At 71.3% G+C, this 111,462-nt stretch carries 106 protein-coding genes, 4 tRNA genes, 2 pseudogenes and 2 riboswitches (2 of these 114 running past the window's edge); of the genes and pseudogenes, 48 read left to right on the top strand and 64 right to left on the bottom strand.

What is annotated here, in order from left to right; genetic code table 11:
* Positions 1 to 99, top strand: the final stretch of a protein-coding gene (locus tag N4G70_RS01045; protein ID WP_261710432.1) for a LysR family transcriptional regulator. The gene continues 756 nt to the left of window position 1, outside the view; only the last 99 of its 855 coding nucleotides appear in the window; its start codon lies off the left edge, out of view; it ends in the stop codon at positions 97 to 99.
* A gap of 370 nt (positions 100 to 469) precedes the next feature.
* Here the strand turns inward: N4G70_RS01045 and N4G70_RS01040 are convergent, their stop codons facing one another.
* On the bottom strand, positions 470 to 1,075 hold the full coding sequence (locus N4G70_RS01040; protein WP_261710431.1) for a histidine phosphatase family protein: 606 nt from the start codon (positions 1,073 to 1,075) through the stop codon (positions 470 to 472).
* Between the two features lie 204 nt (positions 1,076 to 1,279).
* On the opposite strand from N4G70_RS01040, the gene N4G70_RS01035 reads away from it, so the two are divergent.
* The 7 genes from N4G70_RS01035 to N4G70_RS01005 all read left to right on the top strand — a co-directional run bounded on the left by N4G70_RS01035 (position 1,280) and on the right by N4G70_RS01005 (position 7,718).
* On the top strand, positions 1,280 to 2,179 hold the full coding sequence (locus N4G70_RS01035) for a phosphatase PAP2 family protein (protein WP_261710430.1): 900 nt from the start codon (positions 1,280 to 1,282) through the stop codon (positions 2,177 to 2,179).
* The gene (locus N4G70_RS01030) at positions 2,088 to 3,401 is read left to right on the top strand and encodes a hypothetical protein (RefSeq protein ID WP_399033652.1); all 1,314 of its coding nucleotides are present in this window, start codon (positions 2,088 to 2,090) and stop codon (positions 3,399 to 3,401) included. The genes N4G70_RS01035 and N4G70_RS01030 overlap by 92 nt, the downstream gene beginning before the upstream one ends.
* Positions 3,392 to 4,981 carry a hypothetical protein gene (locus tag N4G70_RS01025; RefSeq protein ID WP_261710429.1) on the top strand — a complete coding sequence of 530 codons (1,590 nt, stop codon included), beginning with the start codon at positions 3,392 to 3,394 and terminating at the stop codon, positions 4,979 to 4,981. Before N4G70_RS01030 ends, N4G70_RS01025 begins: the two co-directional genes overlap by 10 nt.
* A complete protein-coding gene (locus N4G70_RS01020; protein ID WP_261710428.1) occupies positions 4,978 to 6,309 on the top strand; it encodes an AAA domain-containing protein in 1,332 nt (443 codons plus the stop codon). The genes N4G70_RS01025 and N4G70_RS01020 overlap by 4 nt, the downstream gene beginning before the upstream one ends.
* A gap of 140 nt (positions 6,310 to 6,449) precedes the next feature.
* Positions 6,450 to 6,797 (top strand): hypothetical protein, encoded by a 348-nt coding sequence (locus N4G70_RS01015; protein ID WP_261710427.1) that lies wholly within the window; start codon positions 6,450 to 6,452, stop codon positions 6,795 to 6,797.
* A 143-nt stretch (positions 6,798 to 6,940) separates the two neighbouring features.
* Positions 6,941 to 7,654, top strand: coding sequence for a bifunctional DNA primase/polymerase (locus N4G70_RS01010; RefSeq protein WP_261710426.1), 714 nt, complete (start codon positions 6,941 to 6,943; stop codon positions 7,652 to 7,654).
* Positions 7,645 to 7,718, top strand: a tRNA-Lys gene (locus N4G70_RS01005). The genes N4G70_RS01010 and N4G70_RS01005 overlap by 10 nt, the downstream gene beginning before the upstream one ends.
* Before the next feature lie 72 nt (positions 7,719 to 7,790).
* Here the strand turns inward: N4G70_RS01005 and N4G70_RS01000 are convergent.
* Positions 7,791 to 9,062 carry a M6 family metalloprotease domain-containing protein gene (locus N4G70_RS01000; protein WP_261710425.1) on the bottom strand — a complete coding sequence of 424 codons (1,272 nt, stop codon included), beginning with the start codon at positions 9,060 to 9,062 and terminating at the stop codon, positions 7,791 to 7,793.
* A 340-nt stretch (positions 9,063 to 9,402) separates the two neighbouring features.
* On the opposite strand from N4G70_RS01000, the gene N4G70_RS00995 reads away from it, so the two are divergent.
* Positions 9,403 to 11,391, top strand: a complete 1,989-nt coding sequence (locus tag N4G70_RS00995) for a putative bifunctional diguanylate cyclase/phosphodiesterase (RefSeq protein WP_399033646.1) — start codon at positions 9,403 to 9,405, stop codon at positions 11,389 to 11,391.
* Positions 11,392 to 11,469: 78 nt separating this feature from the next.
* Here N4G70_RS00995 and N4G70_RS00990 read toward each other — a convergent pair whose 3' ends face one another.
* Positions 11,470 to 13,170, bottom strand: a complete 1,701-nt coding sequence (locus N4G70_RS00990) for a glycosyl hydrolase family 18 protein (RefSeq protein WP_261710424.1) — start codon at positions 13,168 to 13,170, stop codon at positions 11,470 to 11,472.
* A gap of 877 nt (positions 13,171 to 14,047) precedes the next feature.
* The gene (locus N4G70_RS00985) at positions 14,048 to 15,118 is read right to left on the bottom strand and encodes an LLM class flavin-dependent oxidoreductase (RefSeq protein ID WP_261710423.1); all 1,071 of its coding nucleotides are present in this window, start codon (positions 15,116 to 15,118) and stop codon (positions 14,048 to 14,050) included.
* 244 nt (positions 15,119 to 15,362) lie between these two features.
* On the opposite strand from N4G70_RS00985, the gene N4G70_RS00980 reads away from it, so the two are divergent.
* The 9 genes from N4G70_RS00980 (at position 15,363) to N4G70_RS00940 (ending at position 23,314) form a co-directional block, all read left to right on the top strand.
* Entirely contained in the window at positions 15,363 to 16,763 is a 1,401-nt protein-coding gene (locus tag N4G70_RS00980; protein ID WP_261710422.1) for an amidase, read from the top strand.
* Between the two features lie 76 nt (positions 16,764 to 16,839).
* Positions 16,840 to 17,718, top strand: coding sequence for an ectoine/hydroxyectoine ABC transporter substrate-binding protein EhuB (gene ehuB, locus N4G70_RS00975; protein ID WP_261710421.1), 879 nt, complete (start codon positions 16,840 to 16,842; stop codon positions 17,716 to 17,718).
* Entirely contained in the window at positions 17,715 to 18,374 is a 660-nt protein-coding gene (ehuC, locus tag N4G70_RS00970; RefSeq protein WP_261710420.1) for an ectoine/hydroxyectoine ABC transporter permease subunit EhuC, read from the top strand. Before ehuB ends, ehuC begins: the two co-directional genes overlap by 4 nt.
* A complete protein-coding gene (ehuD, locus tag N4G70_RS00965) occupies positions 18,371 to 19,021 on the top strand; it encodes an ectoine/hydroxyectoine ABC transporter permease subunit EhuD (RefSeq protein ID WP_261710419.1) in 651 nt (216 codons plus the stop codon). Before ehuC ends, ehuD begins: the two co-directional genes overlap by 4 nt.
* Complete coding sequence (locus N4G70_RS00960; protein WP_261710418.1) at positions 19,011 to 19,796, top strand: amino acid ABC transporter ATP-binding protein; 786 nt, start codon at positions 19,011 to 19,013, stop codon at positions 19,794 to 19,796. The genes ehuD and N4G70_RS00960 overlap by 11 nt, the downstream gene beginning before the upstream one ends.
* Before the next feature lie 211 nt (positions 19,797 to 20,007).
* Positions 20,008 to 20,766 (top strand): IclR family transcriptional regulator, encoded by a 759-nt coding sequence (locus N4G70_RS00955; protein WP_261710417.1) that lies wholly within the window; start codon positions 20,008 to 20,010, stop codon positions 20,764 to 20,766.
* A 73-nt stretch (positions 20,767 to 20,839) separates the two neighbouring features.
* A tRNA-Lys gene (locus N4G70_RS00950) sits at positions 20,840 to 20,913 on the top strand.
* 187 nt (positions 20,914 to 21,100) lie between these two features.
* A complete protein-coding gene (locus N4G70_RS00945; RefSeq protein WP_261710416.1) occupies positions 21,101 to 21,565 on the top strand; it encodes a group II truncated hemoglobin in 465 nt (154 codons plus the stop codon).
* A 159-nt stretch (positions 21,566 to 21,724) separates the two neighbouring features.
* Positions 21,725 to 23,314 carry an MFS transporter gene (locus tag N4G70_RS00940; protein ID WP_261710415.1) on the top strand — a complete coding sequence of 530 codons (1,590 nt, stop codon included), beginning with the start codon at positions 21,725 to 21,727 and terminating at the stop codon, positions 23,312 to 23,314.
* 114 nt (positions 23,315 to 23,428) lie between these two features.
* Here N4G70_RS00940 and N4G70_RS00935 read toward each other — a convergent pair whose 3' ends face one another.
* The 4 genes and pseudogenes from N4G70_RS00935 to N4G70_RS00920 all read right to left on the bottom strand — a co-directional run bounded on the left by N4G70_RS00935 (position 23,429) and on the right by N4G70_RS00920 (position 28,549).
* Positions 23,429 to 24,352: an SGNH/GDSL hydrolase family protein gene (locus N4G70_RS00935; protein WP_261710414.1), complete on the bottom strand. Its 924-nt coding sequence runs from the start codon at positions 24,350 to 24,352 to the stop codon at positions 23,429 to 23,431.
* Between the two features lie 553 nt (positions 24,353 to 24,905).
* Entirely contained in the window at positions 24,906 to 25,505 is a 600-nt protein-coding gene (locus N4G70_RS00930) for a lytic polysaccharide monooxygenase (RefSeq protein WP_261710413.1), read from the bottom strand.
* Positions 25,506 to 25,820: 315 nt separating this feature from the next.
* Positions 25,821 to 27,080 (bottom strand): annotated as a pseudogene (locus N4G70_RS00925) (SPFH domain-containing protein); the annotation flags it as partial.
* A 131-nt stretch (positions 27,081 to 27,211) separates the two neighbouring features.
* The gene (locus N4G70_RS00920; protein WP_261710412.1) at positions 27,212 to 28,549 is read right to left on the bottom strand and encodes a peptidoglycan-binding protein; all 1,338 of its coding nucleotides are present in this window, start codon (positions 28,547 to 28,549) and stop codon (positions 27,212 to 27,214) included.
* 193 nt (positions 28,550 to 28,742) lie between these two features.
* Between N4G70_RS00920 and N4G70_RS00915 the strand changes: the two genes are divergently transcribed.
* Positions 28,743 to 28,816 (top strand) — tRNA-Lys (locus N4G70_RS00915).
* 70 nt (positions 28,817 to 28,886) lie between these two features.
* Here the strand turns inward: N4G70_RS00915 and N4G70_RS00910 are convergent.
* From N4G70_RS00910 to N4G70_RS00850, 13 genes are all read right to left on the bottom strand, one after another.
* Entirely contained in the window at positions 28,887 to 29,918 is a 1,032-nt protein-coding gene (locus tag N4G70_RS00910; protein ID WP_261710411.1) for a glycoside hydrolase family 6 protein, read from the bottom strand.
* A 101-nt stretch (positions 29,919 to 30,019) separates the two neighbouring features.
* Positions 30,020 to 30,703: a class F sortase gene (locus N4G70_RS00905; RefSeq protein ID WP_261710410.1), complete on the bottom strand. Its 684-nt coding sequence runs from the start codon at positions 30,701 to 30,703 to the stop codon at positions 30,020 to 30,022.
* A 1-nt stretch (position 30,704) separates the two neighbouring features.
* Positions 30,705 to 31,271 (bottom strand): hypothetical protein, encoded by a 567-nt coding sequence (locus N4G70_RS00900; protein WP_261710409.1) that lies wholly within the window; start codon positions 31,269 to 31,271, stop codon positions 30,705 to 30,707.
* A 102-nt stretch (positions 31,272 to 31,373) separates the two neighbouring features.
* A complete protein-coding gene (locus N4G70_RS00895; protein ID WP_261710408.1) occupies positions 31,374 to 32,153 on the bottom strand; it encodes an HAD-IIA family hydrolase in 780 nt (259 codons plus the stop codon).
* A 206-nt stretch (positions 32,154 to 32,359) separates the two neighbouring features.
* The gene (locus N4G70_RS00890; RefSeq protein ID WP_261710407.1) at positions 32,360 to 33,436 is read right to left on the bottom strand and encodes a 2-aminoethylphosphonate ABC transporter substrate-binding protein; all 1,077 of its coding nucleotides are present in this window, start codon (positions 33,434 to 33,436) and stop codon (positions 32,360 to 32,362) included.
* Positions 33,437 to 33,550: 114 nt separating this feature from the next.
* Positions 33,551 to 34,348 (bottom strand): ABC transporter permease, encoded by a 798-nt coding sequence (locus tag N4G70_RS00885; protein WP_261710406.1) that lies wholly within the window; start codon positions 34,346 to 34,348, stop codon positions 33,551 to 33,553.
* Positions 34,335 to 35,174 carry a 2-aminoethylphosphonate ABC transporter permease subunit gene (locus N4G70_RS00880; protein WP_261710405.1) on the bottom strand — a complete coding sequence of 280 codons (840 nt, stop codon included), beginning with the start codon at positions 35,172 to 35,174 and terminating at the stop codon, positions 34,335 to 34,337. The genes N4G70_RS00885 and N4G70_RS00880 overlap by 14 nt, the downstream gene beginning before the upstream one ends.
* Positions 35,167 to 36,246: an ABC transporter ATP-binding protein gene (locus N4G70_RS00875; RefSeq protein WP_261710404.1), complete on the bottom strand. Its 1,080-nt coding sequence runs from the start codon at positions 36,244 to 36,246 to the stop codon at positions 35,167 to 35,169. Before N4G70_RS00875 ends, N4G70_RS00880 begins: the two co-directional genes overlap by 8 nt.
* A complete protein-coding gene (locus N4G70_RS00870) occupies positions 36,243 to 36,938 on the bottom strand; it encodes a phosphonatase-like hydrolase (protein WP_261710403.1) in 696 nt (231 codons plus the stop codon). The genes N4G70_RS00875 and N4G70_RS00870 overlap by 4 nt, the downstream gene beginning before the upstream one ends.
* Positions 36,939 to 36,952: 14 nt before the next feature.
* A complete protein-coding gene (locus N4G70_RS00865) occupies positions 36,953 to 38,083 on the bottom strand; it encodes a TIGR03364 family FAD-dependent oxidoreductase (RefSeq protein WP_261710402.1) in 1,131 nt (376 codons plus the stop codon).
* 792 nt (positions 38,084 to 38,875) lie between these two features.
* Positions 38,876 to 39,658 (bottom strand): GntR family transcriptional regulator, encoded by a 783-nt coding sequence (locus tag N4G70_RS00860; protein ID WP_261710400.1) that lies wholly within the window; start codon positions 39,656 to 39,658, stop codon positions 38,876 to 38,878.
* 50 nt (positions 39,659 to 39,708) lie between these two features.
* Positions 39,709 to 40,500, bottom strand: coding sequence for a hypothetical protein (locus N4G70_RS00855; RefSeq protein WP_261710399.1), 792 nt, complete (start codon positions 40,498 to 40,500; stop codon positions 39,709 to 39,711).
* A gap of 258 nt (positions 40,501 to 40,758) precedes the next feature.
* Positions 40,759 to 41,859 carry an ROK family transcriptional regulator gene (locus tag N4G70_RS00850; protein WP_261710398.1) on the bottom strand — a complete coding sequence of 367 codons (1,101 nt, stop codon included), beginning with the start codon at positions 41,857 to 41,859 and terminating at the stop codon, positions 40,759 to 40,761.
* Between the two features lie 68 nt (positions 41,860 to 41,927).
* Between N4G70_RS00850 and N4G70_RS00845 the strand changes: the two genes are divergently transcribed.
* Together N4G70_RS00845 and N4G70_RS00840 are read left to right on the top strand one after the other, a co-directional pair.
* The gene (locus tag N4G70_RS00845; RefSeq protein ID WP_261710397.1) at positions 41,928 to 43,013 is read left to right on the top strand and encodes a Gfo/Idh/MocA family oxidoreductase; all 1,086 of its coding nucleotides are present in this window, start codon (positions 41,928 to 41,930) and stop codon (positions 43,011 to 43,013) included.
* Between the two features lie 122 nt (positions 43,014 to 43,135).
* Entirely contained in the window at positions 43,136 to 43,603 is a 468-nt protein-coding gene (locus N4G70_RS00840) for a heme-degrading domain-containing protein (protein WP_261711322.1), read from the top strand.
* Between the two features lie 108 nt (positions 43,604 to 43,711).
* Here N4G70_RS00840 and N4G70_RS00835 read toward each other — a convergent pair whose 3' ends face one another.
* The 5 genes from N4G70_RS00835 to N4G70_RS00815 all read right to left on the bottom strand — a co-directional run bounded on the left by N4G70_RS00835 (position 43,712) and on the right by N4G70_RS00815 (position 48,453).
* Positions 43,712 to 45,139 carry a choice-of-anchor A family protein gene (locus tag N4G70_RS00835; protein WP_261710396.1) on the bottom strand — a complete coding sequence of 476 codons (1,428 nt, stop codon included), beginning with the start codon at positions 45,137 to 45,139 and terminating at the stop codon, positions 43,712 to 43,714.
* 311 nt (positions 45,140 to 45,450) lie between these two features.
* On the bottom strand, positions 45,451 to 46,308 hold the full coding sequence (locus tag N4G70_RS00830; protein WP_261710395.1) for a fumarylacetoacetate hydrolase family protein: 858 nt from the start codon (positions 46,306 to 46,308) through the stop codon (positions 45,451 to 45,453).
* Positions 46,309 to 46,519: 211 nt separating this feature from the next.
* On the bottom strand, positions 46,520 to 47,287 hold the full coding sequence (locus tag N4G70_RS00825; RefSeq protein WP_261710394.1) for a YidC/Oxa1 family membrane protein insertase: 768 nt from the start codon (positions 47,285 to 47,287) through the stop codon (positions 46,520 to 46,522).
* 162 nt (positions 47,288 to 47,449) lie between these two features.
* On the bottom strand, positions 47,450 to 47,773 hold the full coding sequence (locus N4G70_RS00820; RefSeq protein WP_261710393.1) for a DUF6412 domain-containing protein: 324 nt from the start codon (positions 47,771 to 47,773) through the stop codon (positions 47,450 to 47,452).
* Between the two features lie 146 nt (positions 47,774 to 47,919).
* Entirely contained in the window at positions 47,920 to 48,453 is a 534-nt protein-coding gene (locus N4G70_RS00815) for a helix-turn-helix domain-containing protein (RefSeq protein WP_261710392.1), read from the bottom strand.
* A gap of 203 nt (positions 48,454 to 48,656) precedes the next feature.
* On the opposite strand from N4G70_RS00815, the gene N4G70_RS00810 reads away from it, so the two are divergent.
* On the top strand, positions 48,657 to 50,033 hold the full coding sequence (locus N4G70_RS00810) for an MFS transporter (RefSeq protein WP_261710391.1): 1,377 nt from the start codon (positions 48,657 to 48,659) through the stop codon (positions 50,031 to 50,033).
* Positions 50,034 to 50,051: 18 nt separating this feature from the next.
* Here the strand turns inward: N4G70_RS00810 and N4G70_RS00805 are convergent, their stop codons facing one another.
* Genes N4G70_RS00805 through N4G70_RS00795 form a run of 3 tightly spaced genes read right to left on the bottom strand, consistent with a single transcriptional unit; the run spans position 50,052 to position 52,591 of the window.
* Positions 50,052 to 51,548 carry a sodium:solute symporter gene (locus tag N4G70_RS00805; protein ID WP_261710390.1) on the bottom strand — a complete coding sequence of 499 codons (1,497 nt, stop codon included), beginning with the start codon at positions 51,546 to 51,548 and terminating at the stop codon, positions 50,052 to 50,054.
* Positions 51,545 to 51,781: a DUF3311 domain-containing protein gene (locus tag N4G70_RS00800; RefSeq protein ID WP_261710389.1), complete on the bottom strand. Its 237-nt coding sequence runs from the start codon at positions 51,779 to 51,781 to the stop codon at positions 51,545 to 51,547. The genes N4G70_RS00805 and N4G70_RS00800 overlap by 4 nt, the downstream gene beginning before the upstream one ends.
* A 9-nt stretch (positions 51,782 to 51,790) precedes the next feature.
* Entirely contained in the window at positions 51,791 to 52,591 is an 801-nt protein-coding gene (locus N4G70_RS00795) for a class E sortase (protein WP_261711321.1), read from the bottom strand.
* Positions 52,592 to 52,728: 137 nt separating this feature from the next.
* On the opposite strand from N4G70_RS00795, the gene N4G70_RS00790 reads away from it, so the two are divergent.
* Together N4G70_RS00790 and N4G70_RS00785 are read left to right on the top strand one after the other, a co-directional pair.
* Positions 52,729 to 53,748, top strand: coding sequence for an SEC-C domain-containing protein (locus N4G70_RS00790; RefSeq protein ID WP_261710388.1), 1,020 nt, complete (start codon positions 52,729 to 52,731; stop codon positions 53,746 to 53,748).
* 86 nt (positions 53,749 to 53,834) lie between these two features.
* Positions 53,835 to 54,311 (top strand): very short patch repair endonuclease, encoded by a 477-nt coding sequence (locus N4G70_RS00785; RefSeq protein WP_261710387.1) that lies wholly within the window; start codon positions 53,835 to 53,837, stop codon positions 54,309 to 54,311.
* Here N4G70_RS00785 and N4G70_RS00780 read toward each other — a convergent pair.
* From N4G70_RS00780 to N4G70_RS00765, 4 genes are all read right to left on the bottom strand, one after another.
* A complete protein-coding gene (locus tag N4G70_RS00780) occupies positions 54,234 to 55,571 on the bottom strand; it encodes a DNA cytosine methyltransferase (protein ID WP_261710386.1) in 1,338 nt (445 codons plus the stop codon). The genes N4G70_RS00785 and N4G70_RS00780 overlap by 78 nt on opposite strands.
* A gap of 144 nt (positions 55,572 to 55,715) precedes the next feature.
* Positions 55,716 to 57,539 (bottom strand): DEAD/DEAH box helicase, encoded by a 1,824-nt coding sequence (locus tag N4G70_RS00775; RefSeq protein WP_261710385.1) that lies wholly within the window; start codon positions 57,537 to 57,539, stop codon positions 55,716 to 55,718.
* The gene (locus tag N4G70_RS00770; RefSeq protein WP_261710384.1) at positions 57,536 to 58,957 is read right to left on the bottom strand and encodes a hypothetical protein; all 1,422 of its coding nucleotides are present in this window, start codon (positions 58,955 to 58,957) and stop codon (positions 57,536 to 57,538) included. Before N4G70_RS00770 ends, N4G70_RS00775 begins: the two co-directional genes overlap by 4 nt.
* Before the next feature lie 26 nt (positions 58,958 to 58,983).
* Positions 58,984 to 59,703 (bottom strand): hypothetical protein, encoded by a 720-nt coding sequence (locus N4G70_RS00765; RefSeq protein ID WP_261710383.1) that lies wholly within the window; start codon positions 59,701 to 59,703, stop codon positions 58,984 to 58,986.
* A 227-nt stretch (positions 59,704 to 59,930) separates the two neighbouring features.
* Here N4G70_RS00765 and N4G70_RS00760 point away from each other — a divergent pair, with 227 nt between their 5' ends.
* Positions 59,931 to 60,731, top strand: coding sequence for a hypothetical protein (locus N4G70_RS00760; RefSeq protein ID WP_261710382.1), 801 nt, complete (start codon positions 59,931 to 59,933; stop codon positions 60,729 to 60,731).
* A gap of 512 nt (positions 60,732 to 61,243) precedes the next feature.
* The gene (locus tag N4G70_RS00755) at positions 61,244 to 61,549 is read left to right on the top strand and encodes a hypothetical protein (protein ID WP_261710381.1); all 306 of its coding nucleotides are present in this window, start codon (positions 61,244 to 61,246) and stop codon (positions 61,547 to 61,549) included.
* Positions 61,550 to 61,906: 357 nt separating this feature from the next.
* Here the strand turns inward: N4G70_RS00755 and N4G70_RS00750 are convergent, their stop codons facing one another.
* The 5 genes from N4G70_RS00750 to N4G70_RS00730 form a co-directional block, all read right to left on the bottom strand.
* Positions 61,907 to 63,247, bottom strand: coding sequence for a DUF445 domain-containing protein (locus tag N4G70_RS00750; protein WP_261710380.1), 1,341 nt, complete (start codon positions 63,245 to 63,247; stop codon positions 61,907 to 61,909).
* Between the two features lie 167 nt (positions 63,248 to 63,414).
* The gene (locus tag N4G70_RS00745) at positions 63,415 to 64,092 is read right to left on the bottom strand and encodes a DUF1707 domain-containing protein (RefSeq protein WP_261711320.1); all 678 of its coding nucleotides are present in this window, start codon (positions 64,090 to 64,092) and stop codon (positions 63,415 to 63,417) included.
* A 61-nt stretch (positions 64,093 to 64,153) separates the two neighbouring features.
* Positions 64,154 to 65,125 carry an ATP-binding cassette domain-containing protein gene (locus N4G70_RS00740; protein WP_261710379.1) on the bottom strand — a complete coding sequence of 324 codons (972 nt, stop codon included), beginning with the start codon at positions 65,123 to 65,125 and terminating at the stop codon, positions 64,154 to 64,156.
* Positions 65,126 to 65,184: 59 nt separating this feature from the next.
* Positions 65,185 to 65,961: an ABC transporter permease gene (locus tag N4G70_RS00735; RefSeq protein WP_315904225.1), complete on the bottom strand. Its 777-nt coding sequence runs from the start codon at positions 65,959 to 65,961 to the stop codon at positions 65,185 to 65,187.
* Between the two features lie 134 nt (positions 65,962 to 66,095).
* Positions 66,096 to 66,896: an ABC-2 family transporter protein gene (locus tag N4G70_RS00730; RefSeq protein WP_261710377.1), complete on the bottom strand. Its 801-nt coding sequence runs from the start codon at positions 66,894 to 66,896 to the stop codon at positions 66,096 to 66,098.
* A gap of 158 nt (positions 66,897 to 67,054) precedes the next feature.
* Here N4G70_RS00730 and N4G70_RS00725 point away from each other — a divergent pair, with 158 nt between their 5' ends.
* On the top strand, positions 67,055 to 69,691 hold the full coding sequence (locus tag N4G70_RS00725; RefSeq protein WP_261710376.1) for a transglycosylase domain-containing protein: 2,637 nt from the start codon (positions 67,055 to 67,057) through the stop codon (positions 69,689 to 69,691).
* A 64-nt stretch (positions 69,692 to 69,755) separates the two neighbouring features.
* Here the strand turns inward: N4G70_RS00725 and N4G70_RS00720 are convergent, their stop codons facing one another.
* From N4G70_RS00720 to N4G70_RS00710, 3 genes are all read right to left on the bottom strand, one after another.
* A complete protein-coding gene (locus N4G70_RS00720; protein WP_261710375.1) occupies positions 69,756 to 70,076 on the bottom strand; it encodes a multidrug efflux SMR transporter in 321 nt (106 codons plus the stop codon).
* A 30-nt stretch (positions 70,077 to 70,106) separates the two neighbouring features.
* Positions 70,107 to 70,177, bottom strand: a riboswitch (guanidine-III (ykkC-III) riboswitch).
* Between the two features lie 59 nt (positions 70,178 to 70,236).
* Entirely contained in the window at positions 70,237 to 70,572 is a 336-nt protein-coding gene (locus tag N4G70_RS00715) for a co-chaperone GroES (RefSeq protein WP_261710374.1), read from the bottom strand.
* Positions 70,573 to 70,616: 44 nt separating this feature from the next.
* Positions 70,617 to 70,937, bottom strand: a complete 321-nt coding sequence (locus N4G70_RS00710; RefSeq protein WP_261710373.1) for a DUF3618 domain-containing protein — start codon at positions 70,935 to 70,937, stop codon at positions 70,617 to 70,619.
* 136 nt (positions 70,938 to 71,073) lie between these two features.
* Here N4G70_RS00710 and bcp point away from each other — a divergent pair, with 136 nt between their 5' ends.
* From bcp to N4G70_RS00690, 4 genes and pseudogenes are all read left to right on the top strand, one after another.
* A complete protein-coding gene (bcp, locus tag N4G70_RS00705; RefSeq protein WP_261710372.1) occupies positions 71,074 to 71,541 on the top strand; it encodes a thioredoxin-dependent thiol peroxidase in 468 nt (155 codons plus the stop codon).
* Between the two features lie 152 nt (positions 71,542 to 71,693).
* A pseudogene (locus N4G70_RS00700) lies at positions 71,694 to 72,366 on the top strand (HNH endonuclease signature motif containing protein).
* Entirely contained in the window at positions 72,363 to 73,028 is a 666-nt protein-coding gene (locus N4G70_RS00695) for an HNH endonuclease signature motif containing protein (RefSeq protein WP_261710371.1), read from the top strand. Before N4G70_RS00700 ends, N4G70_RS00695 begins: the two are co-directional and overlap by 4 nt.
* A 49-nt stretch (positions 73,029 to 73,077) precedes the next feature.
* A tRNA-Leu gene (locus tag N4G70_RS00690) sits at positions 73,078 to 73,166 on the top strand.
* Positions 73,167 to 73,208: 42 nt separating this feature from the next.
* Here N4G70_RS00690 and rdgB read toward each other — a convergent pair.
* From rdgB to N4G70_RS00670, 4 genes are all read right to left on the bottom strand, one after another.
* On the bottom strand, positions 73,209 to 73,811 hold the full coding sequence (gene rdgB / locus N4G70_RS00685) for an RdgB/HAM1 family non-canonical purine NTP pyrophosphatase (protein ID WP_261710370.1): 603 nt from the start codon (positions 73,809 to 73,811) through the stop codon (positions 73,209 to 73,211).
* Between the two features lie 63 nt (positions 73,812 to 73,874).
* The gene (locus tag N4G70_RS00680) at positions 73,875 to 74,249 is read right to left on the bottom strand and encodes a hypothetical protein (RefSeq protein ID WP_261710369.1); all 375 of its coding nucleotides are present in this window, start codon (positions 74,247 to 74,249) and stop codon (positions 73,875 to 73,877) included.
* A gap of 116 nt (positions 74,250 to 74,365) precedes the next feature.
* Positions 74,366 to 75,115, bottom strand: coding sequence for a ribonuclease PH (gene rph / locus N4G70_RS00675; RefSeq protein ID WP_261710368.1), 750 nt, complete (start codon positions 75,113 to 75,115; stop codon positions 74,366 to 74,368).
* A 330-nt stretch (positions 75,116 to 75,445) separates the two neighbouring features.
* On the bottom strand, positions 75,446 to 75,679 hold the full coding sequence (locus N4G70_RS00670) for a glucose PTS transporter subunit EIIB (RefSeq protein ID WP_018517946.1): 234 nt from the start codon (positions 75,677 to 75,679) through the stop codon (positions 75,446 to 75,448).
* Between the two features lie 231 nt (positions 75,680 to 75,910).
* On the opposite strand from N4G70_RS00670, the gene N4G70_RS00665 reads away from it, so the two are divergent.
* Positions 75,911 to 77,206, top strand: coding sequence for a PTS transporter subunit EIIC (locus tag N4G70_RS00665; protein WP_261710367.1), 1,296 nt, complete (start codon positions 75,911 to 75,913; stop codon positions 77,204 to 77,206).
* Positions 77,207 to 77,504: 298 nt separating this feature from the next.
* Positions 77,505 to 78,770: a PTS transporter subunit EIIC gene (locus tag N4G70_RS00660; RefSeq protein ID WP_261710366.1), complete on the top strand. Its 1,266-nt coding sequence runs from the start codon at positions 77,505 to 77,507 to the stop codon at positions 78,768 to 78,770.
* A gap of 79 nt (positions 78,771 to 78,849) precedes the next feature.
* Here the strand turns inward: N4G70_RS00660 and N4G70_RS00655 are convergent, their stop codons facing one another.
* A complete protein-coding gene (locus N4G70_RS00655; protein ID WP_261710365.1) occupies positions 78,850 to 79,602 on the bottom strand; it encodes an MBL fold metallo-hydrolase in 753 nt (250 codons plus the stop codon).
* Positions 79,603 to 79,875: 273 nt separating this feature from the next.
* Here N4G70_RS00655 and N4G70_RS00650 point away from each other — a divergent pair, with 273 nt between their 5' ends.
* The gene (locus N4G70_RS00650) at positions 79,876 to 80,337 is read left to right on the top strand and encodes a type II toxin-antitoxin system PemK/MazF family toxin (RefSeq protein ID WP_261710364.1); all 462 of its coding nucleotides are present in this window, start codon (positions 79,876 to 79,878) and stop codon (positions 80,335 to 80,337) included.
* 60 nt (positions 80,338 to 80,397) lie between these two features.
* Here N4G70_RS00650 and N4G70_RS00645 read toward each other — a convergent pair whose 3' ends face one another.
* The 10 genes from N4G70_RS00645 to clpS form a co-directional block, all read right to left on the bottom strand.
* Complete coding sequence (locus tag N4G70_RS00645) at positions 80,398 to 81,348, bottom strand: PLP-dependent cysteine synthase family protein (protein WP_261710363.1); 951 nt, start codon at positions 81,346 to 81,348, stop codon at positions 80,398 to 80,400.
* A gap of 1 nt (position 81,349) precedes the next feature.
* The gene (locus N4G70_RS00640) at positions 81,350 to 81,628 is read right to left on the bottom strand and encodes a MoaD/ThiS family protein (protein WP_261710362.1); all 279 of its coding nucleotides are present in this window, start codon (positions 81,626 to 81,628) and stop codon (positions 81,350 to 81,352) included.
* A gap of 112 nt (positions 81,629 to 81,740) precedes the next feature.
* The gene (locus N4G70_RS00635) at positions 81,741 to 81,869 is read right to left on the bottom strand and encodes a putative leader peptide (RefSeq protein ID WP_261710360.1); all 129 of its coding nucleotides are present in this window, start codon (positions 81,867 to 81,869) and stop codon (positions 81,741 to 81,743) included.
* Positions 81,870 to 81,935: 66 nt separating this feature from the next.
* Entirely contained in the window at positions 81,936 to 82,730 is a 795-nt protein-coding gene (locus tag N4G70_RS00630; protein ID WP_261710359.1) for an ABC transporter ATP-binding protein, read from the bottom strand.
* Positions 82,727 to 83,755: an iron ABC transporter permease gene (locus N4G70_RS00625; protein ID WP_261710357.1), complete on the bottom strand. Its 1,029-nt coding sequence runs from the start codon at positions 83,753 to 83,755 to the stop codon at positions 82,727 to 82,729. The genes N4G70_RS00630 and N4G70_RS00625 overlap by 4 nt, the downstream gene beginning before the upstream one ends.
* A 49-nt stretch (positions 83,756 to 83,804) precedes the next feature.
* Positions 83,805 to 84,785, bottom strand: a complete 981-nt coding sequence (locus N4G70_RS00620) for an ABC transporter substrate-binding protein (RefSeq protein ID WP_261710355.1) — start codon at positions 84,783 to 84,785, stop codon at positions 83,805 to 83,807.
* Between the two features lie 37 nt (positions 84,786 to 84,822).
* Positions 84,823 to 84,956: riboswitch (cobalamin riboswitch) on the bottom strand.
* Positions 84,952 to 85,374 (bottom strand): Mov34/MPN/PAD-1 family protein, encoded by a 423-nt coding sequence (locus N4G70_RS00615; RefSeq protein ID WP_053729475.1) that lies wholly within the window; start codon positions 85,372 to 85,374, stop codon positions 84,952 to 84,954. (Overlaps the previous riboswitch by 5 nt.)
* 85 nt (positions 85,375 to 85,459) lie before the next feature.
* Positions 85,460 to 86,929: an amino acid permease gene (locus N4G70_RS00610; protein ID WP_261710354.1), complete on the bottom strand. Its 1,470-nt coding sequence runs from the start codon at positions 86,927 to 86,929 to the stop codon at positions 85,460 to 85,462.
* Between the two features lie 320 nt (positions 86,930 to 87,249).
* A complete protein-coding gene (locus tag N4G70_RS00605) occupies positions 87,250 to 87,831 on the bottom strand; it encodes a DUF2017 domain-containing protein (RefSeq protein ID WP_261710353.1) in 582 nt (193 codons plus the stop codon).
* Entirely contained in the window at positions 87,831 to 88,136 is a 306-nt protein-coding gene (gene clpS / locus N4G70_RS00600) for an ATP-dependent Clp protease adapter ClpS (RefSeq protein ID WP_053729472.1), read from the bottom strand. Before clpS ends, N4G70_RS00605 begins: the two co-directional genes overlap by 1 nt.
* 276 nt (positions 88,137 to 88,412) lie before the next feature.
* Between clpS and N4G70_RS00595 the strand changes: the two genes are divergently transcribed.
* Together N4G70_RS00595 and N4G70_RS00590 are read left to right on the top strand one after the other, a co-directional pair.
* A complete protein-coding gene (locus N4G70_RS00595; protein ID WP_261710352.1) occupies positions 88,413 to 89,741 on the top strand; it encodes a nicotinate phosphoribosyltransferase in 1,329 nt (442 codons plus the stop codon).
* Between the two features lie 110 nt (positions 89,742 to 89,851).
* Positions 89,852 to 90,439 carry an isochorismatase family protein gene (locus N4G70_RS00590; RefSeq protein WP_261710351.1) on the top strand — a complete coding sequence of 196 codons (588 nt, stop codon included), beginning with the start codon at positions 89,852 to 89,854 and terminating at the stop codon, positions 90,437 to 90,439.
* A 49-nt stretch (positions 90,440 to 90,488) separates the two neighbouring features.
* On the opposite strand, the gene N4G70_RS00585 is transcribed toward N4G70_RS00590, so the two are convergent.
* Together N4G70_RS00585 and N4G70_RS00580 are read right to left on the bottom strand one after the other, a co-directional pair.
* A complete protein-coding gene (locus N4G70_RS00585) occupies positions 90,489 to 90,788 on the bottom strand; it encodes a hypothetical protein (RefSeq protein ID WP_120723159.1) in 300 nt (99 codons plus the stop codon).
* 158 nt (positions 90,789 to 90,946) lie between these two features.
* Positions 90,947 to 93,337: an immune inhibitor A gene (locus tag N4G70_RS00580; protein WP_261710350.1), complete on the bottom strand. Its 2,391-nt coding sequence runs from the start codon at positions 93,335 to 93,337 to the stop codon at positions 90,947 to 90,949.
* A gap of 419 nt (positions 93,338 to 93,756) precedes the next feature.
* On the opposite strand from N4G70_RS00580, the gene N4G70_RS00575 reads away from it, so the two are divergent.
* Positions 93,757 to 94,125: a hypothetical protein gene (locus N4G70_RS00575; RefSeq protein ID WP_261710349.1), complete on the top strand. Its 369-nt coding sequence runs from the start codon at positions 93,757 to 93,759 to the stop codon at positions 94,123 to 94,125.
* Here the strand turns inward: N4G70_RS00575 and N4G70_RS00570 are convergent.
* A complete protein-coding gene (locus N4G70_RS00570) occupies positions 94,111 to 94,911 on the bottom strand; it encodes an RDD family protein (protein WP_261710348.1) in 801 nt (266 codons plus the stop codon). The two genes, N4G70_RS00575 and N4G70_RS00570, sit on opposite strands and share 15 nt — an antisense overlap.
* A 98-nt stretch (positions 94,912 to 95,009) precedes the next feature.
* Positions 95,010 to 96,503 carry an RDD family protein gene (locus tag N4G70_RS00565; RefSeq protein WP_261710347.1) on the bottom strand — a complete coding sequence of 498 codons (1,494 nt, stop codon included), beginning with the start codon at positions 96,501 to 96,503 and terminating at the stop codon, positions 95,010 to 95,012.
* A gap of 386 nt (positions 96,504 to 96,889) precedes the next feature.
* Between N4G70_RS00565 and N4G70_RS00560 the strand changes: the two genes are divergently transcribed.
* Positions 96,890 to 98,056 (top strand): glycosyltransferase family 39 protein, encoded by a 1,167-nt coding sequence (locus N4G70_RS00560; protein ID WP_261710346.1) that lies wholly within the window; start codon positions 96,890 to 96,892, stop codon positions 98,054 to 98,056.
* Positions 98,057 to 98,754: 698 nt separating this feature from the next.
* The gene (locus N4G70_RS00555) at positions 98,755 to 99,243 is read left to right on the top strand and encodes an SsgA family sporulation/cell division regulator (protein WP_261710345.1); all 489 of its coding nucleotides are present in this window, start codon (positions 98,755 to 98,757) and stop codon (positions 99,241 to 99,243) included.
* Positions 99,244 to 99,253: 10 nt separating this feature from the next.
* Here N4G70_RS00555 and N4G70_RS00550 read toward each other — a convergent pair whose 3' ends face one another.
* The gene (locus tag N4G70_RS00550; RefSeq protein ID WP_261710344.1) at positions 99,254 to 100,621 is read right to left on the bottom strand and encodes an FAD-binding oxidoreductase; all 1,368 of its coding nucleotides are present in this window, start codon (positions 100,619 to 100,621) and stop codon (positions 99,254 to 99,256) included.
* Between the two features lie 98 nt (positions 100,622 to 100,719).
* Between N4G70_RS00550 and N4G70_RS00545 the strand changes: the two genes are divergently transcribed.
* Positions 100,720 to 102,387, top strand: coding sequence for a lipopolysaccharide assembly protein LapB (locus N4G70_RS00545; RefSeq protein WP_261710343.1), 1,668 nt, complete (start codon positions 100,720 to 100,722; stop codon positions 102,385 to 102,387).
* Between the two features lie 107 nt (positions 102,388 to 102,494).
* On the opposite strand, the gene hppD is transcribed toward N4G70_RS00545, so the two are convergent.
* Positions 102,495 to 103,640 carry a 4-hydroxyphenylpyruvate dioxygenase gene (hppD, locus tag N4G70_RS00540; protein WP_261710342.1) on the bottom strand — a complete coding sequence of 382 codons (1,146 nt, stop codon included), beginning with the start codon at positions 103,638 to 103,640 and terminating at the stop codon, positions 102,495 to 102,497.
* Positions 103,641 to 103,761: 121 nt separating this feature from the next.
* Here hppD and N4G70_RS00535 point away from each other — a divergent pair, with 121 nt between their 5' ends.
* The 8 genes from N4G70_RS00535 (at position 103,762) to N4G70_RS00500 (ending at position 110,415) form a co-directional block, all read left to right on the top strand.
* Positions 103,762 to 104,247 (top strand): Lrp/AsnC family transcriptional regulator, encoded by a 486-nt coding sequence (locus N4G70_RS00535; RefSeq protein WP_120723151.1) that lies wholly within the window; start codon positions 103,762 to 103,764, stop codon positions 104,245 to 104,247.
* Between the two features lie 24 nt (positions 104,248 to 104,271).
* Positions 104,272 to 104,919, top strand: a complete 648-nt coding sequence (locus N4G70_RS00530; RefSeq protein ID WP_261710340.1) for an ABC transporter permease — start codon at positions 104,272 to 104,274, stop codon at positions 104,917 to 104,919.
* Positions 104,920 to 105,034: 115 nt separating this feature from the next.
* A complete protein-coding gene (locus tag N4G70_RS00525) occupies positions 105,035 to 106,237 on the top strand; it encodes an ABC transporter ATP-binding protein (protein ID WP_261711319.1) in 1,203 nt (400 codons plus the stop codon).
* On the top strand, positions 106,234 to 107,106 hold the full coding sequence (locus tag N4G70_RS00520; RefSeq protein WP_261710339.1) for an ABC transporter permease: 873 nt from the start codon (positions 106,234 to 106,236) through the stop codon (positions 107,104 to 107,106). Before N4G70_RS00525 ends, N4G70_RS00520 begins: the two co-directional genes overlap by 4 nt.
* On the top strand, positions 107,106 to 108,089 hold the full coding sequence (locus N4G70_RS00515; protein ID WP_261710338.1) for a glycine betaine ABC transporter substrate-binding protein: 984 nt from the start codon (positions 107,106 to 107,108) through the stop codon (positions 108,087 to 108,089). Before N4G70_RS00520 ends, N4G70_RS00515 begins: the two co-directional genes overlap by 1 nt.
* A 163-nt stretch (positions 108,090 to 108,252) precedes the next feature.
* Positions 108,253 to 108,879, top strand: coding sequence for a transcriptional regulator (locus tag N4G70_RS00510; protein WP_261710337.1), 627 nt, complete (start codon positions 108,253 to 108,255; stop codon positions 108,877 to 108,879).
* Positions 108,880 to 108,931: 52 nt separating this feature from the next.
* The gene (locus N4G70_RS00505; RefSeq protein WP_261710336.1) at positions 108,932 to 109,108 is read left to right on the top strand and encodes a hypothetical protein; all 177 of its coding nucleotides are present in this window, start codon (positions 108,932 to 108,934) and stop codon (positions 109,106 to 109,108) included.
* Positions 109,105 to 110,415 (top strand): MFS transporter, encoded by a 1,311-nt coding sequence (locus tag N4G70_RS00500; RefSeq protein ID WP_261710334.1) that lies wholly within the window; start codon positions 109,105 to 109,107, stop codon positions 110,413 to 110,415. The genes N4G70_RS00505 and N4G70_RS00500 overlap by 4 nt, the downstream gene beginning before the upstream one ends.
* Here N4G70_RS00500 and N4G70_RS00495 read toward each other — a convergent pair.
* Both N4G70_RS00495 and N4G70_RS00490 read right to left on the bottom strand, forming a co-directional pair.
* Positions 110,348 to 111,136, bottom strand: a complete 789-nt coding sequence (locus tag N4G70_RS00495; protein ID WP_261710333.1) for a S16 family serine protease — start codon at positions 111,134 to 111,136, stop codon at positions 110,348 to 110,350. The two genes, N4G70_RS00500 and N4G70_RS00495, sit on opposite strands and share 68 nt — an antisense overlap.
* A 162-nt stretch (positions 111,137 to 111,298) precedes the next feature.
* Positions 111,299 to 111,462, bottom strand: the 3' portion of a protein-coding gene (locus N4G70_RS00490; RefSeq protein ID WP_261710331.1) for an IclR family transcriptional regulator. It continues 481 nt past the right edge of the window; only the last 164 of its 645 coding nucleotides appear in the window; the start codon falls outside the window, past its right edge; its stop codon occupies positions 111,299 to 111,301.

Genomic DNA, 111,462 nt, shown 5'->3' with positions numbered 1-111,462 from the left:
GTCCCCGCGTACCTCGCTCACCCCTCCCACGGCGCCCACCCCCAGGCCGCACGCTTCGCCCACCACGCCTGGCGAGCGGCCGACGAGCTACAGACCTAGCGCCCGCCGCGCGGAACGGGCCGCTCCGCGGTTGTGTGCTGGGGGATGGGTGGGCCGCGCCCCCTCGGGGCTCGGAGGCAGAGCCCCGAGGGGGCCGGAGCCGGCCATAGGCGGGCAACGCTTGGGGTCTGGGGCGAAGGCCCAGGGGGCCCAGAACCAGCCAACCCCCCGTCACGAGCGGGTGGGAAGACCGCCAGGGTCCGGGGCGGAGCCCCAGAGGGCCCGGAACCAGCCAACCCCCGTCACGGGCGGGTGGCAAAACCCCCGGGGTCCGGGGCGGAGCCCCAGAGGGCCCGGAACCAACCAACCGCCCCACACGGGCGGACAGGTGGGCAAACCCCCGGGGGGTTCGGGGCGAAGCCCCAAGGGCTCACCGCTCGAGGTGCCCGGTGTCGTTCCAGCGCTCGATCGCCGGCTCCCCGTACGCCCACCCCAGGACGGACAGCGACGTCGGGTCGAGCCGGATGCGGGCCGCGAAGGACACGTCCTCCCCCAGCCACCGCGCCGCGATCACCCGCAGGATGTGCCCGTGGGCGAAGACCAGCACGTCCCGCCCCGCGGACCGCGCCCACGCCACCACCTCGTCCGCCCGCGCCGCGACCTCCGCCAGGGTCTCCCCGTCCGGCACCCCGTCCCGCCAGATGAACCAGCCGGGCTGCCGCTCCTGGATCTCGGGCGGTGCCATGCCCTCGTACGCGCCGTAGTCGTACTCCATGAGCGCGTCCCACGGCTCGGCCCGCTCCCCGAACCCGGCCAGCTCGCACGTCTCGGAGGCCCGCAGGAGGGGGCTGGTGCGGACCTCGACACCGGGCAGCCCGCCCCACGGCTCGCGGTGCAGCCGCTCCCCGAGCAGCTTCGCTCCGCGCCGGCCCTCCTCCAGGAGGGGGATGTCGGTCCGGCCGGTGTGCTTGCCCGCGAGCGACCACTCGGTCTGCCCGTGCCGGGCCAGCAGGATGCGCGGTGCGGCGGCTGCCATGGGTGTTCTCTCCCGATCCCGTACGAAATGTGCCATAACCATCTTCCCGCACTCCCGACGCAACCAGTGGCCTGATCTGCGCGTCTGACCGGAACACCGGGGTGCTGCGTGAAGGCGATCACTTACACCGTACGGTTGAACGCACGTCTACCACCCGGAGGCCCCCAGCGGGCAGCCCGAGGATCAGTTGGGGGAACCTGCCGGATGCAGCCGCCGCAGCACGCCACGCGACCGCGCTGGTGGACCGAACTCCCCTTGCTCGCGCTCGTGTACGCGGTGTACTCCCTGGGGCGGCTGATCGTACGCGGCGACGAGGCGAGGGCCGTCGAGCACGGGCTGTCCATCCTGCGCTTCGAGAAGGCGTTCCACCTCAACGCCGAGCACCCGCTGAACAGGCTGTTCACGCACACCCCGGCGCTCGGCATACCCGCCGACTTCGTGTACGCCTCGCTGCACTATCTGGTCACCCCGGCCGTCCTGATCTGGCTGTTCCGCCGCCGCCCCACCCAGTACCGGGCCGCCCGCGGCTGGCTGATGACGTCCACCCTGCTCGGCCTGATCGGCTTCACGTTCCTGCCGACCTGCCCGCCCCGGCTGCTCCCCGCCGTGCAGGGTTTCACCGACACGATGGCCCAGTACGGCTCGTACGGCTGGTGGGGCGGGGAGGCCAGCGCCCCCCGGGGGCTCGGCGGCATGACGAACCAGTTCGCCGCGATGCCCAGCCTGCACGTGGGCTGGGCCCTGTGGTGCGGGGTGATGCTGTGGCGCTTCGGCGGCAGCAGGCTGACCCGGATCCTTGCCGTCGCCTACCCGCTGACCATCACGTTCGTGGTGATGGGGACGGCCAACCACTACCTGCTCGACGCGGTCGCGGGCGCCGCCGTGATGGGTCTCGGCCTGCTGCTCTCACGCCCCCTGCTGCGGCTCACGGAACGCCTGCGGGCCCGTTTCGCACCCGCCTCCCGGGCCACCGGCGCCCCGATTGTCAGTGCCGGATGCGAGACTTCGGCGGGTGAGCGAATCCCTGGGCAGCGGACCTCGTCCGACACCCGATCGGACACCCGAGCGGAAGCCGGCGACAGCGCTGCGTCGACGGCTCGCTGAACTGCGCGGCCCGGCCGTCCCGGCCCGGCCGCTGGACGCGCGGGCGCTGGCCGCCCTCGCCGCCAACCCGGGCTGCCGCAGACGCGCGCTCCTGGACGGCGCAGGGGTGGACAAGGGCGCGCTCGCCGAGGCGATCGGCTCACCCTCGGCGGCCTTCGGGCAGTCCCAGTTCGCGTTCATGCGCGGCAACGCCTTCGAGGCGAAGGTGAAGGGCGACAGCGGCGCCGAGCTGCTCCGTCTGCTGCACGAGCGGATGGGCGCGGGCGCCGAGCCGCCCCAGGACGCCTCGTCCCCCGACCTCTCGGCGGCCGGCCCCGAGGGCCGCGCGGCCCGCACCTCGCTCGCGCTGCGCGAGGCGACCGCGGCCGGGGCCTGGGCGCTGCTCGACCATCCGATGCTGGCCCTGGAGGTGGCGGGCTCCCCCGCCTATCTGGAGCCGGACGCGGTGGTGGTCCACCCCGACGGCCGCTGGACGGTCGTCGAGATCAAGTCCTTCCCGATGATCGACGCGGGCGCCGACGCGTCGAAGGTGGGCGCGGCCGCCCGCCAGTCCGCGGTGTACGTGCTGGCCCTGGAGCGGGTCGCGGCGCTCGTCGAGGGCGCCTCGGTGGACCATTCGGTGCTGCTGGTCTGCCCCAAGGACTTCTCCAACCTGCCGACCGCGTCGGTGGTCGACGTGCGCAAGCAACTGTCGGTCACCCGGCGGCAGTTGGCGCGCCTCGCCCGGATCGAGGACATCGCGGACGCGCTGCCGCCGGGCACCACGTTCGACCTCGACGGCCAGTCCGGCACCTCGCTCGCCACGGCGGTCGAGGCGGTCCCCGCGGTGTACGCGCCGGAGTGCCTGGCCGCCTGCGAGCTGGCCTTCCACTGCCGCGGGCGCGCCCGCGAGCAGGGCGCGGTGGCCGCGCTCGGCCGCTCCCTGCGCGGCGAGCTCGGCTCCCTGACCACGATCGGCGAGGTCCTGTCGGCGGCCCGCGGCGAGTCGGGCGACCCCACCGACCCGACGGTGGCCGCGGTGCGCCGCGCGGCCGCCCTCCGCGCGCAGGCGCTCGCCACCGGCCCCGGGACGGACCTCCGCGCCCCGCGCACGGAAGCACCCGTCCCCGCCGGACCCGACCCGGGCGCCTCCCCGGCCGCCCCGCGCACCGCAGCGGGCCCCGCCGCGACCGGCGCGGGCGCCCCCGCCCCCCGCACCGAGGCGGGCGCCCCATGTCCTTGATCTCCACGCTGGCCCGTCTGGAGGCCGTCGAGTCCGGGCGCGCGCAGCCGTTGACCACCGTGCGCCACCGCCATCTGAGCGAGCGGCCCCTCGTGTTCGTGCCGCTCACCACGGCGGGCGAGGCCGGGGCGCCGCTCGGCGCGCTCGTCGGCACCGATCGCGCGGACCCGACGCTGCTCGTGGTCGCCCAGCCCCGCGACCGCGATCTGCGCTTCACCTTCCTGGCCGACCTCGCCGAGGCCGTACTGCCGTACCTGGACGCGTACGCCGACGACGTCGAGACGGCCGAGCGCTCCGAGACGGATCCCGAGACCGGCAAGAAGACCAAGGTCGAGGTCGAACTGTGCGCGGACGCGCCGCAGTTGATCGTCCCCGGCCGGGCCGGCATCGACTTCGTACGGCTGCTCGGCCGCTCGATGCGGTTTCGCCGCACCGCCGAACAGGACCCGGACGCGCCCTACCCCGCGCCACCCCGCGTCCCCCTGCTCGGCCGCTGGTTCACGCACTACGCCGAGCGCGCCCGCACCCCCGGCTCCGCGCTGCTGCTCGCCGCGACCGACCTGCTGGGCCGGCACTGGGCGACCGGCCAGTCCAGCCTGGAGGACCAGCACCTGGGCGCATTGCTCGCCTGGATCGACCCGTCCGAGGGCGAGTCCGGGGCCGAGGCGGCGCTGCGGGCGGAGCTGGCGCGCGGCGCGGACGGCCAGCTGCTGTGCCCGCCGGCCGGCCCGGCCACCGACCCGGCGTTCGACAACCGGCTGCTCGCCCCCGCCGTGGAGCGCTACGACCGGGCGCGCCAGGCGCTCCAGACGGCCGAGGACGGTCTGGTGGCGGACGAGCGCCTCGGTCAACTGACCGTCGCTGAACGGGAGATCCGCCGTCTGCTGGCCGCGCAGCTCATGCCCACCTGGTCGTCGGTGTGGCACGCCCTCGACCTGCTGCGGGAACTCCCCGAGGGCGAGCGCGCGGCCGCGCGCTGGACCAGCGACCGCTGGTCGTTCACCGGCCACCGGGACCGGATCACCGCGGGCGAGCCGCCCCAGCCGCGCCGCGACGACGCGGTGACGGCCGCCACCAAGCTGCTGCGCCGCGAGCGCGCCCAGGCCGAACTCGAAGCGGGCGAGGCGCTCGACGACCCGCTGGTGATGGCGGCCCGCCGGCTGGCGGGCGAGGCGTTCGAGGGCGAGGTCGTCGAGGTGACCCCGGCGTGGTCGGAGTCCAAGCGCCCGAGCCCCCGCCCCCTGCTCACCCTGCGCACCGACGACGCCCCGCACCTGGCCGAGGGCGCCAAGGTCTACCGGACGCTCGACGGCAAGCCGCAGAAGGCCGAGTTCGTGGCGTACGAGCCGGGCGGCGCCGTCGTGTTGCGCGTCCTGGACAAGATGGGGCGGTCCAGGGAACCCGCGCCCGGCTCCGTCCCCGTCAAGGGCGACCGCGTCTGCTGGACGCTGTTCGAGCACGAGCAGCGCGGCGCCCCCAAGCTGCCCGACCCGGAAGCCACCCCCTGGACCCACGGCGGGCCGCCCGGCTCCGCCACCGCCGAGCACCCCGACCCGCCGACCTCCGAGGACCTGCTGTGACCGCCTTCGATCCGGCGGCGGCAGCGGCCGCGGCCACCGACGCGATCCTCGCCGACACCCTGCACGGCACGGCCCGCGGCATCGTCGTGGACTCGCCGCCGGGCGCCGGCAAGTCCACGCTCGTGGTGCGCGCCGCACTCGAACTGGCCGCCGCGGGGCGCCCGTTGATGGTGGTGGCCCAGACCAACGCCCAGGTGGACGACCTGGTGGTACGTCTCGCGGAGAAGGCGCCCGATCTGCCGGTCGGCCGCCTGCACAGCAGTGACAGCGACCCGTACGACAAGGCCCTCGACGAGCTGGACAACGTACGCAAGTCGTCGAAGGCGGGCGACCTCGCGGGGCTCGACGTGGTGATCTCGACGGCGGCGAAGTGGGCGCATGTGAAGGACGTCGAGCCCTGGCGGCACGCGATCGTGGACGAGGCGTACCAGATGCGTTCGGACGCGCTCCTCGCGGTGGCCGGCCTCTTCGAGCGGGCCCTGTTCGTGGGCGACCCCGGGCAGCTCGACCCCTTCGCGATCGCGGACGCCGAGCAGTGGGCGGGGCTGTCCTACGACCCGTCGGCGAGCGCCGTGACGACGCTGCTCGCGCACAATCCGGAGCTGCCGCAGCACCGGCTGCCCGTCTCGTGGCGGCTTCCTGCGTCGGCGGCGCCGCTGGTGTCGGCCGCGTTCTATCCGTTCACGCCGTTCCGCAGCGGCACCGGCCCCGAGGACCGGCGGCTGTCGTTCGGCGTCTCCTCGGACGGCTCGGCCCCGGACCGGGCGCTGGACGAGGCGGCCGCGTCGGGCTGGGCCCTGCTGGAGCTGCCCGCCCGGCACACCCCGCGCACCGACCCGGAGGCGGTCGGCGCGGTCGCCCAGGTCGTACGCCGGCTCCTGGACCGGGGCGGGGCGGCGACCAGCGAGCGCTCGCCGGAGCCGGCCCCGCTCACCGCGGACCGCATCGCGGTCGGCACAGCCCACCGCGACCAGGCCGCCGCGATCCGGGCGGCGCTCGCGGAGCGGGGGGTCACGGGGGTGGCGGTCGACACCGCGAACCGGCTCCAGGGAAGGGAGTTCGACGTGACGGTCGTGCTGCACCCGCTCTCGGGCCGCCCGGACGCGACGGCCTTCCACCTGGAGACGGGCCGCCTGTGCGTCCTGACCTCGCGCCACCGGCACGCGTGCGTGGTGGTGTGCCGCGCGGGCGTGAGCGACCTCCTGGACGAACACCCTTCGACGGAGCCGGTCCAGCTGGGCGTCACCGTGAAGTTCCCGGATGGATGGGAGGCGATGATGGCGACGTGGGACCACCTCTCCCACCACCGCGTGCCCTGGACACCCTGACCACCGGACGGAGTCCGGTCCCTGACGGCTCCGGCCGCCCGAGCGGCCGCGCCGAAGGCCCCCTTGCGCCGGGGCGGGACAATGGACGGTGGCCGGGGCGCCTTGACCCTGGGCGTCGACCTGCCCCTGGGAGGACAGACATGGCGGAGCACGAGCGGAACGAGGAGCGGCAGCGGCTGAGGCCGGCGCCGCTGCTCTTCGAGCCTTCCGAGGCCACCGCCGACCCGGAGCACTTCTTCGACCTGGAGTCCATAGAAGATCCCCGGGCGCTCCTGAGCCGTTCCACCGAGCTGGCCCTCGCGTTCCGGGCCGCGGCGGACCGGGCCGTGGAGTTCCAGGCGATCGCGGCGGCCCAGCTGGCAGACCCCCGCCGCTTCGACCGGCTGACCCCCGCCGACGTGGCGGAGCGGGCCCAGTGGACCGAGGACTACGCGAAGAAGATGATCGAGTTCGGCCGCGATCTGATGCGCTCGGGCGACCTTCCCTGAGCACCCCGGCCCGCTCGGGGCGGGCTCCCCGACCACGGGCCCCGGGCATATGCCGGAGCGCAAGATACGCCCTCTGGCCCCGCCCTGTCCCGGTTTCCGCCAAGCCGCTGGGGCGGGACATGGCCGCCCGGTAGACGTAGAGCATGAGTAGCGACAACGGCAGGGGAAGCGGCGTTCGGGAAACGGGCGGCGGCGGGCCGCTCACCACGGTCGGCGGGCGCGGCGGGCCCTTCGCGGGCGGGGACGACCTCGACGTCCTGCGGCTCCTGCGGGACGAGGGCGGCCACCAGGCCGGCGAGGTGACCGCTGCGGGCGCCGCCTGGCTGGCCTCGGCGGCCACCCACCCGCGCAGCACCCTCGCCCTGTGGGAGGGCCGCCCGGCCGCGCCCGGGGTGCTGCCCTGCGGCACGGTCTTCGACGTGGTGAACGTCCCGTCGGTCTTCGGGCGCCGGATGCTCGACCGGCTGTGGGCCGAGGGACCCGGATCGGGGCCGGTGGCGATCCACCGCGGGCGCATGCTCCTGTTCGCCGCGCCCGGCACCGCGCAGCGCCTGCCCTCGCTCCTGGAGTGGGAGGAGTGGCACGGCAGCGACGTCCCGGTCCCGCCGCTGCTGTGTCACGGCGCCGGGGACGCGGTCACCGTTCCGGCACTGGTCCGCCCGGACCGGGAGAACTCCGGCGCGGCCCGCTGGCTGGTGGCCCCCGACACCCGCCGCCCCTGGCTGCCCGGGCCGGACGTCCTGCTGTGGGCCTGTGTCCGGGCCGCCAGGAACGAGGCCACGGACCCGCCCCGGTTATCGATTTTTCCTCGCGCGGATCAGGGTGCTAATGTCTACGACGTCAGCAGGCGCCGCTAGCTCAGTTGGTTAGAGCAGCTGACTCTTAATCAGCGGGTCCGGGGTTCGAGTCCCTGGCGGCGCACCGACGGAAGAAGCCCCTCGCGCGAGCGGGGGGCTTCTTCGTGTCCTGGCCCTGATGGTGCCGGGCGGGTTCTCAGTGGGAGACCTTGACCGTCCAGGCGCCCGACTTCGTCCGCCCCTCGGCCTCGATCCGGATGCCCTCGCCGGGCACGGTGAACGTCTCACCGAGCGCGATCGGGGCGTCCGCGAGCGCCGGGTACACCGACCGCTCCCAGCACGCCTCGGTGTCCGGATGCGCGTCGAGCACCTCGACCGGACCCCCGCCGGAGGAAGAACCGCTGCGGACCCGGTAGACGAGCAGTCCCTGGCTGCAACTGGCCCGGTCCAGGCCGCCCGAGTCCCGCACCTCGATGGCGATCGCCCGGTCCTCGCCGGTCCGGAGCACCGCGAGGCGCTTGCCGGTGAGGCCGGCCGTCGCGAGGGAGGCGGAGAGCGGCTCCAGCGTGAACCGGCTGGTGCCGTCGCCCGTCACACAGGTGACCTCCTGCCGGTCGAGCCAGCCCAGCTTCCACTTCTGCCAGCCGAACAGGTCGGGCGCCGTGCCGAACTGGCTGCCCATGACGTCCCAGTCGCCGACATAGGTGTCCCAGTCGCCGTTCTTGCCGTCCTGCGGGCGGTGGTAGAGGTCGGGCAGGTCGAAGACGTGCCCGGTCTCGTGTGCCAGCACGTTGCGGTCCGGCGGGTGGCGTTCGAAGACGGTCACCACCCGGTTGATGTCCCGGCCGTCCGCGCGCACCGGCCGGTCGAAGTTGACGACCTTGGTGGCGTCGGAGTCCACACCGGGCGCGTCCGGGTCGGCGACCAGATAGACGATGTCGAACGTCGAGAAGTCGACCGTGGCGTCGGCGGCGCGGATCGCGTCCGTCAGATAGCGCGTGCGCAGGCCCGGGTCCCAGTCGCGCTGTATGCGGTACGAGGTCGACGCGGCCGGCATCCGCACCCAGTGCCGCTGCGGCTGGGGGTTCAGGCGGAACGTGCCGTACGAGGCCTGCTCGAAGAAGCGGCTGGTGGCGGGGAAGTAGTCGGCGACGAGCTCGTCGGGGGTGACGGCCGGCTTCGAGTCCGGGAAGGAGAGGAAGACCATGCCCGCGTTGAGGGTGCGCACGGGGCGCGGGTAGGCCGGGTTCCAGGTGTCGACGCCGAGCGAGTGGTGCGCGTCGGTCCTGGGCAGGGCGCACGGCACCGCGGAGTTCGCCGCCACGGCCGGCCCGGAGACCAGCGAGATGGCGGCGAGCGCCGCTAGGGAGGTGAGCGCCGCCACGGCACCGCGCAGCCGGGCGCGCTCCACTCCCCCGGGTGTCTGCTGACGCTGCACGTCGACCTCCGGGGACGGGATGCGGGACATCCCACCCACTTTGTGCAGGTTTCTACGGATATGCCCTGTTTCCCTGCCCCAGAAGGGTGAGGGGGCCGACACCCCGGTGACTTACGCAAAGTCACGACCGATCACCGGCGGCCCGATCCCGGCCACACCCGCGCAGAAACGATCGGGCAACGATCGACACGGGACTCCAGGTGCGCTTGATCACGACGGCGAAGCTGGATCGCGCGTTGCGCCAGCCTCTATGATCGGCACACTTTCCAGCGTGGATCCGGCCTCACCGGGCCGTCGTCCACCCCGGCCGAAGACGTCGAAACACTCCGTACTACCTCTGCACAACTTCGATGCACTGCGGGAGCCAGCGGTGAGCGGAACCTCCGAAGGACCGGGTCAAGGGCCCGGGACCATCCGGCCGCCCGTCACAGAGCGTCATACGGACCGGATCGCGGGCGCCCTGGCGGACCGCCCCCCGGAACGTGCCGGAAACCCCCTGCCCGAGCACCCACCGAAGCACGACGGCCCCGCGCCGGACCCCTCCGCGGCGCGACGCACCGGCACACCCGCCGCACGGCCCGCCGAGTTCCTCGGCGACCCGCGGGCCGAGCGGGCCGAGCGGCACAGCCCCTCCCCCTCCGAACTGCGCGACTACCAAGCCGCGTTCAACGCCGCCCACCTCGCGATGGCGGTCGTCGACCGCGAGGGCACCGTCGTCGTCGCCAACGACGCGCTCGCCGATCTCCTGGGCACCGACCCGGACGCGCTGCGCGAGCAGGACGCGGCCGAGCTCGTCGACCTCGCCGCCGACAACCGCGCCTGGCACGCCTACCGCGAAGTGCTGCGCGGCGCCCGTACCCGGTTCCGCTGCACCCGCCGCCTCAAGCACCCCGACGGGCGCTCGCTGTGGGCCGAGGTGACCGTCGCTCCCGTACCGGGCAGTTCCAGCGTGCTCCTGTCGATCGGGGACATCAGCGACCGGCGCGAACTCCAGGCCCGGCTGCGCCACCTCCAGATGCACGACCCGGTGACCCGGCTGCCCAACCGCACCCTGTTCTTCGAACGGCTCACCTCCGCCCTCGAAGCGTCCGCGTACGACGACGGCGGCACCGGCCGCATCGGGATCTGCTATCTCGACCTCGACGGGTTCAAGGCCGTCAACGACACGCTCGGCCACCGGGTCGGCGACCGGCTGCTCAGCGCGGTCGCGGCCCGGCTCACCGAGTGCGCGGACCAGTCCGGGTACGCGCGCGGCGGCCATCTGGTGGCGCGGCTCGGCGGCGACGAATTCGCGGTACTGGTCGAGGACTCGACGGGTACGGAGCAACTGGCCGAGCTGGCCCGCTCGGTGCTGAACGCGCTCCAGCAGCCCTTCGACCTCGCGGGCCAGCGCCTGTCGGTTTCGGCCTCGATCGGGGTGGTGGAGCGGGCCAGCGCCGGCACCACGGCGACCGGCCTGATGCAGGCCGCCGACACCACGCTGTACTGGGCGAAGGCCGACGGCAAGGCCCGCTGGACCCTCTTCGACCCCGAGCGCAACGCCCACCGCATGACCCGTCAGGCGCTGTCCTCGACGCTGCGACCGGCCGTGGAGCGGGGCGAGTTCACGCTGGAGTACCAGCCGCTGGTGGGGATGGCCGACGGCGTCGTGCACGGCGTGGAGGCGCTGGTCCGCTGGAACCACCCGCAATTCGGGACGCTTCCGCCGAATCGGTTCATCGGAATTGCTGAAGAAGACGGCTCGGTGGTGCAGCTCGGCCGCTGGGTGCTGCGCACCGCCTGCCGGCAGGCCCGGCGCTGGCAGCTCGCGCACCCCGACGTGCCGCCGGTCTTCGTCAGCGTCAACGTCGCCGTGCGCCAGGTGTGGGACTCCGACCTGGTGGCGGACGTGGCGGAGATCCTCGCGGAGACCCAACTCGCCCCGCATCTGCTCCAGTTGGAGCTCACCGAGTCGGCGGTGATGGGCTCGGCGGGCCGCCCGCTCCAGGCCCTTCAGGCGCTCTCCGACATGGGGGTGCACATCGCGATCGACGACTTCGGGACCGGGTACTCCAACCTCGCCTATCTGAGCCGGCTGCCGGTCTCCGTCCTCAAGCTCGACGGGTCCTTCGTGCGCGGCTTCCAGTACGACGAGGGCGGCGCGCACCCCAACCCGGCCGACGAGACCATCGTCGAGGCGCTGGTCCAGCTCGCCCACCGGCTCGGGCTCACCGTCACCGCCGAGTGCGTGGAGAGCGCCGAGCAGGCGTCCCGGCTGGCCCGGATCGGCTGCGACACCGGGCAGGGCTGGCTCTACTCGCGGGCGGTCACCCCGGACCGCATCGCCAAGATGATCGCGCACAGCCCGCAGAAGGTCTGAGGCCCCCCGAACGGACGGCCGCCCCGCTCCTCCACAGGGTGAGGGGCGGGGCGGCCGCGTGTGCGGGGGCGGCTCGGGTCAGCAGGCGCCGAGGTCCTGCCAGACGCCCCACTGTCCGGTGGTGCCGGGCTGCTCGCCCTTGGTCCACCACTGGGCCTTCCAGGTGTGACCGCCGTAGGAGACCTGGTTGCCGCCGGTGTAGGTGGCGGCGCTGTCCCAGGCCGCGGCGGCGCAGCCACCGGGGGTCGGGGACGGGCTGGTCGGAGCGGTCGGCGTCGGCGACGGGGTGGTGGTGCCCGTCGGGGTCGGGTCCGGGGTCGAGGACGGCGAGGAGCCGACCGCGTCGGCGATCTGGCCGAGCAGGGTCGCCTTGTCGTCCAGGCCGAGCAGGCTGTACATCATCGCGCCGGCCAGACCCCGCTGGTGGGCGTAGTCCGCGCGGGCCTGGATGGACTGCTTGTCGAGGCCGGTGAAGAACTCGCCGTCCTTGTAGAAGTACGAGGCCTTCGCGTTGGCGTCCCAGAAGGTGGTCGCCGGGTTGTCGACGATGCCGCCCAGCTCCTTGTAGAGCGCGGTGCCCGCGACCTGGCTGGTGGGCCGCGCGTTGGAGGGCCCGGTCGCGCTCTGGCCGAGGCCGTTGTTGGTCGCCGGGACGCCCTTCCAGCCGCGGTAGTAGAACTCGTACCCCAGCGTGATCTTGTTGGCCGGGAAGCCGCCCGCTATGCCGTAGGCGGGGTTTCCGTCGATCCAGGAGTCGATCGCGTTGGAGATCGAGTACTTCTGGGTGCCGGGCTTGATCACGTCGGTCGGGTCGTTGGCGGGCGACACCAGCGGGGACTGGTGGTAGGCGGGGCCCGTCGCGTTCCAGGCGCCGTGCATGTCGTAGGTCATGATGTTCGCGTAGTCGAGGTACGCGCCGATCTTGTCCGTCTCGATGTTCTTGATCTTGTCCTGGCCGGCCGGGAGCGCCGCCGTCAGGAGGTAGTGCTTGCCTCCGTGCGCGGCTCCGTACGCGTCGAGCTGCTTGCGGAACTCGGCGAGCAGGGCGGTGTAGTTGGCCTTGTCCTCGGCGCCGTAGTGGTTGCCGAGGTGGCCGTCGGGCGAGCCCGGGTACTCCCAGTCGATGTCGACGCCGTCGAAGATCCCGGCCGCCGCGCCCGCACCGCCGTACCCGCCCTCGACGGGGAGGTTGCCGGCGATGTACTGGTCGATGCAGGAGGAGACGAGCTTCTTGCGGCTGGCGTCGGTGAGCGCCGCGTCGTGGAAGTACTTGGAGTACGTCCAGCCGCCGATCGAGATGTTGATCTTCAGCTTGGGGTACTTCGCCTTCAGCTGCTTGAACTGGTTGAAGACGCCCACGATCGGCTGGTTCCAGGTGTCGGCCACGCCGCTGACGCTGTCGGCGGCACCGAAGGACTTCTGGTAGTCGGCGAACGAATCGCCCGCCCCGTCACCGGCGTTGGCGTTGTTGTCGTCGCCCGCCGCCTTGTTCGCCTCGAAACAGGTGAGGTTGGTGGGGTGGATGTTGCCGAACGAGTAGTTGATGACGTCCAGTTTGCCCGCGATGCCCCGGGTGTCGAGGTGCTTGGGGTAGAAGGCGTTCCCGTACACGCTCCACTGGTCGTAGTACGCGATCTTCACGCCCCCCGTCGAGGGTGCGGCCGCGTTCGGGGCGGCGTCGGCGGCGGACGCGGTACCCAGGCCCGCGAATGCGGCCAGGGCACCGGCGGCGAGCACGGCGGTGCTCAGGGCGGCGACAAGGGGTCTGCGGCGTTGCAAGACGGCCTCCGGGGGGGGTGGGGCGCATGGGGGTGCGGGGAAGGGCGGTTGGAGAAGTGATAGCGAGCGGGGGCTGGTCGCGTCAATGGTCTGAACCAAATTGAGGACTAGACCAATCCTGGCGCGAAAGCGCTTGTCAACGCCCGAGTTGCCCCCGCCCCGCCTTCCCCCGCCCCACCCTCCCGGGGCCCTCCGGCCCCCGCCACTCCCTGAACCACCGGGCAGGTTTTACCTCCCGACCCTCCCAAGGGGGCCATCCCCCAACCCCCTAGGGGCGCGGGGAACTGCGCGAACAACCACGCACGGCAGGCGGACAAAGACAAACAGGCGGGAGCGCACCTGCGGACCGTGCGGGGCTGGTCGCGCAGTTCCCCGCGCCCCTGACGGCACGGCGCCTCCGGAAGCCGAACCCTCGGCGGGGTGGCGCCCCGAACCCGAGATCGACCGCGGACCGTGCGGGGCTGGTCGCGCAGTTCCCCGCGCCCCTGACGGCATGGCGCCTCCGGAGACCGAACCATCGGCGGGACAGCGCCCCAAACCCGAGATCGGCCGCGGACCGTGCGGGGCTGGTCGCGCAGTTCCCCGCGCCCCTGACGGCACGGCGCCTCCGGAGGCCGAACCCTCGGCGGGGTGGCGCCTCGGGAAGCCGAACCCCCGCGCGGGCGGCGCCCCAAACCCGAGATCGGCCGCGGACCGTGCGGGGCCGGTCGCGCAGTTCCCCGCGCCCCTGGCGGCATGGCGCCTCCGGAAGCCGAGCCATCGGCGGGGCGGCGCCCCGGGAGGCCGAACCGCGCCTCCGGAGGCCGAGTCCTGGGCCGAACCGCGCCTCGGGAGGCCGAGTCCTCGGTGGGGGGCGCCCAGGGAGGCCGAGCCCCCCCTACACCGCCGGAGGCATGTCGTACGCGTCGGCGATCAACTCGTACGACCGCACCCTCACCTCAGGACCATGCGCATTCGCCGTGAGCATCAACTCGTCCGCCCCCGTGCGCTTTTGGAGGCTGTCCAGGCCCGCTCGTACCTCGTCCGCCGTTCCGGAGATCACGTTGGACAGCCAGCTGTCGACGAACTCCCGCTCCAGCGCGCTGAATTGGTAGGACTCGGCCTCCTCGGGCGTGGGGACGAGCCCGGGCCGCCCCGTGCGCAGGCGGACCATCGACAGCGCGTTGGTGAGGGTCTGGCGCCTGGCCTCGCGCTCGTCGTCGGCGGCCAGCGCCGAGACGCCGATCACCGCGTACGGCGCGTCGAGCAGCTCCGAGGGGCGGAACGAGTCGCGGTAGAGGTCGAGCGCGGGGACCGTGTTCGCCGCCGAGAAGTGGTGCGCGAACGCGAACGGAAGCCCGAGCGTGCCGGCCAGCCGGGCGCTGAAGCCGGAGGAGCCGAGCAGCCAGATCGGCGGGCGGGCGGCCGGCCCCTGCACGGGGCCCGGCACCGCGTGGATGCGGGCGTAGGGGTGCCCGTCGGGGAAGTCGTCGTCGAGGAAGCGGGTCAGCTCGGCGAGCTGCTGCGGGAAGTCCTCGGCGCCCTCGTTGAGCCGGTCCGTGCGGCGCAGCGCCGCGGCCGTCGCCCCGTCGGTGCCGGGGGCCCGCCCGAGCCCGAGGTCGATGCGGCCCGGAGCCATCGCCTCCAGCGTGCCGAACTGCTCGGCGATCACCAGCGGCGCGTGGTTGGGCAGCATCACGCCGCCCGAGCCGAGCCGGATGCGCGAGGTGTGGGCGGCGAGGTGGGCCAGGATCACGGCCGGCGCGGACGAGGCGACGCCCGGCATCGAGTGGTGCTCGGCGACCCAGTGCCGGTGGAAGCCGCGCCGCTCGGCCAGTTTGGAGATCTCCACGCTGGTGCGCAGGGCACGGTTCGCGGTGTAGCCGTTGCCCACCGTGACCAGGTCGAGCACGGACAGGGGTACGGGTGCGGTTCCGGCCGCCGTCCCTCGAATCGCATCCACATCCACCGGTCCGCGCCTCCAGTTCGTCTCGCTCGGTTCGTTTCGCTCGGTTCGTCTCGGTCCCTGCGCGGGGCGCGGGCCCGTACACAGTGCGGCCGTCCCGGGGACGAAGCGCCTGCCCTCCGCCAACAGGAGGCACTCTCCGTTTTATTCCCGGGCGGCCCCTCCCCCGGCCCCGCGGGCACCCCGGCGGGAAACCCGGGGGCGCCCGGTCACGTGAGGCGGCACCCGCATGGGTACGACCCCAGGCATGACCGAGCCGAGCGAACTCATCGATCTGACGGCACGTCAACTACTGACCGGCTACCGCGCGGGCACCTTCTCCCCGCTGGACGCGACCCGGGCGGTCCTGGCCCGGGTCGAGGAGGTGCAGGGCCGCCTCAACGCGTTCGTACGGATCGACACCGAACCGGCTCTGGCCCAGGCCCGCGCCGCCACCGAGCGCTGGCACGCGGGAGAGCCCGTGGGGCTCCTCGACGGGGTGCCGGTATCGGTGAAGGACACCCTGCTCCAGGCCGGAGGTCCGACCCTCGTCGGCTCCAACGCCATCGCGGAGAAGGGGAGTTGGCACGAGGACGCGCCCTCGGTCGCACGCCTTCGCGAGCACGGCGCGGTGCTGGTCGGCAAGACGACCACCCCCGAGTTCGGCTGGAGGGGCGTCACCGATTCGCCGCGTACCGGCATCACCCGCAACCCGCACGACCCGGCGCGCACCACGGGCGGCTCCAGCGGGGGCAGCGCGGCGGCGGTCGCGGCCGGGGCGGCGCCCCTGTCGCTCGGCACGGACGGCGGGGGCTCGATCCGCATCCCGGCCTCGTTCTGCGGGGTGTTCGGCCTCAAGCCGACATACGGCCGCGTCCCCCTGCACCCCGCGAGCGCGTTCGGCACGCTGTCCCATGTGGGCCCCCTCGCCCGGGACGCGGCGGACGCCGCTCTGCTCCTCGATGTGATCAGCGGCGCCGACCAGCGCGACCCGACCGCCCTGGAACCCCCGGCCCACTCCTACGCGGCGGCTCTCGCCGAGGACGCGGCGGCCGGGGTGAAGGGGCTGCGCATCGCCTACTCGCCCTCCTTCGGCGGCCAGGTCGCGGTGCGCCCGGCGGTGGCCGCGGCGGTCCGGGCCGCGGTGACCCGGCTCGCGGAACTCGGCGCGTACGTGGAGGAGGCCGACCCCGACTTCGCGGATCCGGTCGACGCCTTCCACACCCTGTGGAACGCGGGGGCGGCTCGCCTCGTCGACCGACTGAGCCTGGAGCAGCGGGCGTTGATCGATCCCGGCCTCCGGGAGATCGCGGCCCGCGGCGCGCGCCTCTCCGCCCTCGATCTGCTCGCGGCCCAGGAGGCCAGGATCGAGCTCGGACGGCGGATGGCCCGATTCCACCGGCGCTACGACATCCTCGCGACGCCGACCCTGCCGATCACCGCGTTCGAGGCGGGCCGGGAGGCGCCGGCCGGCTCGGGCCTCCGGCGCTGGACGGGATGGACACCGTTCACGTATCCGTTCAATCTGACCCAGCAGCCGGCCGCGACGGTCCCGGTCGGCACGGACGCGGACGGCCTGCCCATCGGCCTCCAGCTGGTCGCGGCGCGCTACGGGGAGCGGGCCGTCCTGCGGGCCGCGGCGGCCTTCCCCGGGTCCTCGCGCAGGTGAGGCCGGCGGGCGGACCCGCGCGGCGCGCCGAAAACTGGGGGGTGTGGGCCGGATAAAGACGGGTAGCCGCGCCGCCATGGCACGAGCTACCTCACGCCCCAGACCCTCCATACCCAGGCGCACCCTGCTCACCGGGGCCGCCGCCGCCGCGCTCACCGGCGCGGCCGCCTGCTCCCGCGTCCCGCAGGGCGACGCGCTCGCGCGCCTGAAGTCGCGGGGCTCGGTGCGGCTCGGTATCGCCGGTGAAGTCCCGTACGGGTATGTGAACGAGCAGGGGGAGTTCACCGGTGAGGCCCCCGAACTCGCCAAGGTGATCTTCAAGCGGCTCGGCATCGGCCACGTACAGCCCGTGGCCACCGACTTCTCCTCGCTGATCCCCGGCCTCAACTCCCAGCAGTTCGACGTCGTCTCCGCCGGGATGTACATCAACAAGGAGCGCTGCGCCCAGGTGCTCTTCGCCGACCCCGAGTACCAGATGCTGGACGCCTTCGTCGTCCGCAAGGGCAACCCCAAGAACCTGCGCACCTACGAGGACGTGGTGCGCGCCAAGGCGCGGTTCGCGACCGGCACCGGCTACGCCCAGATCGGCCACGCGGTCGCCGCCGGCTTCCCCGAGAAGGACATCGTCATCCTCCAGGACCAGGTCGCGGGCCTGAACGCGGTCGAGTCCGGGCGCGTCGACGCCTTCGCGGGCACCGCGCTCACCGTGCGCGAGGTCGCCAAGAAGAGCGCGAAGGCCGAGGCCACCGAGGCGTTCGGGGCCGTCGTCGACGGCAAGAAGAAGATCGACGGCGGCGGCTTCGCCTTCCGGCCCACCGACGGCACGCTGCGCGACGCCTTCAACGCCGAGATCCACCGCATGAAGCGGAGCGGCGAACTCTTCCGGATCCTGAAGCCCTTCGGCTTCACACAGGCCGAGATGACCACCCTGACCGCCAAGGAGCTGTGCCGATGACGGCGGGACTGTGGCAGCACTGGGTGCTGCCGGGTATCTGGATCACCATCCAACTCACCGTGTACAGCGCGGCGTTGGCGGCCGCGGTCGCCTTCGGGGTGGGCCTGGCCCGCACCCACCGCTCGCGCCTGGTGCGCTTCCTGGCGGCCGCGTACACGGAGATCTTCCGCGGGACCTCGGCCCTGGTCCTGATGTTCTGGCTGTTCTTCGTGCTGCCGCCGCTCGCGGGCTGGCAGTTGGTCCCGATGTGGGCGGCGGTGCTCGCGCTCGGCCTGTCCTACGGCGCCTACGGCGCGGAGATCGTGCGCGGCGCGCTGAACTCGGTGGCGCCCGCCCAGCGCGAGGCGGGCATCGCGCTCAGCCTCACCCCCTGGCAGCGGATGCGGCTCGTGCTGCTGCCGCAGGCGGTGCCGGAGATGATCCCGCCGTTCTGCAACCTGCTCGTGGAACTCCTCAAGGGCACGGCGCTCGTCTCCCTCCTCGGCGTGGGGGACGTGTCCTTCGCCGCGTATCTGGTGCGCCTGGCCACCCAGGACAGCGCCCAGATCTACTCCGTCACCCTCGTCATCTACTTCGTCCTCGCCTTCGCCATCACCCGCGGCATGAAGGCACTCGAACGCCGCACCAAGGCGAATCTGGGGGTGGCCGCACAGTGAACTGGAACTGGTCCGCCGTGGGGGACTTCATGCCGCGCTTCGGGGACGGTGTGCTCACCACGCTGGAGATCCTCGCGCTCGGCTCCCTCATCTCCTTCTCGCTCGGCCTGGTGTGGGCGCTCGCCTTCCGGGCCCCGACCCGCTTCGTGCGCTGGCCGGTCAACCTGATCACGGAGTTCATCCGCACCACCCCCCTCCTGGTGCAGCTCTTCTTCCTCTTCTTCGTGCTGCCGGAGTGGGGCGTGAAGTTCTCGGCCCTGACCACCGGCATCCTCGCGATCGGCCTGCCCTACTCGACGTACACCGCACAGGTCTACCGGGCCGGCATCGACGCCGTGCCCAAGGGCCAGTGGGAGGCGGCGACCGCGCTGAGCCTGCCCGCGCACCGCACCTGGTTCGCGGTGATCCTGCCGCAGGCCGTCCGCCGCATCGCGCCCGCGCTCGGCAACTACGTCATCTCCATGCTCAAGGACACCCCGCTGCTCGCCGGGATCAGTGTCCTGGAGATGCTCCAGCAGTCCCGTCTCGCGGGGGCGAGCACATTCCAGTACACCGAGCCGCTGACCGTCGTCGGCGTCGCCTTCATCCTCATCGCCTATCCGGCTTCGCTGTTCGTACGATCCCTGGAGCGCCGCCTTGTCCGCTGAGACCCAGACCGAGACGCCCGTGCAGAACACCACGTCCGGCGCCGAGCTGATCCGCTTCGAGAACGTCACCAAGCGCTTCGGCGACAACACCGTCCTCGACGACCTCTGCTTCACCGCCCGCAAGGGCAAGCACGTCACCCTGATCGGCCCCTCGGGCTCCGGCAAGACCACGATCCTGCGGCTGCTCATGACCCTGGAGACCCCGGACTCGGGCACCATCCAGGTCAACGGGACGCGCCTCTTCCCGGCCGGCGAGAAGGAGCGCAGGGAGGCCCGCAAGAAGATCGGCATGGTCTTCCAGCAGTTCAACCTGTTCCCCAACATGAGCGTGCTGCGCAACATCACCGAGGCGCCGGTGCGGGTGCTCGGCCTGTCCGCCGACGAGGCGGAGCAGCGGGCGCGCGACCTGCTCGACCTGGTGGGCCTCGGCGACAAGCGGGACGCCAAGCCGGCCCAGCTCTCCGGCGGTCAGCAGCAGCGCGTGGCGATCGCCCGGGCGCTCGCCATGCGGCCGGAGGTGCTGCTCCTGGACGAGGTGACCTCCGCGCTCGACCCGGAGCTGGTCGCGGGCGTCCTCGACCTGCTGCGCGACATCGCCCGCACCACGGACATCACGATGCTCTGCGTCACCCACGAGATGAGCTTCGCGCGGGACATCTCGGACGAGGTCATGATGTTCGACTCGGGCAAGGTCATCGAGTCGGGGCCGCCCGAGAAGATCTTCGGCGACCCCGGCCACGAGCGGACCCGGGAGTTCCTCGGCGCAATCGCCTGACCACGCGCCGTGCACGGCGCTGACCTCACGTTCCGGCCATCCGAGCGCCCCCCGACCATGACTCTGGCATATGCCACGGTGGCGCGTCCCAGCGTAGAGCCCTGGAGCGCGCCACCAATCTTGTCAACACCCCCACCAGAAACGGGTCTTGGCGGCTATCGTGGAACGGCAGACCTGCCACCTTCGCAGCTCGACCTGCTAGGGGGAATCCGTGGCGCTGAAACCAGAGCCCACCGCGCCGTTCCATTCGGTGCAGTACGTCCTTCGGGTGCTTGAGGCGATTTCCAGGCACGGCGGGGGCGTGACCGACGTCCAGATCGCACGCGAGACGGGTCTGCCCACCGCCCATCTGACCTCCATGCTGCTGATGCTGCGGCGCGAGGGCTATGTCGAGCAGGTGGCCGACGGCGCCTACGTGATCGGCGACTCGATGGTCCTGCTCGGCTCGGGCGCCACCCGCCAGGAGGCCCTGGAGGCCAAGCTCCAGGAGACCCTCACCTCGCTGCGCGACTCGGTGGGCGCGGCGGTCTACATCAGCCGCTACATCGACGGCGAGGTCAAGATCACCCAGTACGCGGACGGCCCGCGCGCGCCGAAGGTGAACGAGTGGGTCGACTTCAAGTCGGCGGCGCACGCGAGCGCGGTCGGCAAGTGCCTGCTCACCCAGCTCGACCAGAACGGCCGCCGCGACCACCTCTCCCGCCACAAGATCGCCCGGCTCACCTCGCGGACGATCACCAGCGAGCGGGTCCTGTTCTCCAAGCTCGACAGCCAGCCCGCCACCGTGCCCGTCCTCGACCTCCAGGAGTACGCGGTCGGCACGGTCTGCGCGGCCGTTCCGCTGACCGCGGGCTCGGCCGTGGGATGCCTGGCCCTGTCCCTGCCGATCGAGCACGCCCACCGCCTGCGCGCCGCGGCCGACACCCTCAACCGCCGGGCCGCCCCCGTGGTGCTCTCGCTGGCCATCTGACCGGCCCGCGCACCCCTGGCGGGGGTGGTCGGAAGCACCCCGCGGGAGCAGGTAGTATTTTCTCTGTCAGCAGGCGCCGCTAGCTCAGTTGGTTAGAGCAGCTGACTCTTAATCAGCGGGTCCGGGGTTCGAGTCCCTGGCGGCGCACCGTCTGTGACCTGGGCGTTCTCCCTTCGGGGAGGACGCCCTTGGTCTTTTTCCGGCTTCCTTCCCGGCGCCCCTCTCCTTCCCCCTGGCGAACGCGGGGACCGCACGAGGATTTCCCCGTACGCGCGGTCGGGTCGCGTGTGAGGCTGGGCGCCTTGGACACCACCGCTTCCCGGAGGGACCCGCAATGACCCAGACCCCGTACGCATGGATGGGCGGCCAGGCCGCGCTGGACCGACTGACCGAGGTGTTCTACCGGCAGGTGCACAAGGACCCCCTGCTGGGCCCGGTCTTCGCCCACGCGAGTCCCGAACACCCCCACCTCGTGGCGGTCTGGCTCGCCGAGGTGTTCGGCGGCCCCGCCGAGTACAGCGCGCACCACGGCGGGCACGCCCATATGGCGACCATGCACAAGGGACGCGGCGTCACCGAGGAGCAACGGCGGCGCTGGGTCGACCTGTTGATGGACGCCGCCGACGAGGCGAAGCTGCCGAACGACCCCGAGTTCCGCGCCGTCTTCGCGTACTACGTCGAGTGGGGCACCCGGATGGCGCTGGTCTACTCGGGCCCCAACCCGCCCCCGGCCTCCGCCGACGTGCCCGTCCCGAAGTGGGGCTGGAACCAGACCCCGCCCTGGGAGCCGGCCGGCTAACCGGGGCCGACCCACGATCGGGCGATCTGGACGCGGACGACCAGACAGACCAGACAGAAGGGCCGTTCCCGGCACATAAGAGCCCCGCCCAGCAGATCTATACGAACGTCTTAAACGCTAGTACTAGACAGGCGTTTAAGACGCTCGTACATTGCTGTCATGACGAACGCGACGAGCACCACAGCGAGCACCACCGGCGGCGCGGGACTGCGCGCCGGGCGCAGGGAATGGACGGCCTTCGTCGTCCTCCTGCTGCCCCTCCTCCTGGTTTCGATGGACGTCTCCGTCCTGTACTTCGCCCTGCCCTCCATCAGCCGCGAGCTCGACCCCTCCGCCACCCAGCAGCTGTGGATCATCGATGTGTACGCCTTCGCGCTCGCCGGGCTGCTCATCACGATGGGCTCGCTCGGTGACCGGATCGGCCGCCGCAAACTGCTCATGATCGGGGCCGGTGCCTTCGGCCTCGCGTCGGTGACCGCCGCGTACGCCACCAGCGCGGACATGCTCATCGCCTCCCGTGCCCTGCTCGGCGTCGGCGGGGCCACCCTGATGCCCTCGACGATGGGCCTGGTCCGCAACATGTTCCGCGACGACAAGCAGCGCGGGCAGGCCATCGGCATCTGGTCGGGTGCGATGGCGGGCGGGATCGCGCTCGGCTCGGTGCTCAGCGGGGTCATGCTGGAACACCTGTGGTGGGGCTCGGTCTTCCTGATCAACGTGCCCGCGATGCTGCTGCTCCTGATCCTGGCCCCCCTGCTGGTACCGGAGTTCAAGGACCCGGCCCCGGGGAGGTTCGACCTGCTCGGCGTGCCGCTGTCGATGGGCGCGGTGCTGCCGGTGGTGTACGGGCTCAAGGAGTTCGCGGCCGACGGTTTCTCCACGACGAGCACGGTCTGTGTCGCGGTGGGCCTGCTTCTGGGCGCCGTGTTCGTACGCCGTCAACTCACCCGGCGCGACGCGATGATCAGCCGTGAACTCTTCCGCCCGGGCCGTGGCTTCGGCGCCGCGATCTCGCTCAACACCGTCGCCGCGTTCGCCATGATGGGCTCGTCCTACTTCACCACCCAGTACCTCCAGTCGGTGCTCGACATGAGCAGCCTGCGGGCCGCGCTGTGGAGCGTCGCCCCCTCGCTCGCCATCGGCGCCACCGCCCCCGCCGCGTCCGCCGTGGCGCAGAAGGTGAACCGGGCCTACGTCATCGCCGCCGGCTTCGCCCTGGGCTCTGTCGGATTCGCCCTGATGACGCTCGCCGGAACGGACTCGCTGTGGACGGTGCTGACCGGCACGACGGTCATGGGCATGGGCATCGTGACGGTGATGGCCCTGGTCTCCGACATGGCTCTGGCCTCCGCCCCGGCCGAGAAGGCGGGCTCGGCGGCCTCGCTCCTGGAGACGGGGCAGGAGTTCGGCGGTGCGCTCGGCATGGCGGTGCTCGGCTCCATCGGCACCGCGGTCTACCGCTCCGACATGCCCGCCTCGGCCCCGGCCGCGGCCCGCGAAACCCTGGGCGCGGCCGTCGCCGGCGCCGACGGGGCACTGGCCACCGTGGCCCGCGAGGCCTTCGTGCACGGCATGCAGTACGCGGCCGTCGGCGGCACCCTGCTCCTGGTGCTCGCGGCGGTGCTGGCGGCGGGGATGCTGCGGGGTCCCGCGGCGGCGGCGAAGGCGGCGGCCGAGGCGCAGGGGGATGCCGAGGCGGGGGCGGGCGCCGGCGCGGCCCAGGAGCGGGTCACGGAGACGGTCGCCTGACGGAGACGGTCGGCTGCCCGAACCCGCACCGGCAACGCCACCGCCCGCCCGAAGGGCCGGTCATCACGGAGATGACCGGCCCTTCGGTGCGCGCAGCACCGAACCGGGAGGACGTCAACTACCCAGCGTTTGCAGGACAGTTGCGGCCTGATGGTCGGCGCCGAGCCGGTTCGGGTGGAACGGGACGGCGGGCCCCACCGGGTGGCTGGACAGCGGCGCCAGACCCTCGACCCACCTCGTACCGTCGGGCGCGCACACGTCGTGACCCACACTCCCCCGATACGTGTCGACGAAGGTGGCCCCGCCCTCGCGCGCGGCGGAGGCGAGCATCCCGTTCAGCTCCCTGAGGCGGGCGCCGAACCAGGCGAGGTCCTCGTCGAGGATCGGCACCAACGGGTAGCACCCGTGGTCGTCGGCGACCCCCGCGAGATAGTCCACGACCAGCACGGTGGCCCGGGGCGAACGCTGGTGAATACCCGTCAGCACGCCGCTGATCCGCGACTTGGCGGCGGCGATCCGCCGGGACATCAGATCCTTGCCACCGGGCTCGGCGAACCTGCTCCGGCACGGCGCGGCCAGCGGGGCGGGCAGCGGGTTGAGACATCCGAGGGCGGTGTCGGCGAGGCCGACGTCGTTCCCACCGATGCCGACGGTGACGAGGTCGGTGGTCGGCGTGAGCCGGTCGAACTGGGCCGGATTCACGCCCTGCGCGAGCAGCGGTACGTGGCCGACGTTCTGCGGCGCGGTCATCTCGACGGTGGTGGCACCCCCACACGTAGCGTCCCGAAACGTCCGGACACCGAGCCGAGCGGCGACCTGCTTGGGGTAGTTCCAGGTGCTCTGGGCACAGCCGGAGGGGGCGTAGGTGTGATCGATCCCGAGCACGGTGACGTCGGCGGACCAGGAGTCGCCGAGGGCCACGTATTCGTGGAAGTGGGGGGTGGGGGTGCCCAGCTGGGCGGCGGTGGCGGGGGCCGGGGCGGTCAGCAGGGTCGTGGTGGCGGCCAGTAGTGCGGGGAGGAGGAGGCGGGGGTTCACGGTTCCATCCACGCACTGTGGTTGGGGGTGCGGGGGGAGCCTTGCGCACAATTCACCCGTTCCGGGCACGTCTGGGCGCCCTTTGCGCCTGCGCGCGTCTTGGGGTTCCCCAGTCCCCTTCCGCCCGCGGCCGGGCGGGGTGGGGTGCGGTGGGTTGCGCAGTTCCCCGCGCCCCTAGACCCTCTCGGTCCTGCGGACCGTGGTCGCTTCTCGCGCAGTTCCCCGCGCCCCTGAAAACCTCGGTCGGCTGCGGGCCGTGCGTTGTTGCTCGCGCAGTTCCCCGCGCCCCAAAACCCCCTTCGGTCTGCGGGCCGTGCGTGGCTGGTCGCGCAGTTCCCCGCGCCCCTTAACTGCCTGGTGCGGGCCAGTGCGGGCACACCCAGCCCGTCCGGCGTTTGAGGACGAGCGCCGTTCAGGCGCGATACGGGGTCTGGGGCGGAGCCCCAGGAGGGCCGGAACCAACCAACCCCGCCGCACGGGCGGGTGGGTGGGCAAGGCGCGGAGCCCCGGGGTGGCGGGGTGCACCCCGGGGTGGGTGTTCGGTGACGGGGCGTCAGAACTGGACGTCCGAGCACGCGTAGAACGCGTTACCCGTATCCGCAACCGTCCACACCGCAAGCACCACATGATGCCCACTCCGCCCCGAGGGAACGACCCCCTGGTGCGACAGCGTCCCCGGCGGCTGCTTGCCGCCATAGGGCACGATGAGGAACGGCTGGGTGTCGAGGGCCGCCCGCGTGAGTTTCTGGGCCGGGTTCCAGCCCTGCTTGGTGAGGTAGTAGCGGAAGTCGGTCGTCGCATGGCGGGCCGTGAACTGCCAGCGGAAGGTGTAGCTCTGACTGCCCGTCAGCTTGGTGGTGGGCCACCCCGTACCGCCGCGCGGATCGTCGAGCTCGGCGAATCTGCTGTTGCCGCCGGCGCATATCGCGCCGTCGGGAGGTCCGCCCGCCGGGAAGCCCTTGGGGCCCTCGACGGACTGCGGCTCCCACTGGATGTCACCGCACCCGGTGACCGTGCCGTTGGCGCAGAGCTTCTGTCGGCTGATGGGCTGGTCGGTGTAGCCGTGGCTGCTCGCACTGCCCGTCGCGAGCAGGGACACGCCGGCGACGGCGAGCCCCACCACAGCGGCACCGAGCCGCTGCTTCTTTCGCATGCTGTCACTCCTGAAGAACGTGGGGGAGTTCCGGGGATGGAGCTGCACGCGCGCGGTAGTTCAGGTTCCGGTCTAGACCAAGTACCAGATTATTGACGGGAGTTGGACGTGTCCAGGCCAAGAACGCAACGAGATGGGACCGGACGGACCGTCCCCGCCCGACCGTGGCCGTGCGGCCGCCCGTGCGGACCGTCCCCGCCCGGCCGTGGCCGTACGGCGCCCACCACGAAGCGAGGCCACCCCTCGACACGACGCCTCACCCTCACCCCGCCTCCCCTTAACCCTCTCCCTCCCCTCCACCCTCCACCCTCCCCCTCAGCCCTCCCCCACCCCCCTCCCCGTGTAGAACGCCACCGTCAGATCCTTCACCAGCGCCTTGCGCTCATACGCGTCGAGCTCCACCAGACCCCGTGAGGTCAGCCGGTGCACGGTGTCGTCCACCGCGTCCACCACCGAGGTCAGCACCGCGTCCCGGTGCCGGGCGTCGATGGCCGCGACCCGCTGCCGGCGCATCGCCGCCGCCACCTCGGGCGCGTACTCGATCCGGGTCGGCTGCGCCGAGTACAGCTCGATGCCGACCGGCTCCGCCTCCGACTTCAGCAGCCGGGTCAGCGCGTCGCCGACGGCCTCCGCGTTGCGCAGGGTGGGGGCGTCCTCGTGGAAGGCGTCGGCGGGGAGCTGCGAGAGCACCCGGGCCATCGCCGCCTCCACCTGTTCGCGCAGATACCTCTCGTGGTCGGCGACGGCGAGCGCGGCCCGCGCGGTGTCCCGGACCCGCCACACCACGAGGATCACCACCCGCAGCGCCGTGCCGTTGGCGTCGACCACCCCCAGCGGCTCGCTGCGCCAGTGCCGAAGCCGCAGGTCGACGCGGCGGCGAAGCAGCAACGGGCTCATCCAGACGAGGCCGGTGCGCCGCACGCTGCCGCGGTAGTCGCCGAACAGCGACAGCACCCAGGCGTGGCCGACCCGGCCCCGGCCGAGTCCCCCGAACGCGAGGACCACCACGCTCACGCCGACGGCGAGCAGCCCCCACTGTTCGAGCCGGATCCCCCGGTACGGGTGCGCGGGCAGCCGCAGCAGTGCAACGAGGCCGGGGGGCAGCACGCCGGTCCACCAGAGCACCGCCGCGCAGCCCGCGAGCGCGAGGAGTCCGACGGCGACGGCCACCGGGCCGGCCACCACCGGGCCCGGCCGCTCCGCGATCCGCGGGTCGACGGGCGTCGCGGGTCTGGCGGGCGCCGCGACCCCGGCGCGCGGCCCCGCCTGCCGGGGCGGCCGCCCGCCCGGCCGCGCGGCACCCGCACCAACGACACCCGTACCGACGGCAGTTGTGCCCGGGCCGGGCCTGTCTCCGGTGCCCATACCCGGGCCGGCCAGGCCGGTAGCGAGTACGCCCGCCGCCGGTACGAGCGGGACGTTCCCGGTGTCGTCGCGGAACAGCAGGTGCACCGGGATCTCGGCCGTGTTCTCACTGCGGATCACCGCCACCCTCCGCCCGGTGTCCACCGGCGTGAGCGCGGGTGCGGAAGGAGCCGTGAGCGCGGGCGCGGAAGGTCCGTCGGGCACGGGCGGGTTCTCGGTGCGGGCGGCGGTCATCGAACCGGGCTTCTGCGCAACCGAGTTGGTTTCGTACCACGTCGAACCCTCGCTACCGGCAACGGAGTTGGGCTCGGGCGTTCTCTGCGTGCTCATGTTTGCCTCCGTCATGCGAAGAGCCGCCGCCAGGTCTCGGGGCCCGGGTAACCGTTCGCCGCCGCGCCCGACCAGCCCTGGGCCCGCTGGAACGCCTCGACATTGCGCCGGTCCGCCTCGCTCCAGCGCGGCCCGGGGCCCGAGGTGTAGTACGTGCCGAAGCCCTTTTCGACGAGCCGGCGCCCCAGCTGGGTGACGTACGGGCTCTCCTGGCCGGGCCGGAAGTGGCTCGGGCCGGGAAAGGCGGGACGCGTCGGCCGGGTGGCGGGGGCCGGTGCGGGGGGCGGGGCCTGGGTGGTCGCGGGGATGTCCCGGCCCCTGCCCTGGACGAGCAGCGACCAGGTCCGCTCCCCGGGGATTCCGTCGGCGTCCGCCCCGGTCCAGCCCTGCGCCTGCTGGAAGGCCCGGGTCGCGTTCAGGTCGGCCGAGCCCCAGCGCGGCCCGGGCCCCTCGGTGTAGAAACGGTTTCCGCCGCGCTTGACCAGCATCTGGCCGAGCCGGGTGACATCGCCGTTGACGGCGCCGGGCCCGAACTTGGCGGCTCCGGGGAACGCAGTGGCCGAGCTCTCGGCGTCGGCGCCGGGCACCGCCCCGCCCGTACCGGTCGCCACGGCCTTGTACCGGTAGGGCACGTAACTGGCCGAGTCCTTCCAGTACGCGTACGGGGTGGCCTGCTCCCGGGCGTGGGGCGGGGTCTGTTCGTAGGCGGTGTAGTAGGCATGCGTGGAGTCGGTCCAGCCGCCGAAGATCACGACGTGCGAGCCCTTGTTGGGGTTGGCGGGGTTGTGGAAGAGCAGGATGTCGCCGGGCTGGAGCTCGTCACGCGTCGTCCGCACCGCGAACTTCGCCAGGCTCCCCGTCCACTCGTTGGTACCGAGGTTCCACGCCATCGACACGAAGCCCGAGCAGTCCTGGCGGTAGCCGTCGCTCCAGTACGCCTCCATGTTGTACGGCACCGCGGCGGTCACCCAGGTCTTGGCCCGGCTGATGATCTCGGCCCGGGTGATGGGCGCCAGCTCGGCGGGCTGGTTGGCGGGCCGGCCCGGTGCGCCGTGCAGTCCGGCGGGGCCGCCCTGTTCGGTGGGGGGCCCGGGGTCGGCGGTCCTGTTGGTGCCCGGACCGTCGGGCACCGGGTGGGGGGCGGCCGCGGCCACCGTGCCACCGCTCAGCACCACCGACGCGGCGGTGGCCGCCAGCAGTGCGCGCCGGGCGCCGCCGTTCGCCGCGGGGTGGCCGCCGTCACGCACCGGGAGCAGCCGGGTGCGCCGCCGGTCGGCGCAGCCCCGGCAGCCGCACGCCCCGGCGGGCTCGTAGTCCTCGAACACCGGGCCCGGTGTACTGGCTTCCATCCGCTGCCCCTCCCGCTCGTTCCGTTCTCGGCGACTTCGACTGTCTTTTCCGCGCTGGCGCCGGGCGCGCGGTGTCCCGACTGTCCGCACACGTCGCAGTGTGACGGAACGAAAGGGATAAAACGAACATCTGACAGCGTGGCGCTGGTCAAAACCACCCTCCGGAGTCCGGTAAGGTTTTCCAGGTCAGCAGGCGCCGCTAGCTCAGTTGGTTAGAGCAGCTGACTCTTAATCAGCGGGTCCGGGGTTCGAGTCCCTGGCGGCGCACGCACCACCGAGGCCCCCTCGCTCAGGCGAGGGGGCCTCGGTCGTCTCCCGACCCGGCCGGCGCCGGCCGTCAGCGCGAGTTGCCCGCCAGAGCCAGGGCGTACTCCGGCCACCAGGCACCCGCCGGGGGCCCGCCCCGGCAGGGCCCGTCGGACTCCCCCGGGCGTTTCGCCCACACATACGCGTCGATCACACCGCTCCCGGTGTCCGTCGTCGGGCGCTCGCCGAGCGCCCGGCCCGGCGGATTGCACCAGTTCTCGGCCGGGTCGCCCTCGGTGTACGGGCCGTTGCCGTTGCGGCTCGTGTCGATCACGAAGTGCTTGCCGCCGACCTTCGCCGAGAGGCGCTCCCCGAACTCCCGGCTGGCCCGGGTGGTCTGGAAGTTGGACACGTTGACCGCGAACCCGTCGGCGCTCTCGATCCCGGCCCGCCGCAGCGGCTCGTCCAGGGCGTTCGGGGAGCGCCACCCCGCATTGCCCGCGTCCACGTACACCTTCGTCGCGGGCTGCTGCTTGAGCCGCTCGACGGCGCCCTTCAGCAGGGCGTAGCGCGCCGCGTGCAAGGGCTCGGGAGTGCAGCCGTCGACGAGGTGCAGGATCGCGTCCGGTTCCAGGACGACGGCGGCGGGGCGCTCGCCGATGCCCCGGGCCACCTCGTCGACCCAGGCCCGGTAGGCGTCGCCGTCGGGGGCGCCGCCCCGGGAGAACTGGCCGCAGTCGCGGTGCGGGATGTTGTAGAGGACGAGCAGCGCCGTCCGCCCGGCTTTCGCCGCGGCCTCGGTGGCGGCGCGCACCGCCGCTTCGGGGTGCTCGCCCGCGATCCACGCGCCGACCGGCTGCTCGGCGATCTTCCGGATCAGCGCCGCCCTGCCGCTGTCCCCGGCGCGGGTGTACGCGGCCAGCTGGCGTGCCGCGTTGGTGTTCGGGTCGACCCAGAACGGGCCGTCGGACGTGACGAGCGGGGAGGGGGTGGCGCTCGCGGCGGCCGGGGTACGGCCTTCGCCGGAGCCTCCGCACCCGGCGGCGAGCAGGGCCGCGACGGCGGCCGGGGCGCCCGCCCGGATCGCGGTCCGCCTTCGGCGGCGTGCCCAACTTCCGTACATTCAGGCCCCCTTGACCGGGTTGAGTCCGTCAGCGGCCCTTCGGCCGGGCCCCGTGCGGCGGGATGGTCCGTGTGCGGCGGCCCGCGGGTCGCGCCGGGCGGTCAGGGCTGCGGCGGCTTCGAAGGGGCCGGGTCCCTCGCGTCGGTCAGATAGGCCGAGACGACCACGTTCGCCGTGTACGACTTGGTCGTGCGGTCGTACGTCCCGCCGCAGGTGATCAATCGCAGTTCGGCGCGCCCGCGCTGTCGGGGCCCGTACACCTGGGCCGCGTCGAAGTGGCTACGGGGGAAGACCTGGACGTCGTCGATGGTGAACTCGGCGACCGTGCCGTCGGCGCCGGTCACCTTGACCCGCTGGCCGGGGCGGACCGCGCTCAGGCCGTAGAACACGGCCGGCCGGCTCTCGGTGTCCACATGCCCGACGAGCAGGGCCGCGCCGGCCTCGCCGGGCCGGGTGCCGCCGTCGAACCAGCCGACCGTGCCGGCCTGGGCGTACGGGGGCGGGTCGACCGCGCCGCCGGAGTCCAGGCCGCGCGGCACGACCGGCGCGGTGACGCCTATGGAGGGGATCTCCACGCGCTGGGGCGTCGCGCCCTTGAGCGGAGCGTGGGCGGGCGGCAGCGGTACGCCGAGGGGCCGGCCCACGGCGGCTATGTCACCGGTGATCGGCCCCGAAGTGCTGCCGGAACCATTGGTGACGTCCCGGCCCCACAGCCACAGGCCGAGCAGCAGCACGGCCCAGGCGAGGCCGGTGACCAGCCGCCCACTGCCCCGTGCCGAGGACATGTCAGCCGCCGCCGCGCCGGCGCCGTACGCTGCGCGACGCCACGGCCACCGCCGCGACCGCCGCCAGGGCGAGGCCGATCACCGCGTGCCGGGTGCCGGGGCCCTGCTCCTTGGGCTCCTGCGCCGCGAGCGTCGCCGCGCCGCCGCCGCCCGCGTGCACGGGCCGGAACGGGGTGGGTCGCCCGTGGTCGTCGTGGTGATCGCCGTGGTGGTCGCCGTGGATCACGGTGAGCCGGCCGCTCGCCTTGCCGGAGCTGTCCTTGCAGTTGACCCAGATGTCGTAGTCGCGGTCCTGCGCGTCCGAGCGGATCCGGGCCTTGGCGAAGAGACCGTCGTCCCCGGCCGGCGTGAAGCGGGCCTCCGAGACGAAGGCGTCGGACGAGCCGATCGCCTCGTGACCTCTGCACACGCTGACCCGCAGGTCCACCTCCCCGCCGGGGGCGATGGCGCCGGGGGTCACCCGCACCGATCCGTGCGGCTCGGACTCGGCCACCGCGGGGGACGCGGGCAGCACGGTCAGGGCGGCGGCCGCCACGGCCGCACACAATGTGATGGGACGGATGCGCATCGTGAACCTCCTGTAACCGAGATTCACGGCAAGCCGCGCATTCCGCATCCCGAGGGCGTGGCGGCTGGGCCGGACGGACCAACCGCCCGCCCATGGGACGGGTCAGACCAGCTTCACCAGATCGGCGATCGAGTCGACGATCTTGGAAGGCCGGAACGGGTAGGACTCCACGTCCTGGGGCCGGGTCAGGCCCGTCAGGACCAGGAACGTCTGCATGCCCGCTTCCAGACCCGCCAGCACATCGGTGTCCATCCGGTCGCCGATCATCGCGCTGGTCTCGGAGTGCGCGCCGATCGCGTTGAGGCCGGTGCGCATCATCAGCGGGTTGGGCTTGCCCGCGAAGTACGGCTTCTTGCCGGTCGCCTTGGTGATCAGGGCCGCGACCGCGCCGGTGGCGGGCAGCGGGCCCTCCTGGCTCGGCCCGGTCTCGTCCGGGTTGGTGCAGATGAACCGGGCCCCCGCGTTGATCAGCCGGATCGCCTTGGTGAGCGCCTCGAAGCTGTACGTACGGGTCTCGCCGAGGACGACGTAGTCCGGCTCGTGGTCGGTCAGGACATACCCGATGTCGTGCAGCGCGGTCGTCAGGCCGGCCTCGCCGATGACGTACGCGGTGCCGCCGGGCCGCTGGTCGTCGAGGAACTTCGCGGTGGCGAGCGCCGAAGTCCAGATGTTCTCGACGGGCACGTCCAGACCCATCCGCATCAGCCGGGCGTGCAGGTCGCGCGGGGTGTAGATCGAGTTGTTGGTGAGGACGAGGAAGGGGCGGCCGGACTCCTTCAGCGTCTTGAGGAAGGCGTCCGCACCGGGGATGGGGGTGCCCTCGTGGATGAGGACACCGTCCATGTCGGTGAGCCAGGATTCGATCGGCTTGCGCTCTGCCATGGGTGCGGACTCCTGCGTTCTGCGCGGTCTTCTCGCGCTGATGAGCTTTCAGCTGGGGACTCCGGCGCACCGCACTGTGCGTTGCCGGCGCCCCCAGCCTAGTCAGGAACCCCCGATCCCGACCCGGCCGATCACGGTTCGGTCCCCGGCGGGGCTCGGGCCCGGTCGGGCCCGGTCCGCGCGGCTCGGCCGGGAGACGGCCCGGTTCAGCTCTTGGTCGCGCTCTTCCAGGCGTCCACGTACTGCGACAGGTTCTTCGCGATGTCCATCCAGTCCGGCTGGAAGATCTCGACCCCGCGCATCAGTTGGGCGAGCGCGACCGCGTTGGCGTCGGTGGCCTTGATGTCAGTGCGGGACGCGAACCCGCCGCCTGTCGCGCTGACCTGCTTCTGAGCCGGCTCGCTCAGCATGAAGTCGAGGAGCTTCTTGCCGTTGGCGCCGTGCGGGGCGTGGGCGACCAGTCCGGCCGCATAGGGCAGGCCGAAGGAGGACGGCTTGGTGCCGCTCGTGGTGCCGGGGAACCAGATGCCGAGGTTGGGCATGGTCCGGGACTGGGCGTGGTTCATCTGCACATCGCCGTTGGCGGCGAGCAGCTCGCCCTTGTCGACCTTGGGCGCGAGCTTGCCGGTGGAGGAGGAGGGGCCGACGTTGTTGGCCTGGAGCTTGCGCAGATACTCCATCGCGGCCTCCTTGCCGCCGAAGTCGTGCATGGCCTTGATGAGCAGGGCGGTGCCGTCGCCCGCGACACCGGGCGTGGAGTACTGGATCTTGTTCTTGTAGCGGGCGTCCAGGAGGTCCTCCCAGTTCTTGGGGGCCTCCTTGAGCTCCTTCTTGTTGTAGATGAACCCGAAGTAGTTGTTGACCACCGAGGTCCAGGTCCCGTCGGGCGACTTGGACCCGCCGTCGACCTTGTCGGCGCCCGCCGGTACGTACCGCTGGAGCAGCCCCTTGCCCTCGGCCTGCTGGATGAACGGGGGCAGGGTGATGAGCAGGTCGGCCTGGGTGTTGGACTTCTCGCGCAGGGCGCGCTGCACCATCTCGCCGGAGCCGCCCTCGACGTACTGGACCTTGATGCCGGTCTTGGCCTCGAAGTCCTTGAAGACCTGGTCGTACCAGCCGTCGCCCTTCTCGCCCTTGAGGCCGTCCGCGCTGTACACGGTGACGGTCTTCGCGTTCTCGTCGGCGGAGGAGGCGCCCGAGCACCCCGAGAGGCCGGCGGCGAGGAGGAGGCCGCCGGTGACGGCGGCGAGCGGCTTGAGTGCGGGGAGGGTGTTTCTGGGCATGACGTTCGGGGCTCCTGGTCAGGTGGGCGAGAGGTCAGGGGTCGGCGAGTCAGCGGCGCCGCCGGGCAGGGGGGCGGCGGGTCAGCGGGTCAGCGGGGGTGCTGCGTCAGCGGGTCAGCGGAAGGAGGCTCGGGTGCGGATGCGGGAGACGCCGAACAGGACGAGCAGCGTCGTCGCCATCAGGACCACGGCGAGGGCCGCGCCGGTGAACAGGGAGCCGCGGTCGGTGGCCGCGAAGATCCGCACCGGAAGCGTGGTCCAGTCGGGCGGGTAGAGCATCACGGTGGCGCTCAACTCGCCCATGGACAGGGCGAAGCAGAGCCCGGCGGCCGCCGTCAGGGACGGCAGCAGCAGGGGCAGTTTGACCCGCCACAGCACCTGGTGCGGCCGCGCCCCGAGACTGGCGGCGGCCTGCTCGTACATCGGGTCGAGGCGGCGCACCGCGGCCGACACCGACTGGTAGGCGAACGCGGTGACCAGGACGGTGTGCGCCAGGATCACGATCCAGCGCGTCCCGTTGAGCAGGACCGGCGGCTCCGAGAACGCCACGAGCACGGCGAGGCCGACCACCACCGAGGGCACCGCCACGGGCAGCACGAACAGGGCGTCCATGAAGCGCCGTCCGCCCTTGTCCAGGGCGGCCGCGGCGAGCGCCGCCCACGAGCCGACGACCAGGGCGAGGACGCTCGCCGCGAGCGCGGTGACCAGGCTGGTGGTGAGCGCCTGGAGGGACTCCCCGCCGGTCGCCGCCGCGTAGTGGCCGGTGGTGAACCCGGAGGGCAGGGCGCCCGACCAGTTCGTGGCGAACGACGCGGCCACCACGACGAGCAGCGGCAGCGCGAAGACGGGCAGGAAGAGGACGAAGAAGACGGTCCGCGCGGCCCATCGGCCGCCCCGGCTATGCACCAACACGGCGGCTCACCACCCGGTAGAGGCCGTACAGGCCGACGGAGATCGCGATGTTGACGACGGCCACGACGCAGGCGGCCGGGTAGTCGGACTCCAGGATCGCCTTGCTGTAGACGAGCATCGGGAGCGTGGTGACGCCCTTGGCGCCGGTGAACAGCACGATGCCGAACTCGTTGAGACACATCACCAGGACCAGGGAGCCGCCCGCCGCGAGTGCGGGCAGCGCCTCGGGCAGGATGACCCGCCGCACGATCCGGGCGGGCCGCGCCCCCAGCGAGGACGCCACTTCGAGCTGGGCGGTGTCCAGTTGGGAGAAGGCGGCGAGCAGGGGCCGCATGACGAACGGGGTGAAGTACGTGATCTCCGCGAGCAGGACGCCCCAGGGGGTGCCCAGGAACTGGAAGGGTCCGCCCCCGGTCGTGCCGGTGACGTCGTCCCACAGCCCGTTGGCCATGCCGACCGTGCCGTAGACGAACAGCAGGGCGAGCGTGATCAGGAAGGACGGGAAGGAGAGGAACACGTCGATGAACCGGGCGACGGCCTTGCCGCCGGGGAACGGCACGAACGCGATGACGAGCGCGAGTACGAAGCCCAGCACGAGGCACCCCGCGCTCGCCCCGACCGCGAGCCACACGGTGGTGCCGAGCGCGTCGCGGAACGCGGCGGAGGCGAACACATCGGTGTAGGCCTGGAGGGAGGTGCCCCCGGTGTCCGGGGAGAGGGACTGGCGCACCACGAGGGCGAGGGGGTAGAGGAAGACGGCGCCCAGGACGGCGACGGGAGGCAGCGCCCAGAGCGCGGCGGGGGCCGGGCGTGAGGGGCTAGCCATGGGAGACCCCCGCGGCCAGCAGCACCGCGTCCTCGCGGGCGAAGTGCAGGGTCACCTCATCGCCCATCGCCGGGGTGACCTTGAGTTCACGGACGTCCGCCTTCACGCGGTGCCCGTCGACATCGACGTACAGCCGGTGCGTGGAGCCCCGCCACTGCACCTCGGCGACCGTCCCCCGCAGCGCGTTCGGGCCCGCCCCGAGCCCAACCAGGTGCGGGCGCACGCACAGGGTGGCGCTCGACCCCCACGCGGCCTCGTCGGTGGCCACCGACAGCTCGGTGTCGCCGAACAGCACCGAGCCCGAACCCACCCGTACCGGCAGCAGGTTCGCGTTGCCCACGAACGACGCCGTGAACTCGGTACGGGGCCGGCGGTAGAGGTCCTGCGGGGTTCCGCAGTCCTGGAGGCGGGCTCGGTCCATGACGGCGATGCGGTCGGCCAGGGTGAGCGCCTCGACCTGGTCGTGGGTGACGTACAGGATGGAGACGTCGGGCAACTCCCGGTGCAGGCGCGCGAGTTCGGCGAGCATGCCGGAGCGGAGCCGGGCGTCGAGCGCGGAGAGCGGTTCGTCCAGGAGGAGGACGCCGGGGCGGATGGCGAGCGCGCGGGCGATGGCGACGCGCTGCTGCTGACCGCCGGACAGCTCACGCGGATAGCGCTTGGCATAGCCGTCCATGCCGGTCATCGCGAGCGCCTCGGTGACCCGCTCCGGGATCCGCGCCGTGGGGACCTTGTGCGCCTTGAGGCCGAACGCGACGTTGTCCTCGACCCTCATGTGTGGGAAGAGCGCGTACTGCTGGACGACCATGCCGATGCCGCGCCGGTACGGCGGCAGGTGGGTCACGTCGCGGTCGCCGATGAACACCCGCCCCCGCGCCGGCTGGACGAATCCGGCGACGGCGCGCAGCGCGGTGGTCTTGCCGGATCCGGAGGGGCCGAGCAGGGCCATGACCTCGCCGGGTTCCACGGTCAGGTCGAGCGAGTCGAGAACGACGGCGTGCTGGTAGGCGACGGTGACGCCGTCGAAGCGGATGCCGCCGCGTGGCGCACCCGGCGGGGCGGCGCCGCTCACTCGCCGGCCTCCAACTCCGCTATCAGATACGGGAGTTCGGCGACGGACGGCAGCACATGGGTGGCACCCGCCGAGACGAGGGCCTGCTTGTCGTGGGCGCCGGTCAGCACGCCCGCGACGAGGCCCGCCCCGGCCCGTACGCCGCTGAGCATGTCGTACGAGGTGTCGCCGGCCACCGCGACACGGCGCACCGAGTCGACCGCGCCAGTGCGCAGGAACGCGCTGAGCACCATGTCGGGGTAGGGGCGGCCGCGGCCCCCGGCGTCGGCCGGGCACAGGGTGAGCGGGACGAGGTCCTGCCAGCCGAGGGCGGCGAGGATGGCGTCCTGGGTGGCGCGGGCGAAGCCGGTGGACAGGACGACGGTCCGGCCCTCGGACGCCAGCCGCTCGACGGCCTCCCGGGCGCCGGGGACGGGCGCGAGGAGCCCACCGTCCACGAGTGAGCCGTACGCCTCCTCGAAGGCGGTGTTGGCGGCCCGCGCCTTCGTCTCGTCGCCGAAGAGATGACGGAAGACGGAGATCTTGGACTCGCCCATGGTGGCGCGGACGTGGTCGAGCATGGTGGCGTGCTCGGCGGAGCCGGGCTCGACGCCCAGGCGTGCGGCGGCGCTCGCGAAGGCCCGCTCGACGAGGCCGCCGTCGGCGACGGTGGTGCCCGCCATGTCGAGGACGACCAGATCGTAGGTGTTCATCTCGCTCAACTCCCTTACCAGCCCAGCTCGTTGGCGGTGCGCTCAGCGATGGCGGGCGAGCAGGTCATGCCGCGCCCGCCCGGCCCGGTCACCAGCCACACGCCGTCCCGCACCTGCTCGCGGTGCACGACGCGGGTGGTGTCGGCGCACTGGGCGTAGACCCCGGCCCAGCGCCGCTTAATCCTGGGCAGCGGCCGCCCCAGGAAGGACTCGACGACCTTGACCAAGTGGTCGTACGGCTCCTCCAGCACATCGAAGGCGAAGGGGTGCTCGTACTCGTGGGTGTCGCCGATGGTCAGCCCGCCGTCCGCGCGCTGCACCATCAGGAGCTGCATCCTGTGTGCGGCGGCGAGGGGATCCTGGGCCTGCCCGGCGTTCAGCGCGTCGAGGGCCTCGCTCGCGTACGCCGGGTAGTAGCGGAAGCTGTCGGCGTCCGCGATGGAGGTGGTGAGCGGTTCGCCGAGCGGCGCGGTCTGCATCATTTGCAGCCGTACGCGGCGCACCGGCAGGTCGGGGGCGAGTTCGCGCACGAGCCCGCCGAGCCAGGCGCCGGTGCACAGGATGACGGCGTCACCCTGGTGCGTGTCGCCGTGGTCGTCGCGGACGGCGGGCCCGCCCGCGCCGCCGCCGACGTCCCGCACCTCCCGCCCGCCCAGGAAGGTGTACCGTCCCGACGCCAACAGGGCGTCCTGCAAGGCGAGTTGGGCGGTACGGGGTTCGACGGCCGCGTCGCGCTCGCACCACAGGGCGGCGGTGAACTCGCCGCGCAGGGCGGGGTTGAGGGCGCGGGCCCCGGCGGGGGTGACGATCCGGTAGCCGCGGGCGCCGGCGTCCTCGCGGGCCACGGCGGCCTCGGCGACGGCGACTTCCAGTTCGGTACGCAGCGGGGTCAGCGAGCCGTTGGGGCGGAACCCGATCCCGGGTACGCGCTCGCCGATGCCCTCCCACAGGTCGCGGGCGCGCAGCGCGGTCTCCAGTTCTTCGCCGCCGGCGCGGCCGCTGACCCATATCTGGCCGAAGTTGCGGAGCGAGGCTCCGCGTGCCCGGCTCTCGCGCTCGATGTGTACGACCTCGTGGCCGCGGTTCACTGCGTGCCAGGCGTGCATGGTTCCCACCACGCCGGCTCCAACGACGATGACTCTCACGACGGCAACGCTCCTCGGGGTGGGTGTCTCGCGCCGGTCCGCGCGGCGACGGCCCGGTGAACGGGCCCCCAAGCTTGGACTAGACCCGTTACGTGACCGTTACCCCGCCGCCCCGTTTTCCCACCCACCCACCCACCCGCGCGGCGGGGTTGGCTGGCTCCGGCCGCCCCCTGGGGCTCCGCCCCAGACCCCGAGGCACCTCACCCACCCACCCGCCCGTAAGCCCAGGATTGAAAGGTTCCGGCCCTCCTGGGGCTCCGCCCCAGACCCCGATCGCGCCTAAAGGGCGCTCGTCCTCAAACGCCGGACGGGCTGAGATGCCCCGTGCGGGCCAGCACCGAGTAGTTAAGGGGCGCGGGGAACTGCGCGAGAAGCGACCACGGTCCGCAGCCGAAAGCCGGGCCCCTGGGGCTCCGCCCCAGACCCCATTCGCGCCTGAACGGCGCTCGTCCTCAAACTCCCCCAAGGCCTTAAGGGCCAGGGGGGACCCCCATGACAGGCTGAGGTGTCCCGCACTGGCCCGCACCGAGCAGCCAGGGGCGCGGGGAACTGCGCGACCAGCCACCCGCGCTCCGCAGCCGAAGACGTGTTTTGGGGGCGCGGGGAACTGCGCAAGACGCGGGCACGGTCCGCAGACCGAGAGCGGGTTCAGGGGCGCGGGGAACTGCGCGAGGAACCCCGCACGGCGCGAGGGCCAAAGGGAGTTGGGGGCGCGGGGAACTGCGCGAGGAACCCCGCACGGTGCGAGGGCCAAAGGGAGTTGGGGGCGCGGGGAACGGCGCCTGGAAGGGGCTAGCGGGCCAGGTGGGTGGTGAAGGAGAAGCGGTCGCCCCGGTACAGCGTCCGGACCCGCTCCAGCGGCACCCCCTCCGCATCCCGGGAAACCCGATGAATGAGCAGCATCGGCAATGCGGGAGGCGTACCGATGAGCAACGCCTCCCGCGGCGTCGCCAGCACCGTCTCGATGCGCTCGTCGACATCCCCGAGCGCGAGCCCGAGCCGATCGCGCAGATAGGCGTAGAAGGAGGAGTCGGGCTCGAACTCCGTGTCCAGGTCCGGCATCCGGGACACCGCCGCGTACGTACTCTCCAGACCCATCCGCTCGTCGTCCGCGAGCAGCACCCGCTCCATGTGCCACACGGGTTCCCCCCGCCGGAGCCCGGTCTCGGCGGCGAGCGCGGGCGGGCAGGGGAACCGTTCGAGGGTGATGAGGTGGCGTCCGGGCGTACGGCCCTGGCGGCGCACGCCCTCGGTGTAGCTGGCCAGCGACAGCGGCTGCTCCAGTTTGGCGCCGGCCACCACCGTGCCCCGCCCCTGACGCCGCAGCCTGCCTTCGAGCAGCAGCTCGCGCAGCGCCTGCCGCACCGTCTCCCGCGCGACCCCGTGGCGCAGGGCGAGGTCGCGCTCGGTCGGCAGCGCCTCGCCCTCCGCCAACTCGTCTATCAGCAGGGCGACTTGAGCCTTGACGGCGTAGTACTTGGGGATGCGCCCATGGTCCGGGATGCCGGAGCGGATGGGGGCGCCGGGGGCCTGGTTCTCCGGGTAGCCGGTCAGGGAGTCGTTCGGGTTTTCCACGGGCCCGATGCTCGCACGGGCAGGTGAACGGCCGGGGCCGTCCCCACCGTTCAGCGGCGCCGGGTACGCGGTCGGCGCGCCATCGTGACCAGGGCCGCACCCGCGACGAGGAGGACCGCGGCGGTGAGCGCGAGGCCGGTGAGCGCGCTGCCGCGGCCGGTCGCGGCGAGCTCGGAGTCGATCCGCTCCAGCAGATCGTCCTCGGGCACGATGTCGAACCGGTAGTCGCCGGACTCCCCCACCCACTGCCCGTTGCCGCCCCGGCGCTGCACGATCGCGGCGTTGGCGGTGACGTGGTCGGCCACGGCGTCGGCGGTGAAGCCGAGCCGCACCGGCACGGTGAGGGTCTTGCCCGCGCCGATGACGAACCCGGGGAAACCGTCGTCGAAGACGCCGATGTGCTCGTCCTCGTCCGTCCTGAGGAAGGTGACCGGGTGCCTGCGGCCGGTGGCCGGGTCGTCGAAGTCCATCCGCAGCTGGGAGTTCTTCAGGGTGCGGTCCCGGTCGACCAGGACGAGCACGGGATGGATGCCGTCACAGGTCTCGTGCGAGGTGTTGGTCAGGTCCAGCGACCAGCTCTGGCTCTCAGCGCCGGGGTGGTACTCGGCCGGCCCCCCGTGGATCCTGGTGTCCAGCGGAAACGCGGTACCGGTCCGGCTCGCGCACAGCGGCAGCTTCGCGGACAGCGGCGGGTCGACGGGCACTGCGGCGACGACCGGCTTGCGCGGCGCGAGATCGTGCCGGCCGGGCGGCACCCCCCCGTCGTCGGCCGCGGCCACCCCCGCGAGCGGGGCGATGGTGGCGGCGGCCACTGCGGTGACGAGGGCAGTGTGCAGTCGCATGAGGGGCCTTTGCTGCTCGCGGCGTGCGGGGGTCGGGGACCTGGCCCCGTGGGGGCCTTCCGGTCTGGTCGGGTCGTGGAACTGCGAGCCTTCCACGCCCTCGCCCACCACCCCGCGCGCCACGTCCGGGCGGCCCCCTGGCGCCCGTGAAGACCGCCCCATCAGCCCAACATCATCCCGTCATACGGGCTTACGGGCTTACGAACCTGTGAGCCCGTAAGCCCGTGAGCGCGGGCCGGAGCGGCGCCGCGTCCACTCCTACGGCTGGGGATACGCCACGTCCGCCCGCCCGAAGACGGGGACGAGCACGAGCTGGGCCGCGCCCTCGGCCACGGCGTGGGGGCCTCCCGCGGCGGGGCCGACCGGGATCGCGGGGGCGCCGCCGCGCCGGGCGCGCTCCTCGACGACCGCGCCCACACCCCGTACGAAGGTGTCCTGGTCGGCGGTGACGGTACGGCCGCCGAGCAGGATCTCGTCGATGTCGAGGAGCCCGACGAGGTTGGCGGCCCCCACGCCCAGGAAGCGGGCCGCGGCCGCGATGTCCCCGCGGGCGACCGAGGCCAGACACAGCGCCTCGATGCAGCCGCGTCCGCCGCAGCCGCACACGGGCCCGCCGAGCAGGATCGTCTGGTGCCCGAACTCTCCGGCCCCCGTACGGGCGCCGCGGTGCACCGCGCCTCCGAGCACGAGCCCGGCGCCGAGGCCGCTGCCCAGGTGGATGTAGGCGAACGAGCCCGCCCGGCTCCCGGCCCGCAGGGCCAGGCCGAGGGCCGCGGCGTTGGTGTCCTTGTCCAGGAAGACCTTCCGGCCGAGCCGTTCGGCCAGCGCGTCGCGCAGCGGGAAGCCGTTCCAGTGCGGGAAGCCGGTGACGCGGTGCAGCACCCCGCTGTCGTGGTCGAGGGGGCCCGGCATGGCGACGCCGACGCCGAGCACCCGCCGCCCGCCGGTCAGCGCCTCGGCCTCGGCGGCCGCGGTCTCCACCACGTCCGCGGGCTTGGCGCCGAGATCCAGCGGTACGGTCCTGGCGCCGACGAGAGTGCCCGCGAGGTCGACCAGGACCGCGGTCAGCTCGTCGCGGTCCAGGCGCAGGCCGATGGCGTGCGCGGCGGAGGGCACCAGCTTGAGCACGGTGCGGGGCTTGCCGCCGGTGGAGGCGCGGCGGCCCGCCTCGGTGGCCGTGCCCTCGTCCCGCAGCCGCCCGGTGATCTTGCTGACGGCCTGGGGGGTGAGCCCGGTGCGCTCGGCGAGTTCGAGCCTGCTGATGCCCTGCTCGCCCGCCGCCCGCAGCAGGTCGAGGACGAGCGCGGCGTTGTGGTTGCGCAGCGCCGGCAGGTTCGCGCCCGTAGTGCTCCTGTTCACCGACCCATTGTCCCTCTTGCTTGCACTTTGGCAACAGCGTTGCTTAAGTGGATGCCATGAAGGATCCCATGAACGCTCCCCAGACCGACGGCCTGCGCGTGGGACTCGTGGGCTACGGCCTCGCGGGCTCCGTCTTCCACGCCCCGCTGATCGCCGCGACCGAGGGCCTGACCCTGGACACGGTCGTCACCTCGAACCCGGAGCGCCGGGCGCAGGCCCGCGCCGAGCACGGCGACGCGCTGCGCTTCGCGAACTCCCCCGAGGAGTTGTACGACGCCGGCCTCGACCTGGTCGTGATCGCCTCGCCGAACAAGACGCACGTCCCGGTCGCGACCGGCGCCCTCAAGGCGGGCCTGCCGGTCGTGGTCGACAAGCCGCTCGCCGGCACGGCGGCCGAGGCGCGCGAGCTCGCCTCCCTCGCCGAGGAGCGCGGCCTGCTGCTCTCGGTCTTCCAGAACCGCCGCTGGGACAACGACTTCCTGACCCTTCAGCGGTTGATCGCGGACGGCGAACTCGGCGAGGTCCAGCGTTTCGAGTCGCGCTTCGAGCGGTGGCGGCCCGAGCCCAAGGGCGGCTGGCGCGAGTCGGGCGACCCGGCGGAGATCGGCGGCCTCCTCTACGACCTGGGCAGCCATGTCGTGGACCAGGCGCTGGTCCTGTTCGGCCCGGCGCTGCGCGTCTACGCGGAGGCCGACGTACGCCGCCCCGGCGCCCAGGCCGACGACGACACCTTCATCGCGATCACCCACGCGAGCGGCGTCCGCTCGCACCTGTACGTCAGCGTGACCACGGCCCAACTCGGCCCGCGCTTCCGGGCGTTGGGCTCCTCGGCCGGATACGTGAAGTACGGTCTGGACCCGCAGGAGGCGGCGCTGCGCGAGGGCGAACGCCCGTCGGCGGGTAAGCCGTGGGGCGTGGAGCCCGAGTCGCTGTGGGGCCGGATCGGCTCGGGCGAGTCGCCCCTGACCGGCGGCGGCCGGCCCGTGCGGACGGCGCCGGGCGACTACCCCGCGTACTACGCCGCGATCGCGAAGGCCCTGCGCGAGGGCGGGGAGCCGCCCGTCACCGCGCACGAGGCCGCGGCCGCCCTGGACGTCCTGGAGGCGGCCCGCCGCTCGGCCCGCGAGGGCGTGACGGTGGAGGTGGCGCTGTGAGGGCCCATGACACGACGGCGAAGCCGGAGAAGGCCGAGGGCGGGGACCGGAGTCCGCGCCGGGCGCAGGACGCCGGATCCCCGGCCCCGACGACGACGGGCGGACAACCGTCCGCCAACTCGGTGGCGGCCCTCGAAGCCGAGCAGCGGCGCCTCGTCCTGCGCCGGTTCAGCTACGAGGACGCGTGGGAACTCGGCCTGCTGCTGCGCGAGTTGGCCGTGGAGCGCGGGGCGCCGGTCGTGATCGACGTACACCATGGGGCGCGGCAGGTGTTCCGGTGCGCGCTGCCCGGCTCCAGTGCGGACAACGACGCCTGGATCGACCGCAAGCGCCGGGTCGCCGAACGCTACGCGGCCCCCTCGTTCCTGGTCGGCGCCCGCTTCCGCGCCAAGGGCACCACCTTCGAGGACGCGTCGCGCCTGGACCCCGACCTCTATGCCGCACACGGCGGTTCGTACCCGGTGACGGTCGAGGGCGTGGGGATCGTGGGGACGGCGACGGTGTCGGGCCTGCCGCAGGCGGAGGACCACGCCCTGGTGGTCGAGGCGCTGACGCGATGCGTCAACGGCCGCGACCACCAAGGCAGTTGAGGCGGTCCCGCCCCTGAGCCCCCTCCACCCGGCCCCCTCAGAAATGCTCCTCAGGAAAGCTCTCCAGGAACACCAGGAACACCAGGAACACTCCTCAGTTACGCCTCCTCAGCGCATCCTCCTCAGACCCTTGGGCTTACGGGTCACGGCGAGGGTGACGCCGCCTGCCGCGACGAGGGTGACCGCGATCCCGCCGATCAGCATCGTGGTGCCGGAGGGCGTTCCGGTGTCGGGGAGTTCGCCGCCGCCGTCGGTCCCGTTCCCGCCGGAGTCACTGCCGCCGTCGTTCCCGCCCGAGGCCCCGCCGGTACTCGTGCCCTCGGAGTCCGTGGGGCTCGGGGTCGGCGGTTCGGGGGTGGGGGTGGGCGGTTCGGGCGTCGGCGGCTCGGGGGTGGGTGGCTCGGGCGTGGGCGTGGGCGGTTCGGGCGTCGGCGGCTCGGGAGTGGGCGGGGTGGGCGAGGGGGTCGGCTCCTCGCCCCGGCAGCTGGGCAGGTCCCCGTTGAAGGGGTAGGCGTGGAACTCCTGCCCGCCGCCCCCTCCCACCACGGAGGTGTGGACGAGCGAACCGACCGTGAAGAAACGCCCGTTGACGCCGGGCAGTGTGACGGTCGTCATGCTGTCGCCGTTGCCGACCAGCACACTGCCGGAGAACTGTCCGCTGCCGCGCAGCCGCACCGTTTCGGCGTCGGGGAAGTTCCAGAGCAGCCGGTCGCGGAGCCCGGCCGGGAGCATCCCCATGTACGTGTTGATCTCGCGTACGTCGCCGGTGAGGTTGACCAGCACGGTGGCCCCGGCGGGGATCCCGGTGAACAGGAACCCCTGCGCCCGGCCGCCGGGGCCGGCGAGGTCGAAGTCGACGTTGAAGACCTGGAGATGGGACGTGCCGTCCCCGGTGAACAGGGTCTCGTTGCCGTTGTTCCTGGCCGTGCCGGTGGCGTGCCGCGGCTTGCCGTCGACGTAGGCGTAGCAGTGGCTCGCGGCGGCGAGGTTCGGCTTGAGCCGGGCGTAGGGGGCGGCGGCGTCGGGGTCGTGGACGGCCCGGGGCCGGACGGTGCCGGTGAGCGTGCCGCCGTGGCGTACGACGCCGGAGACCGAGCCCTCCTCGGCGAGCAGGCGCTGCCCGGCGGCGACAACGACGTCCTGACCGGCGGTGAGGAAGTCGGTGCCGTTGTCCGGCGGCACGCGGGAGCCGACGCCGGCGACGCCCACGTTGTAGACCTGGGAGACCCCGGTCGCCTTGTGCTGGTCGAACTTGCCGAGGACGACGACCTTGCCCTCGGCCTCGGCGGCGGCCTGCCGCACGAGGAAGTCACCGCCGACGAAGACGTTGATGTTGTTGTCCCGGCCGGCGAGCGACCCGTTGTTGGGGTCCGGATACGGGACCACCGGACAGTTGCTGCCCTTGCAGGGCCCGAGCCCGTCCGGCAACGGATCGGCGAACCCGAACGTGGCCATCGCCCCGACCACGACCGCCGCCCCCACGACGACGGCCGAGGCGGTGGCCGCCCTTTTCCGAATCCCTGGCGTATTTCGCATAGACGCAATATGCGAACTTAATCCCAAAGATCCCCCGAGACACGCACGAACCGGCCCCCGTCCGGCGGCAGAACCCACAACACGCGAACCGCCCCGGGGGGCCGCAGGGGGCGTCACGATCGGGGGCGGCTGCGCGGTGGCCGGGGTTCGCCGACGGGCGTCACGACCACCGGGCGCCGGCCGCCGACGAAACCCGCACCACCCACAGGTCGCCGAGCCGACCGACCCCGCCGAACGGGCGGGCGGGTGGGAAAGGGGGCGAAGGGCCGCCAGGCCCAAGCCCCCCCCCCGACCCCCCACCCCCGGAGGGCTCACGCGTCCTTGAACACCTGCCGCTGCCGCCCCACCCCCGCGACCTCCAGCTCCACGACGTCCCCCGCCCGCAGATACGGCTTGGGCTCGGGCTGCCCCATGGCCACCCCCGCGGGCGTACCGGTGTTGATGACGTCGCCCGGGTACAGCGTCATGAACTGGCTGACGTAACGGACGACCTCCGAGACGGAGAAGATCTGCTGCGCCGTGGACCCGTCCTGCTTGAGCTCCCCGTTGACCCAGAGCCGGAGCGAGAGCGCCTGCGGGTCCGGGATCTCGTCCCGGGTGACCAGCCACGGCCCGAGCGGGTTGAACGTCTCGCAGTTCTTGCCCTTGTCCCACGTGCCGCCGCGCTCGATCTGGAACTCCCGCTCGGACACGTCGTGCGACACCGCGTACCCGGCGACGTACGCCAGCGGGTCCTCGTCGTCGCCCACGTAGCGCGCGGTGCGCCCGATGACGATGGCGAGTTCGACCTCCCAGTCGGTCTTCACGGAGCGCCGCGGCACGAGCACCGTGTCGTGCGGCCCGACCACCGTGTCCGCCGCCTTGAAGAAGACGACCGGCTCGGCCGGAATCGCGGCGCCGGTCTCCTCGGCGTGGTCGTGGTAGTTCAACCCGATGCACACGACCTTGCCGATCCGCCCCACCGGCGGCCCGACGCGCACGCCCGGGTCGTCGAGCGCGGGCAGCGCGCCGGCGTCCGCGGCGGTCCGTATCCGGTCGAGCGCAGACGCGTCGGCGAGCAGCGCGCCGTCGATGTCCGCCACTAGGCCGGACAGGTCCCGCAGGGTCCCGTCGGCGTCGAGCAGCGCCGGACGCTCGTGTCCGGCGTCGCCTACTCGCAGCAGCTTCATGGTCAGTCTCCCTTGGTCGAGCCGGGCCCGGCCGATGGGTAGCGGCCATCGGAGGATCGTCCGATCCTCCAAGGTGTACGTCCACTCCGCAAGACCCCGTTCACAAACTGGACCGTAACCAGGGCCACGACTGCTATACGCGTCGACCGGGAGGCGTGCCTTTCGCCATGCGGCGGGCGTGCCCTTCACCACGCGGCGGGCGTGCCTTTCGCTATGCGGCGGCGGCCGGCGCGGCCAACGCGGGCAGTGTGTCCTTGTAGAGGAAGGCCCGCTCGACGGCGGTCCAGGTGGTGCTGGTCACGAGATAGAGCGCGGCGGCGAGCGGCACCACGGCGACGGTGAACAGCGTGGCGAAGGACAGCAGCGGCATGAACTTGTTCATCGCCGCCATCCCCGGCACCGCCTCCTGTCCGCCCGGCACGGCGACGGGGTTGGCCGCCATCTGCCGCTTCATCCGCCGGTAGTTGAAGGTGGCGACGGCCGCGACCATCGCGAACAGCACTACATACACCAGTCCCTGCGGCCCGAACGCCCCGCCGTGTGCGAGCGCGTCCGTCCAGCGTCCGCCGAGCGGTGCCTGGAGGAGGGTGTGGTCGAGCAGCGCGTTCGGCCGGTCGCCGATCCTCGCGCTGGAGAACAGGTGGTAGAGCAGGAAGAAGGCGGGCATCTGGAGCAGGCTGGGCAGACAGCCCGAGAACGGGGACACCTTCTCGGCGGCATGCAGTTCCATGACCGCCTTCTGGAGCGCCTTGCTGTCCTTGCCGTGCTTCTCGCGCAGCGCCGCGAGCTGCGGCCGCAACGTGGCCTGCGCTTTCTGACCGCGCGCTGCCTGCCGCGACAGTGGGTGAACAGCGAGACGTACAAGAGCGGTGAAGAGCACGATCGCGGCAGCCGTCGACGCGCCGTGGAAGACGGGTTCGAGCAGGTCGGCCAGGTGCTCGGCGAGGCTCGCGATGGCGCTGAAGAGGGACGTGAACATGAGGAACCCCTCCGGGGGTCTGGTCTCGTCAGGAAGGACACGGGTGCGCGGTGCGCACGACGCACGCAGGCGCGTGGCGGCGCGGGGCGGCGCACATGGGGGAGGTACGTGTCGGCGTGACGAGCCGGTGGGGCGGGAGGAGCGGGGTGTTACGAGGTGCCCCTACGCGGCCGTCGGGACGGTGGCCCCGGGCGCTCGGGGCCGCGGCCGCCCGGAGGCGTCGGGGTCGCGTTGTGCGAGGAAGGCGGTACGCCGCTCCCGGTCGCGGATGGCGGTGCGCACCCGGGTGCGCGGCACCTGCGGCACCGCGCGCGAGGCGAGCGTCGCGCATACGGCGAGCGCGGAACCGGCGGCGGCGGTCGCGGCGAGCGCGACGGCGGCCGAGAGCATCCCGCCCTCGATGAGGACGGCCTGGGCGAGCAGGAAGAGAAGGAGCCCGAACAGCGGCCGGGCAAGCCGTGCGCAACGCGCGATGACGCCGCTCATGCCGCCCTCCCTCGGTCCCTCGTCTGCCGCCGTTCTCCTTCCAGCCGTTATACACGACGTTCGAACAGCGGTCGTAGTCGGAAGGCCGGGTCCCGTTCGGGCCCTCCACCCCTTCCGCCGCTCCCGAAGCGGCTCGGCGCGAACGCTCACAACTCCTGGAGTACGAGCGGCTGGAGCAGCCGCCGGGGCGCCCGCAGCGCGCGGCTCACCGGATCCGCGGCCGGACCCAGCCCGGCGCCGGGCCGCATCTCGACGTCCTCGGGGTCGACGGCCCGCCCGCACGCCCGGCACTCCCCGTACGACCCGAGCTCGGTCCCGCACTCGGCGTGGTGGAAGGTCCGCATCGGCCGTGCGTCGGGGTTGAACGCCCGCCCCCAGAGCCCGAGCGCGCGCAGCGCCGGCCACAGCGCCCGCCCGAGTTCCGTCGGCACGTACTCGTCGCGCGGCGGCGACTCCTGGTAGCGGCGCTTCTCCAGGACCCCGGCCTCGGTGAGCGTCTGGAGGCGGGCGGCGAGCACGGCGCGCGGGATCTTGAGGTGGACGAGGAAGTCGTTGTAGCGGCGCACTCCGTAGAGCGCGTCCCGCACGACGAGCAGCGTCCAGCGCTCACCGACGATTTCGAGCGCGCGGGCGATGGAGCACTCCTGCGCGGCGTGGTCGTAGTCCTTGCGGAGAGCCATGCGGCCAGTCTACCGAACTGGGTTCAATGAAAGAACCTTCGGTGCTAGGGTCGGGGCAAGCGAGTTCGTTCAATGAACCTTCACGGCCCCGCGGAACGGCAGCGGCTCCCCCTGCACCCAAGTCCGCCGGCCCCTGCACCCAAATCCGCCGGCCCACCCCCGTCCGCGCATCCGATCCGGACCCCGCCTCCCCGAGGGACGTCATGACGCAGGCCATACGCACCACCGCCCCCGCCCGGCCCGCCGGAACGGGGCCCGAGGCGCGCCCCGGCGCCACGCTCGCCGTCACCAGCGCCGCGACCACGGTCGCGCTGATGAACTACACCGCCCCGATGCTGACGCTGCCGAGCATGACCGCGTCCTTCCACACCGCGCTCTCCGCCCAGGCCTGGCTGCTCAACGGCGCCCCGCTCGGGCTCGCCGCGCTGCTCCTGATCGCGGGCAGCCTCGCCGACGACCACGGCCGCCGCCGTGTCTTCCTGGCCGGCACCCTCGCCCTCGGCATCACCATGGCGCTGGGCGCGCTCGCGCCGACCACCCTGACGTTCACCCTCGCCCGGGTCGCCCAGGGCATGGCGTCGGCCGCCATCCTCGCGAGCAGCCTCGGCCTGCTCGTCGCCGCCTTCCCGGTGGGTCCCGCCCGTATCCGCGCGACCGGCGTGTGGGGCGCCTTCGTCAGCGGCGGCATCGCCCTCGGCCCGCTCCTCGCCGGGGCTCTCACTACGTTCAACTGGCGCTTGGTATATGGGGTGTTGGCGGTGCCGGCCTTGGTGACCGCCGGGTTCGCGCTGCGCGCCCTGACCGAGTCGCGGGCCCCGCGCGGCGGCCGCCCGGACGCTCCGGCCGCGCTCACGCTGGCCCTCGCGTTCACCTCCCTGATCGGCGCGCTCACGCTGGGCCGCGACGGCTGGCTGCGTCCCGGCGTACTCGCGCTCCTGGTGGCCGCCGCCGTCCTCACGGCCGCGTTCACCTTCGTGGAGCGGCGCGCCACCAGCCCCATGATCGATCTGGCCCTCTTCCGGCGCGCGGACTTCCTGGTGTCCTCGGCGGGCGCCCTGTTCACCGGCCTCTCGGTGATCGGCTTCTTCAGCTATCTGCCCGCCCTGCTGAGCCGGTCGCTCGGCACCTCGCCGATGAACGCGGCCTGGCTGTTCGTGCTGTGGTCGGGCTCCGCGTTCGTGGTGGCGCTCCAGGCCAGGCGCCTCGCGGGCCGTGTCGCCGCCCGCCACCAGCTCGCCATCGGCTTCGTCCTGCACACGGCCGGAGTCCTCGCGATGCTGGGCGCCCTCACCGCCGGGCCACTGCCGCGGCTGATCCCCGGCCTGGTGATCGCGGGCATCGGCAGCGGCCTCCTGAACGCCGCGCTCCCCCGCCTCGCCGTCGAGTCGGTGCCCTCCGAGCGTGCGGCGATGGGTTCCGGCGCCAGCAACACGGCCCGCTACATCGGTTCGTCGGCGGGCGTCGCCCTCACCATCGCGGTGGCCCCGGCGGGCCCGGACGCGGTGATCGTGGTCTCCGCGTCGCTGGCGGCGGTGGCCGCGGCCCTGACGGCGCTGCTGCGCCCCCGCACCCGCGCCTGACAACCCCGGGCGCTCCCCTCACCCGCGTACCGGCGCGTCACGCTCCTCATGGATCGGATCGCGCGCCAGTACGTCGTCACCGACCGGCGCCGGCCGCGGCCCGAGCAGTGAACAGGCCAGCGCCACCAGGAGGTTGAGGCCGAGCGCGATGATTCCGGCGTTGACCCCCCACACCGGATCGTGGTCGGTGAAGACGAATCCGCAGACCGCCGCCACCCCCACCGCGAGCCCCGCGAGCCCACCCATCAGGGTCAACTTCCGCCACACCAGGCCCAGAAGCAGCATCGGCAGGAGCTGCGCCATCCCTTCGTAGGAGATGAGCGAGAGCCGGACCAGGGTGTTGGGCACGGTGTACGTCATGAGCAGCGCGAGCGCCCCCGCGACCACGACCACCACCTGCGAGGCCACCTTCTGCCGCTCCCGCAGGCGGGGTACGAGCGAGAGCACGCTGCGGCCCCACATCGTGCCGATGACCAGCATGAACACCGCCATCGGCACAATGGAGGACAGGGCCGCCGCCACGCCGACGAGTCCGACGGTCCAGGCGGGCAGCGAGTCGACGACCAGCTTGAACAGGGCGAGATTCGAGTCGGCGCCGGCCAGCCCCGGCACCACGAAGATCGCGGCCATGCCGAGCAGCATCGGCACGAAGAGCAGCACGTTGTAGGCGGGCAGCAGCATGGCGTTGCGGCGCAGCGCGTCGGCGTTGCGGGCGCCTAGGTAACCGGCCACCGTGGTCGGGAAGATGACGACGGTGAGGGAGTTGAGCACGGACGTGGTGGCGAACCACGCCTCCCCGAACGCCCCGCCGTGGCCCGGCAACGTGAGCCAGTCGCTCTTCTCGCTCACGATCCGGTCGGCGAACTCCCCGTAGCCGTCGAAGTAGTGCAGCGGCACATAGATCGCGAGGAAGGCCAGGGTGGCGATGACCAGGACGTCCTTGAGCACGGACACCCACGCGCTGCCGCGCAGCCCACTGACGACGACGAAGCCGGTGGTGACGGCGAAGGCAATGAAATAAGCCCAGTTGAGGGAGATGGCCCCATAGGAGATCGTCGAGACGACCACGCCCATGCCGGTGATCTGCAACTGGATGTAGGGCAGCAGGAAGACGGTGGCCAGCAGCGCGACAAGCGCCCCCACCCAGGGCTTCCCATAGCGATGGGCCACCATGTCGGTGATCCCCACCAGTCCGTGCTTCTTCGCGTAGGCCCACAACATGGGCCCGACCACATAGCCCACCGCATAGCCGCACGACATGTAGGCGACCACATACAGCACCGGGGCGCCGTAGTTGTATCCCCATCCCGCGGCACCCAGATAGCTGAAACTGGTGTAGCTCTCGCCCGCCATCAGCACCCAGATGAACACGGTCCCCAGACTGCGCCCGCCGACCGACCACTCGGCGAGCCCGCCCCCTCCGCCCCCGCGGCCGCGTACGGCGAACAGTCCGAGGGCGACCGTGCCCGCCATGAAGACGCCGAAGATGGTGGTGGCGACCGTGGCATCGCTCATCGGCCCGTCCCCTTCCTGTCTGCCGTGCCCGCGCCCCTGGTCGCGCCCCGGGTATCGCCCCGCCAGGTGAGCCAGATGGCGAGCGGGGTGGCCAGAGTCGCGATCAGCAGCCAGAAGAAGAGGAAGGGCAGCCCGAGCACCACGGGCCGCACCCTGTTCACGAAGGGCAGCGCCCCCAGGTACAGCAGATAGGGCACCCCCAGCCAGAGCACATGAGATCGACGACGTCGCATCCTTGAACGCTAGCGCGGCCGGCTTCCCCGCAACTTGCCCCACACCACCAGCCGGTAGGTGGAGGTGAACTCGGGGGTGCAGGTGGTGAGCGTGATGTAGTGCCCGGGCTCGCTGTACCCGTACGAGGGCTTGACATCGCTCCGGGGAACGGGAGCTATGGTCCCGCCGTCGCGCGCGGCGGTCTGGGGCAGCACGGAATCGACCACATACGTGAAGACGGTGTCCCGGGTCTCGACCACCACCTGGTCCCCCGCCCTCAACTCGTCGATGTGGCGGAACGGCTCCCCATGGGTGTTGCGATGCCCGGCGAGCGCGAAGTTGCCCACCTCCCCCGGCTGGGCGCTCTGCGCGTAGTGCCCCACATACCCCTTGTCGAGGACACCGGCCTTGCTGATGCCCTGCGCGACGGGCGCGGTGACCCCGATGCGGGGGATCCGGATGACGGCGTACGCCTGGTCCCCACGGGGCCCGCCCTTCGCGCCGGAGGCGCCCGTACCGGTGGAGGGACGCCGGGGCGCGGGTCCCTCCCCGACGGAAACCCGCTCGTCCGGCGCCACGGACGCCGAGCCCTCCGGCTGCTCACCCCCCGCGGCCGGCGGCATCGCGACGAGGGACCGCCCCCCTTTCCCCCACTGCTCCTCAAGGGAGTGGACGGTGCGACCGGCCTCGGCGCGGGCCTCCCGGTTGGTCCACCACAGTTGATGGGCGACGAGCAGCAGGACCAGGAGCCCGAGCGTCACGGCGAGCTCGGCGCCCGCCCACAGCCCCCGCGCCGCCCACACCCGCCGCCCGCGTCCGCCCTGCACCATCACCGGTATCCCTGTGCGCACGGGCGCAGGGTAGGGGGCGGGGCCACAACTCACCAGGCCCGCAACGTGACGGACTCGACCCACCAGGGCCCAAAGCGCCCTCCGCCGGGCCCCCGTACAGCAGTACGGTGTCCCTCATGCGCCCCGACACGCCTGCCGATCACCTTGCCGAAGCCGAGCGTCTGCTGCGCACCGCGACGCAGTACCCGGAGGACCAGGAGCCCCTGCTCCTCCAGGCCGCGGCCCACCTGGAGCTCTCGGGCGACCGCCCCAGGGCCACCACGCTCTACGACCGTCTGCTGTCCTCGTCCTCGAAGGTGGACCACCCCCACCTGGTGAAGGCGTTCAAGGCGGCGAACCTGTGGGAGTACGGCCACGAGGCCGAGGCCCGGGCCATCATCGAGGGCATCCGGGCGGCCGCGCCCCTGGACCCGGCGGCCTGGGGGATCGTCGCCGAGACGCTGGAGGCCCACGACGAACTGGACCTGGCCCACGCCTCGCTGACCACCGCGCTGACCCTGCTGGGCGTGGCGGAGGCGGCGGTCGACCCCACCGGCATCCCGTACAGCACCCAGTCCCTGCTGACCACGCGCCACCGGGTACGCCGACTGCTCGCCCAGCCGCACGACACCTGGGACACCCTGGCGGACGAGCTGCACACCGCGCCGATCTCCCTGGACGAACTCCACGACCCCAAGCGCCTGTGGTCCCTCGGCTCGGAGGACCCCGCCGAACTCCAGGCCGAACTGGCCCGCCTGCGCGCCGAGTTGGGCAACTACCGGCTCGCCCTGTCCCGCCCGTTCCCGGTCGCGGTCCTGCACTGGCCGGAACATGAACTGGACGAACTCCTCACGGCGTACCCGGAGCTTCAGTCCGAATACCCCACCCACGCCGCCCACTTGCTGGACATCGAGGCGTCCCTGCGCGAACTGGCCGCGGCCGGCACCCCCAACCTCGGCATCGTGACCGCCACGGTCCCCTCCTACGAGGCCTTCGCCGCCTCCGAATCCTCCTCCCCCGCCAACGCCGACCTCCTCCCCCAATACGCCACCACCCTCGCCGCCCGAGCCCGAGCCACCTCCTGGCCCCCGAGCCGAGGCGCGGACTGCTGGTGCGGGTCGGGGGTCAACTATGGGGACTGTCACGGGAAGGGGTGACACCGGCACCCCCGAGCATCACGGACTAGCTCTCACCGTGGGCCTCACAGAGCGAAGCTGTGAGGCCACAGGACTAGCCTTGTCTCATGCCGGACAGCGACGAGTGGACAGCCCCGGAAGGCTCCTGGGCCTCATCCGCAGCACGACGCCGCAACATGCAGGCGATCCGCAGCAGGGACACGAAGCCTGAGCAGTTGATACGGCGCCTCGTGCACGCTAAGGGCCTCCGATATCGCGTATCCGCCAGGCCACTTCCAGAACTGCGGCGGACAGCGGATCTGGTGTTTCGGCCCGTCAAAGTAGCCGTGTTCATCGACGGCTGCTATTGGCATGGATGCCCCGAGCACTACGTACCACCGAAGACGAACTCTGGCTACTGGTCGGACAAGGTTCTGCGCAACGTCACACGGGACCGCGACACTGACAAGAGATTGCAAGAAGCCGGATGGCTCGTGCTCCGCTTCTGGGAGCACGAGCCATCAACCTCATGTGCTGACGAGATCGCCGCTACGGTGCTCTCGCGAAGACGCAGCGACGAACGCGCTCTCCACCGGGATAGCTAGCTGAGAAAACTCCGGCTCCTCCGCAGGAGCCCCTTCCTCCATCACGTAGCCACTCAAGAGCTCGCCGCTCTTTTGCGGCCGCAATACGGCAGCAATAGCACGGCCAACAGCCTCAGCCACCGGAGGGGGAAATGCGTTGCCCACCTGACGGTACTTAGCCGTCTTCTTTCCCTGAAATTTCCATTTCGGAGAAAAACCTTGGATGATCGCGGCTTGCTCTACAGTGAGCATCGGGCCCGCCGGACGAAAGAGATCTCGCCGCGGGTCGCAGTGCTCCTCATCATTCGCAACCCCATTGCCGTCGACTCCCATGAGCTCCCAGGCCCGCTTAGCACGGCTCGGCCCAAGGTCAGCCCCGCCATGCTTCCTGGAGCCTCCCACCAGCGTAGGAGCTACACCCCCGGAGCTCGTAAGCTGCGCACGCCGCGCTTTTTCGCGCCACGCATTTAGCGCATCCTGCCCACTCCGCTCCCCCGCGACAGCCTTGTTTCCGTCTTCGTTTAGCAACAAATAATTCCGGAACCGCTCTTCCATGGATTTCTCCAACTTCTTGAAGACCGTGGCAGCATCACCGCGGCCCTCAAGCGGCCAGACGAAGTCGGAACCTTGGGGAACATCATTATGGATAGCGACAAGAATGGCACGCGGGCGCAACTGCGGAACGCCAAAATGCTTGGCATCGATACGCCGCCAAACACGCCGCATTTCCCTATCCTGCTTTTCCACAGTCCATTCACTATCGACCAGCGGCACCCTATAGCCTAGCCCGTGAAGTTCATTCACGATTTGACGGCGATAGTCGATGAAAACATGGGGAGGCTCCAAAATCCCTCGCACGTTTTCAATCATTATTGCCCGAGGCCTGAGCTTGGCGACAATTTTAAGCATATCGGGAAACAGGTCCCGCTCGTCATCGGCTCCGAGACGCCGCCCAGCCAGAGAAAACGGAGGACAAGGGACTCCACCGGCCAACAAATCAACTCGTCGGTCGCTCTCCATAATTTCTTTCAATTCTGCGGAATCCGCGAAATCCTTCACGTCGCTCGGCCGGAGCGCGTCGACCTTGGCTTTGTCCCATCCAGGCCAAGACTTCACGTTGGCTTTGAGGGTCTTGACTGCGTTCTCATCCCACTCAACGAGCGCTAGATGATCGAACCCGGCGTTGTGCAAACCCGAGGCTTGTCCACCTGCTCCGGCACAGATCTCGACCGAGGTGAGGGGCTCGTCGAACTGCGGTCGTGGCTTCCGCACGGCGGCCATGTGTGGACTCCTCGTGGTGTGGCGCAATTGAAGCCCCTGCCTCGCAGAGGCAGCAGGGGGCTACTCGATCCTCACCAGTTTTACAGCACGGCCAGGTGCCGTCCGTCTGATTGGGTCGACGGACGGCACCAGCCTACGCAGCACCTACCCAGCACGTCCCATGTGGCGCAGGAGTGCCTCCACGTCCGTCGGCGCTAGGCCGGCCGCGACGGACGGCTCTTCTTGCAGGTCAGAGAGCTGCTGGACCGAGGGATCATCAAGGATCTTGCCCATGAACTCAAGCTTTTGATCAAGCCGCGCCTCTACGACCTCATCGATCGTGTCCCGAACCGCGAGAACCGTGACACGAGTCTCGGTGTCCGGGCCCAGGCCCAACCGGTGGATACGGTCAAGGCTCTGCAAGAAGCGTCCTGCGACGAAGTCGCGATCCACGTACACGGCGTCGTGGCACACCTGATGCAGGCTGATGCCCTCCCCGAGGGTGGCCGGATTGGAGATCAGGACTTTACAGCTGGAATCCTCCCGAAACCTTCGAAGCTGCTCATCTCGGTCAGGGGTTCCGCCATAGACGACCGCCGGCGCAAACCCATCCAGCAGCCTGCTCAGAGTGGTCAAGCTACGGACAAACGTGGTCCAGACTATTGTTTTTCTACCAAGCCGCGCATTCTCTGCCACGATTGCAGCCGTCTCCTGGTACTTAGGTGATAGCTCATAGCTCGGCAGGCGCTGCATGAGGGCGTACAGGGAGTGCCCGCGAGGAATCTCCAGAGGCGGCAGCTGATAGGCCAGGGGCTCATAACGGCTGCCACCGTCCAAAAGCAGCGCCGGGCTGGTCGCTGCCATCAGCAAGCGCAGCGCAGTCTTACCCAGCGAGCTGAGGTCGTCACTTGAACCTCTGGAGTCGGGGTCGCCAACCAAAGATGCATAGATGTCTGCATGCAGCGGCGGAAGATCCAGGTACCGCATGCGTAGCTCCATCGGAGGAAGCCCCAGCTCCAGCTTGGTCGTGCGGGCAAACAGCGGCTTCAGGGCGACGCTGGCATACGCAAGGTCCCCACCAGCTACCGCGCGCGCCACGGAACGCTGTCCTTGCCCCGGCCAGACGAAGCCCAGCAGGTTCTCCAAATCCTTCGAGCCGTTGGGAGCAGGGGTGCCAGTGAGGATCAACCGCCTCTGCGCCAGGGGGCCAAGAGCCATACAGGCAGCTCCGTACGTTCCCCGTGCCCCAAGCTTCATCCGATGGGCCTCGTCGAGGATGATCATTGCGGGTTCGGCCTTCAGCCAGGAAGCCAACGTGGTGAGCGACCTGTCCAAGCGTTCGTAGTTGACGATCAGGACTTCAGCCCACTCATCCAGCGAGCCGTCAAGCACGTGCGGACGGAGCCGATGCCGAAAGCAGACTGCTGTCTCGTACTGCCATGACTCATAAGCTGACTTCGGACACACCACCAAAAGTCGCCTGACATGCCCCAGGGTCTTCTGCGCGGCATACACCCCAAGCGCTGAGCGGGTTTTGCCGGCGCCAGGAACACTGAAGTTCGCACCGTGCTGAAGTGAGAGCAGCTTGGCGATGTCACGTCGTTGGAACTCTCCTAGCTCTGCGATCCACTCCTCCCCGAGCAGACGCGGTACGTCATCAGCCAGAACCTCGCCCGCCGCACCATCAGCGTTGAGCCTGCTCTCTACCGTTGCGGCGTCCCGCAGGTTACCGAGTACCAAGCTCCGGAGATCCGCGGCCCACTCCACGCCAGACGGATCAGACCAAGCGGCGACCTCTGCTACGGCAGAGAGCAAGTCATCGAGGTCAACAGCCGCAGCCAAAGGACCGAGCTGGCCGCCCGTGCGAAAACGACCGACCAGCTGGACCAGCTCGCCCCGGTGGCTCTCCGCTGCCCTGAGAACCACCTTGGTACGGCTCTCATCAAATGCAAGGCTCAGAGAAGGCCCTTCAGCTGTCCCCGCAGTCACTCCTTGGCCTCCGAGACTGCATCGACGAGCCAGGAAACGCCATCACCAGGCGCTCCCTTCATCCTTTTCGCCTGCTGGGCGAGCTTGCTCAGGCTTGCCCGCAACTGGACCACTGCGTCATCGAAGGCGTCTTCATCAAGGCTTCGCGCCGCCCGGGCCTGGACCAGTTCAACAACACACTGGTCGATGTCTGCACAGGCATCCGCGAGACGGGCCGGCGCGAGCTGTTTCCGCTTCCGCACGCGCGCATCACGGCCGGCATCATCAATCGCCTTGTCGAAGGCGTCTTTCGCTTCCACAACCAGAGCACGTGCTTCCTGCCGGTTCACATCAGAAACGTCCGGCCCCTTTGCCACCCCCAAAGCCTTAGCCTTGAGAATCTTGTCGTTGAGGGCTCGCGCTGCCGCCACACGGTTTGAGGCTCCCGGGACTGCAACCCCGAGGCCAGGGACCATGACGGCCTCCGCACCAGCCTCTGAGGACGCCAGCGTCGCCGGCAGCACCCTGGCCAGGTAGTCCGCTTTCGCGAAATGCTCGTCGATGTGGCGGACGTCGGTTTTAGCGAAGTCGAGCAGCATGGCTGCAAGGCGCCATTCTTTGATCACCTCAGCCTCGTCAGGCTCAACGGTAGAGAGCTTTTTGAAAAGCCTTTCCAGCTCCTTCAGCTTCTCCTGGTCATCCTCGAAGTCGACCAGCCGCAGAGCGGCACTCCCGTTCCTGCTGCGCTCGATCAGTTCGCGGATAGTGCCGAGGATCCACCGTTCCTGATGATAGGTCTTGACCTGAATCCGGAATTCCTTTGCGATCACCTCAGGGGTCCGGCCCAGTTGAGCCTGCTCTTCCATAGCCAGCAGCCGGTTGATGTACGAGTAGTCGCGGCGGTGATCCTTGCGCAGCTGAAGCGAAAGCTCGACGGAGTTGATGTCTGCCCAGGTGAAGGATGCCGGCAACACGCCAACCCGCATGGACTGCACGCCGCTCTCCCGCAGAGCGGCGGCTCTGGTGTTGCCGTTGACGAGGACCCCGTGGTGCGTTACCAGCCCAGGATCGTTTTGCCCGAACTGCTCAAGGCTCTCCTTGAGCTTGTCGAACGCAGTGTCCCGCATGTCAGGATTGGCCGGCTCGGCTTGAAGCAAGTACTTCAAGTACGCCTGACTTTCCGCGCTCCACGGGTCGCTCTCCAGGGCCTTATCCCTGACAGGATCGTGGCTGCGCTGAGCTCGGATCCGGTGCGTACCGGGATTGAAGTAGAGACTGTCGAGCGGCAGGTCAACGACTTCTACGTGCAGTGGCTGGCCGCTCCACTCGACGGTGACGGTCTCCCTGGTCCCGCCCGCGTCCTTCACCTCCTCAAGCCTCTTCTTGATCAGCTCACTAAACTCGTCGGCACGCGGCGGTGCCTGAAATTCCCGGAACACGTTGCCACCCTTCCCCTTCACTTCATCTACTTGTTGTCCCCGGCGACGGCCTGCCGGACAGCCTCACGCGAAGCGACCGGCAGCGTCCGGAAAATGCCCCACAGCTTCTCCATAGCCCCGCGCGTCCGCTGGTCCGCGGCAATCCAGCTTGCGAAAACCTGCTGCTCCAGAGCCGAGAGTCCTTCCACCTGCCCCAGGAAGGCCGCCAGGTCAACCTGCTTCGTGCCCGCGCTTCCGCACCTCTTGCACTCCGTGACCATCTGGAATTCGATGGCGCCTCCCGGGAGCACGACCTCCCGCCGGGCGACGTTCAGGTGCGAAAGCACGTCCTTGTCGTCCTCGTACGGCTCGCCAGAACCAATCCCGCAGGTACGACAGAGGAAGTTGTCGTCAGCCATGATCTTGGTCCTCTGCGCAGCACTCAGGCTGTTCTTGTGCTTGGCAGTCTTTGCCTGGCCGGGGATCCACACTTCTGCGCCCTTGGCGACGTACCGCTGCTCCTCCTGCTTCAGCGCCGGGTCGTCGCGGCTCGTGTCAATCCGCCAGCCGAAGTCCCGCAGGTCCCGCAGGCGTCGGTCGATCTGCGCAACCTCGGGAAACGCCTTGCGGAGCTCAGCTTTGGTGAAGGTGTTTCCCACCCCGACTTCGGTCTCCAACCACAGGGCGGCACGGATCTTGCCGCCGAGCTTCGTGTCCTGCCAAGAGGGCAGCGTCATATCGCTCTCCGTTCCTTGCGTCACGACCACACGGGAATGCTGCCTGGCGTACCAGGCAGGCGGGCAGGCGGAACGTGTCTGTACGTCACGTGCCAACCGGGCGGCGCCGGTGCATCCTTGGAGATCAATTGACGCCGCTGGACCGGCCTGAAGTCCAGCGAAGAAACATGTTGCGCACAAAGACGGCAAGACCCAACCATCACAGAGGACGGGCCTAGGCGCCCAACCCGCAGCAGTCATAGGGAAGAAGGAGTCGCATGCGCGCCGGGCAAGTGGGAACGAGGATCAGCCCCGACCTCCCCAAGGGCAGACAGCACCTGGCACACACCCTGGGTGAGCTACATGTGCAGACCGGTGCACGAACGCTCAACGAGGCCGCCAGCCTGCTGGGCCGTCACAACTACCGGACTAACGCGAGTGCGATCTCCCGGTATCTCAACGGCGTTCGCGTGCCGCCTCTTCGATTAGTCACACTCATGTACGACCTCGCACTCGCCGCCGCAGGATCAGAGGCGGCAGTAGGCCTGACGAAAGAGGAAGCAGTCAAAGCTCACGAACAGGCCGAACTGACCCTTTGCATGACGTGTTCCAACCTCCGAAGCGACAACGACACTCTACGAAGCGACAACAGCAGTCTCCACAAGGAGAACGAGCGCCTCCGGAAGTCCGAAGCCGGCCTGCAAGCATCACTGGCCACCGCACGAAGACGAGCAGCGTCGCTGCCGGTCCCCCGCACTGGAGGGGACCGGCAGCGACAGGCGAGTGATGTTGCGGGCGCCACGAAGATTGCCGCTGCCGCCTCACGATTCCGGCAGGAAGGGCATGCCGACGCCGCTCTGGCCGTCTTGAACGACACCGTCGGAAAGCTGACCCCGCTCGAGGCGGCCGTCTCACTAACCACCCTGCGCATCCAGCAGCAGCCCCAACTCGCCGACACCTTGGGGCTCATGTACGTGCGCGAGCACTCAGATCGGGAAGTCATCCAGATGGCCCTGGAGCTGCACCAGCGCGGATTGCCAGACGACGCCACATCGATACTCCGCATGGCTGTGAGGTAGCCCACCGCCCGTCCGGGCGAGCGTGCCTAGGCGCTGCCCAGCACCTCGTCTTCGTCGTTTTCGTCGCATCCTCGGGCACCACCCGGTGGAGAAAGTTCGCGACGAGACCTCAACAGCGGCCGCCTCCAGGACGGACAGTCGGCTCTCATCGGCGCGCATCTCGCCCTAAGCGAGTCAGCAGTAACTGCTCAGCGCTGCCGACACCCCACGCCCCGCGCCCTACGGTGAGTCTCACACTGATCAAGTTCCGAAATCCGTAAGCCTGTTGGCGCCGTTGGAGTGTCCAAACCAGTGCCGGAGGCCGTTGGATGTCCACCACAGCCACCCGTCGGCGCCAGCTCGGTACGCCCCTAGGCAAACTGCGAGCCCGCAAGGGTACGCCTCAGGAGGACGCCGGCCGCCTCGTCGGCGCCTCAAAGGCCACAGTCAGTTCGCGCGCAGCCCGGGACCCCTTCCGCCCCCACAGCCCGCGCGAGCTAGCCTCGAAGAAACCGTACGACAGGAGGCAAACCATGGCGAAAGTTCCCGCGGCTGTGATCGCGGCCGGTGGGCTCATCGGGGGGTATGGGGTGGCCCGGTGGACCAAGAAGCGGCCCCTCGGTGGGGTGGCGCTTGCCGCGGCCGGGGCGGTGGCGGCTCGGCAGTGGCAGCAGGCCGCCGGGACCAAGGCGGCCGTCGGGCTGACCGGGGCCTACGTCGCCGCCTTCGCCGGGTCCCACCCGCTCGCCAAGAAGGTCGGCGCCTGGCCCTCCGTGTTCGGCGTGGCCGGCACGGTCGCCCTCGCCTCCTGGGCCGTCACCCGCAACTCAGGGCAGTAGGGCGGGGCTTGGGGGCCGTTCCCACATCGATGAGTGGGAACGGCCCCCACCCCGTATATAGGGGTGCCTCCCCACGGCAGTCGGGTGCATGGCCGCACACAGCAGGGACAGGCAGTGCGGCCATGCGTCCGGCGGGGTCGTTCCCCCGCCCGGGTCGCCCCCCAGGGCGATGGCCCGCCGCACGGTCCTGGCCGGCACGCCGGCATGGCTCACCCCGCGAGACCGGGACCCCCCGGCTACCTCAGCGCCCACCACCATCGCCCGACCCGGTAGCGAGACCCGAGCTACCTCAGAACCCGCCCCGTCGCGCGGCCCGGCAGCGAGACATGGGGCCACCCCTGGCGCCCAAGGCCCCCCCTACCCCCCCACCACATGCGACACCGTATAGATCAGCAACCCCGCCAGCGCCCCCACCACCGTGCCGTTGATGCGGATGAACTGGAGGTCGCGGCCGATGTTCGCCTCGATCTTGCGGGAGGTGTCGTTCGCGTCCCACGAGGCCACCGTGTCCGTGATCAGGGACGTGATCTCGGCGCGGTAGGTGGACACCACATACGCCGCCGCGTCCTCCAGCCAGCCGTCCAGCTTGGACTGGAGGCGGGGGTCGGTCGAGAGGCGGGTGCCCAGGGAGAGCAGGGACGCCCTTGCGCGCAGGCGCAGTTCGCTGTGGTCGTCCTCCGCCGCCGCGATGATCATCGAGCGTACGGCGGACCACGCCGAGGCGATGATGTCCTGCACCTCGGGGCGCGCCAGTATCTCCGACTTGAAGCGCTCCACCCTCAGCCGGGTCTCCGAGTCGCACTGGAGGTCCGCCGCGAAGTCCGCCAGGAAGCGGTCCAGGGCGCCACGCGCCGGATGGGCCGGCATGTCGCGCATCTCGGTCACGAAGCGCAGGAGCTCCCGGTAGACGCGCTCCCCCACCTTGCGGTCCACGAAGCGCGGGGTCCAGCCGGGGGCGCCGCCCTGAACCGCGTCCATCACCGAGTCGCCGTGCAGCACCAGCCAGTCGTGGGCGCGTACACACACCAGGTCGACGGCCTTGCGGTGGCTGCCGTCCGCGACGATCTTCTCCAGCGCCTTGCCGAGGCCCGGCGCTATCTCCGCCGCGTCCGCCCGGCGGGTGATCGCCTCGCCCACCACCGCCTGCACGTCGGCGTCCCGCAGCACCGTCAGCGCCCCGCGCAACGCCGTGGCCAGCTCCGATGTGACCCTGTCCGCGTGCTCGGGCGCCGCGAGCCAGGTGCCGAGACGGCGGCCGATGCCGAGGGCCTGGAGACGGGTGCGGACGACGTCGGTCGACAGGAAGTTCTCACCCACGAACGTGCCGAGCGAGGCCCCGAACTGGTCCTTCTTGTTCTGGATGATCGCCGTGTGCGGGATCGGCAGGCCCAGGGGCCGGCGGAACAGGGCCGTCACCGCGAACCAGTCGGCCAGCGCGCCCACCATGCCCGCCTCGGCGGCCGCCGCCACATACCCCGCCCAGGCGCCCGCGCCCGAGCGGTCCGCCCACGTGGCAAGGCCGAAGACGATCGCGACCAGGAGCAGCAGCCCGGTCGCGGTGGCCTTCATGCGGCGCACACCGCGCCGCTTCTCCTCGTCCGCCGCCGTGTAGGCGAAGGGGGACGAGCGGGGCGTGCGCGCGGACCCGTCCGGCGCGAGCGCCACCTCGGCGTCCGGCCCCGTCCTCGTACGTTCCATTGGCTCCACCTGTCCGCGCGTACCCACGCCCCGATCGTTCACGACCCCGTACGGCCGACCCGCCGGTCACGGCCCCTTCCGTACGACCTCTACAGGAAGTACTCACGGCGTGCCCGTTCAGTTCCCGTGCGCGCGTACGACCACTCGTTCGCGTGACCGAGCCGGGCCTACCCCAGCTCCTTGCGCCCCTTGCCCTCCAGCCGCTCCCGCCGCTCCCGCTCCCGCTCCGCCCGCAGCCGCTCCCTCTGCGCCTTTCTCGGCTTGCGGTCCACTCCGATGCCGCCGAGCAGGGCGAACGCCACAATCGTGACGTGGGGGGAGCCCGGTGTGCCCTCGCCGTTGGCCTTCGAGCCGCCCACCGCGCCCATGACTCCGAAGCCCTTGACCTGGACGTGGAGCTCCGGCGGTACGGTCACGCCGATGCCGCCCATGATCGTGAAGACGCGCAGCACCGTCTCGCGGGCCTCGAAGCGGGCCTCGCGCAGGTCGATGTCGCCGCCGCCCCACATCGCGAACGCGGTGAATTTCCTGGCCACCGTCCAGGTGCCCTTGCGGCTGAAGCCGCCCCACAGGGCGAAGCCTCCTTTGGAGGTGGGCGGGTGGCCGATGCGCGCGGGCCAGTGCACCTCGGCCTCGTCCTCCGGGCGGCGGGCGGAGCGAGCCGCGGGGCCCGGTGTGCCCGGGGCGGGCAGGTCGCGGACGAGCGGCTCCAACTCCCCGTGCGTACGCGCCGTGTAGGCCGCCTCCAGGCGCTGCTCGAACTCGTCCATGTCGAGGCGCCCCTCGGCCAGGGCGTCCCTCAGCGACTCGGCGACCCGCTCCCGCTCGGCGTCCGATGCGCGCATCTCCGGCGCCCCACCCCTAGGTTCACTCGTCATGGCGTGAAGCCTAGTGAAGGCCTCCCCCTTAAAGGCCGCGCCCCTCGTACATTCGCGCGATGACGGCCTCGATGTCCGGCTCGCGCACCGAGAGATCCACCAGCGGATACGCCCGCGCGATGTGCGCGACCAGCGGCGCGGCCGACGCGGACGCCGGGAAGGCGAGCCACTGGCGAGGCCCCTCCACCTTCACCACCCGGGCGCCTTCGACCTCCACCGGCGGGAGTTCGCGCTCCAGATCGACCACCAGGGTGCGTTCGCTCTCGCCCGCCTCGTGCAGACCGGCGAGCGCCCCGTCGTACATCAGCCGCCCCTGGTCGATGACCATCACGCGCCGGCAGAGCTGCTCGATGTCGGTCAGGTCGTGGGTGGTCAGCAGGATGGTGGTGGCGCGCTCGGTGTTCAGCTCGCGCAGGAACTCACGCACCTTCGCCTTGCTGATGACGTCGAGGCCGATCGTCGGCTCGTCGAGGTACAGGACGTCCGGATCGTGCAGCAGGGCCGCCGCGATGTCCCCGCGCATCCGCTGCCCCAGGGAGAGTTGGCGTACGGGGACGTCCAACAGGGCCTTCAGGTCGAGGAGTTCGACGCAGCGGTCCAGGTTCTCGCGGAAGCGCGCGTCCGGGATGCGGTACATCCGGTGGGCCAGCCGATAGGAGTCGTACAGCGGCAGGTCCCACCACAGGGTGGTGCGCTGGCCGAACACCACCCCGATGCGCTGGGCGAGCCGGGTGCGCTCGCGCGAGGGGTCGAGGCCAGCGACCCGCAGACGGCCCGCGCTCGGCGTGAGGATGCCCGTCAGCATCTTGATGGTGGTGGACTTTCCGGCGCCGTTCGGGCCGATGTAGCCCACCATCTCCCCGCGCGGCACCCGGAAGCTGATCCCGTCCACCGCCCTGACCTGCCGCTTCTCGCGACGCAGCCGTCCCGTCTTGCGGCGTACGTCGAAGACCTTCTCCACGCCGTCGAGTTCGATCAGACCGTGGTCCGGGCCTGTCACGTCAACTCCCTTGTCCGTCATACGAGTTGGAGCTCATGCGTTCGAGTGGGAGCCGAGTGTCAGCTCCCTGTGCTGCGGTACGAACGGAGCCCTGTCCGCCACGCGCGGCCCGACAGTGCCAGACAGACCGCCGCGACCAGCGGGGGCGCGAAGGCGAGCCAGGTCGGCAGGTCCAGCGGGTAGGGGCGGCCCAGGATGTACAGCGCGGGCAGCCAGTTCACGAAGGCCAGCGGCAGGATGTAGGTGACCCCGCGCACCATGTCCTTGGCGAACACCGTCGGCGGATACTGGAGCAGCGTCTGGCCGCCGTAGGTGAACGCGCTCTGCACCTCGGCCGCGTCCTGCGCCCAGAACTGGAACGCCGCGCCCGCCACGAACACCGCGCAGAAGATCGCGGTGCCGCTGAGCAGCATCACCGGCACGAGCAGCGCCTTCACGACCGTCCAGTGCACGTCCAGGGCCGCCACCGAACCGGCCAGCACCATGAGGCCCTGGAGGAGACGGCCCAGGCGCTGAAGGCCGAAGCGGTCGGCCGCGACCTGCGCCAGCACCGGCGCCGGGCGCACGAGCAGCGTGTCGAGCGTGCCGTCGCGCACCCGCGCGCCCAGCTTGTCGATCGAGCCGAGCAGCGCGTTCGCGAGCCCGAACGCCGTCGTCGACGTGCCGTACAGGAAGGCCACCTCGGCGAAGGAGTAACCGCCGAGCGAGCGGACCTGCGAGAACATCAGGACGATCACGACGAAGTCGAAGGCCGTCACCAGGAAGTTGCCGACCAGCATCATCACGAACGACGCCCGATAGGCGAGTGTGGAGCGGATCCACATCCCGGCGATCATCGTGTACGTGGCCCACACGCCCAGCGGCGCCCGCCGTCCCGTCCCCGGCTCAGCCACCGTCCACCACCCTCCCGCGTACCGCCATGGCGTACGGGGCCCACACACCCGGCCGTGTACGCCGTCCCGCCCCCGGCTCAGCCACCCTGAACCACCACCCTGCGTACCGCCGCCGACTGGAGCAGCCGGCCCGCACCGAGCAGCACCGCCGCCCAGCCGAGCTGGAACCCGTAGGCGCCGAGCAGGCCCCAGCCGTGGTGGCGGCCCAGCAGGACGTCCACCGGGATCTGGAGCAGCGAGGACCACGGCAGGGCGCGGGCCACCTCGCCGAGCAGACCGGGGAAGGCGTTGAGGGGCAGCAGCATCCCGGAGAAGAACAGGCCCGCGATCGAGACCAGCGCGGAGACGCCGGCCCCGTCGAGCAGCCAGAACGCCGAGAGCGCCACCAAAAAGCGCAGCGCGAAACTCACCACCACACCGAACAGGACCGCGAGGAGGAAGGCGAGCCACGTTCCCGGGTTCGCGGGCAGCGCGAGATCGAAGAACAGCGCGCCGAAGGCGAGCGGCACCGCACCGCGCCCCAGGAAGTGGAAGAGCGCCCGGCCCAGATCGGCCGACAGCCACCACAGCTGGAGGTCGGCCGGACGGTAGAGGTCGATCGCGATGTCACCCGTACGGATGCGTTCCACCAACTCGTCCGCGAAGCCGCCGCCGAACAGATTCACCGTCATCAGCATGGCCTGGCTGACCCACACATAGGTGAGGGCCTGGGACTGGTCGTAACCACCGAGGTTGGGGCGCTGGTCCCACAGGGCTATATAGGTGTACGCCACGATCACGCCGAAGACCGTGTTGGTGAACACTCCGGCCGCGGTGGCGACCCGGTACGTCGTATAGCGCCGGAACCCACCCGCCGCCACGACCCCGTACAGCCGCACGAACGCCCTCCCGCCGTCGACACCGAAGCGCGGGAGCCTAGCCCAGCCGCACGGCCCTTCGCGACGGAATTTCCGTGACGCGGCATGCAATATGTCCTTACAGCGTGGATCACCCCATACGTTCCGCACACGACCCGAGATGCGACGGCCGGAGAGACATGAGCGACGACGAGCAGCCGGAGCCCCCCGAGCCCAGGCGCGAGGCGCCGCGGCAATGGGCCCCCCGGGATCGCACGGCCGACTCCGGCGGGACCGACGACCCCGGCCGGTCCCAGGGCTCCGGCCCCGGCGAGCCCAGGGGCCCCGGCCCAGGCGCCGATGACCCGGGCGCCGGTGAGCCCACCGGTCAAGGGGCATCCGCCGGGGCGGCCGCCGAGCAGGAAGCGGCGTCCGGCCGGAAGCGGCCCCGGCGCACCGGATGGCGCCGCTTCGTACCGCGCTGGCGCCTCGTGCTCGGCCTGTTCCTGTTCTGCGCGCTGCTGCTCATCGGCGGATTCGTCGCCGGGTACATGCTCGTGTCCATCCCCGCCGCCAACGCCGGGGCGACCGCCCAGTCCAACGTCTTCCTGTACGCCGACGGCAGCCAGCTCGCCTCGGACGGCGAGGTCAACCGCGAGAACATCCAGCTCGCCCAGGTCCCGCTCACCGTGCAGCACGCCGTACTCGCCGCGGAAGACCGGGACTTCTACTCCGAGCGCGCCGTCGACCCCAAGGCCATGGTGCGCGCCGCCTGGAACACCCTCACCGGCAAGGGCACCCAGGGCGGCTCCACCATCACCCAGCAGTACGTCAAGAACTACTACCTCGGCCAGGAACAGACCGTCACCCGCAAGGTGAAGGAGTTCTTCATCGCGATCAAGCTCAATCGCGAACAGAGCAAGGACGACATCCTCGCCGGTTACCTCAACACCAGCTACTTCGGCCGCAACGCCTACGGCATCCAGGCCGCCTCCCAGGCGTACTACGGCAAGAACGTCGAGAAGCTCACCACCGGCGAAGGCGCCTACCTCGCCTCCCTGCTCAACTCCCCCAGCGCGTACGACGTCATCGCCCACCCCCAGAACAAGCCGCGCGCGCTGGCCCGCTGGAACTACGTCCTGGACGGCATGGTCAAGAAGAAGTGGCTCAGCGCCACCGAGCGGGCCGCGACCACCTTCCCCGTCCCCGGCAAGGCCAAGACCCGGGCCGGCCTCGCCGGCCAGCGCGGCTACCTCGTCGAAGCGGTCAAGGACTACCTCACCAGCAACAAGATCATCGACGAGAACACCCTGGCCACCGGCGGCTATCGCATCACCACCACCATCCAGAAGGACAAGCAGGACGCCTTCGTCAAGGCCGTCGACGACAAGGTCAACTCCAAGCTGAGCAGCGTCCGCAAGGCCGACCGCAACGTACGCGTCGGCGGTGCCTCCATCGACCCGGCCACCGGCAAGGTCCTCGCGATGTACGGAGGCATCGACTACACCAAGCAGTACGTCAACAACGCCACCCGGCGCGACTTCCAAGTGGGCTCCACCTTCAAGCCGTTCGTCTTCACCTCGGCGGTCGTCAACGACTCCAGGACGCAGGACGGCCGCCCCATCACCCCCAACACCGTCTACGACGGCACCAACAAGCGCACCGTGCAGGGCTGGAAGGGCACCCCCTACAACCCCGCCAACGAGGACGACGCCTCCTACGGACAGATCACCGTCCGCACCGCCACCGACAAGTCCGTCAACGCCGTGTACGCGCAGATGGCCGTCGACGTCGGGCCCAGCAAGGTCAAGCAGACCGCGATCGACCTCGGCATCCCCGCCGACACCCCCGACCTCACCGCGTCCCCCTCGATCGCGCTCGGCCCCTCCACCGCGAGCGTCCTCGACATGACGCAGGCGTACGCCACCCTCGCGGGCCACGGCCGACACGGCACGTACACGATGGTCGAATCCGTCACCAAGGACGGCGAGACAACCGAACTGCCCGCCCAGGACGCCGAACAGGCCGTCAGCCGCGAGGCCGCCGACACCACGACGTCCATGCTCCAGAGCGTCGTCGACGGCGGCACCGGCACCGCCGCACAGGCCTCCGGACGGCCCGCCGCCGGCAAGACCGGAACCGCCGAACAGGACAAGGCCGCCTGGTTCGCGGGCTACACCCCGGACCTGGCCACCGTCGTCGCCGTGATGGGCGCCGACCCCGACACCGCCGTACAGCAACCCCTGTACGGGGCACTGGGCCTGCCCCGCATGAACGGCGGCGGCCCGCCCGCGCAGATCTGGGCCCAGTACACCAAGGGCGCCCTCCAGGGCAGCGAGGCCAAGGACTTCGACCTGGAACTCCAGGAAGGCGCCAACACCCCCGTCGAACCCCCCACGCCCAACCCCTTCCAGTCCCCCACCCCCGGCCGCGACCAGGGCCAGACACAGGGCCAGGACCAAGGCCAGACCCAAGGGCAGGACCAGGGTCGGACCGGCGGACGCGACCAAGGGCAGACCCAGGGCCAGAACCAGGGTCGCACCCAAGGCCAGAACCAGGGCCAGACGGGCGGACGCAACCAGGGCCAGACCCAGGGGCAGGACCAGGGCCAGACCCAGGGCGGCGCCGACAACGGCGGCACCGTCAACGGCGGCCAGAACCAAGGCCCCACCCAAGGCCAGACACAAGGCCAGACGCAGGGACAGACCCAGGGGCAGGACCAGGGCCAGACCCAGGGCGGCGCCGACAACGCCGGCACCAACGCCGGCACGGTCGAAGGGACGGGCGGCACCCCGAACGGCCTCGCCGACCGCCCCCGCGGCTGGCGCAGCCAATAGCGCGCCGGGCCGGGCCCGCGTCAAGCCGGGCCGGGCCCGCGTCAAAAGGCGTGGCGCTGAGCCGTCAGTGCCCGCTCGTCGCCTTCAACCCCACGACGGCGACGAGCAGCAGACACACGAAGAAGATCCGGGCGGCGGTGGCCGGCTCACCCAGCACCACCATGCCGAGCACCGCCGCACCCGCCGCGCCGATCCCCACCCACACGCCGTACGCGGTACCGATCGGCAGCGACTTGGCGGCCTGCGACAGCAGCACCATGGAAGCGACGATCCCCAACCCCGTGAGCACACTGGGCAGCGGGCGGGTAAAACCGTCGGTGTACTTCATCCCGATCGACCAGCCCACTTCGAGCAGACCGGCGACGACGAGCAGAACCCAGGCCATGAGGACCTCCGAGACGCGGAACGGAACACGGGTGCGTCGTCTTGTCCTGACCCGGTACGACGCGTCTCGTCGGGGTCCCTCCACCGTAACAAAGGGCATGCGAAAGGGCCGGTGACAACGGTCACCGGCCCTCGCACAGGCCCAGCCGCCTACCGGCCCACTACAGGTACAGCCCGGTCGCGTCCTCGGAGACCCGCTCGGAGGCCACCGCGTGCAGATCGCGCTCCCGCATCAGGACGTACGCCACGCCCCGCACCTCGACCTCGGCACGGTCCTCGGGGTCGTACAGGACCCGGTCGCCCGGCACCACGGTGCGCACGTTCTGGCCCACCGCGACCACCTCCGCCCAGGCCAGCCGTTTACCGACGGCGGCGGTCGCCGGAATCAGGATGCCGCCGCCCGAACGCCGCTCGCCCTCGGGCGTGTCTGACCGGACCAGCACACGGTCGTGCAGCATCCGGATGGGCAGCTTGTCGTCGTGGGTGTTCTCGCTCACGGGGTCGAACCTACCCGCACCCGCGCCGGCCGTACGCCGAAGGGTCAGGCCCGGCGCTTCCTCGCCGACAGGGCCAGCAGCCCCACAAGCCCCACCGCGACGAGCGCGACCGGCACGATCCGCTCCACCCGGGGCGCCCCCTCGTCGGACACGAACTGCGCCTTCACATCGCTCACCGTGCGGTTCACCGCGACGTACGCGCGCCCGGCCGTGTGGTCCACGGCCGAGGCGAACCTGGCCTTCGCGTCGCCGACGATCGTGGACGGGTGCAACCGCACCCCGATCTCGTCGAGGGTCACCGCGAGCTGGTCCCGCCGGCTCCTGATGTCCGCCTCGATCTGCGCAGGGGTCCTGGCATCCGACACTGCGCCGCCTCCGGTGGTCGTATGGGGTCATCCGTCATCCACAGTCTGTCAGTTCCGCCGCTCATGCACTGTCACAGGCCCCCATTAGGCTCTGTCGGTGTACGCCACCCCCTCGGCCACTCCGGAGGAAACCCCCATGAGCGAGCGACTTCAGCCCGGCGACACCGCCCCCGCCTTCACCCTGCCCGACGCCGACGGCAACGAGGTCTCGCTCGCCGCGTACCAGGGCCGCAAGGTCATCGTGTACTTCTACCCCGCCGCCCTCACCCCCGGCTGCACCAAGCAGGCCTGCGACTTCACGGACAACCTGGAACTCCTCGCGGCCGCGGGTTACGACGTGGTGGGCGTCTCCCCCGACAAGCCGGAGAAGCTCGCGAAGTTCCGCGAGAAGGAGTCCCTGAAGGTCACGCTGGTGGGCGACCCCTCCAAGGAGGTCCTGGAGGCGTACGGGGCGTACGGCGAGAAGAAGCTGTACGGCAAGACGGTGACGGGGGTCATCCGCTCGACGGTGGTCGTGGACGAGGCGGGGAAGGTGGAGCGGGCCCTGTACAACGTCAAGGCGACGGGCCATGTCGCCAAGATCATCAAGGACCTGGGCGTCTGAGTTCCCTCCCGCCCCCCTTCTGAACGGCCCGCGCCCCCTGGAATCCGCCCTCCAACCGGCGCGGGCCGTTCCGCATGTCGGGGGTGACTGTCCGGAATCCGGTTCGTTACTCCGTACGGGGCTGCGAACGCGTGGCCGGGACGGAGGGGATCGTGGGCACGAGCCCGTACACCCGGGAGAGGCTGGCCGACGCGGCCGCCTCCTCCCGCACCTTGTCGGAGGCACTGACCAGGCTGGGGGTCGACCCAAAGGGCGGGTCGCGGCGGTACATACGCGAGCGGATGCGGAAGCTGGGCATAGGCACCGCCCACTTCGAACGCGAGGGGGCCCGGTGGACGCGGGAGGTTCTCGAGCCGGTGGACGCGGGAGGTTCTCGAGCCGGTGGTCGCGGCTTCGACGAGCGTGTGCGAGGTGCTCAGGCGGCTGGGGCTCGAAGTGGTCGGTGGTCATCACACGCACATCAGCCGCCGCATCGAGGCGTACGGCATCGACACTTCGCACTTCAGACCTCCCTCGCGCGCCGGCGAGACCCGGCGACGACAGCCCGGAGCGTTGCTCGTCGAACAGGACCCGGCCACGGCACGACGGATCCCGAGTGACCGCCTCAGGCGCGCGATGGCAGTCATGGAGGTCCCGGAGCAGTGCGCGGTGTGCGGCACCGAACCGACCTGGCGAGGCCGTCCGCTCCCCCTCGAAGTCGATCACGTCGACGGTGACTGGCGGAACAACCGGATCGGCAATCTGCGCTTCCTCTGCCCCAACTGCCATTCCACAACGGACAGTTACCGTGGCCGAGGCAAAGTCAGGCACGGGGGTGCGAGGTGAGCGCGGCTCCGCGTTACCCGCGCGAACGGCTCGTCGAGGCGGCGCGCATGTGTGGGGACATCGACGAGGTCCTCATGTTCTTCGGCGCCCCGCCGCACAGAGCCCTGCGTCGCTATCTTTTCAAGCGCTTCGCCCACTTCGGGATCGACGTTTCGCACTTCCGGCGCCGCGCATACCGGCGCGTGGGCGACCGCCCCCGCACGGCGGAGCTGCGCGACGCTGTGGCCGCGTCCGTGTCGCTCGCCGGCATACTCCGGCACCTCGGCAGACCGGACAGCACGCGTCAAAGGACGGCCTTGCGCGGCTGGATGGCCGAGGACGGCATCTCCACCGAGGGCCTTCTCGGGCAGGCACACCAATTGGGCAAGGTCCGCACCGACCGGCGCAAAAGCGCCGAGGACGTACTGCGCAAGCACGACGCCAAGCGCCGCACGAAGACCGTCCACCTGCGCCGAGCGCTGGGCGACATCGGCCTCCCCGAGCGGTGTGACGGGTGCGGTACCGGGCCGCAATGGCTGGGCAGGCCCATGACCCTGGAGGTGGACCACATCAACGGCGACTGGAGCGACGACAGGCGCGAGAACCTGCGGTTGCTCTGCCCCAACTGCCACGCGGTCACCAGCACCTGGTGCCGGGGCGGCCGGCGCGGCAGGGCCCGATAGGAACGCCCGCACCGAATGAGCCGCTTGCCGGTACCATGGCAGGCGGCTGGCGGCCGTTGCTGAATTGGTATAAGCGGAGGTTTTAGGTGCCTCTGGGCGTTATCGCCCATGTGGGTTCGAGTCCCATCGGCCGCACCACATCGAAAGGGCGCCCCGGACCACGGGCGCCCTTTCGGCTACCTACCCCACCAGCTCCCGCACCACCGGCACCAACGCCCGGAACGCCTGCCCGCGGTGGCTGATGGCGTTCTTTTCGGCGGGGGACAGTTCCGCGCAGGTGCGCCTCTCGCCGTCGGGCTGGAGGATCGGGTCGTAGCCGAAGCCGCCCGTGCCCGCGGGGGTGTGGCGCAGGGTGCCTCGGAGGCGGCCTTCGACGACGCGTTCGGTGCCGTCGGGCAGGGCGAGGGCGGCGGCGCAGGCGAAGTGGGCGGCGCGGTGTTCGTCGGCGATGTCGGCGAGTTGGGCCAGGAGCAGGTCCAGGTTGGCGCGGTCGTCGCCGTGGGTGCCGGACCAGCGCGCGGAGAAGATGCCGGGGGCGCCGCCCAGGACGTCGACGCAGAGGCCGGAGTCGTCGGCGACGGCGGGCAGGCCGGTGGCGCGGGCCAGGGCGTGTGCCTTGAGGAGGGCGTTCTCGGCGAAGGTGACGCCGGTTTCCTTGACGTCGGGGATCTCGGGGTAGGCGTCGGCGCCCACGAGTTCGTGGGGGAGGCCGGCCGCGGCGAGGATGGCGTGGAGCTCGGTGACTTTGCCGGCGTTGCGGGTGGCGAGGATCAGGCGGGTCATGCCCCCCAGTATCGGGGGGCGGGCGCGGGCCGGCGGCTCGGGATGGTGGCCCGGGCCCGTGGTTCAGGGCGTGCAGACCTTGCCGACTTCTTTGGCCGCGTCGGTGACGCCGGTGATGTCGGGGGTGTTGTCGCCGTTCTTGATGGCGGTGCGGACGTTGTCGACGGCCTTGTCGAGGTCGCCGACGGCCTTGGACAGGTCGGCGTTGCCGGTCTTGTTCTTGAGGGCCGACAGTTCTTTGTCGATGTCGTCGAGCGCCTGGTCGGCCTGGGCCGGGTTGTCGGTGGCGTTGCCCACGGCCCTGCCGAGGTCGCTGACGCTGCTGCCGATGGCGTCCGCGGTGTTCACGCAGTCGATGGCCTTGTCGATGGCTCCGCATCCCGCGGTGACGGTGACGGCCAGGGCCGCGGTGGCGAGGGCGAGCATGGTTCGGCGCATCGGTCGGGTCCTCCCCCAGGGGTTCCGGAAGGGTTCCGGAAGCGGCGGACGGGCGCACGGTCGGCCCGTACGCCCGTATGCGTGGTGACGCGGGGGAGCTCCCCTTGGTTGCTTCTTTACGTTGCGGGCTGTTCGCCGGACACCGCGGCCAGGGCGCGGAGTTGGAGGGCGGCGAGGTCGGCGCAGCCTCCGGTGGCGAGGTCGAGGAGGGCGTTGAGCTCCTTGCGGTCGAAGGGCTCGGCCTCGGCGGTGCCCTGGACCTCGACGAAGCGGCCGTCGCCGGTGCAGACGACGTTCATGTCGGTGTCGGCGCGTACGTCTTCCTCGTAGCAGAGGTCGAGGAGGGGGACGCCGTCGACGATGCCGACGGAGACGGCGGAGACGGTGCCGGTGAGCGGCTTGCGGCCGTGCTTGACGAGCTTCTTGCCCTGGGCCCAGGTGATGGCGTCGGCGAGGGCGACGTAGGCGCCGGTGATGGCGGCGGTGCGGGTGCCGCCGTCGGCCTGGAGGACGTCGCAGTCCAGGACGATGGTGTTCTCGCCGAGTGCCTTGTAGTCGATGACGGCGCGCAGGGAGCGGCCGATGAGGCGGGAGATCTCGTGGGTGCGGCCGCCGATCTTGCCGCGGACGGATTCGCGGTCGCCGCGGGTGTTGGTGGAGCGGGGCAGCATCGAGTATTCGGCGGTGACCCAGCCTTCGCCGCTGCCCTTGCGCCAGCGCGGGACGCCTTCGGTGACGGAGGCGGTGCAGAAGACTTTGGTGTCGCCGAAGGAGATGAGGACGGAGCCCTCGGCGTGCTTGCTCCATCCGCGTTCGATGGTGACCGGGCGGAGCTGTTCGGGGGTGCGGCCGTCGATTCGAGACATGCCCTTGAGCCTAGGCGATGGGGGTGGGGCGGATTCCCCCGTCGCCGGGAATCCCGGCCGGGTGCCTGCCGTCGCCGGGTACGGGCCGGGTGCCGTCCTCGCCCTCGCCGGGTGCGGGTCGGGTGCCTGCCGTCGCCGTCGCCGGATGCGGGCAGGGTGCCCGCCGTCGCCGGATCCCGGCCGGGTGCCCGCCCTCGCCGGGTACGGGCCGGGTGCCGTCGTCGCCCTCGCCGGGTATGCGGGCGGGGTTTCCGCCCGCTCCGCCCGGCGGCCGGGGTACGCGAAAGGCCGGCCCCGGGGGGCCGGCCTCGGCGGTGTGGGTTCAGCGACTCACATCATGTCTTCGATGTCCGCGGCGATGGGGTCCGCGTCGGTGCCGATGACGACCTGGATCGCGGTGCCCATCTTGACGACGCCGTGGGCGCCGGCGGCCTTGAGGGCGGCCTCGTCGACCTTGCTCGGGTCGATGACTTCGGTGCGCAGGCGCGTGATGCAGCCTTCGACTTCTTCGATGTTCTCGATACCGCCGAGGCCGGCGACGATCTTCTCAGCCTTGCTGGCCATGTGTCTCTCCTGGTTCGTGAAGAACGCTGTGTCGGCCCACGGTAGGTCCGCTTTGTCACGGTAACCCACGTTTGGCCCAGCTATGCGCGCGGGCGCATGGTGCCTGGCCAAGGATGGCGAGCACCGGAGCCATGCCCTGCCAGGGTCCGCTCCGGACGATACCGCAACTGGTCTACACCAGTGTGCAACGACCGTCCGAGCCGGCTTGTTCCGCAAGCCTGGAGGTTGTCGATGAGTACCAGCAGCGCGGCCGCTGTGCCCCAGCCCAAGTGGTGGAACGGGTTGTTCCAGGGCTTGCAGAAGATGGGCCGCAGCCTCCAGCTGCCGATCGCCGTGCTGCCCGCGGCGGGCATTCTCAACCGGCTCGGCCAGGACGACGTGTTCGGCAAGACCGGGTTGGGCTGGAACGACGTCGCGAAGGTGTTCGCGGGTGCGGGCGGCGCGCTGCTCAATGGCTCCCTCGGGCTGCCGCTGCTGTTCTGTGTGGGTGTCGCGATCGGCATGGCGAAGAAGGCGGACGGCTCGACCGCGCTCGCGGCGGTGGCCGGTTTCCTCGTCTATTACGGGGTGCTGCTCCAGTTCCCGAAGGACTGCGCCGCGGGCGCGAAGCTCACGGCCGGGGCCTGTGTCGCCAAGGACGGTTCGGCGGTCCTCGCCGCGTACCAGAACCCGGGGGTGTTCGGCGGCATCGTGATGGGCCTGCTGACCGCGTACTTCTGGCAGCGCTTCCACCGTACGAAGCTGGTGGACTGGCTGGGCTTCTTCAACGGGCGCCGGCTCGTGCCGATCATCATGGCCGGGATCGCGATCGTGTTCTCCGTGCTGTGCCTGTGGGTGTGGCCGCCGGTCGGTGACGCGCTGACGAGCTTCAGCAAGTGGCTGGTGGACCTGGGCGCGACCGGCTCGGGCATCTTCGGTGTGGCCAACCGCGCGCTGCTCGTGATCGGTCTGCACCAGTTCCTGAACACCTTCATCTGGTTCCAGTTCGGCGACTTCACCAAGGCGGACGGGACGATCGTGCACGGCGACATCCCGCGGTTCCTCGCGGGTGACCCGACGGCCGGGCAGTTCCAGACCGGCTTCTTCCCGATCATGATGTTCGCGCTGCCCGCCGCCGCCCTCGCGATCGCGCACTGCGCGAGGCCGCACCGCCGCAAGGAGGTCGGCGGCATGATGCTCTCGGTGGGTCTGACCTCGTTCGTCACGGGCATCACCGAGCCGATCGAGTACTCCTTCGTCTTCATCGCGCCGCTGCTGTACGTGATCCACGCGCTGCTCACGGGCGTCTCGATGGCGGTGAGCTGGGGGCTCGGCATCAAGGACGGCTTCAGTTTCTCGGCCGGGTTGATCGACTACGTCATCAACTGGAACCTGGCGACGAAACCCTGGCTGATCATTCCGGTGGGGCTGTGTTTCGCCGTCGTCTATTACGCGGTGTTCCGTTTCGCGATCACCAAGTTCAACCTGCCGACTCCGGGGCGGGAGCCGGACGAGGACGAGTTGGAGAAGGAGAACGTCAAGGCGTAGTCGGCGCGGGCGTTTTGGAGGCCCTCGGACCCTGTGGTCCGGGGGCCTTCGGCATGTCCCGAGGGCCTTGCGTGGACAACGAATCGGTCACGGCGGCGGTCCGTGTCGCGGTGATTGCCGGATATGGCTCAGGCCACAAAAAACGAAGGTTCCTTATCTATCCCTCACCGTGCTACAACTGGTCTACACCACTCATTGGTGTAGACCACGCGGGCTTGACCGCGTTCCCCTGAGACGCCGCCGTCCCCCCGTATTTTCCCATGTCCCCGGGCGGCGCCTTGCCTACTGGAGGATGTTGATGAGTACGGCCAGCGCCGCTCCCGCGACGCAGAAGAAGAAGGGCGCCGGCGTGATGGCTGTCATGCAGCGCATCGGCCGCAGCCTCATGCTGCCGGTCGCCGTGCTGCCCGCCGCCGCGCTGCTGGTCCGCTTCGGCCAGCCGGACATGCTTGGCCGTGCGTCGTTCCCGGAGTTCATCCACAAGCTGGCCAGCTATATGGCCGCCGGTGGCGGGGCCCTCCTCGACAACATGGCGCTGCTGTTCTGCGTCGGCATCGCGATCGGCTTCGCCAAGAAGTCGGACGGCTCCACCGCGCTCGCCGCCGTGACCGGCTACCTCGTCTTCCAGAAGGTGCTCGCCACCTTCACCGACAGCCACCTCCCCAAGGTCGCGGCGGTCGTCGACGGCAAGATCGTCATGAACGCCGCCCCGGTCAACGCCGGCGTCCTCGGCGGTGTCGTCATGGGTGTCATCGTGGCGCTGCTCTACCAGAAGTTCTACCGGACCAAGCTGCCGGACTGGGCGGGCTTCTTCGGCGGCCGCCGTCTGGTCCCGATCCTGTCGGCCTTCGCCGGCCTGATCGTCGGCATCGTCTTCGGTCTGATCTGGCCGGTCCTCGGTGCCGGTCTGCACAACTTCGGTGAGTGGCTGGTCGGTTCGGGTGCGGTCGGCGCCGGCATCTTCGGCATAGCCAACCGTGCGCTGATCCCGATCGGCATGCACCACCTGCTCAACTCCTTCCCCTGGTTCCAGGCCGGTTCGTACGAAGGCAAGAACGGCGACATCGCCCGCTTCCTGGCCGGCGACCCGTCGGCCGGACAGTTCATGACCGGCTTCTTCCCGATCATGATGTTCGCCCTGCCTGCGGCCTGCCTCGCGATCACCCACTGCGCCCGCCCCGAGCGCCGCAAGGTCGTCGGCGGCATGATGTTCTCGCTCGCGGCCACCGCCTTCGTCACCGGCGTCACCGAGCCCATCGAGTTCACCTTCATGTTCATCGCGCCGGTCCTGTACGCGATCCACGCGGTGCTCACCGGCGTCTCCATGGCCCTGACCTGGGCGCTTGGCATGAAGGACGGCTTCGGCTTCTCGGCCGGCGCGGTCGACTACTTCCTCAACCTGGGCATCGCGACCAACCCGTGGGGTCTGGCCCTGGTCGGTCTCTGCTTCGCGGTGATCTACTACGTGATCTTCCGGTTCGCGATCACCAAGTTCAACCTGCCCACGCCCGGACGCGAGTCCGACGAGGAGCTGGCCGAGCTGGTCAAGGCCGAGGCGAAGTAAGCCCCTCCCGGCCTCGACGAAGGCCCCCGGAACCCAACGGTTCCGGGGGCCTTTCGCATGCCGGGAAGGCGGCGCGGGGTCAGAGCTCGTAGACCGCGCCCGGCACCGCCAGTTCGGTGGGGCCGGAGTAGACCGTGCGGGCGTCCGCCAGGTTGGCCTCCGCGTCCGTCCACGGCGGGATGTGGGTGAGGACCAGGCGGCCCGCCCCGGCGCGCGCCGCGTGTTCGCCGGCCTCGCGGCCGTTGAGGTGCAGGGCCGGGATGTCTTCCTTGCCGTGGGTGAAGGACGCCTCGCACAGGAACAGGTCGGCGCCCGCGGCGAGTTCGTCCAGGGCGGGGCAGGGGCCGGTGTCCCCGGAGTACGTGAGGGAGCGCCCGGCGTGCTCGACGCGGATGGCGTACGCCTCGACGGGGTGGCAGACCCGTTCCGTGCGCACCGAGAAGGGGCCGATGTCGAACGTGCCCGGCTTCAGGGTGTGGAAGTCGAAGACCTCGCTCATCGAGGACGCGGAGGGCGTGTCCGCGTAGGCGGTGGTGAGGCGCTGCTCGGCGCCCTCCGGCGCGTACACCGGCATGGGCGCGCAGCGGCCGCCCTCATGGCGGTAGTAGCGGGCGACGAAGTAGCCGCACATGTCGATGCAGTGGTCGGCGTGCAGATGCGACAGGAAGATCGCGTCGAGGTCGTACAGGCCGATGTGGCGTTGCAGCTCACCGAGGGCTCCGTTGCCCATGTCGAGGAGCAGCCGGAAGCCGTCTGCCTCGACGAGGTAGCTGGAACAGGCCGATTCCGCGGAGGGGAACGACCCGGAGCAGCCGACGACGGTGAGCTTCATGGAGCGTGAACCTCCGGAAAGCGAGCGGGGCCAGGCGAAGCCTGTCGTTGAGGGGTGGTGGCCGGGTGACGGGCGGGACGGGCGGAGCCTGTCGCTGAAGGGGGCGGGCGGGGGCCGCGGGGAGGGCTGCGGTGGGTCGAGCGTAAGGCGCGTCAAGGCCCCTCGCTCCTTTGGAGCGGGCCGTTGTGGGGGAACTCACCTGCGCTGTCACCGGTTCGGATGGTGTTGGCACGGAGCGCGCGCGGGGGGTGGTGCGCCGGTACCGTCTGGGATATGGACACGTCGTGGTGGCCGGCGCTCGGGGCCGTGGTGGCGCTCGCGCTGGTCGCGGCCCTCATGGACGGGCGCGGGCGGGCGCGGCGCGGGCCGGGCGGGCGGACGGGGCCGCCGGGGCGGCCGGCCGGTCCTGGGCGCGCCCGGGGCCGGGTGCCGAGGGCCGGGGAGATCTGGTGGGCGCAGGTGCCCTACGAGGATGTTCCGGGCGGCAAGGACCGTCCGTGTCTGGTGCTGTGGGTACGGGGCGACACGGTGAAGGTCGCGAAGATCACCAGCAAGTACCACGACGAGCGGGCCGGGGTGATTCCGCTGCCGCCGGGCACGGTGGCCGACGCGCACGGACGGCCCAGTTTCCTGGAGACCGATGAGCTGCGCGAGGTCGGCGTGTGGGCGTTCCGCCGGCGGGTGGGTGTGGTCGATCCGACGCTGTGGGACCAGGTCCGTCACCTGGCGGGGTGAGCGGGCCCGGCCCCGTCGCCGTCCTGTCGCGCGGGCCGGGTCAGGGGGCCGGGCGGTGGCTCAGGCCCACAGTTGGCCGTGCAGGGTCTCGATGGCGGCCTCGGTGGTCGGGGCGGTGTAGACGCCGGTCGACAGGTACTTCCAGCCGCCGTCGGCGACGACGAAGACGATGTCGGCGGGGGTGCCCGCCTTGACGGCCTTCTTGCCGACGCCGATGGCCGCGTGCAGGGCCGCGCCGGTGGAGACGCCCGCGAAGATGCCCTCCTGCTGGAGCAGCTCGCGGGTGCGGGTCACCGCGTCGGCCGAGCCGACGGAGAAGCGGGTGGTGAGGACGGAGGCGTCGTACAGCTCGGGCACGAAGCCCTCGTCGAGGTTGCGCAGGCCGTAGACCAGGTCGTCGTAGCGGGGTTCGGCCGCGACGATCTGGACGCCGGGGACGTTCTCGCGCAGGTAGCGTCCGACGCCCATCAGCGTTCCGGTGGTGCCAAGGCCCGCCACGAAGTGGGTGATGGAGGGCAGGTCGGCGAGGATCTCGGGGCCGGTGCCGGCGTAGTGGGCGCCCGCGTTGTCCGGGTTTCCGTACTGGTAGAGCATCACCCAGGACGGGTTCCGCTCGGCCAGTTCCTTGGCGACCCGTACCGCCGTGTTGGAGCCGCCGGCCGCCGGGGACGGCACGATCTCGGCGCCCCACATCGTGAGCAGGTCGCGGCGCTCCTGGGAGGTGTTCTCCGGCATCACGCACACGATGCGGTAGCCCTTGAGCTTCGCCGCCATCGCGAGGGAGATGCCGGTGTTGCCGCTGGTGGGTTCGAGAATGGTGCAGCCGGGGGTCAACCGGCCGTCCTTCTCGGCCTGTTCGACCATGTGGAGGGCCGGCCGGTCCTTGATGGAGCCGGTCGGGTTGCGGTCCTCCAGCTTGGCCCAGATCCGCACGTCGTCCGAGGGGGACAGGCGTGGGAGGCGGACCAGCGGAGTGTTGCCGACCGCGGCGAGCGGGGAGTCGTACCGCATGTCAGACGGATCCGCCCGCGACCGCGGGCAGGATCGTGACGTTGTCGCCGTCGGCCAGCTTGGTGTCGATGCCTTCGAGGAAGCGGACGTCCTCGTCGTTGAGGTACACGTTCACGAAGCGGCGCAGGTTGTCGCCGTCCACGATGCGCTCGCGGATGCCGGTGTGGCGGGCGTCGAGGTCGTTGAGCAGCTCGGCGAGGGTGGCTCCGCTGCCCTCGACGGCCTTGGCGCCGTCGGTGTAGGTGCGGAGGATGGTCGGGATGCGGACCTCGATGGCCATGGCGTGGGCTCCTGATCGAAAGGGAGAGGCAGGTGGGCGCGGCTCGGGCTCGGGTCCGCGCGCCGCACGCCCGGGGGCGCGCGGTGGTGCGTTGGTGCGGGGGTGCGCGGCGTCAGAGGGCGGCGGCGCGGGCCGTACAGATCGCGCTGGCGAGGCGGCACAGGTCGACGTGCAGCCGCGCCACGAGCAGCAGGGCGGGGCCGCTGCTCGGCGTCTTGTCGCTCACGTCGTTCGAAACCATGGGGTCATCGTATAGATTCCCGGTCCGCTTCCAGGAATGTGATCTCGCATCCTGGACCGATCCTGCTCAGTATGTGGTCGCGGCCCTGGTCGGCGGCAGATAGACGACGGTCGGCGCGCCGGTGGCGGGGTGGATGCCCACCTCGGCGTCCACTCCGTACACGGAGCCGAGGAGGTCCTTGGTGAGGATGTCGGCGGGTGGCCCTTCGGCGACGACGCGCCCGTCGGCGAGGACGCAGATGCGGTCGCAGTAGTACGCGGCGAGGTTGAGGTCGTGCAGGGCGAGCAGGTTGGCCGTGCCCAACTCCCGTACCAGGGACAGGACTTCGAGCTGGTAGCGGATGTCGAGGTGGTTGGTGGGCTCGTCCAGGACGACGACGTCCGGCTGCTGCACCAGGGCCCGGGCGACCAGGGCGCGCCGGCGTTCGCCGCCGGACAGGGACGGGAAGGGGCGCGCCGCGAGGTCGGCGATGCCGACGCGGGCGAGCGCCTCGCGTACCAGGGCGGTGTCGGCGGCGGTGTCGGCCTCCCAGAAGCGGTGGTGCGGGGAGCGGCCCATCGCGACGACCTCGGTGACGCTCAGCTCGATGGCGGCGGCGTCGGTGTCCTGGGGGACGGTGGCGATGCGGCGGGCGCGGGCCTTGACCGGCATGGCGTGCAGGTCGGTGTCGTCGAGCAGGACGCGGCCGGTGGTGGGGCGCAGGGTCGCGTAGACGCAGCGCAGCAGGGTGGTCTTGCCGCTGCCGTTGGGGCCGACCAGGCCGACGGTCTCTCCCTCGGAGACGCTCAGGGTGATGTCGTGGAGCAGTGCGCGGCCCTGAGGCGTGGTGTACGAGAGCGCTTGGGTGCGCAGGGTCGTCATGCGGGGCCGCCTTCCGCGCGGGCTGCGCGGCCGCGCAGCATCCAGAGGAAGAAGGGCCCGCCGGTGAGGGCGGTGAGCACGCCGACGGGGATGTCCTGGGGGGCGGCGACGGTACGGGCCGCGAGGTCGGCGAGGACGAGGAAGGCGGCGCCGCCGAGGGCCGCGACGGGGAGCAGCGTGCGGTGGGCGGCGCCGACCACCATGCGGGCGGCGTGCGGCACCATCAGGCCGACGAAGCCGATCGCCCCGCTGTAGGCGACGAGGACGCCGGTGAGCAGGGAGGCGAGGACGAAGACGGCGGCGCGGAAGCGGCCGGTGTCCAGGCCGAGCACGGTGGCGCCCTCCTCGCCGACGAGCAGCAGGTCCAGCGGGCGGGCCAGGGCGATCAGGACGAGGGTGCCGAGGGTGAGGGCGCCGGCGGGCAGGGCGAGCATGTCCCAGCGGGCTCCGCCGAGGCCGCCGAGCGTCCAGTGCAGGACTTCCTGGACGTGTTCGGCGCGGGCGGAGGTCACCAGGATCAGGCTGGTGAGCGCGGACAGGACGTAGGAGACGGCGACTCCGGCCAGCACGAGGCGGCCCCCGGTCAGCGAACCCGCGCGCCGGGCCAGGGCGTAGACGAGGACCAGGGCGGCGAGCGCGCCCGCGAAGGCGGCGGTGGGCAGGGCGACGGTGGTGGCCACTCCGGCCCCGACGCCGAGGACGATGACGGCGACGGCTCCGGCGGAGGCCCCGCTGGAGACGCCGAGCAGGAACGGGTCGGCCAGCGGGTTGCGCACCAGGGCCTGGAGGACGGTGCCGATGACGGCGAGCCCGGCCCCGGTGACGGCGCCGAGCACCACGCGGGGCAGCCGTACGTCGAGCACGATGGTCCGGTACGGGCCGGGTCCGGCTGAGCCGGTGACGATGTCCAGCACCTGGCCGGCGGGGATGCGCACCGAGCCGAGCGCGAGGCCCGCGACGGCCGCGGCCGCCAGGACGACCGCGAGCCCTCCGAGGACGGCGGGGTAGCGCAGACGGGAGGTCATGTCCGCACCCCGCCCCGGCGAGGCGCCCCGCCCGGCGGCCGGGTCCCCCTCACCGGCCCTCCCCCGCCCGCAGTTGCGCGGCGAGTTTCGCGACGGCGTCGGGGGCCCGTACGCCGGTCACCATGTCGGACAGCGGCAGCACGGCGAAGCGGTTGTTCTTGATGGCGGGGACGGAGGCGAGGGCCGGGTCGTCGCGCAGGCGCTTCTTCTTGGCGTCCACGCTCGTGCCGCCGTAGTCCAGGATCAGGATGGTCTCGGGGGCGCGGGCGACCACGTTCTCCCAGGAGGCGTCGCCGAAGGACTTGTCCTTGAGGTCGTCCGCGAAGACGTTGCGTCCGCCCGCGCGGGTCACGATGTCGTTGCCGACGCCCTTGCCGCCCACCGTGAACGCCGTCTTGTCGCCGCTGTCGTAGACGAACACCGGGAGCGGCGCGGTGCCCCGGCGGGCGGCCCGGGTGCGGGCGCTGGTCGCCTCGGCCGACCGTATCCAGGTCTCCGCGCGGTCGGGGACGCCGAAGGTGCGGCCGACCTCGCGGACCTCCTGGTACACGTCGTCCATGGTCGTCGCCGCGCCCTTGGGGCAGTTCTCCACGTTGAGGCGGGAGGTGATGCCGCTCTTGGCGAGGGTCTCGCGCGCGCGGCCCTCGTTGGCGGCGAACGCCGAGGCGTAGCCGCCGTACACGTGGTCGGGGTTGGCCGACAGGAGCTTCTCGTACGAGGGGTAGGCGTCCGCGAGGACCGGCACCGAGCGGTAGGCGGCCGCGTACTTCGGCAGGATCGTGTCGTCCAAGTAGGCGGTGCCGACAAGGGACTTGGCGAGGCCCAGCTCCAGCATCACCTCCGTGGCGTGCTGGTTCATCGTCACGACCCGCTCGGGGGGCGCGGTGTACGTGGTGGTCACGCCGCAGTTGGTGACCGTGTACGGGAAGCCGGGCGCGGGGGCGCCCTTGGGCTCGGGTTTCGCCGGGGCGGTGCAGGCGGCGAGCGGGAACAGCAGGGCGGCGGCGAGTGCCGCGCGGCGCCAGGGCATGGCTGAGCTCCTCCGAGGGGATTTCCACGTCCCCTGTCGTCGGGAGAAGGCGGCAGGTCAGTTCCTGGCTTCCGGCGCCGAGGGTCGGTCTCGGGGCCGGTCACAGTGGCGGGACCGTGCCGGATTCACACCGGCTTCCTGGGTCCTGCCGCCCACAACGTCACGATCAGTATGCCTCGACGACCTTGACGTCTTCCTCCGTGATCACTCCGTCCACGATGCGGTACGAGCGGAACTGGAACTCCCCCGCGCCGTCCGTGTCCGCCGTCGACACCAGGACGTAGTGCGCGCCCGGCTCGTTCGCGTAGGTGACGTCGGTGCGCGAGGGGTAGGCCTCGGTCGCCGTGTGCGAGTGGTAGACGATCACCGGCTCCTCGTCGCGGTCGTCCATCTCGCGGTAGAGCTTCAGCAGGTCCTGCGAGTCGAACTCGTAGAACGTGGGCGAGCGGGCCGCGTTCAGCATGGGGATGAAGCGTTCGGCACGGCCGGTGCCCGCGGGACCGGCGACCACACCGCACGCCTCGTCGGGGTGGTCGGCGCGGGCGTGCGCGACGAGCTGGTCGTACAGGGCCTGGGTGATGGTCAGCATGTCGGCAAGGATAAGCATGCGGGCCGCCGCGTATCGAGTGTCGATACGAGACGGCCCGCATGGTGAGAAACAGCAGGTCAGCGCGTCAGCTGCGCTTGGCGAACGCCTTGTTCTCGGGGTTCTTGGCCTTCAGGACCAGGTAGGAGACGCCGAGGATCAGGCCCCACAGCGGCGCGCAGTACAGCGAGACGCGGGAGTCCTTGTCGACGCCCATCATCACGATGACCATGAAGATGAACAGGAGCGCGAACCAGCTCGTGTACGGGGCGCCGGGGGCGCGGAAGCTGGACTGCGGCAGCTCGCCGCGTTCGGCCTTGGCGCGGTAGCGGATCTGGCAGACCAGGATCATGATCCAGGCCCACATGCCGGAGATGGTGGCGAAGGAGACCACGTAGTCGAAGGCCTTGCCCGGCGCGACGTAGTTGATCCAGACGCCGACCAGCATCAGGGCGGCCGAGACCGTGGTGCCCACCAGCGGGGTGCCGCTCTTGGTCAGCTTGGTGAAGACCTTCGGGCCCTGGCCGTTGAGCGCGAGGTCGCGCAGCATGCGGCCGGTGGAGTACATGCCCGAGTTGCAGGAGGAGAGCGCGGCGGTCAGCACGACGAAGTTGACGATGCCGGCGCCGAGGCCGAGGCCCATCTTCTCGAAGGCGGCGACGAAGGGGCTCACGCCCGGCTGGAACTCGTGCCACGGGACGACCGACAGGATCATGATCAGGGCGCCGATGTAGAAGACGGCGATGCGCCACGGCACGGTGTTGATGGCCTTGGGCAGGGTCTTCTCGGGGTCCTTGGACTCGCCCGCGGTCACACCGACCAGCTCGACGGCGAGGAAGGCGAACATGACGATCTGGAGCGTCATCAGCGTGCCGCCGATGCCCTTGGGGAAGAACCCGCGGTCGTTCCAGAGGTTGGCGACGGTGGCGGTGTCCGCGGCGTCGGAGAAACCGACGGTGAGGATGCCGGCGCAGATCAGGATCATGCCGACGATGGCGGTCACCTTAACCATGGAGAACCAGAACTCCAGCTCACCGAAGAGCTTCACGGAGATGAGGTTCACGGCGTACAGGATGAGCGTGAAGACGAGCGCGTACAGCCACTGCGGGATGTCGCTGTGCGTCCAGAAGGCCATGTACTGGGCGGCCGCGGTGACTTCGGTGATGCCGGTGACGACCCAGAAGAGCCAGTACGTCCAGCCGGTCACGAAGCCCCAGAACGGGCCGACGAACTCGCGGGCGTACTCCGAGAAGGAGCCCGACACCGGGCGGTACATGAGCAGCTCGCCGAGCGCCCGCATGATGAAGAAGATCACCAGGCCCGCGATGGCATAGGCGAGGATGAGGCTGGGGCCGGCCTTCGAGATGGCCTTGCCCGCGCCGAGGAAGAGGCCGGTGCCGATGGCACCGCCGATCGCGATCATCTGGATCTGCCGGGCCCCGAGGCCCCGCTGGTATCCCTCGCCCGCGACTTCGCCCGGTGTGTTGACGCTGTCGGTCCCCGCGGCCTCATTGCCCGCAGGACGCTCGTCGTGCTGGTCGACCTGCGCTGAGGTCATGGTGGTGCGCCTTTCTCCATGCTGACCCGTCCGCCTCGGTCACGAAGCGACGGATCAGGTCCTGATCCCCCCGGATGTGGATGGAGTGCCACCGGCGGTCAGCCGGTCGAAGCGCCCCCGGGGACATGGGTGGCGTACCCCGGGTGGTCGTGAAGATTTATCACGGCCTTACGGGTGATCCCCAGCGGGCCCTGTGGCAGGGACCACAGGAAGAAGCGGACAAAGGTCCTTCAACATGACAAAGCAGGTCGATGTGGTGACAGGATCGTTATACGGATTTGAGCGTCCGCTGAGCGAACGGCCCCTCACTGGTCGATCGCTCAGGGCATGAGCGTTTCGATGAGTGTTTCCTGGAGCACACCGAGCCACAGATAGGCCATCACCATCGGCTTGCGCGGGTCGTCGTCCGGCAGCCGGTAGAGCTCGCCGCCCTCGTCCTCGTCGGTGATGTCGAGGCGGGTGGCGATGGTCAGGCGCAGGTCGTTGAGCGCGCCCAGCCAGTGCCGCGAGTCGTCGGCGGCCAGCTTCAGGACGGCTCCGCCGTCGCCCCGGGGGCTCAGCGCGTCGAGGCCGTGCACGACCGCGAGGGCGTCGTCGCGCTTGCGCGCGCGCAGGTCGTTCTCCGTGAAGCGCCTGAACTCGGCCGATTTGGCGCGCAGTTCCTCGCTCTCCTCGCTCGCGTACGCCTCGGGGAAGAGGCGGGCGAGCGCCGGGTCGGCGGGCGGTTCGCTCGGGCCCTCGGCGAACAGGGCGGCCAGCGGGTCCTCGTCCTCGGCCGGCGCCTCGCCCGGCCCGATGAGTTCGAGGAGCTGGACGGCGAGCGAGCGCAGGATGGCGATCTCGACCTCGTCGAGCGCGACGGCCGCGCCGCCGCCGGGCAGGGGCTCGAAGTGGCCGGCCATCAGCCGCGGTCCTGCGTCAGCGTCGCCCACAGCCCGTAGCCGTGCATCGCCTGCACGTCGCGTTCCATCTCCTCGCGGCTGCCGCTGGAGACCACGGCCCGCCCCTTGTGGTGCACGTCGAGCATCAGTTTGTGGGCCTTGTCCTTCGAGTAGCCGAAGTAGGACTGGAAGACGTACTGCACGTAACTCATCAAATTGACCGGGTCGTTGTGCACGAGCGTCACCCAGGGCACATCGGGTTCGGCGACGGGCCGGCTCGACTCCGCCGACTCGGGGCGTTCGATCTCTACGGGGGCAACACTCACGGCTCTGGGCGACCTTCGTCTCTTCTGCCGGGGGTCCCGGGGGTTGGCCCCGGGAATCACAGCCTGCCGGGGTCCGGGGGTCACCCCCCGGAAATCACAGCCACGGCCTCCATGCTGCCACCCGCGGCGGGTCATCGCACAAACGGGCCCCTAGAAATCGTCAGAGTGACGAGTATTCGGGGTAGCATCCCCCACAGGCCCCCGGTCCCGGGGCCGGTTCCCAAAATCCCCGGCCGGCGTGTGCGCGGCCCGGACGAAAGTGCGAGGTAGCTCGCTGTGAATGCTGCGGACCTCGGTCTGCCGGTGGACGTGCCGTCGACCGCGCTCTTCACCGACCAGTACGAGTTCACGATGCTCCAGGCCGCCCTGAAGGCCGGCACGGCCGAGCGGCGCTCGGTCTTCGAGGTCTTCACCCGCCGCCTGCCCGAGGGCCGCCGCTACGGCGTGGTCGGCGGCACCGGGCGCGTCCTGGACGCGGTCGAGAACTTCCGCTTCGACGCGGGCGTGCTCGGGTTCCTGCACGACCACGACATCGTGGACGAGCCCACCCTGCGGTGGCTGTCCTCCTACCGCTTCGGCGGCGACATCTGGGGCTACCCCGAGGGCGAGGTGTACTTCCCCGGCTCGCCGATCCTGCGCGTCGAGGGCTCCTTCGCCGAGTGCGTGCTTCTGGAGACCGTGATCCTCTCCATCCTCAACCACGACTCCGCGATCGCGGCCGCCGCCTCCCGGATGTCGGCGGCGGCCGGCGGGCGCCCGCTGATCGAGATGGGCGCGCGCCGCACCCACGAGCTGTCCGCGGTCGCCTCCTCGCGGGCCGCCTACGTCGGCGGCTTCAGCTCCACCTCGGACCTGGCGGCCGGCTTCCGCTACGGCATCCCCACCGTCGGCACCAGCGCGCACGCCTTCACCCTGCTCCACGACAGCGAGCGGGACGCCTTCCGGGCCCAGGTCGACTCGCTGGGCCGGGGCACGACCCTGCTGGTCGACACGTACGACGTGGCCGAGGCCGTGCGCACCGCCGTGGAGATCGCCGGGCCCGAGCTCGGCGCGGTGCGCATCGACTCCGGCGACCTGCTCCTGGTGGCCCACCGGGTGCGCCAGCAGCTGGACGACCTCGGCGCCACCCGCACCAAGATCGTGGTCACCTCCGACCTCGACGAGTACGCCATCGCCTCGCTGGCCGCGGCCCCGGTGGACGCGTACGGGGTGGGCACCCAGCTGGTCACCGGCTCCGGGCACCCGACCTGCTCCATGGTCTACAAGCTGGTCGCCCGCGCCCGGTCCGCGGACCCGAAGGCGCCCCTGATCCCGGTCGCCAAGAAGTCACCGGGCGCCAAGTCCTCGGTGGGCGGCCGCAAGTGGGCCGCGCGCCGCCAGGACGCGTACGGCATCGCCGAGGCCGAGGTCATCGGGACCGGGGCGGTACCGGCCGAGCTCGTCGAGCGCCAGCTCCTGGTGGAGCTGGTCAGGGGCGGCACGGTGGTGGCCCGCGAACCGCTGGACACCGCCCGCGAGCGGCACATCGACGCGCTGGCCGCACTGCCGATGTCCGCGGGCCAGCTCTCGCGCGGCGAGCCGGTCATCCCGACCGAGTACATCTGAGGCAGGTGGCGGGATTTCCGCCCCCGTTTGCCCCCTGCCGTGCGCCGGACGAAGTCTCTACGCTCGAGGAACAGCCCGGTCCCGGGCCCGCAGACCGAAGGACAGCCGACATGCACCGCGCCTTGATCGTCGTGGACGTCCAGAACGACTTCTGTGAGGGCGGCTCCCTCGCGGTCGCGGGCGGTGCGGACGTCGCCGCCGCGATCACCGACCTCGTGGGCCAGGCGGCCGGATCCGCCTACCGCCATGTGGTGGCCACCCGCGACCACCACATCGACCCGGGTCCGCACTTCTCGGCCACGCCCGACTTCGAGCACTCCTGGCCGGTGCACTGCGTCGCCGGGACCGAGGGCGTGGGCTTCCACCCCAACTTCGCGCCCGCGGTCGCCTGCGGTGCCGTCGACGCCGTCTTCGACAAGGGCGCCCACGCGGCCGCGTACAGCGGCTTCGAGGGCCTCGACGAGAACGGGGTGTCGCTGGCGGACTGGCTGCGCGCGCGGCAGGTGGCCGAGGTCGACGTGGTCGGCATCGCCACCGACCACTGTGTGCGGGCCACCGCCCTGGACGCGGTGCGGGCCGGCTTCGTCACCACCGTCCTGCTCGACCTCACGGCCGGTGTCGCCGAACGCACCACCTCGGTGGCTCTCGACGAGATGCGGGCGGCGGGCGTCGGCCTGTCGGGCAAGCCCGTGGTGTAGCCGGCCCCGCGCGCCCCGGGCGGTCCCGCGCGCCCCGGGCGGCGCGCGGTCAGCGCAGCAGCGCCCGTATCGGGTGCCAGAGCTCCTCGGTGGTCTCCGGGGCCGTGCGCCACAGCAGGCCGTCGGGGTGGTGCAGGACGGCGGTGATCTCGTCCAGCGTCGGCGGCTCGGTCTGGCCGCGCAGATAGACCGCGCGCAACCCGAGGTTGCGGAGCCTGGTCAGGGCTCGGGCGCGGTTGACGGCGTGCACCAGGACGCGCACGTCACTGCCCGGCGCGGCCGGGTTCGGCAGCGTCAGCGCGACGACCACGCTGCCGCCGGGCAACTTGCAATAACCTCCGCCGGGCATGCCGGACCACTCCCCCTGCAAGACGATCTGCCGGGCCCGCGATCACTGCCGCGTTGGACCCGCTGTCAATAAGGACTCGTAGGACGCACCTAAACACGATCGGCCGCCGCCCGCTAGAGGGCGACGGCCGATCATGGTTTGACCTGCGGGTTCAGCAATTACTTGGTGGAGGTGCCGACCTTCACCGTGATCGTCTGACCGTTCCACGGCTGGTCGACGATCGAGATCCGCGTCTTGGTGTCAGGAACCTTGACGCTGCCCGTCGGGTTCTCGGCGTACCAGTACGTGCCCTGGTGGTCGTCGAAGACCGGGACGCCGGCCTGCGACTTGATCTTCGTCGCCACGTCCGCCTTGTGCAGCGTGAAGGCGTCCGTCCGGTACTGGCTGAACGGCGCGTCGAACGGCTGGATCTTGTTGCGGAGCAGCGTGCCGTCGGCCCACTTGAGCGGCTTGGCGTGCGCGTCGACCGGCAGGATCAGGCCCTGGCCCGGGTGGGCCGAGACGTTGTTGTCCTTCTGGGAGGTGTCCCAGAGCCAGATGAGCAGGCCCCGCTGGTACGGGTAGTGCTCGACCCAGCTCGGACGGGTCGTGGAGAAGCCGAAGTTGTACGGGCCGACCTTGAGGGTCGTGTCGTACGAGACGTACTGGCGGTTCTCCGCGAGGTAGTACTGCGGGTAGTCGTTGGTGAAGGACTCCCCGATGCGGGTGAAGTTCTTCGCCGCCCAGCCGTTGTCGCCACCCTCGGCGCCGTCGGTGACCACCGCGGTGCCGTCGGCGGTGACGGTGATCGCGTCGGCGGTGAAGCCCTTGCCGCCCGCGCCGCCGTCCGTCTGGTAGCGGAAGCGGAGCTGGATCTTGTGGCCCGCGTACTGGTCGAGCGGGTACGAGAGCTTCTTGTACGCGCCAGACGCGTCGGTCAGGGCCGGCTTGTCGCTGGAGTCGCGCGTGATGGCCTTGCCGTCGGCGGTGCCGTCGATCGCGTTCCAGCTGGCGCCGTCGTCCGTGGAGACCTCGGTGTAGAGGAAGTCGTAGTCCTTCTCGATGTCCCACCAGCCCGAGAGGTCCAGGGACGCCTTGGACTTGCCGGTGAGGTCGACCGAGCGGGTCAGGGTGTTGTTGAGGTTGTCACCCATGCCGCTCCACCACTGCTTCGAACCCTCGACGGGCTTGACGACGGTGGTGGTGACTTCCTTCTTGGGCAGCTCGACGACGAGCGCCTGGTTGTTCTTGGTGTTGTACTCCGAGACGCCCAGCTTGGCGGTGATCTTCGAACCCGCCTTCACCGAGGCGTAGTCGAGCCAGCCGAGCTGGAGCTTGTCCCACGCCGTCATGTCGCCGGGCAGGTCGCCGATGGAGTCCTTGCCGGTGCCGAGCCAGGAGCCCGCCGACATCAGGGACCAGAAACCGACCGAGTTCTCGGCGGTGTTGGTGGTGTCGTAGAGGTCCGGCAGACCGAGGTCGTGGCCGTACTCGTGCGCGAAGACGCCGAGGCCGCCGTTCTCCGGCTGCATCGTGTAGTCGCCGACCCACATCCCGGTGTCACCGATCTGGGTGCCGCCGGCCTTGTTGTTCGCCGGGCCGGTCTTGCCCGCGTCCGTGCCGTAGGCGTACCAGCGGTGCGCCCACAGGGCGTTGGTGGCCTGCGCGCCGCCGCCCGCGGACTCGTCCTCGCCGGCGTGCACGATCTGGAAGTGATCGATGTAGCCGTCGGGCTCGTTGAAGTTGCCGTTGTTGTTGTAGTCGTTGCGGTCCCACTGGTCGTACTGACCCAGGGTCGCCTTGATCTGCGCGTCCGTCTGGCCCTTGGCCTTCTGGTCGGCGACCCAGGCGTTGACGCCGTCACGGACGGTGTCCCACACGTTGGCGCAGTTGGTCTGGCCGCAGTAGTTGGAGCCGTAACGGGCCTCGTTGTACGGGATCTTGACCCAGTCGGTGACCTGACCGTCGACCGAGTAGCGACCCGAGGACGTCTTCTCGTAGTACGTCTTGAGCGAGTTGACGTTCTTGCCCGTACCGAAGTACAGGTCCTGGAAGTGCTTCTGGTTGTAATCCGCCTGCCAGGCCGTCGAGTTGTCCTTCGAACGGTCCGGCTTGGCTATCTGGTTGTGCAGCGGGCCGGGGGTGCCCCCGTACTTCGGCTGCGGCGGCTTGGGGCCGTCGGGGCCGTCGGGGTCGTACATCGTGGTGTTGTCGACCTGGTCGCCGAACTCCACCAGGATCGTGAAGATCTTGTCGGTCTTCTCGCGGCCGAGCTCGACGTACTTCTTGTCGCTGAGCTTGACCACGTCGGAAGCGCCGCGCTTCTCGACCTTCTTCTTGCCGGATATCACCTGCTCCAGCGCCGCCTGGCGCTGCTGGGCCTGCTGGTCGCTGAACGGGCCCTTGAGGTTGTGCTCCTGGCCGTTGGCCGTCGACGGGTCCTGGCGCTGAACGGGCGCCGGGGCCTTCGAGTCGGCCTGGGCCGTGGCGTATGCCGAGCCCGTGGCGCCGGCCGTGGCGAGAGCCACGAGCACGGCGGCGGCTCTGGCCGCCCTCCTGCTGCTGGTCACTTGACGTTTTCCTCCCCCGCGGCCGGCACGAACCGGGGGGTGAAGGGCTGGTTCCGGTGCTCGACACGCGTCTCAAGTGACGACATTGGACCGGAGTTACCAAGGAAAAGACAGATCTTGACTTGTTCGTGCCAAGTACATTATGCAGAAGTGGAGTTCCGCTATCCGAACGCGACAGATGTGGTAACAGACCGGGACATCAGGTGCACACATCTCGACATGCGGACGGGGTCGCTTCGGGGAATGACTCCGTGCGCCCCCTGTGCACCGGCACCGTGGGTTAGGTCACGCTTACCAACAGTTCCGCTCGGGCATGGACCGACGTAGAGTCGCTTGGCAGTGCGATCCGGTGGCCCGCCGCCGGTTGAGAACGGTCAAAGGCTCGCCCCCCTATCCGAACCATGAGGACGGATAACGCCATGCCGCGTCCCACTGCCGCACAGCTCTCCTACGGTTCGGCCACCGTCGTCTTCTCGACCGTCGCCATGCTGCTGCTCTCCCGCACCGAGTCCGGCGTCGGGGTGGCGGTCATCGTGCTCGCCGCGCTGCTCCTGGGTCTGCTCGTCGCCGTGACGGTCCCCATGCCGCTGGCCGCCCGCCGGGCGCGCGCGGACGCCAACGCCGACGGCCGCACGGTCCCGGCCGCGGATGCGGCACCGGTGAACCGTGCGGCCGTCGTCGAGACGTCCGCCGCGGGGGCCACCGCCTCGCCGTCGAGGCAGTGGGGAAGCGTGGTGGCCCCTCGCGAGCAGCGGGCGGCGACCCGCCAGCACTCACTGCGGAGTTGAGACCACCACCGTCTTGCCGGCCTTGTCGTGCCAGCCCTGCCGGTACGGCTTGTCCGTCACGATCGTGATGCCCAGGACGATGTCCCACAGGCAGTAGCAGCAGAGCACGAACGGCGCCCACAGCACGGCCGCCCGGGCGAGCGCCGCGTTGGTGGTGGGCACGCTGCCGTCGTTGAGCATCGCCACCCGCAGCCCGAGCAGCTTCTTGCCGAGCGTCTGCCCGGACTTCGACACCATCAGGGTGTCGTAGCCGATGTAGACGACGAGCGTGATCAGCAGCCAGAGCAGTCCGCTGCCGGAGTACGCCTTGCTGATCACCTCGGTACCGGAGTCGCCGTTGTCCGAGGTGGAGATGACGACCCGGTCGCTGGTCGCCCACTCGATCAGGCCGAGCGGGATCGCGATGATGAGGAAGTCGATGAAGCGGGCCAGGAACCGCTTGCCGAAGTCGGCGAGCGGCGGCATCCCGGCCAGCGGGTCGACACCGCCGTACTGACCCCCGTAGGGGTCGGAGGGCGGTGGCGGGGCGCTGCCGTACGGCGAGCCGCCCCCGGGGGGAGGCGGCCCGCCGTACGGGCCACCCGCGCCGGACGGCGGAGGCGGAGCGCCATAGGGGCCCTCACCGCCGGACGGCGGACCCGAACCGTAGGGCGAGTCACCGGGCGGCCGCCCCGGAGGCGGCTGCGTGCCGCCGTAGGGAGAACCGCCCTGGGGAGGCTCTGACGGCTTCTTGAGGAACGGGTCGTCCTCGGGCGGCTGACCGGGCGGCGGCTGATCGGTACTCATGCCGGTAGTGCAACGCGCGCGCGATGCGACCGCGACCGGAGGGACGCCGTTCGGGGGAGGCCGCAGAGGCCCGGCCCGCCCCCGCGAACGGCCCGGACCTACCCCTGCGCCACGAAGGTGTGGGCCGCCTTGTCGTGCCAGCACTGGCGCCAGGGGCGGTCGAACAGGCACCACGCGACGTTGACCACACCGATCGCGAGCAGCCCGAGCACCCCGTGGACGAGCCAGCGGCGCACCGCCTGGCCGAACGTCGGCGGCTCGTACGACTCGATGCCGCGCACCTGCACCCCGCACAGCCTCTTGCCGAGCGTGCGGCCCCACTTGGCGGTGGGCAGCGCCTCGTACAGCAGGCCGAGGACGAGGAACGCGCCGAGGACGATGCCGAGGAGACCGGCCGTCGTGCCGTCCAGGAGGTAGACGGTGACCGTCTGCCCCGACAGCTTCGCCGCGTCGATCTTCTGCTGGACGTGATCGGCGACCCGGGCCAGGAGCGGTACGGCCAGGCCCCCGACGAGGGCGCCGAGCAGCACGGTGTCGATGAGCCGCGCGATCAGCCGTCTGCCGAGGCCGGCGGGTCTGGCCGAGGCCTGCTCCCGGGCCGCGCGCAGGAACGGGTCGTCGACCGGGGGCTTCCAGGGCACGACCGGCTCGGGCGCCTGCGCGTCGGGCTGCGCGAGCCGGTGCACCTGCTGCGCCCAGGACGCGGCCCCTCCCCCGGGCCCGTCCGTCATCGGCGACGCGGGAACGGCGGGGTGCGGCTCGACGGGACCGGGCCGGGCCGGGCCCGGCAGGGGCTGTGGGCTCGCCGGGGCGGGCGTGGGGGCGGGCGCCGGGGCCTGGTTCGGCGCGGGCGCGGAGTACGCGGAGCCCGTCGGTACGGCCCCCAACGGGTCGGCGGAGGTGGGCAGTTGGGGCCGCACGGGCGTCGGCTCGACGGCGGCCGGCGGCGCCGCCGCGGCGAACGGCCCGAACGGACCGGGCTGGGCGGATGGGGCGGACCGCGCGGGCGGCGCCGGGTGCGCGGCCTGTACGGGCTGCGCGGTGTGCTGAGGGTTCTGGTGCGCCGCCGGGCCGCCGGGCCGCGCGGGCTCCCCGAAGGGGCGGGTGGGCGTGGGCTGCGCGGCCTCCGGGCGGCGGGGGTCGGGCAGCCGGCGGGGGTCGGGCAGGGACCGGGACTCGGCCTCCGGGAGCCCGCGCGGATCGACCGGCTGCCCCCAGGAGACCCGGCGGTCCTGGTCGCCGCCGAAGCCGGACTGGTGGGCGGCGTCCGCGTGCCAGGCGGGCTGCGACCGGGCGCCGGACTCTTCCTGGGCGGAGGCGGCCGAGGCCTCGGGCTCGTCGAGGAAGACCGGGCCCGTCTCCTCGGCGACGGCGCCGCGGGCCGGCGGCACGGCGGCGAGCGAGGGTCCCGGGGCAGGGGCGGCGCCCGGCGGCGGGGTGGGCGGCGCCTCACCCGCGGCGGGGGCCGGCCGACTCGTACCGGGCACCCAGGAGACCCCGTTCCAGTACCGGACATATCCGGGAATGGACGGGTCCGGGTAATACCCCTCCCGGGCTGAACTCCCGTCACTGTCGGGCGGAACCGTCGCCATGTCCCCAACTCCGTTTCGATCCAGCACTCTTGACCTCTGCCGCGGAACACCGGCCGGACCGGGTGCCGACCGCGCGCTTCCGCTTGTCCCAGGAGGACATTAGGGCCTGCGCGACGGGTGCCGCCGGGCGTGGGGCCCCCGGCACGCGCCGGACCCCTCCCGGCGCGTCGAAAAACCCCGGCGCCCGGCCGGTCCCGTCGGAGCGACCCTAACGAAGAACCCGGGGCCCGGTGGGGGGAAGCCGGGCAGGAAGCCCGCGTACGAGCGATGCCGGGGCCGGGTGTGATAGCGGGCCCGGGCCGCACGGCGGGGTCGGGCCGGTGCGTACAGTCGTTGCGGTTCGAACTGGTGCACCCGGCCCGGCCGGTCAGGAAGGCGAGTGGGCGATGAGCGTGGGGCTTGGCCCGACCCGGCACGGGGAAGGGGCGACCCGCACCCCGGCGGCGGTGTCCGGGGCGCGGCGCGCCTGGTCGGCGGTGGGCGCCTTCGCCGCGATCCGCGCGCTCGGCCTGCTCGCCCTCGCGCTGTGGTCCCGGGCCGACGGCAAGGACGCCCACGCCTTGCTGTCGGCGCGCTGGGACTCGCTCTGGTACGCGCGGGTCGTGGAGTCGGGGTACGACTTCACGCTGACCGCGCCCGACGGCAGAGTCCTGTCCGACCTCGCGTTCTTCCCGCTGCTCCCCTGGCTCGAACGGGCCCTCGCCGCGGTGAGCCCGCTCGGCCCCGGCGACGCGGGCCTGCTCGTCAGCGGCGTCGCGGGGCCGCTCGCCGCGTGGGGCCTGTATCTGACGGGCCATCACCTCCATGGCCACCGGGCCGGGCTGCTGCTCGCGGCGCTGTGGGCGGCGGTGCCGGTCGGGATCGTGCAGTCGATGGCGTACAGCGAGGCCCTGTTCACCGCGCTGGCCGCCTGGGCGCTGTACTCGGTGCTGCGACGGCGCTGGGTCGAGGCCGGGCTGCTCGCCTCCCTCGCGGGGCTCACCCGCCCGGTGGGGCTCGCGGTCGCCGCCGCGCTGTGGGCGGGGGCCGTCGTCGAGGCGCGGCGCACCCGTCGTGTGGACGCGCGGATGCTCGCCGGGGCGGTGGTGGCGCCGCTCGGCGCGGCGGGCTATGTGCTGTGGGTCGGGGCCCGGCGCGGGAGCGTGTTCGGCTATCTCGATGTGCAGGCCGAGTGGGGCAACGGCTTCGACGGGGGCCTGGCGTACGGGACGTTCATCGTGGACCACCTCGGCGGCTGGCCCGTCGTGCTGGCCGGGCTGGGTCTGACCGCGGGTACCGCGCTGGCGCTCTGGGCGTACGCGAGGTGCGTGCGGGGCGGTCAGCCGCTGCCCCTGCTCGTCTACACCGGCATCGTCATGGCGCTCGCGCTGTGCTCGTCGGGCTACTTCGGCTCCAAGCCCCGGCTGCTGCTGCCCGCCTTCCCGCTGCTGCTTCCGGTGGCGCTCGCCCTGTCCCGGATGCGGACGGCGCGGGCGGTGGCGGTGGTGGCCGCCCTGTCCCTCGCCTCCGCGGCGTACGGGGCGAGCTGGCTCAACGGCTCGGGCCCGCCGTAACGGCCACGCCCCAGCCCCCTCCGCCCTGCGGGCCGTGGTCGCGCCCCCAGCCCCCTCCGGCCTGCGGACCGTGGTCGCTTCTCGCGCAGTTCCTCGCGCCCCTCAACCCCTCTTCGGTCTGCGGGCCGTGGTCGCTTCTCGCGCGGTTCCTCGCGCCCCTGGAAACCCGCTTTCGTCTGCGGGCCGCAGGTGGCTGGTCGCGCAGTTCCCCGCGCCCCTAAAACCCCCGTCGTGTGCGGGCCCTGGTCGCTTCTCGCGCGGTTCCTCGCGCCCCTGGAAACCCGCTTTCGTCTGCGGGCCGCAGGTGGCTGGTCGCGCAGTTCCCCGCGCCCCTAAAACCCCGGTCGTCTGCGGGCCCTGGTCGCTTTTCGCGCAGTTCCCCGCGCCCCTTAGCGGTACTGGTGCTGGCCCGCATCGGGCATTTCAGCCCGTCCGGCGTTTGAGGACGAGCGCCGTTCAGGCGCGAACGGGGTCTGGGGCGGAGCCCCAGGGGGCCCGGAACCATCCAACCCTGCGCTTACGGGCGGGGTGGGTGGGCAAATCCCCCGGAAAAAAATCCCCGAAGTCGCGTAATCGCCGCGCGACAACCCGCTCTCACCCGGTACGGCCCGCCCCCGGGCCCCGTGCCGCCGGCACGACGACGTACGACGTACGGGACCTCGTACCGGCCCGTACCGGGAAGAGAAGAGGGACGCCTCATGCACACCGTCGTGGAACGCGAACTGGAGCTCAAGCTGGTGCTGTCGCCCGAGCGCAGCATCCCCGTGCCGGCCCGGCTCACCTACCGCACCGACGACCCCTACGCCGTGCACATCACCTTCCACGTCGGCTCCGAGACGCCCGTGCACTGGACCTTCGCGCGCGAGCTGCTGGTCGAGGGGGTGTTCAGGCCGTGCGGGCACGGGGATGTGCGGGTCTGGCCGACCAAGGTGGAGGGGCGCAACGTGGTCCTGATGGCGCTCACCTCGCCGGACGGCGACGCGCTGCTCGAAGCGCCCTCCGCCCAGGTCTCGGCGTGGCTGGAGCGGACGCTGCGGGCGGTGCCGCCGGGTTCCGAGACCGAGCGGCTCGGCATCGACGACGGCCTCGCCGAGTTGCTCGCCCCGGCCACCGGGCGCGGCGTGGACGAGCTGTGGCTGCGCGACCCCTGGCCCTCGGACGAGTCGCGCCCGGAGGACGGCGCGTGAGGGCCCGCGCTCAGAACAGCTTGCCCGGGTTGAGCAGACCCAGCGGGTCGAAGGCGTGCTTGACCGCGCGCTGCATCTCGACGCCGACCGGGCCGAGCTCGCGGGCCAGCCACTCCTTCTTCAGGACGCCGACGCCGTGTTCGCCGGTGATGGTGCCGCCCAGCTCCAGGCCGAGCGCCATGATCTCGTCGAACGACTCGCGGGCGCGCCGCGACTCGTCCTCGTCGGCGGCGTCGAAGCAGACCACGGGGTGGGTGTTGCCGTCGCCCGCGTGCGCGCAGACCCCGATGGTCAGGTCGTACTTGGCGGCGATCGCCGATGTTCCTTCGATCATCGCGGCGAGCTTCGAGCGGGGAACGCACACGTCGTCGATCATCGTGGCCGGTTTGATCGTTTCGAGGGCGGTGAGCGACAACCGGCGTGCCTGGAGCAGCAGTTCGGACTCCGCCGCGTCCTCGGCCGGAACCACCTGGGTGGCGCCCGCGGCGGTGCACAGCTCGCCGACGGCGGCGAGGTCGGCCGCCGGGTCCGGGGTGTCGAAGGCGGCGAGCAGCAGGGCCTCGGTGCTGTCGGGCAGGCCCATGTTCGCCATGCGGTTGACGGCCTGGATGGTGGTGCGGTCCATGAGCTCCAGCAGGGACGGGGTGTGCCCCCGCTCCATGATCCGTACGACGGCCTCGCAGGCGGCCGCGGCGGTGGCGAACTCGGCGGCGAGCACGAGCTGGGGCGGCGGCGAGGGCCGCAGCGCGAGCACCGCTTTGACAACGATGCCGAGGCTGCCCTCGGAGCCCACGAACAGCCGGGTCAGGTCGTACCCGGCGACCCCCTTGGCGGTGCGCCGGCCGGTGCTCATCAGCCGCCCGTCGGCGAGGACCACCTCAAGACCGAGGACGTACTCGGCGGTCACCCCGTACTTCACACAGCACAGACCGCCGGACGCGGTGCCGATGTTGCCGCCGATGGTGCACATCTCCCAACTCGACGGATCCGGCGGGTAGTAGAGCCCCCTCTCCTTGACCTCGCGCGACAGGACGGCGTTGATGACGCCGGGTTCGACGACCGCGACCCGGTCGACCGGGTTGATCTCCAGGATGCGGTCCATCTTGACCAGCGACAGGACGATGCAGCCGTCGCTGGCGTTGGCCGCGCCGGAAAGACCGGTGCGGGCGCCCTGCGGCACGACGGGCACCCGCAGCGCCGTCGCGGTGCGCATCACGTGCTGGACCTGCTCGACGGTGCGGGGCAGCACCACCACGGCCGGGGCGCCCGCCGCGCAGAAGCTCGCCATGTCGTGGGCGTAACCGCCGGTGATGTCGGGGTCGGTGATGACGGCGTCCGCCGGGAGGTGCTCCCGCAGCCGTACGAGAAGATCGTCCATTCCCTCAGCCTGGCACCCGGGGCCATCGGTGTGAACCCTTTCCCCGGCCGGTCGGGCGGTGCGCGGTGCGCTCTTCGTATTGACGCACAGTGAGCGCCATGGAGATCGCGAAGACCGAACAGGATGCGGACGCGGCACGGCGGGCGGCGTGGCTTTCGGCCTCGGCCGCGGCCCGGCGGACCTCGCCCCGGTCGGGGCCGCCCAAGGCGCTGAAGCGGACCGTACGGGTGGCCCTCGCGGCGGGCGTGCTGATCGGTGGCGTCGTGCTGATCATGCCGGACGACCAGGGACCGAAGGCGCCGCCGCCCGCGCCGGGTCCGGCGGCCCGGGCCCTGACGGCGGTGACCGGCGGGGCGCCCGCGTCGGTGGCCGATGTGACGGCGCTGATCACCGACCGGGCCGCCTGGGTGCGCACCCACCCCAAGGACGAGGCGTCCTGGGCGGTGCTCGGCTCGGCCTATCTGGAGCGGGGCGTGCGCGGCGCGGACTCCTCGTTCTATCCGCGGGCCGAGTGGGCGCTGCGGCGCTCCCTCGAAGTGCGGCCCAAGGACAACCTGGACGCCGAGACCGGGCTCGCGGCCCTCGCCAACGCGCGGCACGACTACGCGGCGGCCCGCACCCTGGCCGAGTCCGTACGCGCCCGCAAGGCGGACCGCTGGACGCTCTACCCGCCGCTGATCGAGGCGTACAACGGGCTCGGCGACGCGAAGGGCGCCGCCAAGGCGGTGGAGCGGCTGCTCGAACTGCGGGAGGGACCGGCCGCGTTGACGCAGGCGGCCGAGGTCTACCGCGCGCACGGCTGGCGCGAGGACGCCTCGGTCGCTCTGGACGAGGCGATCGCGCACGCCACCTCGCCCGTGCAGAAGGCGGCCTCGCTGGTGGCGGCGGGCGACCTGGCGTGGGAGCGGGGCGAGCCGGAGGCGGCCCTGGCGCGCTACGAGGCGGCCCTTCGCACCGACCCCGGCGCGCACGCCGCGCTCGCGGGCCGGGCCAGGGCCGAGGCCGGGCTCGGGAGGAAGCAGGACGCCCAGCGCGACTACCTGGCGGCCGTCGCGGTGCTTCCGCGCCCCGAATACCTGCTGGAACTGGGCGAGTTGTACGAGTCCCAGGGCCTGGACGGGGACGCGCGCACCTGGTTCGGCAAACTCCAGGAGCTGGCCGCGCGCGACGGCTCCAACGGAGTGGACGACGCCTTGGTGCTCGGCCGGTTCGAGGCCGACCACGGGTCGGCGCACGCAGCGGTGGACCGGCTCGAAGCCGAGTGGAAGGCGCATCCGAGTCCGGCCGTGGAGGACGCGCTCGGCTGGGCGATGTACCGGGCGGGCGAGCCGGAGGAGGGCCTGACGCATGTGAGGAAGGCGACCGACTCGGGCGTGCGCAGCGCCCTGTTCTCCTATCACCAGGCTGTCATCGAGCGGGAGTTGGGCCAGTCGGGCGCCGCACGACGCCATCTCCAGGACGCGCTGCGCACCAACCCGTACTTCTCACCGCTGCTCGGACCGAAGGCGAAGGAGGCACTCACGGCGCTCGGCGAGCCGCCCGAGGGCGGCCCGAGGGACATGTACGGCCATGTGGCGGCCGCCGCCGCGTCGGGGCCGTCGGGCTCCGGTTCGGGTTCCGGCTCCGGGGGTGAGGGCTCCTCGTCGTCCGGCTCGTCGTCGAGCCAGTCCGGCCAGTCGGGCCAGTCCGGCCAGTCGGGCCAGGGGGCCAAGCGGCCGGCCAAGCCCCGGCCCGCCAAACCCGCCAAACCCTCGCAGCGGCACTGAGGGCGGCGCCGGGCGGGCACGAAGACAGCGGCCCCACGGGTCAGGTCCGTGGGGCCGCTGACTCATGACGGTAACTCAATTACCGTACGGGCGCGCGCAGTTGCAGGTCAGAGGTTGCCCCGCAGCTCCTGCTCGCGCTCGATCGCCTCGAACAGGGCCTTGAAGTTGCCCTTGCCGAATCCCATCGAACCGTGCCGCTCGATCATTTCGAAGAAGACGGTCGGGCGGTCCTGCACCGGCTTGGTGAAGATCTGGAGCAGGTAGCCGTCCTCGTCGCGGTCGACCAGGATCTTCAGCTCGCGCAGCGTCTCGACCGGCACCCGGGTCTCGCCGGCCCACTCGCCGAGGGTGTCGTAGTACGAGTCGGGGGTGTCCAGGAACTGCACGCCGGCCGCGCGCATGGCCCGGACCGAGGCGACGATGTCGTTGGTGGCCAGCGCGATGTGCTGGACGCCGGGGCCGCCGTAGAACTCCAGGTACTCGTCGATCTGCGACTTCTTCTTGGCGATGGCCGGCTCGTTGAGCGGGAACTTCACCTTGAGGGTGCCGTCGGCGACGACCTTCGACATGAGTGCGGAGTACTCGGTGGCGATGTCGTCGCCCACGAACTCCTTCATGTTGGTGAAGCCCATGACGTTGTTGTAGAACGCCACCCAGTCGTTCATCTTGCCGAGTTCGACGTTGCCCACGCAGTGGTCGATCGCCTGGAAGAAGCGCTTCTGGACCGGCTCGACCATCGGCGCCGCCTCGACGAAGCCCGGCAGGTAGGGGCCGTCGTAGCCGGAGCGCTCGACCAGGGTGTGCCGGGTCTTGCCGTAGGTGGCGATCGCGGCGAGGACGACGGTGCCGTGCTCGTCGGAGACCTCGTGCGGCTCCTGGAGACCGGTGGCGCCGTGCTCGGTGGCGTACGCGTACGCGGCCCGCGCGTCCGGCACCTCGATGGCGAGGTCCACCACGCCGTCGCCGTGCTCGGCGACGTGCTCGGCCAGGAAGCGGCCCCGCTCGCTGGTGGCCTTGATCACGGAGGTGAAGACGAAGCGGGCGCCGCCGCTGGTCAGCACGTAGCTGGCCGTCTCACGGCTGCCGTTCTCCGGTCCGGAGTACGCGACCAGCTTCATGCCGAAGGCCGTCGAGTAGTAGTGCGCGGCCTGCTTGGCGTTGCCCACGGCGAAGACGACCGCGTCCATGCCCTTCACCGGGAAGGGGTCGGCCTGCCGCGCGGTTTCGGGGGTGTGATCGATGGTCTCAGTCATAGAGGGAGGGTCACCCCGGGTGGCAGGCTGCGCAATAGTTTGCGTTTTCACTGGTCAATGTGTGCGGTGAATCGCCAGGATGGGAGGGCGTTCTGTACATGATGACCATCCGGAGGCGGACATGGCGATCGATCATTTGGACGGGCGGCTGATCGTGCTGCTCGCCCGGGAGCCCCGCATCGGGGTCCTGGAGGCGTCCCGGCGGCTCGGCGTGGCGCGCGGCACGGTCCAGGCGCGCCTGGACCGGCTTCAGTCCAATGGAGTCATCCGGGGTTTCGGCCCCGACGTCGACCCGGCGGCGCTCGGTTATCCGGTCACCGCCTTCGCCACGCTGGAGATCAAACAGGGCCAGGGGGCCGACGTGCGGGCCCACTTGGCGTCCGTGCCGGAGGTCCTGGAGCTGCACACCACCACCGGCCACGGCGACATGCTGTGCCGCCTGGTGGCGCGCTCCAACGCCGATCTCCAGCGGGTGATCGACCGGGTTGTCGGTTTTGATGGCATTGTCCGGGCCTCCACGGCGATCGTCATGGAGAACCCGGTCCCGCTGCGGATCATCCCGCTGGTGGAGCAGGCGGGTCAGGACTCCGTGCCCGGCGGTGGCTGACCGAGGACCGACAGGGGTGAGCGCGTGGGCTTCTGGGACTATCTGTCCAGCAGGCACCAACAGCTGCTCACCGACGCCCTCCAGCACGCGAGCGCCGTGTTCCAGTGCATGGTGATCGCGACCGTGCTCGGCATCCTCATCGGGGTGGTGACCTACCGCAGCGGCTGGGCGGCGGGCCTCGCGATCACCTCCACCTCGACGGTCCTGACCATCCCCTCGCTCGCCATGATCGGTCTGCTGATCCCGCTGGTGGGGCTCGGGGTGGCGCCCACCGTCGTCACCCTGACGCTGTACGGGCTGCTGCCGATCGTGCGCAACGCGATCGTGGGACTGCGCGGCGTGGACCCCTCCCTCGTGGACGCCGCCAAGGGCATCGGGATGTCGCGCCCCGCCCGGCTGCTGCGGGTCGAACTCCCGCTGGCCTGGCCGCCGATCCTGACCGGCATCCGGGTCTCCACGCAGATGCTGATGGGCATCGCGGCGATCGCGGCGTACGCCTCCGGCCCCGGGCTCGGCAACGAGATCTTCCGCGGAATCGCCTCGCTGGGCAGCGCCAACGCCATCAACCAGGTGCTCGCCGGAACCCTCGGCATCGTGGTGCTCGCCCTGCTCTTCGACGCGGCGTACGTCCTGATCGGCCGTCTCACCATCCCGAGGGGGATCCGTGTCTGAGCGATCCGAGTCCGAACGATCCGTCTCCGAACGGTCAGCCTCCGAGCGGTCCGAGCCCGAGCGATCCGGGTCCGCCGGTGCGTCGGCCCCGGGCGGCTCCGCCTCGGGGGCCTCCATCCAGTTGGAGGAGCTGACCAAGCGGTATCCGGGCAACCCCAACCCCGCCGTGGACAGCGTCACCATGGAGATCAAGGCGGGCGAGACCGTCGTCTTCGTGGGGCCTTCGGGCTGTGGCAAGTCGACCACGCTCAAGATGATCAACCGGTTGATCGAACCGACATCCGGCCGTATCCGGATCGACGACGAGGACGTCACCGACATCGACCCGGTGAAACTGCGCCGCAAGGTCGGTTACGCAATCCAGTCGTCCGGGCTCTTCCCGCACATGACGGTCGCCGAGAACATCGCGCTCGTCCCGAAGATGGTCGGCTGGTCCAGGGCGAAGGTGAAGGACCGGGTCGAGGAGATGCTGGACCTGGTCGGGCTCGATCCGCGCGAGTTCCACGGCCGCTATCCGCGCCAGCTCTCCGGCGGACAGCAGCAACGGGTGGGCGTGGCAAGGGCGTTGGCGGCCGATCCGCCGGTGCTCCTGATGGACGAGCCGTTCGGCGCCGTCGACCCGATCACCCGCGACCACCTCCAGGACGAGCTGATCCGCCTCCAGCACGAGCTGCACAAGACGATCGTCTTCGTCACCCACGACTTCGACGAGGCGATCAAACTGGGCGACCGGATCGCCGTGCTGCGCGAACGCTCGCACATCGCTCAGTTCGACACTCCGGAGGCCATCCTCACCAACCCCGCGGACGACTTCGTCTCCGGGTTCGTCGGCGCGGGCGCCGCCCTCAAGCGCCTCAACCTCACCCGCGTACGGGATGTGGAGATGGCCGAGTTCCCCACGGTCACCGTGGACGACCCACTCCAGTCGATCTTCAACAAGCTCCGCAGCGGCCCGCACAACGAACTGCTCATGCTGGACCGCAGGAACCGCCCCTACAAGTGGCTGCGGCGCGGCGATCTGATGCGCGCCAAGGGCTCGCTCGCGCGGGCCGGGCAGATGGTGCACGACACGGTGACCCGGGACGCGACGCTGCACGACGCCCTGGAGGCCGTGCTCATCGACTCCGGCGGCCGGGTCGCGGTGACCGGGCGGCGCGGCGAGTACATCGGCGTCGTCGACATGGAGACCCTGATGAACTCCGTGCACGAACTCCTGGAGGCCGACCGGCTGACCGCCATCGAGCACCAGCACGACCTCGAAGAGCACCGCCACCACCAGACCGAACAGGAGCTGGAGGGCGGTGCGAAGCAGCCATGACGCCCAGGAGCTCCGCCCCCGCCGAGCGCCCGCCGGGCGAGCACGAGGTCGGCGGTCGCGCCTTCCGCGACGAGCTGCCCGGCCCGCTCGCCGAGCCCGAGGACGAGGCGAGTCCGGCGCCGGGCAGGCCGGCCCGCCGGATCACCTGGCGCAAGCTGGTCTTCCTGCCGGTGGTGCTCGCGGTCGTCCTGGTGATCACCTACGTCTGGATCACCCATGTCGACCTGGACTCGATCGCGAAGAACTCCCTCGACCACGGCAATGTCCAACTCCGGCTGTGGCAGCACGTGAAGCTGACCGCGATCTCCACGTTCTGGGTGCTGATCATCGCGATCCCGCTCGGCATCGCGCTGACCCGGCGCGGGGTGAGCCGGGCGGCGCCGCTGGTCACCGCGGTCGCCAACATCGGCCAGGCCACCCCGGCCATCGGCCTGTTGGCGCTCCTGGTGATCTGGCTCGGCATCGGGCCCGGCACGGCGATCGTCGGCATGGTGATCTACGCGGTCCTGCCGGTGCTCTCCAACACGGTGGCGGGGCTGCGCGCGATCGACCCCCAGCTCGTCGAGGCGTCCCGGGGCATCGGCATGTCGGCGCTCGGCACCCTGGGCAAGGTCGAACTGCCGCTCGCGGTGCCGCTGATCCTCGCGGGGGTGCGGACCGCGCTGGTCCTGAACGTCGGCACCGCCACGCTCGCCACCTTCGGCGGCGGGGGCGGCCTCGGCGACCTGATCACCTCCGGCATCCAGACCCAGCGCATGCCGGTCCTGGTCCTCGGCTCGATCCTGACGGTGGCCCTGGCCCTGCTCGTGGACTGGCTGGCGTCGCTGGCCGAGGTCGCGCTGACCCCGCGCGGACTGGAGGTGGAGTGATGCGGCATCCGCGTACGGCACTGCTCGCCGCCACCGGCTCGCTCGCGCTGCTCGCCGTGGTGTCCGGCTGCGGGCTCAAGTCGGGCTCGCCGCTGGTGGACGACGTGCTGCCCGGCTCGATCGGCCAGGGCCTGCCCCTGAAGGGGGCCTCCCTGACGGTCACGTCGAAGAACTTCAGCGAGAACATCGTCCTGGGCCAGATGGTCGGCCTGGTCTTCAAGGCGGCCGGCGCCGAGGTCCTCGACCGGACGAACCTGCCGGGCTCGATCAGCGCCCGCGAGGCGATCGCGAAGGGCGACGCGGACGCGATGTACGACTACACCGGCACGGCGTGGATCACCTATCAGGGCAACAGCAAGCCGATCACCGACCCCCAGGCGCAGTGGCGGGCGGTGCGCGACGCGGACCTGAAGAACGGCGTGACCTGGCTGCCGCAGTCGACCCTGAACAACACGTATTCGCTGGGGATCAGCCAGTCCAACAACGCCAAGTACCACCTCAAGACGCTCTCGGACGTCGCCGCGCTCTCCAAGAAGGATCCCTCGGCGGTGACGATCTGCGTGGAGAACGAGTTCGCCTCGCGCGAGGACGGGCTGCCCGGCATGGAGAAGGCGTACGGGATGTCGATCCCCGCCTCCAACATCCAGAAGATGGACGCCGGGATCATCTACACCCAGGTGTCCAAGTCCAACTCCTGTCTGCTGGGCGAGGTGTTCACCACCGACGGCCGCATCCAGGCGATGAATCTGGCGACCGTCCAGGACGACAAGCACTTCTTCCCCAACTACAACGCCGCGCCGGCGGTGCACCGCCGGACGTACGAGAAGTACCCGGCGATCGCGGCCCTGCTCGACCCGCTCAGCGCCAGGCTGACGACCGGGATCGCCCGGCAGCTCAACGCCGAGGTCGACGTGGACGGCCGGGACCCGCACGACGTGGCGCTGGAGTGGCTGGTGCGGGAGGGGTTCATCAAGAAGGGGTGAGGCGCGGAGGGGGGCGGGTCCGGGCCGGGAGCCCGCCGCGGGGCCCGCCGCGGGGCCCGCCGCGGGGCCCGCCGCGGGGCATGAGCGTACAAAGAACTCGATGCAAAGAAGTTCATGCAAAGAAAGTGTTGCAAGGGTCTCTTTGCAGAGCTACCTTTGGGTCATGCCCGAGAACCAGCGGCCCGCCGCCCCGCACCCCCAGAACGCCGCCGGGGAGCGCATCCTCGACGCGCGCTCCCTGCGCGGCCTCGCCCACCCCCTGCGCATCCGCATCCTGAAGTCGCTTCGCCACGACGGGCCGGCCACGGCCTCCCAACTGGGCGACCGGCTGGGCGAGTCGAGCGGGGCGACCAGCTACCACCTGCGCCAGCTCGCCACGCACGGCTTCGTCGAGGACGACCCGGCGCGCGGCAAGGGGCGCGAGCGCTGGTGGAAGGCGGTGCACAACGGCACCTCGTTCGCCGACGACCTGCACACCAGCAGCGATCCGGAGGTGCGGGGCGCGGCCAACCTGTTCCTGCACGAGATCGCCGGCATCCACACCCAGGAGCTCTCGACCTGGCTCGCCACCATGCACGACTGGCCGGAGCCGTGGTCCACCAGCGGCGACCTGAGCGACTTCACCCTGAACCTCACCGCCGCCCAACTCCATGAGCTCAACGAGAAGTTGCACGCCGTCGTCGAGACGTACCGCGCCGCCGCCCCGGAGTCCGACGCGGCGCCGGGTGCCGAAGCCGCCCAGGTCCGCGTGCATCTCCACTCCTTCCCGCGCGCCCACCAGGCCCGCTGAACCCCCCGCCCCACCCCCGTCCCAAGCCCGCCCGTCCGAAGGGACCCACGCCGTGCACAGCGACACCCACCTCCTGCTGCACCACCAGCGCGCCGCCGAACTGGCCGCCGAAGCGCGCGAAGCATTCCCCCGCGAGCCGCACCTCAGGGCCCAACTCGGCTGGATGATGGTTGAGTTGGGGCTCCGCCTGACCCAGCAGGAACCGCGGCGCCACGCCCGCCTCGCATGAGCGGCCCGGGGGGACACCGCGATCGCAGGCCGCTCACGGCCGTACTCACGGCCAACGCCATATCCGCCAGCGGCAGTTCACTCACCCTCATCGGGGTGCCGTGGTTCGTCCTGGAAACCACCGGCAGCCCGGGCCGGGCCGGGGTCGTCGCCTTCTGCGCGACGCTGCCGATCGTCGTGTCGGCCCTGGTCGGCGGCCCGGTCATCGACCGTGTGGGGCGCCGCCGGGTGTCGGTGGGCTCCGATGTCGTGTGCGGGCTCGCGGTCGCCGCGATCCCGCTCCTGCACCAGGCCGGGCTCCTGGCGTTCTGGCTGCTCTGCGCCCTGATGGCGCTCGGCGGACTCGCCCACACCCCGGGCGTCACCGCGCGCTACGTCCTGCTCCCGGACCTGGCGCGCCGTTCCGGCACCACCCTGTCGCGCGCCGCCAGCGGCTACGACGCCGTCGCGCGCGGCGCCCGGATGACCGGCGCGGCCCTGGCCGGCGTGCTCATCGCGCTGACCGGCGCCGGAAACGTCCTCCTCGTCGACGGCGCGACCTTCGCCGTCTCGGCGGCGCTGGTCGCGGCCGGACTGCGCCACGTCCCCGAGGCCCGGCCCCGGCGCGACGGCCCGCCCGTCTCGGCGCGCACCTACAAGGCCGAACTGCGCGAGGGATACGCCTACTTGGCGCGTACCCGGCTGCTGCTCGCGGTGGTCACCATGGTCATGCTGATGAACGGAACCGACCAGGGCTGGAACGCCGTCCTGCTCCCCGTCCACGCCGAGCGCCAGCTGGGCGGGGCGCCCCAACTCGGCTTGCTGGCCGCCCTGTTCGGGGCCGGCGGACTGTCGGGCGCGCTCCTGTACGGGCTCGTCGGCCACCGCTTCCGGCGCCGTACGGTCTTCTCGGCCTGTGTGCTGCTGTGCGGGGCGCCCCGGTACGCGGTCGCGGCGCTGACCGGCACCACCCTGCCGCTGGCCGTCACGATGGTGGTGGCGGGGCTCGCGAGCGGCGCGCTCAACCCGATCCTGACGACGGTGATCTACGAGAAGGTGCCCGACGCGCTGCGCAGCCGGGTCGCCGGGGTGCTCACGGCGGGCTGTGAACTGGCCATGCCGCTCGGCGGGCTCGCCGCCGGCTTCCTGGTGGAGAGCGCGGGGCCGCGCGGCGCGCTGCTCATGGTCGGCGGGGTGTATCTGCTGGCGACGCTGAGCCCGCTCGTCCTGCCGGCGTGGAAGGACATGGACGCGGGCGCCGTCAGCAGGACGGAACCGGGTCGCCCTTCTGCAACGCCTGAAGCGCGGACACCGCACCCTTCAGCGTAGTGACGGGGATCAGGCGCAGCCCCTTGGGCAGTTCGGAGTGGGCGTCCGAGCACTCCCCCTTCGGCACGAGGAACACGGTCGCCCCGTCGCGGGCGGCGGCCTTCGTCTTGAGCGCGACCCCGCCGACCTCGCCGACGTTCCCGCCGCCGGTGATCGTCCCCGTACCGGCGATGGTGTGGCCGCCCGTGAGGTCGCCCCCCGAGCCGTTGCCGTTCAGCTTGTCGATGATGCCGAGCGTGAAGAGCAGCCCCGCGCTCGGGCCGCCGACGTCGGCGAGGTGCAGATCGACCTTGACCTTGTCGGGGCTGAGGCCGAGATAGCCGAGCGCCGCGACGGAGGCGGCGTCCTGCGACTGCTTCATCTGCGCCTGGTTGTGCTCGGAGATCTCCTTCTCGCTGCCGCCGACCGGATAGACCGAGTCGCGCGGCATCACCGCCCGGTCGGTGCGGAACCAGCCGTCCACCACATCATCGATCCCGACGTCCGCGGTGGGCCCGGTGGCCACGATGGTGGTCATCCGCAGCTGCCCGCTGGTGGGCCGGGTGGGGGCGCCGGAGATGGTGATCACCGGCTTGCCCTCGTCGTTCCCGAGCACGTCGGCGGTCGGCCCCGGCTGGGCCACCACGAACGGCAGCGGCGCGAAGCAGGCGACGGCGAGCAGCGCGACGACTGGTGCGGCGCCGATGGCGAGGTTGCGGAGGCGGGGGTGACGAGTGAGCACGGCTCCAATCTATCCGTACGCAACCGGACGCCCCGGACGCCCCCGAATGCCTGGCCGCGCATGGCGCGGTGCGGGGCGTCGAGGGGCCGGCAGGGCTCCGCGCGAGGCGTCGAAGCGGACCCGGGCGGCTCCGCGCGGGGCGTCGAACCGGATCCGGGCGGCTCAGCGCAGGGCGTCGGCGACTTCCTTCGCCGCGTCCACGACCCGCGGTCCGACCCGTTCGGGTACGGCGTCGGCGAGCATCACCACACCCACGCTCCCCTCTATCCCGGTGACCCCGACCAGCGGAGCCGCGGCCCCGCTCGCGCCGGCCTCCAGCTCGCCGT

Origin of the sequence: Streptomyces sp. ASQP_92 (assembly GCF_025399895.1) — a bacterium.
GTDB lineage: Bacteria > Actinomycetota > Actinomycetes > Streptomycetales > Streptomycetaceae > Streptomyces.
The sequence above is the reverse complement of the archived record's forward strand: the minus strand, read 5'-3'. Positions and strand labels throughout refer to the sequence as shown.

Coding starts and splice junctions, on each gene's coding strand:
- N4G70_RS00605 (WP_261710353.1), bottom strand. CDS start 87,831: ATGGCCGGCCACTTCGAGCCCCTGCCCGGCGGCGGCGCGGCCGTCGCG.
- rdgB (WP_261710370.1), bottom strand. CDS start 73,811: ATGACCCGCCTGATCCTCGCCACCCGCAACGCCGGCAAAGTCACCGAG.
- N4G70_RS00920 (WP_261710412.1), bottom strand. CDS start 28,549: ATGGAAGCCAGTACACCGGGCCCGGTGTTCGAGGACTACGAGCCCGCC.
- N4G70_RS00615 (WP_053729475.1), bottom strand. CDS start 85,374: ATGCTGACCATCACCCAGGCCCTGTACGACCAGCTCGTCGCGCACGCC.
- N4G70_RS00820 (WP_261710393.1), bottom strand. CDS start 47,773: ATGAGCGGCGTCATCGCGCGTTGCGCACGGCTTGCCCGGCCGCTGTTC.
- N4G70_RS00845 (WP_261710397.1), top strand. CDS start 41,928: ATGAACGCTCCCCAGACCGACGGCCTGCGCGTGGGACTCGTGGGCTAC.
- N4G70_RS00670 (WP_018517946.1), bottom strand. CDS start 75,679: ATGGCCAGCAAGGCTGAGAAGATCGTCGCCGGCCTCGGCGGTATCGAG.
- N4G70_RS00645 (WP_261710363.1), bottom strand. CDS start 81,348: ATGCGGTACGACTCCCCGCTCGCCGCGGTCGGCAACACTCCGCTGGTC.
- N4G70_RS00535 (WP_120723151.1), top strand. CDS start 103,762: ATGGCGATCGATCATTTGGACGGGCGGCTGATCGTGCTGCTCGCCCGG.
- N4G70_RS00510 (WP_261710337.1), top strand. CDS start 108,253: ATGCCCGAGAACCAGCGGCCCGCCGCCCCGCACCCCCAGAACGCCGCC.
- bcp (WP_261710372.1), top strand. CDS start 71,074: ATGAGCGAGCGACTTCAGCCCGGCGACACCGCCCCCGCCTTCACCCTG.
- N4G70_RS00500 (WP_261710334.1), top strand. CDS start 109,105: ATGAGCGGCCCGGGGGGACACCGCGATCGCAGGCCGCTCACGGCCGTA.
- ehuB (WP_261710421.1), top strand. CDS start 16,840: ATGGCACGAGCTACCTCACGCCCCAGACCCTCCATACCCAGGCGCACC.
- N4G70_RS00760 (WP_261710382.1), top strand. CDS start 59,931: ATGCGCGCCGGGCAAGTGGGAACGAGGATCAGCCCCGACCTCCCCAAG.
- N4G70_RS00980 (WP_261710422.1), top strand. CDS start 15,363: ATGACCGAGCCGAGCGAACTCATCGATCTGACGGCACGTCAACTACTG.
- N4G70_RS00795 (WP_261711321.1), bottom strand. CDS start 52,591: ATGGTGCAGGGCGGACGCGGGCGGCGGGTGTGGGCGGCGCGGGGGCTG.
- N4G70_RS00750 (WP_261710380.1), bottom strand. CDS start 63,247: ATGGAACGTACGAGGACGGGGCCGGACGCCGAGGTGGCGCTCGCGCCG.
- N4G70_RS00665 (WP_261710367.1), top strand. CDS start 75,911: ATGAGTACCAGCAGCGCGGCCGCTGTGCCCCAGCCCAAGTGGTGGAAC.
- N4G70_RS00515 (WP_261710338.1), top strand. CDS start 107,106: ATGCGGCATCCGCGTACGGCACTGCTCGCCGCCACCGGCTCGCTCGCG.
- N4G70_RS00945 (WP_261710416.1), top strand. CDS start 21,101: ATGACCCAGACCCCGTACGCATGGATGGGCGGCCAGGCCGCGCTGGAC.
- N4G70_RS00800 (WP_261710389.1), bottom strand. CDS start 51,781: ATGCGACGTCGTCGATCTCATGTGCTCTGGCTGGGGGTGCCCTATCTG.
- N4G70_RS00570 (WP_261710348.1), bottom strand. CDS start 94,911: ATGAGTACCGATCAGCCGCCGCCCGGTCAGCCGCCCGAGGACGACCCG.
- N4G70_RS00785 (WP_261710387.1), top strand. CDS start 53,835: ATGCCGGACAGCGACGAGTGGACAGCCCCGGAAGGCTCCTGGGCCTCA.
- N4G70_RS00560 (WP_261710346.1), top strand. CDS start 96,890: ATGAGCGTGGGGCTTGGCCCGACCCGGCACGGGGAAGGGGCGACCCGC.
- N4G70_RS01010 (WP_261710426.1), top strand. CDS start 6,941: ATGAGTAGCGACAACGGCAGGGGAAGCGGCGTTCGGGAAACGGGCGGC.
- N4G70_RS00655 (WP_261710365.1), bottom strand. CDS start 79,602: ATGAAGCTCACCGTCGTCGGCTGCTCCGGGTCGTTCCCCTCCGCGGAA.
- N4G70_RS00910 (WP_261710411.1), bottom strand. CDS start 29,918: ATGTACGGAAGTTGGGCACGCCGCCGAAGGCGGACCGCGATCCGGGCG.
- N4G70_RS00735 (WP_315904225.1), bottom strand. CDS start 65,961: ATGATCGCCGGGATGTGGATCCGCTCCACACTCGCCTATCGGGCGTCG.
- rph (WP_261710368.1), bottom strand. CDS start 75,115: ATGTCTCGAATCGACGGCCGCACCCCCGAACAGCTCCGCCCGGTCACC.
- N4G70_RS00575 (WP_261710349.1), top strand. CDS start 93,757: ATGCCGCGTCCCACTGCCGCACAGCTCTCCTACGGTTCGGCCACCGTC.
- N4G70_RS00790 (WP_261710388.1), top strand. CDS start 52,729: ATGCGCCCCGACACGCCTGCCGATCACCTTGCCGAAGCCGAGCGTCTG.
- N4G70_RS00870 (WP_261710403.1), bottom strand. CDS start 36,938: ATGAACACCTACGATCTGGTCGTCCTCGACATGGCGGGCACCACCGTC.
- N4G70_RS01015 (WP_261710427.1), top strand. CDS start 6,450: ATGGCGGAGCACGAGCGGAACGAGGAGCGGCAGCGGCTGAGGCCGGCG.
- N4G70_RS00755 (WP_261710381.1), top strand. CDS start 61,244: ATGGCGAAAGTTCCCGCGGCTGTGATCGCGGCCGGTGGGCTCATCGGG.
- N4G70_RS00610 (WP_261710354.1), bottom strand. CDS start 86,929: ATGACCTCAGCGCAGGTCGACCAGCACGACGAGCGTCCTGCGGGCAAT.
- N4G70_RS00900 (WP_261710409.1), bottom strand. CDS start 31,271: ATGCGCATCCGTCCCATCACATTGTGTGCGGCCGTGGCGGCCGCCGCC.
- N4G70_RS00720 (WP_261710375.1), bottom strand. CDS start 70,076: ATGGCCTGGGTTCTGCTCGTCGTCGCCGGTCTGCTCGAAGTGGGCTGG.
- N4G70_RS01040 (WP_261710431.1), bottom strand. CDS start 1,075: ATGGCAGCCGCCGCACCGCGCATCCTGCTGGCCCGGCACGGGCAGACC.
- N4G70_RS00550 (WP_261710344.1), bottom strand. CDS start 100,621: ATGGACGATCTTCTCGTACGGCTGCGGGAGCACCTCCCGGCGGACGCC.
- N4G70_RS00555 (WP_261710345.1), top strand. CDS start 98,755: ATGCACACCGTCGTGGAACGCGAACTGGAGCTCAAGCTGGTGCTGTCG.
- N4G70_RS00725 (WP_261710376.1), top strand. CDS start 67,055: ATGAGCGACGACGAGCAGCCGGAGCCCCCCGAGCCCAGGCGCGAGGCG.
- N4G70_RS00930 (WP_261710413.1), bottom strand. CDS start 25,505: ATGCGAAAGAAGCAGCGGCTCGGTGCCGCTGTGGTGGGGCTCGCCGTC.
- N4G70_RS00895 (WP_261710408.1), bottom strand. CDS start 32,153: ATGGCAGAGCGCAAGCCGATCGAATCCTGGCTCACCGACATGGACGGT.
- N4G70_RS01025 (WP_261710429.1), top strand. CDS start 3,392: ATGTCCTTGATCTCCACGCTGGCCCGTCTGGAGGCCGTCGAGTCCGGG.
- N4G70_RS00565 (WP_261710347.1), bottom strand. CDS start 96,503: ATGGCGACGGTTCCGCCCGACAGTGACGGGAGTTCAGCCCGGGAGGGG.
- N4G70_RS00635 (WP_261710360.1), bottom strand. CDS start 81,869: ATGGTTTCGAACGACGTGAGCGACAAGACGCCGAGCAGCGGCCCCGCC.
- N4G70_RS00545 (WP_261710343.1), top strand. CDS start 100,720: ATGGAGATCGCGAAGACCGAACAGGATGCGGACGCGGCACGGCGGGCG.
- N4G70_RS00625 (WP_261710357.1), bottom strand. CDS start 83,755: ATGACCTCCCGTCTGCGCTACCCCGCCGTCCTCGGAGGGCTCGCGGTC.
- N4G70_RS00825 (WP_261710394.1), bottom strand. CDS start 47,287: ATGTTCACGTCCCTCTTCAGCGCCATCGCGAGCCTCGCCGAGCACCTG.
- N4G70_RS00905 (WP_261710410.1), bottom strand. CDS start 30,703: ATGTCCTCGGCACGGGGCAGTGGGCGGCTGGTCACCGGCCTCGCCTGG.
- N4G70_RS00880 (WP_261710405.1), bottom strand. CDS start 35,174: ATGGCTAGCCCCTCACGCCCGGCCCCCGCCGCGCTCTGGGCGCTGCCT.
- N4G70_RS00585 (WP_120723159.1), bottom strand. CDS start 90,788: ATGCCCGGCGGAGGTTATTGCAAGTTGCCCGGCGGCAGCGTGGTCGTC.
- N4G70_RS00745 (WP_261711320.1), bottom strand. CDS start 64,092: ATGCGCGCATCGGACGCCGAGCGGGAGCGGGTCGCCGAGTCGCTGAGG.
- N4G70_RS01000 (WP_261710425.1), bottom strand. CDS start 9,062: ATGTCCCGCATCCCGTCCCCGGAGGTCGACGTGCAGCGTCAGCAGACA.
- N4G70_RS00940 (WP_261710415.1), top strand. CDS start 21,725: ATGACGAACGCGACGAGCACCACAGCGAGCACCACCGGCGGCGCGGGA.
- N4G70_RS00810 (WP_261710391.1), top strand. CDS start 48,657: ATGACGCAGGCCATACGCACCACCGCCCCCGCCCGGCCCGCCGGAACG.
- N4G70_RS00680 (WP_261710369.1), bottom strand. CDS start 74,249: ATGCGCCGAACCATGCTCGCCCTCGCCACCGCGGCCCTGGCCGTCACC.
- N4G70_RS00590 (WP_261710351.1), top strand. CDS start 89,852: ATGCACCGCGCCTTGATCGTCGTGGACGTCCAGAACGACTTCTGTGAG.
- N4G70_RS00620 (WP_261710355.1), bottom strand. CDS start 84,785: ATGCCCTGGCGCCGCGCGGCACTCGCCGCCGCCCTGCTGTTCCCGCTC.
- N4G70_RS00650 (WP_261710364.1), top strand. CDS start 79,876: ATGGACACGTCGTGGTGGCCGGCGCTCGGGGCCGTGGTGGCGCTCGCG.
- ehuC (WP_261710420.1), top strand. CDS start 17,715: ATGACGGCGGGACTGTGGCAGCACTGGGTGCTGCCGGGTATCTGGATC.
- N4G70_RS00780 (WP_261710386.1), bottom strand. CDS start 55,571: ATGGCCGCCGTGCGGAAGCCACGACCGCAGTTCGACGAGCCCCTCACC.
- N4G70_RS00520 (WP_261710339.1), top strand. CDS start 106,234: ATGACGCCCAGGAGCTCCGCCCCCGCCGAGCGCCCGCCGGGCGAGCAC.
- N4G70_RS00830 (WP_261710395.1), bottom strand. CDS start 46,308: ATGAAGCTGCTGCGAGTAGGCGACGCCGGACACGAGCGTCCGGCGCTG.
- N4G70_RS00630 (WP_261710359.1), bottom strand. CDS start 82,730: ATGACGACCCTGCGCACCCAAGCGCTCTCGTACACCACGCCTCAGGGC.
- N4G70_RS01035 (WP_261710430.1), top strand. CDS start 1,280: ATGCAGCCGCCGCAGCACGCCACGCGACCGCGCTGGTGGACCGAACTC.
- N4G70_RS00815 (WP_261710392.1), bottom strand. CDS start 48,453: ATGGCTCTCCGCAAGGACTACGACCACGCCGCGCAGGAGTGCTCCATC.
- N4G70_RS00640 (WP_261710362.1), bottom strand. CDS start 81,628: ATGGCCATCGAGGTCCGCATCCCGACCATCCTCCGCACCTACACCGAC.
- hppD (WP_261710342.1), bottom strand. CDS start 103,640: ATGACTGAGACCATCGATCACACCCCCGAAACCGCGCGGCAGGCCGAC.
- N4G70_RS00660 (WP_261710366.1), top strand. CDS start 77,505: ATGAGTACGGCCAGCGCCGCTCCCGCGACGCAGAAGAAGAAGGGCGCC.
- N4G70_RS00835 (WP_261710396.1), bottom strand. CDS start 45,139: ATGCGAAATACGCCAGGGATTCGGAAAAGGGCGGCCACCGCCTCGGCC.
- N4G70_RS00890 (WP_261710407.1), bottom strand. CDS start 33,436: ATGCCCAGAAACACCCTCCCCGCACTCAAGCCGCTCGCCGCCGTCACC.
- N4G70_RS00805 (WP_261710390.1), bottom strand. CDS start 51,548: ATGAGCGATGCCACGGTCGCCACCACCATCTTCGGCGTCTTCATGGCG.
- N4G70_RS00855 (WP_261710399.1), bottom strand. CDS start 40,500: ATGCGACTGCACACTGCCCTCGTCACCGCAGTGGCCGCCGCCACCATC.